Source organism: Methylobacterium mesophilicum, assembly GCF_022179445.1.
Classification (GTDB): Bacteria; Pseudomonadota; Alphaproteobacteria; order Rhizobiales; family Beijerinckiaceae; genus Methylobacterium; species Methylobacterium mesophilicum.
Window position 1 is genome coordinate 1 of record NZ_BPQU01000019.1, and the last position, 98,400, is coordinate 98,400.

A 98,400-nucleotide genomic window follows, 5' to 3' on the forward strand; every position below is an offset into this window, starting at 1 on the left:
CGCCGCCGGATACGAGGACGACTTGGCCGTCGCTACATAAGTGGGAACAGCTCTAAGCGTTTTTGACAAGTTGACGAACCATTAACGCCGGCCCCACGTTTGCAACATGAGCGCGGAAACGTGCAGGGGATGTTGCGATGGCGCGGATCGGGACAGTCGGCCGGACCGGTGCAACCTGGAGCAGGCCCGCGCAATCCGTGGGCGCTGCGGCCGGGGCGGTCGCGGCGACGGACGCCGTCTCGCCGGCTCGGGCGCTGGTGGTGGTCGATGGGGGACGGCGCGAGGCGCGCGTCACGATCCTGATGCCGGACCGATTCGGCTCCGGCGGCGCCTGCGCGGGCTTCGTGGCGCAATTGCTGATCGCCACCGACCCGACCCTCAGGCCGTCGCGGCTGGAACGCACGAAGGCGGCCGCGGCGCGCTACGCCGAGACTGCCCGGCGGCTCGCGTAATTTCGTTGCATCGCCGCCGCCGTCATTGCGGGCGGTAAGCGTAACGCACGTTCCAACCCCCTCCCGGCACGGTGAGGCGCCTGCTTCGCAAGCGCTTCCCGGGGATGAGGGCGAGGCCGGACCGACGAAGCGTCGAGCCGGCCGTGACGCTTACGCCTCGGCGGACTTCACCTTCAGGACCTGGCGGCCGCGGTACATGCCGGTCTTCAGGTCGATGTGGTGCGGACGGCGCAGCTCGCCCGAGTCCTTGTCCTCGACGTAGGTCGGCGCCTTGAGGGCGTCGGCCGAGCGGCGCATGCCGCGACGGGAGGGGGAAGTCTTTCGCTTCGGAACGGCCATGGCAGGAATCCTTCGTGATGCCGCGGGCAAAGCGGCGCGCGAGCGGCTCCTCGATCGAGGATCGCCTCGCACACCGCGGGATACGGATGAGGGCGCGCTTATAGCGTCGGCGCCGGCCCCTGGCTAGAGGTGCGGCGACACAACCGTTAAGCCCGGGTTCAAGTTGCCGGGCCCAGATTTTTTCCACGGCGCCGCGGAGCGGGCCGACCCCTCGGGAGACACGCCATGGCTTCCTCCAAAACGACGTTTGCCGTCCTCGCCCTGCTCTCGAGCCTGATGGCTGTGCCTGCCCTCGCGCAGGCTCCGCAGACATCGAGCCCCGCGACGCCGACCGCCCCCGCCAGGCCGGCCGCCCCGAGCGCGCCGGTCGCCGGGCCGCCGAACGCCGCCAAGGGCGCGCTGCTCGACCTCAACAGCGCCAGCGCCGCCGACCTCGACGCCCTCCCGGGCATCGGCGCCGCCCGCTCCGCCGCGATCATCAAGGGCCGGCCCTATCGCGGCAAGGACGACCTCGTCTCCAAGAAGATCATCCCGCAGAACGTCTACGACGGGATCAAGGACAAGGTCATCGCCAAGCAGAAGTAGGCGCTCACTCGGCGATCGCGCCCTGGGGCATGGAGAAGCCCGGGGGCGCCTTCTGGGTGGCCTCCTTCGGCGCCGCGCGCCGGACGGGGGCCTTCTTCTTGGCCTGGGCCTTCGGCGCGGCCTTGACGGCGGGGGGATCCTCGCAGGCGCGGAACGCGAGTTGCGCCAGGGTCGAGCCCTCCTCGGCCACGATGGTGATCGGGTCCGCCAGGATCGGCAGGGACGGCTGCCAGCGGATCGGCCCGCCGAGCATCGCCTCGATGGTGGCCGGCGCCGTGCCGCGCCGCAGCGTGGCGAAATCCGGCCCGTACGCGGTGGCGACCTTGCCGGCGATCACCACCTGCAGGACCTCGTTCACCTCCGGGGTCAGCGGCCGGAGCGGATTCGTGGTCCGCACCTGCCCGGCGCGGGTCACGACCATCTTGAACCCCTTGCCACCCTCGTAGCGCGCCGCGCGGGCCCCGCAGGGCTGCTCGACCTGCGCGGCGGCGGCCGCAGTGGGATCGGGGGCCGGCTCGGACGGGGCGGGCGCGGGGGCCTGCGCAGGAACCTGCGTGGGCACTTGCTTGGGCACTTGCGTGGGCACTTGGGCGGGAACTTGGGCGGGGGCCGCCGCCTGCGCCGGGCCCGGCGCGGCCTGCGGGGCCGGCACTCCGGCCGGCAGGCAGGCGAACGGGAGGGCGAGCAGCAGGCCGGCCGCCCCGGGATACAGCCTCATCGGTCCGCCTCCGGCAGATCGCGCCGCGGCGGCTCGATCCGGCCGGTCCTATCGAGGGCTCTGATCGGTTGCAATTCGATCGCTTCCAAATCGAGTACGCGCGTGTCGAGGAGGTGCGGGTCCGGAACGCGCGGGTCGAGATCCTGCGCCGCGCGGTCGATCGGGCTGATGCGCGGGCCGACCGAGCCGATCACCAGGTCCTCGTCCTCGACGTCGAGTTCGGAGCCCATGCGGAGGGGTTCGCGCCGGCCCCGGGCCGTCATGGCGGCGACCGCAAGTCCCGCGACGACGAAGGCCACTATAGCCAGGATGATCAGCAGGCGCTCCATCAGGCGGGAAGCTCTAACCCGCTCGAAGGCCCGTCGTCACCCCGTACTCGGCCGAACAGCGACCGCATGTGGGATCGGACCGCACCGGCGACTCCGTGGAACACGGCTTGCGTAAGGTGCTGGGCCGGGTAGACGCGAGCGAGCCGGAGTCGGGACCGATCCATGCAGCACGAGTCGAGCCGCGAGCCGGAGGAACTGGAGAGCCATCTCCTCGGCCTCATCGAGAGCGCCCGGGAGCAGGCCCGGGAGGACCCGTTCCGCAACCCCGTCCTGGCCGTGACGCTCGCGATCACCCGCCGGTTCGACCGCAACGAGATCGCGGCGGACGACCTCGACGGCCTGTTCGAGCGGCTGCGCGCCCCGGCCCTGGCGGCCCGGGCGGAGCGGCTGCGCGGCTATGTCGGGCTCGAAGCCGGGCCGGCCGACGCGGACTCCGCGATCCCCGCGCGCCTAGTCGCCGCCGCCCCCGGCGGCCCGGACGGCGTCTCGGCTTTCGCGGCCTTCATCCACCGCATCGCCTTCGCGGTGGTGTTCACGGCGCATCCGACCTTCGGCATGCCGCGCGCCGTGGCGACCCTGCTGGCGCAGGCCGCCAGCCTGCCCGACGCGGCCGCCCGCGCCGACCTGATCGCCCGCGCCGCCGCCCTCTCCACCCGGCCGGACGCGCCGATCACCCTCGACGTCGAGTTCGAGCAGGCCTGCGCGGCGGCCAACAACGGACGGCTCGCGCTGGACGCGTTCAACGGCGCCCTGCTGGACGCCGCCCGCACCCGCTGGCCCGATCGATGGACCGAGCTGACCCCCCGCCCCTTCGCCATCGCCAGCTGGGTCGGCTGCGACACCGACGGGCGCACCGATATCGGCTGGTGGGACACCCTGCGCTACCGGCTGATCTCCAAGCGCATGCAGTTCGACCGGGTGATGCGCGACCTGCCCGACGGGCCCGCCTGCCGGGAGGTCCGGGCGCTGGCCGCGGAGGCGCTCGCCGCGGTCAACCGCCAGCTCGCGGTCGCCCCCCGGCTCGGCGACAAGCCGTCGCTCGAAGCGGTGCACCGCTTCGCCCTGGCGCTGATCATCGAGCGCGAGCGCGCCCAGACCGATGCCGGCGCCCTGGTCGCCGGGCTCACCGCGGCGCTCGAGGGGGCCGACGCGGCCGACAAGCGGGCGATCGCGATCCTGCGCTCGGGCGTGGCCACCCACGGCCTGTCGAACGCCCTGCCGCATTTCCGGCTGAACGCCAGCCAGATCCACAACGCCGTGCGCCGGGTGATCGACCTGGAGGGCGAGCCGACCGATTCGGCCCAGCGCCGCTCGCATCTGGCGACCATCCACAGCCTGCTCAACGACGTCCGGCCGGTGGCGGTGGATTTCGGCGCGCTGGCCGCCGAGCGGGCCTCGGCCGCCCGGCTGATGATGACCATCGCCCAGATCCTCAAGCACGTTGACGGCACCCACCCGGTGCGCTTCCTGATCGCCGAGACCGAGACCGGCTACACCCTGCTGGCCGCCCTGTGGCTCGCGCGCCATTACGGCATCGCCGACAAGCTCGAGATCACGCCCCTGTTCGAGACCGCGAGCGCCCTGGAGCAGGGCATCCGGGTGCTCGACGACGCCCTGCGCAACCCGCACTGGCGCCAGTACCTCAAGCGGATCGGCCGGCTCACCGTGCAGTTCGGCTACTCCGATTCCGGCCGCTATGTCGGCCAGCTCGCCGCCACGTTCTGGATCGAGCGGCTGCGCCTGCGCATCACCGAGATGCTGGTCCAGAACGGGCTGGCCGATGTCGAGCTCGCGATCTTCGACACCCACGGCGAATCGATCGGCCGGGGCGCTCACCCGACCTCGCTGCGCGACCGCCTGGCCTACCTGGCCCCCGAGGACGCCCGCGACCGCGCCCGCAAGGCCGGCCTGAAGGTGCGGCTCGAATCGAGCTTCCAGGGCACCGACGGCTACCTGCTCTACGGCACCGAGGCGCTGGCCCAGGCCAGCGTCGCCCGCATCGCCGAGCACGTCTACGCCCTCGACATCGCCGAGGACGACAGCTTCTCGGATTATGCCCTCAACGACACCGCGGCGGGGGGCGACGCGAAGGACGACCCGATCTACTCGGAGCCGGACTTCGCGCTGGAATTCTTCACCGCCGCCCGGCAGGACATGGAGGCCCTGGTCGACGACCCGGGCTACGCCGCCCTGCTCGGCACCTTCGGCCCGAGCCTGATCGACCGCACCGGCTCCCGCCCGGTGGCGCGCCAGACCGACAACGGCGGGCCGGCACGCATCACCCATCCGACCCAGATGCGGGCGATCCCCAACAACGCGATCCTGCATCAGCTGGGTTTCCTGGCCAATTCCCTCCACGGGATCGGCCGGGCCGCCCAGCGCGGCCCCGACCTGTTCCGCGACATGCGCCGGGATTCGGTGCGCTTCTCGCGGGCGTTCCGGCTGGTCCAGCATGCCGCCGCGCTGGGCGACCTCGACGTGCTGCGCGCCTATATCGACACCCTCGACCCGGCCGTGTGGCTGGAGCGGGCCCGGCGGACCCAGAAGGACTTCCGCCGGGAGGAGCTGGTGGTGATCGCCGGCGCGCTGGAGCGCCTCGACCTCGCATCGTCCCTGCGCGGCCTGTTCGGCCGCCTGACCCGCGACTGGCTGGCGCTCACCACCGCCGCCCCGGACCTGCCCGGCATGTCGGCCCGTCTGACCCTGCTGCACGCCCTGCGGCTGGCGCTGATCCACCGGATCTGGTTCCTGGCGGTTCACATCCCGGGCTTCCGCCCGCAGGCCGGCATCTCCCGCGAGCAGCTGCTCGAACGCGTCCTGCGCCTCGACATCGACGGCTGCCTGACGCTGCTCGACGCGATCTTCCCGGTCACCCCGGACCCGACGCTCGGCCTCAACTTCGGCGAGCCCGCCGGCCCCCGGGATGTCGGCACCTACGAGGCCGAGCACGCCAACCTGTTCCAGCCGATCCGCCGCCTGTTCGACCAGGTGCGGGAGATCTCCGGGATGATCCAGCACGAGGTCGGGGCGTTCGGGTAGCGGGCGTTCCACGGGTCAGGGCCTACCGCCCTGGCTCGACACCGGAACTCACCGCGCAACCCGAGAACGATGGTCAGCAAGGCGCCAGCATGCCGGCCGCGATCCAACAGCGCGGGCTGACCTCGATCCCGGACGGACACCACGCGCACCCGAGAAGACGCCCGCTCTACATGAGTTCCGGTTACGCCGGCTGGACGATTCATCTCCCGAGGATCGATACCCCCTCTCTGAGAACCCGCGCCGTCACTCCGGGGTGCCGCAGGCGAGCCCGGAGCCCGGAAATGCTGCCCGTACAAGAGCTTGACACATCGGCGTCTCTGGACCCCGGGTTCCGCTGCGCGGCCCCGGGACGACGAAGCGTGGCGGCATCGATCAAGCCGTCCCTTGAGGAGGGCTGAGCCTTCCGCGCTGGGGAGAGATCCAAATTCGAACCGCTCCGACCCGTAGCTACACAGGCCGGCGCGGAGAGCGTTTCGCGGGAGGCGCCTCGTCGTCAGCGAAACAGGTTCGCGGGCGCCGGCGGGGTCGCGTGAAGCAGCGTGATCGTCACCCGTCGGTTCGGCGCCAGGTAGGGGTTGTCGGGGAAGACCGGCTCGGTGTCGGCACGTCCCACCACGGAGATGAAGTTGTCGTTGGGAACCCCGGAACCCGCCAGGATCTCGCGCACGGCGAGCGCGCGCCCGGCGGTGAGGTTCCAGGGTTCGACGGCCCGCGCCGAACCCGGGCGCATGGCGGACGTGTGGCCCGTGACAGACAGGCGGTTGGGCAGCTGGCGCAGGGCGGGCGCGAGCGTCTCCAGGACGCGACGGGTGCGCTCGTGGGGCTCGACGGAGCCATCGCGGAACATGGAGCGGCCGTCCTGGTCCACGAGGGACACGTTCACGCCCTCCTTGGTCGGCTCGATCACGATGTTCTTCGACAGCTCGGCGATGTCGGGCAACGTCTGGAGCGCCTGCCGGAGGCTGGCGATGGCGCTGTAATCGGCCTGCACGCTGGAGGCCGACCGGCTGGCATCGAGATCGCTGGCGCGGCCCGGAGTGGTCGCGCGCGCCCTGTCGTCCCGCTCGGCGGAGCCCCTCGCTGCGTCGCGGGGCGTGGACGCCTTGTTGCCGGACGTGTCGAGGGCGGTGCCGTACAGCATCCCGCCCGCGCCACTGGTGGCCGGGCTCGACGCCGAAGGCGCGAAGTATTCCGCCAAACCGTTCTTCTGCTCCTGCGTCGTCATGCTGATCAGCCACATCAGCAGAAAGAACGCCATCATGGCGGTCACGAAGTCCGCATAGGCGATCTTCCAGGCCCCGCCGTGATGCGCGTGCGCGGCCTTCTTGACCTTCTTGATGATGATCGTGGCCATCGAGTCCCCGCTTGCGCTTGGGTCAGATCTGGGCGGGGAGAGCGGCGGTTGCCGCTTCCACTTCGTTGAAGGTCGGGCGGACGTCGCTCATCAGGGACTTGCGGGCGAATTCCACCGCCATCACCGGCGGCTGGCCGCCGATATGGGCGAGCAGACCCGCCTTGAGGGACAGGTAGTATTTGGACTCCGCCTCGAAGAGGCTCTTGAGCGACTGCGCCATGGGCCCGAAGAAGCCATAGGCGACGAAGACACCGAAGAAGGTGCCGACCAGCGCGCCGCCGATCAGGTGGCCCAGCACCTCCGGCGGCTCCTTGATCGCCCCCATCGTCTTGATCACGCCCAGCACGGCGGCGACGATGCCGAGCGCGGGCGTCCCGTCGGCGAGCGCCTGCATGGCCGAGACGACGCGCTCCTGCTCCTGGTGGTGCGTCTGCAGCTCCTCGTCCATGAGCGCGTCGATCTCGTAGACGTTGTTGGCGCCCAGCGTCACCATACGCATGTAGTCGCAGACGAACTCGACGGCGTGATGGTTGGCGGCAAAGGTCGGGAAGGCGTTGAACAGCGTCGACGCATCCGGATCCTCGATATGCGGCTCCAGCGCCATCGCGCCCTTCGACTTCGCGAGCTTGAACAATGAATACTGCATCCCCAGCAGCTCGACATAGCTTTTCTGCGTGTATTTCGGTCCCTTCACGAGCGTACCCAGCATGGCGGGCACGGCCTTGAGCACCGGCCCGGTATTGCCGATGACGAAGGCCCCGATGGCGGCACCGAGGATGATGACGAATTCGAACGGCTGCCAGAGGACGAGCAGGTGGCCACCCATCGCCGCGTAGCTGCCGAAGACGCAGGCGAAGACGATCAATGTGCCGACGATCAGCCGCATAATTTGCCATCCTTGCGCGGCGACAGGTACACTCCGCGCGACGCCATTAATCATTGGCCAATCACTGATTAAGGTTAACAGCGCGTTTAGGGCCGTGGCCGAAGGACTGGCAGATGCTTGCGCCCGGCGTTTGGTGGCGCGGGTTTGACCTGACAGGAACGGCGCGGGCGTGTCGCAACCGCGATCGCGCCGGCTTTCGCGGGTCGCCAAGGCACAGCCGTCGGGCCGGCCGGTCCATGATCCGCAACGCTTGCCCTCGAGCCGCGGCGGGACGCGCGCGGCGATGTCCCGCCGCGGCTCGTCCGGGTCGTCTCCGGGTGCCCTCCGGGTCACGCAGGTCGGACGATTCCCCTCCCCAGGCCTGCCCCCCATTCATGATGACGGCGCGTGGCTGCATCGGCCAAGCCTTCACCGGAAGAAGGCTGGGTTTCCCCGCTGGGGAGTGCCGAATATTCCAACCTCCCGCCCCGTAGCCCGGCACCTGCGCCGCCCGTCGCGCGGCCGCGCTGTCGAGGCGACGCTTCCGGGACGCGGAAGGGCGGTCGATCACGTCACCGTGGGTCGCGGGGGGACTGCCCTACGGGCCCCTCACACCCCCTCCACCCGCAGCACCGTCCCCGACAACCCGGCCACCCGCACCCGCGCCCCCGCCGGCAAATCCGGCCCTTCGATCCGCCAGAGCGTGTCGTCGAAGCGGATGCGGCCGGCGCCCTGGAGGATCGGCTCGGCGAGCACGCCCTCGCGGCCGATCAGGCCGCGGTCGGCGCGGTTGAGGGCGTCGCGGGAATCCGTGCGGCGGTGCAGGCGCGTGGCGAGGCCGACCAGGAGGACGGCCGTGGCCGCGAACAGCAGGGTCTGGCCCTGCCAGGGCATCGGGATCAGCGCCGCGGCGAGGCCGGTCGCCACGGCGGCGAGGCCGAGCCAGATCAGGAATACCCCCGGCGCCACGATCTCGGCGCCCGCCAGGACGAGGCCGCCGATCACCCAGCTCCAGGCCGGCCCGAGGGCCGCCAGGATCCCGAAGCCGTCGGTCATGGGGTTCCGGCCCGCGGAGCCGACACGTTGGGCGGCGAGCCGGCGCGCCGGGGCGGGGCGGCAGCCTCGCCGAAGACCGCGCGGGTGAGCTCGCCGATGCCGCCCAGCGTGCCCGCGAGCGCCGCCGCCTCGATCGGCACCACCACCACGCGCTGGTTCGGCGCGGTGGCCAACGCCCGCACCGCGTCGACGTATTTCTCCGCCACCAGAAAGTTGGCCGCCGCGATGTCGCCCTCGGCGATCGCCCGGCTGAGCATCCCGGTCGCCGCCGCCTCGGCCTCGGCCGAGCGCTCGCGCGCCTCGGCGTCGCGGAACGCGGCCTCCCGGCGGCCCTCCGCCTCCAGGATCGCCGATTGCTTGCGCCCCTCGGCCCGCAGGATCTCGGCGGCCCGCTGCCCCTCCGCCTCCAGGATCGAGGCGCGCTTCTCGCGCTCGGCCTTCATCTGCCGGGCCATGGCGCCGGCGAGGTCGGCCGGGGGCACGATGTCCTTGATTTCGATCCGGTTGATCTTGACGCCCCAGGGCGAGGCCGCCGCGTCCAGCACCCGCAGCAGGCGCTCGTTGATCTCGTCCCGGTGGGCGAGGAGCTGGTCGAGATCCATCGAGCCGACCACGGTGCGGATGTTGGTCATGGTCAGGGTGGTCATGGCCAGGTCGAGGTTCGAGACCTCGTAGGAGGCGCGGGCCGCGTCGAGCACCTGGTAGAACACCACCGCGTCGATCGTGACGCCGGCATTGTCGCGGGTGAAGGCCTGCTGGCTCGGGACGTCGACCACCTGCTCCATCACGTTCACCCGCCGGCCGACGCGCTCGACGAACGGGATGATCAGGCCGAGGCCCGATTCGAGGGTGCGGTTGTAGCGGCCGAACCGCTCGACCGTGAAGACGTGGCCCTGCGGGATCATCTTCACGCCGGCCGCCAGCGTGACCACCGCCAGCGCCGCCGCGCCGAGCGCGAACGTGCTCAGACCGATCGTGAGATCCATGAAGCCCCTCCCCGGCCGCACGGCGTCGACGGGCGGCTCAGATGCCAGCGTACCAGCTGAACCCGAGGCCCGCGACCATGCTGCCGCGGCCGTGGCCGATGCCGTCGACGCGGTCCACAGCCTCGATGCTGGCGAGGTATTTCAAGGACTTGTAGCCGAGCTGTCGCTCCACCCGGAGGCGAACCGGGGCGCCGTGGGCCACCGGCAGGTCGGCGCCGTTCATGCCGTAGGCCAGGATGGTCTGCGGGTGGAGGGCGTCGAACAGGTCGTAGCTGTCCCACCAGCCGTCGACGCTGCGCATCACCACGTAGCGCGCCTCCGGGCGCATCCCGGCGGCGGCGAGCACCAGGGACAGCGGAACGCCGGTCCACTGGCCGATCGCCGACCAGCCCTGCTCGCAGGAATGGAGCGTGATCTGCGTGCGCGCCGGCATCGCCTTCAGCGCGGCGAGCGAGAACGCCCCAGGCCGCTCGACGAGGCCCGTGACCGGCAGGCGCCAATCCGAGAAGCCCTGCGCCTTCGAGCGGCGATAGGCCGGGTCGTCGGGGTCGGTGGTGTTGATGGTCGGGAACACCGCCGAGATCGCCTCGGGGCCGAATTCCCGGGCGAGCGGCTGGCGCGCCAGCAGCAGGCGCTGCCCCGCGAAGGTCAGCCAGTCGCTCAACCCGTAGGGATTGGGGCGCAGCTGCGGCGCGCCGGGATCGCAGCCGCCGACGAGGCCGGCCGCGCCGATCCCGGCGGTCCCGACGATCAGGCGGCGACGGGTCAGCGCGCTCATGGGTTCTCCTCCGCGTTGCCGGCACGCCCGGCGATCATGCCGCGCATGAGGTCCAGCGGCCGGTTCGCCAACACCTGCCAGATGTGGATGGCGAGGAACGCGACCATCGCGAAGGCCGCCAGGAAGTGGATCGTCCGGGCCGATTGCCGCCCGCCGAACAGCGTGAACAGCTCAGGCCAGGCCGCGGTGACGCCGGGCGACATGGTCAGGCCGCTGAGCAGCATCAGCGGCGCGAGCACCAGCAGGACGACGAGGTAGGCGAGCTTCTGGAGCGCGTTGTAGCGGCCGGTCGCCGGCGCCCCGCCGCGCAGGCGCAGATGCGACCGGACCTCGCCGGCGAGCGCCCGCGGCCGGATCTCGGCCGGCTCCGGCAGCAGGCGCCGCCGCAGATGCCCGCGCAGCAGCGCCAGGGCCAGGTAGGCGGCCCCGTTGAGGACGAAGATCCAGGCGGCCAGGAAGTGCAGGTTGCGCGCCCAGCCGGTCTGCTCGAGGTTCACCGGCAGCGGCAGGGCGATCCAGGCCGGCGCGTCGTTGGCCCCGGTCTCGCCCCAGAACAGCTTCGGCAGGGCGAGCAGGATCGCGGTGCCGCTGACCATCAGCGCCAAGGTCGCGGCGGCGCCGGTCCAGTGGGTCAGGCGGACCCAGGCGGGGTGGCGCACCCGGCTGAATGGTCGACCTCGCGTCTCGATCATCATCGGTTCAGACCGCAGCCCTTATGACGGTGGGAACGCGCTGCGTCCGTCGTCGCTCCCGGCGTCGATGACGCAACGCTTGATGAAGAAAAGATGGGCATGATACCCGCCACGCTCGCTGCGGACGAAATTCCTTTCGCTTCGCTGCGGCCGGCAAAGATCCCCACACAACCGGATTCGGTGCGCGCGTGAAGATCGCTGTCCTGGCACATCTGAAGTACCCGATCGGCCAGCCCTATGCCGGCGGTCTGGAGATGCACACGCATCTGCTGACCGTGGCGTTGAAGCGGCGCGGGCACGATGTGACGCTGTTCGCCAGCCGGGGCTCGGACCCGGCGCTCGAACCGGTGATGCTGTGCGACCCGACCGGCGACGCCGTGGCGGATCCCGAGCGCGAGGAGGCGATCGACGCGGCCGAGTACGACGCCTACCGGCGGATGATGGAGCTGGTCGCGGCCGGCGGGTTCGATCTCGTGCACAACAACGCGCTGCACGCCCTGCCCCTGCAGATGAGCGCCCGGCTCGGGCTGCCCTGGGTCACGGTGCTGCACACCCCGCCCTTCGACGCCCTGGTCTCCGGCGTGGTGCAGGCCGATCCTGACATGGCCTTCCTGGCGGTCTCGCCCTCGCTCGCCCAGGAATGGCAATCGCTCGTGCCCGGCGCGCAGGTGGTCGACAACGGCGTCGACCTCTCGACCTTCGCGTATTCCGAGACTCCCGACGCCCCGCCCTTCGCGTTCTGGTCCGGCCGGATCGTACCCGAGAAGGGGCTGCACCTCGCCATCGACGCCGCCCGCGCGGCCGGGCTGCCGCTGACCTTCGCGGGCCCCAAGCTCAATCCCGGCTACTGGGCGGCCGAGATCGCCCCGCGGCTCGGGCCCGACCTGACCCATCTCGGCCACCTCTCGCACCGGGACCTCGCGCACCATCTCGGCCGCGCCCGGGTGGCGATCGTGTCGCCGCGCTGGGAGGAGCCGTTCGGCCTCGTGGTCGCCGAGGCGCTCGCCTGCGGCACGCCGGTGGCCGCCTTCCGCCGGGGCGCGATGCCCGACATCCTCGACGCCCAGTGCGGCCGCCTCGCCCGGCCGGACGATTCACAGGACCTCGCCGTGGCGATCCGGGACGCCGCCGGCCTGTCGCGCCGGGCCTGCCGCGACCGGGCCGAGGCCCTCTACGACGCCGCCGCCATGACCGATCGCTATCTCGAGAGCTACGATGCCGTGATGGCGCGCTGCGCCGAGCGGGCGCAGCCGACGCTGCGGGTGGCCGGCGGGCGGGCGTAACGGAGACCGGCGGGGGCCTGCCTGGCAGAGCGGGCCGGGATGTTCACACGCCGTCTTCCGGATGTAGGCGCCATCGCCCGCCGCGCTCTCCCTCCCCCCTCTGTGGGGGAGGGTGGGCCGGCCGTCAGGCCGGGTCGGGAGAGGGGCAGCGCGACGATGCAGGATGGATCAGGCGTCCGCGACCTTTTCGGAAGCGTCGCTCCCCTCTCCCGACCCCTGCTGACGCAGGGGCCACCCTCCCCCGCAAAGGGGGGAGGAAGGGCGGGGATCAGGTCTGGCGTGGATCTCCTGTCCAGCCGGAGGCGATCCAAGACCAGATGGGTCAGCATCCGAGCCCGGACGGGAGATCCGACCCGCGCCTCGGCCGGCGCCACAGACCCGTGACGCCCACACGCGTGCCGGGGACGGCAGAAACACTGCGTCTAGCGCGCGGATGAGGTTGGGAAGACTAGCTATCATGACCCGCGCAACCGCCACCCCGTTCGCCAGGCCCTGCGTCGTGTGCATCCCCGCCCGCAACGAGGCGGAGCGGCTGCCGCTGCTGCTCGCCTCCCTGGCCCGGCAGGACGGCTTTTCGGCCGAGGCGCCGCTGCGGGTGGTGGTTCTCGCCAACAACTGCACCGACGGCACGGTGGCGGCGATCCGAGCTCTGGACGGATCCGGCGCGCTCGCAGGGCTGACGCTGCGGGTGATCGATGTGGCGCTGCAAGGCCCGGAGGCCCATGTCGGCACCGCCCGGCGCATGGCCCTAGACGCCGGGGCCGACTGGCTCGACGCCGAGACCGGCCCGGACGGGATCCTGCTCACCACCGACGCCGACGCGCGCCTCCCGGCCGACTGGGTGGCGGCGAACGTGGCGGCCTTGCGCGACGCGGACGTGGTCGGCGGCCGCCTGGTGATCGACGACGACGGCGCCGCCGACCCGCGGCTTGCCGAGCTGCACGCCCGGATCGAGCGCTACTGGGCGGGCGTCCGGCGGCTGGAAGACCTCCTCGATCCGCCGCCGCACGACCCGGCGCCGCGCCACGGCGACCATACCGGCGCCAGCCTCGCCGTCCCGGTGGCGCTGTATCGGGCGGTCGGCGGTCTGCCGCCCCTGCCCTGCGGGGAGGACAACGCCCTCGTCGGGCTGCTGCGGGCGCGGGGCGCCCGGCTGCGCCACTGCCCGGACGTGCGCGTGATGGTCTCGTCCCGCCACACCGGCCGGGTCTCGGGCGGCATGGCCACCGAGATGGCGCGCCGCGCCCGCGTCCTCGACGGAGAGCCGTATCTGCTGCCCGAGGCCGCCCACTGGCAGGCCCTGGTCCTGCGCCGGGCCGAACTGCGCCGGGCGTTCCACCTCGCCGGACCGGCCCGGGCGGAGGCCTGCGCGCGGCTCGGGCTCGGCGCCGCGGACCTCGCCGCCCTGGGCGATTGCCCCAACGACATCGCCTTCGTGGAGCGGGCCGACCCCATCCTCGAATCGCGTGCGCCGCCGGCCCGGGAATGTCCCCTCGACCGGGCGCTCGCCGACCTCGACGCCCTCGCCCTGTCGCTGAGGGACGCCGCGTGACGAGCGGGATCGGCTGGTACGTCCACCATCAGGGCGCCGGGCATCTCCAGCGCGCCCGCGCGGTCGCGGCCGCCCTGCCACGGCCCTGCACGCTGATCGGCACCCTCGCCGCGTTCGACGCGGGCGCGATCGCCAGACCCGGCCTCGACGTGCTCGACCTGCCCGACGACCGCCCGCTCGGCGGCTCGGAATTCGATGGGCGGGACGGCGAGGCCGGGCGGCCGGAGGCGTTCCACTACGCGCCCCTGAACCATCCCGGCGTGCGCGCCCGCATGGCCCGCATCGCCGAATGGGCCGCCCGGACAGACCCGGCGCTGATCGTGGTCGACGTCTCGGTCGAGGTCGCCCTGCTGGCGCGCCTGCTGTCGGTGCCGACCCTGGTGGTGCGCCTCGCCGGCACCCGCACCGACCGGCCGCATCTGGAAGCCTTCCGCAGCGCGACGCGCCTGCTCGCGCCCTTCCCCGAGGCCCTGGACGGGGCCGGCGTGCCGGACTGGGTCCGCGCCAAGACGCATTATGCCGGGTTCCTCGCCGCACCCGCGCAGGCGGCCGCGGCGGCGGGCGACGACATCCTGGTGGTGTTCGGCCGCGGCGGCGCGGGGGGCGACCTGGCGGACCTCGCCGCGGCGGCCCGCGCCGTGCCCGACCGGCCCTGGCACGTGCTCGGACCCGTCTCGGGCTCCGGCGACCTCCCGAGCAACCTGCACCTGCACGGCTGGGTCGGCGACGTCGAGGCCCGGGTCGCCCGGGCGGGCCTGCTGATCGGCGGCGGCGGCGACGGGCTGGTGGCGCTGGCCGCCGGACAGGCCAAGCGCTTCCTCTGCCTGCCGGAGGAGCGCGCCTACGGCGAGCAGACCGAGAAGGCCGAGGCGCTGCAGAAGCGCGGCGCCGCCATCGTCCACCACGGCTGGCCGACCGCCGAGGCATGGCCCGGCCTCATCCGCGCCGGCCTGGCCCTCGACCCATCGATCATCGGCGGCCTGTACCGGCCGAGCGCGATCCCGGATTGCGCGGCCACGATCGAGGCGCTGGTCCGGGAGATCGGTCGCGGCTGAGGGCCTGTTTGACCAGTCATTCCAATCCTCGACCTCATCCTGAGAGGCGGTGAGCCTTTCGATCGATCGCCCTTCGATGCCCCATGCATCCGACGCCTTAGCGGTGCCGGACGGGCCTATCGCCCCAGTAGGAGCCGCGGGCCCCCTCTCCCGTGCGGGCTACGACGTGGACACATCGCTGCCGGATGAGGGCCAAGGCTACCCCCACGCGCATCTCCCTCCCCCCTCTGCGGGGGAGGGTGGCCCCTGCGTCAGCAGGGGTCGGGAGAGGGGAACCCGGGTTCAGGAGGGGGCCGCGACTGGCCCGACGGGCGAAGTCCTGTTCTGCACCGTTGCTCCCCTCTCCCGACCCTCTTTGGGGGCCACCCTCCCCCGCACAGGGGGGAGGGAAAGCCGCGGTGCCTCCCGTGTATTCTGCAGACCCGATGTGTGAATCCGCTAGCCCGCACGGGAGAGGGGGCATGTCGCGCTCCATCATCGACCTCGAGCCCAAACCTTCGGGGGGACGTCCCACATGGGATCGCGAGCCTGGATGAACCTCCTGAGGTCTGCTGCAGCGTCATCGACCGTCGCCAGCGATGAATCGAAAGACCCACAGCCTCTGAGGCGGCGCAGCGAAGCGACTGAGTGCAGCGGGCGCTCGACCGCGACCCCTACCTCCACCCCGTCAGTCCGGGGCGCCGCAGGCGAACCCTGAACCCAGAGCCGCCGACAGCGCGAGATCCTGCGCGACCTGTGTTTCCGGATTCCGGACTCCGCTTCGCGGACCCGGGATGACTGAAGGAGCCGGCTTAGCGTCTTTCAGGGCTGACACGGATGCTCGCCGAGCAGACATAAAAAAGGGCGTCCGTCATGGATGACGGACGCCCTTCGCTCGCTTCGCGATGGCAAAGACTGTCTTAAGAAATCAGGTCCAGCTTGGCGGCCTCGAGTCCGGTGTCGCGGATCGTGTCGGGCAGGGCCGAGAAGTCGCGGTATCCGGCCTCGCGGGCCATGGCGTCGAGTGCCGTCTGCGCGTCGTCGGCCGCACCGGTCCAGACCACGGCGCCGCTCTTCGTCTGCTTGATCTGAAAGATGCTCATCGAATCCTCCCGGGTCGCACGAAGACCATCGGACTAATAACGGCCCATCGCGGCGACGGTTGCAGGTCGGAGGCGGTCAAACGCTGCTGTTTTCATCTGCACCCCACCTGCGGCTCCAGGCTCCGGGGACGGACTTGTACGAAGCCGCTATGCTGGTTCGATCGAGAGTGCCCGCGCCATGAAAACGCCGATCTGCACAGCGACGGAGGGGCAGCACCAGTACAACCCCGCCAGCGAGGCTTCCGTTTTGCCGATCATGTCCGGGCGCGCGTGCCGCCTCAGCGTCCTGTGCGGGCTCCTGATCCTGGCAGCAATGCCGGCCCGCGCCGTCGAGACGGCCGCGGTCCCCGACGCCTCCGCCATCGCCCCCGCGGTCACGGTCGTCCCGGTCCAGCGCCGCGAGATCGTGGAGCGCGCCGTCGTCACCGGAACGCTGGTCCCCCGGGACGAGATCCTGGTCGCCCCGGAGGTCGAGGGCCTGCGCATCACCGAATTGCTGGTCGAGGAAGGGGATCGCGTCACCAAGGGCCAGGTGCTCGCGCGGCTGTCCCAGGAGATGATCGTCACCCAGGAGGCCTCGAACGTCGCCGCGGTCGCCCGGGCCGAGGCGGCCATCGTCCAGGCCCGGAGCCAGATCGTCCAGGCCGAGGCCGCCAGCGTCGAAGCCAAACAATCGCTGGAGCGCGCCCAGTCGCTGGCCAAGACCGGCAACGCCACCGCGGCCGTGCTGGAACAGCGCGTCTCGGCCGCGCAGGGGGCCGAGGGCCGCCTGGCCGCCGCCAAGGGCGGGCTGCAATCGGCCCAGGCCGACCTCGCCACCGCGCGGGCGGCCGGATCCGAGATCGCCCTGCGCCGCGCCCGCACCGACATCCGCGCCCCCGAGGCCGGCATCGTCAACCGCCGCACCGCCCGGGTCGGCGCCTCGGTCACGGCGGCGGGGGAGCCGCTGTTCCGCCTCATCGCCCGCGGCGAGATCGAGCTGGAGGGCGAGGTGCCCGAGACCGCGCTCGCCCGCATCAAGGTCGGCGATCCGGCGAGCCTCGATCTCGACGACGGCCGCCAGCTGCGCGGCAAGGTCCGCCGGGTCTACCCGGAGGTCGACCGGGCGACCCGGCTCGGCAAGGTCCGCATCCGCCTCTCCGACGATCCGGCCCTGCGCATCGGCGCCTTCGCCCGCGGCAACGTAGAGGTGGCGCGCCGGGAGGGTCTCGCGGTCCCGGTCTCCAGCCTGCTCTACGCGGCGGACGGCAGGGCCAGCGTGCTGGTCGCCAAGGACGGGCGGGTCGAGGCGCGCGCCGTCACCTCCGGCCTCACCTCCGAGGGCTTCACCGAGATCCGGTCAGGCGTCGCGGCCGGCGAGAGCGTCGTGGCCCGGGCCGGCAGTTTCCTACGCGACGGCGACCGGGTGCGGGCGGTCTCCGCTCCCACAAACACGCCCATGAGCGCGCCCGTCAGCGCCCCGATGGCCGACGCGGCCCCGCGGTAGGACCAGAGACATGCGCCTCAACGTCTCCGCCTGGGCGATCCGGAAGCCGCTGCCCTCGGTGGTGCTGTTCCTGGTCCTGATGATCTTGGGGCTGGTCAGCTTCCGCGCCCTGCCGATCACCCGGTTCCCGAACATCGACATCCCGATCGTCTCGGTGACGATCACCCAGTCGGGCGCGGCGCCGGCCGAGCTTCAGACCCAGGTCACCAAGTGGGTCGAGGATTCCGTCGCCGGGGTGAAGGGCGTCAAGCACATCCTGTCCACCATCACCGAGGGCATCTCGACCACGACGATCGAGTTCCGCCTGGAGGTGAACCAGGACCGGGCGACCAACGACGTCAAGGACGCGCTCAGCAAGATCCGCCAGAACCTGCCGCGGACCATCGACGAGCCGATCGTCTCCCGGGTCGAGATCGCCGGCCTGCCGATCATGGTCTACGGCGCCTCCGCGCCTGCGATGACGCCCGAGGACCTGTCGTGGTTCGTGGACGACGTGGTCGCCCGGGGCCTGCAGAGCGTGAAGGGCGTCGGCGGCGTCGAGCGCCTGGGCGGCGTCGCCCGGGAGATCCGGGTCACCCTGAAGCCCGACCGCCTGCTGGCGCTCGGCATCACCGCGGCGGACGTGAACCGGCAGCTGCGCCTGACGTCGGCCGACATGGCGGGCGGGCGCGGCGAGGTCGGCGGGCAGGAACAGTCGATCCGCGCGCTCGCCGCCTCGGCGAGCCTCGACACCCTGGCCAAGACCTCGATCGTGGTGCCGGGCAACCGCAAGGTCCGGCTCGACGAGCTGGCGACTCTGTCGGACACCGCCGAGGAGCCGCGCACCTTCGCGCGCTTCAACGGCGAGCCGGTCGTGGCCTTCGCGGTCTCCCGGGCCAGCGGCGCCAGCGACGCCGACGTCTCGGTCGGGGTCGCCAAGAAGATCGCCGCGCTCCACGCGGCCAACCCGGACGTGCGGTTCGACCTGATCGACACCAGCGTCGTCAACACCATCGGCAACTACCACTCGGCCATGATGGGCCTGATCGAGGGCGCGGCGCTCGCGGTCGTCGTGGTGCTGCTGTTCCTGCGCGACTGGCGCGCCACGCTGATCGCCGCCGTGGCGCTGCCGCTCTCGGTGCTGCCGACCTTCTGGGTGATGAGCACGCTCGGCTTCTCGCTCAACGCCGTGAGCCTGCTGGCGATCACGCTGGTCACCGGCATCCTGGTGGACGATGCGATCGTGGAGATCGAGAACATCGTCCGGCACATGCGGATGGGGAAATCGCCCTATCGCGCCTCGCTCGAGGCCGCCGACGAGATCGGGCTCGCGGTCATCGCCATCACGGCGACGATCATCGCGATCTTCTCGCCGGTCTCGTTCATGGGCGGCATCGCGGGCCAGTATTTCAAGCAATTCGGCCTGACCATCGCGGCCGCCGTGTTCATGTCGCTGCTGGTGGCGCGGCTGATCACGCCGCTGCTCGCCGCCTACTTCCTGCGCGACCACGGCCCCGACCACACGACGGACGGGATCGTGATGCGCGGCTACACCCGGCTGGTGGCCTGGTCGGTCCGGCACAAGTTCATCACGCTGATCCTCGGCATCGCGTGCTTTGCCGGCTCGATCGCCTCCACGGGGCTCCTGCCGGCGGGCTTCCTGCCGGCGGAGGACCAGGCCCGCACGCTGTTCGTGCTGGAGCTGCCCCCGGGCGCCCGGCTGCCCGACACGGTGAAGCTCAGCGACGCGATCGAGCAGAAGATCCGGGCGCTGCCCGAGGTGAAGAGCGTGTTCGTGGACGGCGGCCGGCAATTGCCCGGCAAGAAGGAGGTCCGGCTCGCGACGCTGACCATCAACCTCACGCCGAAGAACACCCGCCACCGCACGCAGAAGCAGGTCGACGCGGAGATCGCCGCGATCCTGCGCGAGGAGCCCGACATCCGGTTCTGGGCCCTGCGCGAGAGCGGTCAGCGCGACATGGCGCTGATCATAGCCGGGCCCGACAAGGCCGTGGTGGCCGACGTGGCGGCCAAGCTCCAGCGCGAGGCGGCCCAGATCCCGCACCTCGTCAACGTGATGTCGACGGCCCCGCTCGACCGGACCGAGATCCGCATCCGCCCCAAGCCCGGGGTCGCGGCCGATCTCGGCGTCTCCACCGACACCATCGCGGAGACCGTCCGGGTCGGGACGATCGGCGACATCGGCATGAACCTCGCCAAGTTCAACGCCACCGACCGGCAGGTGCCGATCCGGGTGCAGCTGCCCGAGAGCCTGCGCGGCCGGCTGTCCGAACTCGAGACCCTGAAGGTCCCGGTGAAGGGCGGCGCCGCGGTGCCGCTGGCGACGGTGGCCGACATCAGCCTCGGCCAGGGTCCCACCGGCATCGACCGCTACGACCGCTCCGTGCGCGTCGCCATCGAGGGCGACATGCAGGGCACCGACGCGCTGGCCGAGCTGATCAAGCAGGTCATGAACCTGCCCACCGCCAAGAACCTGCCGCCCGGGGTGACGATCAGCCAGACCGGCGACGCCGAGGTGATGGGCGAGGTGTTCGAGGGCTTCGCGCTGGCCATGGGCGCCGGCCTGATGATGGTGTTCGGCGTGCTGATCCTGCTGTTCGGCAACTTCCTGCAGCCGCTCACCATCCTGTTCTCGCTGCCGCTCTCCATCGGCGGCGCGATCCTGGCGCTGCTGATCTGCAACATGCCGATCTCGATGCCGGTGGTGATCGGCATCCTGATGCTCATGGGCGTGGTGACCAAGAACGCGATCATGCTGGTCGATTTCGCGGTCGAGCAGATCCATGCCGGGGTCGACCGCACCACCGCGATCGTCGATGCCGGCCGCAAGCGCGCCCGGCCGATCGTGATGACCACGATCGCGATGGCCGCCGGCATGGTGCCCTCCGCGATGGCGTTCGGCATCGGCGGCGAGTTCCGCGCCCCGATGGCGGTGGCGGTGATCGGCGGCCTGATCGTCTCGACCGTGCTGTCGCTGGTGTTCGTGCCGGCGATCTTCGTGCTGATGGACGACCTCTCGCGCCTGCTCGGGCGGCTGTTCGGCCGCTTCGTGGGCGAGCGGGACGACCCGCAGGACGAGCCGGGCTACGACGAGGCGCGGCATCCGGCCAATGACGGCCGGGCGCTGCCGCCGCGGATCGCCGCGGAATAGCGCAGGGCGGCCGCTTCCGCATTGCGCCCGGGGCCGCGATGGGATGTGACTCCCGCCGTCGAATCAACGGGGAATCGGGAAGCATGTCGGGTGGTCACGGGGCGATCGAGGGTTCGAACAAGCGCGTCGCGCTGCTGATCTCGATCCTGGCTTTGTTCCTCGCCTTCAGCGAGACCCTGGGCAAGGCGGCGCAGACGGATTCGATCGGCTCGAATGTCGAGGCGGCCAACCAGTGGGCCTATTTCCAGGCGCGCACGATCCGCTCGACGGTGCTCAAGACCGCCGACGAGGCGATCGCGCTGGTGCCGCCCGGCCCGAACCAGGACGCGATCGCGGCCAAGCGCGCCGAATGGGCCAAGACCCTGGCGCGCTGGGAATCCGAGCCCGCCACCGGCGAGGGCCGCAAGGAGCTGACCGCGAAGGCCCGCGCCTCCGAGGAGCGGCGCGACCTGTCGCTGCTGCGCTACCACCATTATGAATTGGCCTCCGCGGCCTTCCAGATCGGCATCGTGCTCGCCTCGGCCGAGGTGATCACCGGCATCGCCATCCTGGTCTTCGCGGGCGGGTTCCTGGGACTGGCCGGGGCGGCGCTGCTCGGCTTCGGCTACCTGGCGCCGCACGCCCTGCCGTTCTTCCACTGAAGCATCGTCCCTTCCACCAAAGCATCGTCCCGGACGGGGGTGACCCGCCCCCGGATTGATGCTCTGACTCGGTGAACGACGTGCGCGCGGCCCGGGGCCGCGACAGCCGTCACGGTTTCACCGGGGGGACGTTGCGCGATGGCCGACAGGGACGACGAACAGCAGGGGCGCCTGACGCGGATCGCCAGCGGGATCTTCCTCCACACCGAGCACGCGATCTACGCGGCGCTCGGACTGCTCCTGGCGGTCACGGCCCTTGTCGCGCTGGTCGAGGCCGCCGGGTTGACCTGGGAGGCGCTGCGCTCCCTCGGGGGCGCCACGCAGATCCTGGAGGTCATCGACCGGCTGCTGTTCCTGCTGATGCTGATCGAGATCCTGCACACCGTGCGGGTCTCGATGCGGTCCGGCAAGCTGACCTGCGAGCCGTTCCTGATCGTCGGCCTGATCGCCTCGATCCGACGGGTGCTGGTGATCACCCTGCAATCCTCGGAGATCACCCACGCCAAGGACTGGTCCCCGGAGAAGCAGGCGCTGTTCAACGCCTCGATGATCGAACTCGGCGTGCTGGCCGGGCTGATCCTCACGATGGTTCTGGCGATCTTCATGCTCCACCGCGCCCGCGACGACGGCAAGCCGGCGGGCGAGGAATCGGAGGAGCATGCCGGGGCTTGAGCCCCCTCAGTTCAACCGCAGGATCGCGGCGTTGAGCAGCGTCGCGAAGGCGACCCAGGCGGCGTAGGGCACGAGCAGCCAGGCCGCCGCCTGGTCGAACCGCCAGGTCAGGCGGATCGACCACAGCACCATCACCAGCAGCATCGCCACGACGATCAGCCCCGAGCCGATGGCGTGGGCGGTGAAGAACACCGGTGTCCAGGCCGCGTTCAGCACGAGCTGGACCAGGAAGGCGGCGAGCGCCAGCCACCAGCCCTCGCGGCTCGGACCGGTGCGGGGCATCGCGCCGAGCAGCCGCCACAGCGCGACGGCGATCATCGTGTAGAGCACCGTCCAGGCCACGGGGAAAAGCCAGTTCGGCGGGTTGAAGGACGGCTTGTTCAGGCTCGCGTACCAGCCCGGGATCTCCGCCTGGGTCGCCGCAGAGCCGATCGCGGCGGTGATCACCACCGGAACGATCGCGGCGGCCAGCCGCAGCCAGGGCGGCAGGGCCGAACCCTCGGGAACTTGTGTCGCGGCCCGCATCGTCGTTCGTTCTCCGTGGGAGCCGCGTCCCGATACGCGCATGCGGGCTCTCGGGATGCGGCACAATCCAGATTGCACAGGTTGCAGGGACGCATGCGCCGTGGCACGCGCCCGTTTCCATCCGCCGGAATCGCCAGATGTCACAGCCTAACGCGCCGCAAGGGGATACGGATACCGGCAACGGCACGCCGGCGGGCTTCTCCCGCCGCAGCCTCGCCGCGCAGGCCATGGGCCGGATCGAGCCCGAGACCCGCGCGGTGGTGATGCCGCTGCACCTCTCCACCACGTTCATCCGCGACCCCGACAACGGCTACAGCTCGGGCTACTGCTACGCCCGGCCCGACAACGCCACCGTGCGCGAGGCCGAGGCCGTGCTGGCGATGCTGGAGGGGGCGCAGGCCGGCGCCCTGCTGTTCGGCTCCGGCATGGCGGCGGCGACCGCCGTGTTCGGCGCCCTGGAGCCGGGCGACCACGTCGTCGCCGGCACCGTGATGTACTGGGCGCTCAAGCGCTGGCTGCGCGAGGAGGCGCCCCGCCGCGGGCTGGGCCTGACCTTCGTGGACACCGACGACCTGGAGGCCCTGCGCGCCGCGATCGAGCCCGGCCGGACCAAGCTCGTCTGGATCGAGACCCCCGGCAACCCGCTCTGGACCGTGACCGACATCGCGGCCGCCGCCGAGATCGCCCACGCGGCCGGAGCGCGGCTGGCGGTCGATTCCACGGCGGCCTCGCCGGTCCACACCCGCCCGCTGGAACTCGGCGCCGACATCGTGATGCATTCCGGCACCAAGATCCTGAACGGCCATTCCGACGTGGTGGCGGGCGTGCTCGCCGGCGCGAAGGCCGACGCGTTCTGGGAGCGGATCCGGGGCATCCGCGCCGGCAGCGGCGGCATCCTCGGACCCTTCGAGGCCTACCTGCTGATGCGCTCGCTCCGGACCCTGCACCTCCGGGCCGCGGCGCAATCGGCGGGCGCCCTGCGGCTCGCCGAGCGCCTGAGCCTGCATCCGCATGTGAGCCACGTCCTGTATCCGGGCCTGCCCGACGATCCCGGGCACGCGGTGGCGCGCCGGCAGATGCAGGACGGCTTCGGCTTCATGCTGTCGATCCGGGTGGCGGGCGGCGAGGCCGCCGCGATCGCCACCGCGGCACGGGTGCGGCTGTGGAAGCGCGCGACCTCGCTCGGCGGCGTCGAGAGCCTGATCGAGCACCGGGCTTCGGTGGAGGGGCCGGGCAGCCCCTGCCCGCCTGACCTGCTGCGCCTGTCCACCGGGATCGAGGACACGCAGGACCTGTTCGACGACCTCGACCAGGCCCTGCGCGGGGCGCACGACGACTGACGCGGGCGCGCGTGGTGCCGAAAGCCGTCCTGGCGCGTTGTGCCGGCAATTCCGCCGGCGACCATCGCCACAGACCGCGAGCCTCACGATCATGCCTGTCCCCTTCCGTGCCGCCGTCCCCGGGGCGCTCGCGCTCCTGGCCCTCGCCTCCGGATCCGCCCGGGCCGACACGGTGCCGAACCTCGACGTGGAGTCGACCTGCAAGTCGGCGCAGGTCGCCAACACCTCGATCAGCGATCAGGCCAACTACGACGGCTGCCTCCGGTCCGAGCGGGAGGCCAAGCGCCAGGCCGCGAACAACTGGGGCAACTACAGCCCCGCGGCCAAGCGCCAGTGCGAGAACCAGTTCAAGGCCGGGGGCTACCCGTCCTACGTCGAGATGGTGACCTGCCTGGAACTGGCCTCCGGCTCGGTGCCGACCCAGTCCGGCCAGGGCGGAACGGCCACCAGCGGCCCCGGCGCGCCCAAGGACGGCACGGCGCCTCGGGAAGGCGGCGCCAACCTGACCAAGGAGCCGCCCGCCAGCCAGCGCACGAACCCGATCGAGGTTCTGGAGAACAAGTAGGCCGCATACCAAGCCCCCGGCGCGCCCGGGGGCGCAAAAGCCGGCCGCATCATGGTATGCGCGGGTTCCCCCCGCGCGCAGCCCCCACCCGATCCGTGAACGCCCTCGCCATCATCGCCCCGATCTTCGGGATCGTCCTGATCGGCTGGGGCGCGGCGCTCACCGGCCTGCTCTCCGACAAGGTGAGCGACGGCCTGTCGGAATACGTGTTCGCGGTGGCGGTGCCGGCCCTGATCATCGCCACGCTGACCCGGCCCGGGATGACCGGCGAGATCGCCTGGACCTACTGGGCCGCCTATTTCGGCGGGGCGGGCGTGTCCTGGTTCGTCGGCACGCTGATCGCCCGGCGGCGCGCCGGGATCGAAAGGCGCGGCGCGATCCTGCACGGCTTCGCGGCCAGCCAGTCGAACACCGTGTTCGTCGGCGTGCCGATGATCCTCCAGGCCTACGGCGAGGACGGCGCCTTTCCGCTGTTCATGCTGCTCGCCGTCCACCTTCCGCTGATGATGGGCTGCGCCACCTTCCTGATCGAGTCCGATTCCGGCCTGCCGGTCCTGGCGCGCCTCCGCGGCCTCGGCCTGGTCCTGCTCAAGAATCCGATCTTCGTGGCGCTCCTGATCGGCATGGCCATGAAGGGTCTCGGAATCACCCCGGCCGGGATCCCCAAGGCCCTGATCGATGCCTTCGCGGGCACCGCCTCGACCTGCGCGCTGGTGGCGCTCGGCGCGGGGCTCAAGCGCTACCGGGTGCTGTTCGACCTCAAGGGCGCGCTGGTGATCGCGTGCCTGAAGAACCTGCTGCACCCGCTGGCCGTGTGGGTGCTCGCCTTCCACGTCTTCAAGATGCCGACGGCCTACGCGGGCGTCGCCACCCTGTTCGCCGCCATGCCGGTGGGGATCAACGCCTACCTGCTGGCGGCGCGCTACCGGACCGAGACCGGGATGGTCGCGGCCTCGGTGCTGGTCTCGACCCTGATGGCGCCGTTGACGACGCTCCTGTGGCTGGCGATCCTCGGCCGGGCGTGACGCTCGGAGCCCAGCGTCACCGGGCGCATTGGACGGCAGGCCGTCCGGGTCTAGGTTGACGTCAAGCGCGGGGCCGAAGCCCGCCACACCCTGTCGGCGAGGAAATCCCATGAACGCTCCGATGCGCCCCCCGGGCAGCGCCTCCCCGTCCGCCCCGGCCTCGGCGCGCTTCGTCTGGGAGGACCCGTTCCTGCTGGACGACCAGCTCACCGAGGACGAGCGGGCGATCCGCGACGTGGCCCAGAGCTTCGCGCAGGAGCAGCTCCTGCCCGGCATCGTCGAAGCCTACGCCGAGGAGAAGACCGATCCCGGGCTGTTCCGGAAGATGGGGGAGCTCGGCCTGCTCGGCGTGACCCTGCCGGAGGAATACGGCTGCGCCGGCGCCTCCTACGTCGCCTACGGGCTGGTGGCGCGGGCCGTCGAGGCGGTGGATTCCGGCTACCGCTCGATGATGAGCGTGCAATCCTCGCTGGTGATGTACCCGATCCACGCCTACGGCTCGGAAGCGCAGCGCCAGAAATTCCTGCCCAAGCTCGCCTCGGGCGAGTGGATCGGCTGCTTCGGCCTGACCGAACCCGATGCCGGCTCCGATCCCGCCGGCATGAAGACCAAGGCGGAGAAGATCGACGGCGGCTACCGGATCTCGGGCGCCAAGATGTGGATCTCGAACGCCCCCTTCGCGGACGTGTTCGTGGTCTGGGCGAAGTCCGACGCGCATGAGGGCGCGATCCGCGGCTTCCTGCTCGAGAAGGGCATGAAGGGCCTCTCCGCGCCGACCCTGAAGGGCAAGCTGTCCCTGCGCGCCTCCACCACCGGCGAGATCGTCATGGAGGGCGTCGAGGTCGGCGAGGACGCGCTGCTCCCCGACGTCTCGGGGCTGAAAGGTCCGTTCGGCTGCCTCAACCGGGCGCGCTACGGCATCTCCTGGGGGGCGATGGGCGCCGCGGAGGATTGCTGGCACCGGGCGCGCAACTACACCCTGGAGCGCAAGCAGTTCGGTCGGCCCCTGGCGCAAACGCAGTTGGTCCAGAAAAAGCTCGCCGACATGCAGACCGAGATCACCCTCGGGCTTCAGGCCTCCCTGCGGGTCGGGCGGCTGATGGACGAGGGCCGGATGGCCCCCGAGATGATCTCGCTGATCAAGCGCAACAATTGCGGCAAGGCCCTCGATATCGCCCGCACCGCCCGCGACATGCACGGCGGCAACGGCATCATGGGCGAGTACCACGTGATGCGCCACGCCCAGAACCTCGAGACGGTGAACACCTACGAGGGCACCCACGACGTCCACGCGCTGATCCTGGGCCGGGCGCAAACGGGGCTGCAGGCGTTTTTTTGAGAGCGCGACAGCACTGTTTCCGGACGCGCAGGTCTTGCGCGACGAAGCATTCGGGGCCTTCAGCGGACGAGGCGCTCCGGATCTGCCATGCGCCCTCCCCCGCAGAGCTGCGGCCTACACAGTTTTGAGGCACCGGCGCTCCTGCACGCCGCGACGCGCGCCCTCTCCCGTGCGGGAGAGGGTTGGGGTGAGGGACCGGGGCTTTCCGGACAGGTCGCATCCCTCACCCTGTCCCTCTCCCGTGCGGGAGAGGGGACCCGCGCCTCCTCCGCCAGCGGCAGGACCACGGCTCTGACCGAAACCTGTATAGCCCGTAGCCCGCAAAGGGGGGAGGGAGAGAGGCGGAGCCGCTCATGCGCATCCTCCATCAATGTCGTGGCTATCCGGCAAACCATTCCGGAGCGGGAATCCAGCCCGTCCGTTCGACGCCCGAAGCGCCTTCACCCCCCACTCGCAGGGCGAACGCCGACACTTTCTGCGAGGCGGACGAGGTATCCGTCGGGATCCTGCACGAGGCATTCCCGCTGGCCATGGTCGGTGTCTCCGACCCTGTACCAAGCGTGGCGCGGAGCCTCGTAAAGCGGCCAGCCCGCCCCTTCGAGGGCGGCCAGAACTGGATCCAGCGGCTCGACTTTCGTCTGGAAATTGACGCCCCGGCCGAACGGGTAGCGCAGCTCGGCGGTCTCCCAGCTTCCGTTAAGCTGACACAGCATGACCTGCGCGAAACCGCGGCTCAGATAGGCAAAGCGCGCGGCCGGCCGGTCATAGGCGACCGCGAAACCGAGCAGGCCGCACCAGAAGCACAAGCTCACATCGAGATCCGTAACGCCAAGTTCCGGAACGAGCGCCGCAAAACCGCCCTTTGGAGGGGTTCCCGAACCAACGGACCGCGCTCGGGCCGTGGGGTCGGCCAGGGGCTTCGTTTCGGGCATGGGACCTCTCCGGCGTTGTCACGTCAGGCGGACTGGCGGGGCCTCCTGAGTCGGACTCGATCTTACCGCGGTCCGCTGTCGGACCGGCTCACTCCCCACCCTCCTCCCCACCCAGCGACCATTCCAGCACCCGCGCCAGGTGATCGTAGGCCCCGTACTGGCTGGCATATTGCGGGTACGGCCTGGCCGTGTAGGCCGCATCGCCGGTCATGAACCGGGCGACCAGCCCCTTCAGGCGGGTGGCGTGCTCGGCGACGATCGCGTCGACGCTGCGCTCCTCGCCGCGGGGCGGCTTGACCGGCATCGGGACGAACGGCTTCCGGCCGCCCGAGGCGTGGACGTAGAGCAGGTCAGGCGTGGTCTTGACCGGCGGCACCCCGTCGAAGGCGCCGTGCATCAGCATCGCCGCCTCCAGGGTCAGCTGCGGCGAGAACCCGGTAAAGATCATCTTGGCCGAGGGCGGCGTGCCGGTCTTGTAGTCGACGATGCAGGCGGTGCCGTCCGGGCGCAGCTCGATCCGGTCGGCCCGGGCCCGCAGGGTGAAGCTCTCGCGGCCCATGGGGATCACCCAGCGCCCGGACACCTCCGGGTGGATGCGGCGCAGGACCGGCCGGCGCTGCGCCTCCCAGGCGAGGTAGGCGGCGGCCATGCGCTCGTAGCGCGGCCACCACTCGGCGTAGAGTTCCGGATAGGTGTCGGCGATCTCGCCGAACGCGTTGGTGGCGATGGCGAGCAGGCGCTCCTCCGGCTGCCCGGGCAAGCCCTGCGGATGGGCGCTGGCGAACTCCGAGAAGATGTCGTGCACGAGGGAGCCGCGGGTCGCCACGCTCGGCACCGCGGCCAGCGGCTCCAGGGGGTCGAGCCCGAGCACGTGGCGGGCGAAGATGCTGTAGGGGTCGCGCACCAGCGTCTCGATCTCGGTGACGCTGAGCGAGCGCGGGAACAGGGCCGGGTCGGGCTTCGGCGCCGGGCGCTTCAGCCGCTTCTCGGGGGGGGCCGCGTCGAGGCGGGCGGCCAGGCCGGAAAAGCGCCGGCCGGCCTCCAGCACCGCCTCCCAGCGCGCGTCGCCCGCAAACGCGCGCAGGCGCTGGATCAGGCGCGACGGCACGGTCGGCGAACCCTCGCGCTTGAGCGCCCGGGTGATCACCGCGTCGCGGCAGCCCAGCGCCTGCACGAAGTCGTGCGCCATCTGGCCGATCCGGCGCTCGGGCGGGTTCAGGCCGACCCGCTCGCGCATCGGCCGGTTGAGGAACGCGTCGGTCAGGGTCCGCACCGGCCAGACGCCCTCGTCGAGCCCGCCGAGCACCACCCGGTCCACCGACAGCAATCGCGCCTCCAGGAGGCCGAGGATGCGCAGGCGCGGATGCGGCGCCTCGCCGGAGCAGCCGACCAGGCGCTCCCGGGCGAGCGATGTGAAGAAGGTCGCGTAGTCGTCGAACCGCCCCGGCATCAGGCCGGGCTCGGCCATCTCCAGATCGTCGAACAGGGCATCGAGGCAGGACAGGGAGCCGTCCTCGGCCTGTTCAGGGACGTCGTGAGGGGCGTCTTGCGGCGTGACTTGCGGGCCGTCCTCCGGGCCGGCGATCAGCCCGTCGCAGGCGGCGCGGTGCAGGGCCGCGGTGGCGACGAGATCGCAGTCGGCGGCGCCGTCCGGGCCTGGGAATTCCGCAAAAACCTGCTCCAGCCGGGCGAGCAGGTCGGCGGCGAGATCCCAGTCGATGTCCTTCAGGCGGCGCTTGGCCCGGGGGCGGCGCTCCAGAGGCCCGACCCGCTCGGCCGCCAGCGCATTCCGCAGCCCGGAAAAACCCGGGGCCGGGACGGGACCGCGCAGCAGCCCGATCTCCAGGGCGGCGGCGCCGCGCACCACGTCGCACCGGGGCAGGCCGAGGCGGACCATCGGGTGCGACAGCAGCGCGATCAGCCGGGCCGGGATCGCGTCGGCCTGGTTGCGGGCGAGGTCGGCGGCCAGCTCCGCGGTGAGCCGGGCGAGGCGCCCGGCCGGGCTTCCGGCGAGCGCCAGCCCGGCCGAATCCTCGGCGACGATGCCCCAGCGCAGCAGCTCCACCGCGACCCGCCCGGCGAGACCGCGATCGGGCGTGACCAGGGCCGCGGTGGCGCCCGGGACCTGAAGCGTCTCGCGCAGGGCCAGCGCCGCGACCAGCGCCTCCTCCCGCTCGTCGGCGGCCTCCGTCAGGGCCAACCCCGCGAGGCCGTCCTCGGCGATCGCGTCGCGCTTGTCCGGGTCGAGGTCGGCCCAGGCATCGGTGGTGTCGGCCGGGCGCAGGGCCTGCGACAGCAGGGCGGCCCGGGCCGCCTGTCCAAGATCGGGTTCCCCCAGGGCGACGACGTCCGTGCGCGGCAAAGCGAGGTTGTCCGGCCCGAGCAGCCGGTGCAGCACCGCCTGGGGGTGACCGTGGGCGATCACCCGGGAAAACCCCTCGCCGGTGTCGATGCCGGACCAGCCGGCCTCGTCGAGGTCGAGGTCGAGCCCGGGCAGGACCACGGCGCCCCGGGGCAGCTTCGCCACCGCCGCGATCAGACGGGCGGTGGCGGGCACGGAGCCCAGCGATCCGGCGACGATGACGGGATCCGTCGGCGCGGTCCGCGCCAGGCGCCGGCCCTCGGCGAGGACGAGGCCGCGGGCGCGGGCGACCGGATCGGACAGGCCGCGCTCGGCCAGGAGCTTCGGCCAGTTCTCGGCGGCGATCTTCACGAAATCCAGGGTCAGGCCGAAATAGCGTGAATACTCGGCCTCCACGGCGGCGCCGATCTCCGACCAGGGCAGGCCCTCGACGGTGAGCGCATCCATCAGTCGTTCGAGATCGCCCGCCAGCCCGACCGCGTCGGCGGGGGAGGACGGCACGAGGAACGGCACCTCGGCGTCCAGGGGCAGCAGGGTGCGGTCCACGGATTTCGCCCAGGCCTGGACCAGGCGGGCGAGGATCAGCCGGCGCTCCAGCGGCGGCATCGGCGTGCTGAGGGGATCGTTGTCCTCCAGCAGCGGCTCGGAAGCGAGGTCGAGTTCGGCCTCGTCGGCCTCGCCCAGCGGGATCATCCGGGGCAGCAGCGCCGCGTAGCCCGGCGCGCCCCGCTCATGGGCCCGCCGGCCGAGCCGCTCGGCCAGGATGGCGCCCAGCGCCCGCGCGGCCCGGCGGGTCGGCAGGTAGATCGTGACCGATGCCAGCGCCAGCGGATCCTCCGCCACCGGCCCGACCAGCCGGCCGGACAGCAGCGCCTCGGCGAGCGCCGGCAGGAACGGGACGCCCCGGGTGATCGTGAAGACGGCCTGCCGCTCTGACATGGAGCGCCTTGTACGCGCGCGCGTTCGGTGGGGACAGGGGCGTGCGACGCTGGCGAGCGCACGCCGTCATTCATTGCGAGCGGTGGCGCAGCGTTCCGTCTCTTACCCGCCGATGGAGCGAAGGCACTCCGAAATAGAATGTCTTCCGGACGCGTTAGAATTCCTGGGTCGTTGCATCACCCGCCTTGTCATCCCGGGGCCGCGCAGCGGAGCCCGGGATCCATAGCCTCCGACAGTTCAAGATCTTGCAGCGTCGGCGGCTATGGGTTCCGGGCTCGCCTGCGGCGCCCCGGAATGACAGGGTGGGTCATCCTGCGACCTTGGTGTCCGCGTTTAAAGAAAAGATCTGAAAAACGACCGAGTATTCTATTTCTTTGATGCCCGCACGGCCGCCGCGGCGCCGTAGCCGGCCCGCCGCCCGAAGACGACGCCGGAGGTCAGGCCCGAGCCGCCGGGATAGCCGTTGAAGAACACGCCGCCGACCATCTCGCCGCAGGCGTAGAGCCCGGGGATCTCGCTGCCGTCCTCGCGCCGGACGCCGCCGCCCTCCCCGACCTCGACGCCGCCATACGTGAAGGTGATGCCGCCCGTGACCGGGTAGGCCTTGAACGGCCCGGTCTCGATCGCCTGCGCCCAGTTCGACTTCGGCAGGGGGAGGCCCTTGGTGCCGCGGCCGTCCTTCACGGTGGGGTCGAACGGCACGGCATCGTCCACGGCGGCGTTGAAATCCGCGATGGTGCGCCGGGCCGCCGCGCGGTCGATGCCGTCGAGCCTGTCGAGCAGCCCGTCGAGCGTGTCGGCCTCGACGAAGTGGGCGTCGTGGAACCGGTACTCGCTGTAGAGCAGGTGATCGACCTTGGCATCGAAGATCTGCCAGGCGACGTGCCCGGGCTGCTCCATGATCGAGCGGCCGAACTGGGCGTAGGTGTAATTGCGAAAATTCTTGCCCTCGTCGACGAACCGCTCGCCGTTCGCATTGAGCATCAATCCCAAAAAGTAGCAGATCTTGCGGTAGTGCTTCCGCTCGCCGTGCGGCAAGTCGAGGTTGCCGTAATCGGGGGTGTGCAGGTCCATCGGGGTGGCGTGGCAGCCGCCGTAGAAGCCGTGCGGCTTGGCGCCGAGCGCGAGCGCCATCTCCAATCCGTCGCCGCGGTTGTGCGGGGTGCCGCGCACCCGGGCCTTGTCCCAGCCAGCGCCGATGAAGCGCGTGCGCAGCTCAGGGTTCGATTCGAAGCCGCCGCAGGCCAGGATCACCGCCCCGGCCCGGAACGCGCCCTGGGGCGTCTCCACGCCGACGACGCAGCCCGCCTCGACGATCAGCCCGGTGGCCGGGCAGCCGTAGCGGATCTCGCCGCCGGCCTTCGTGAACGCCTCGAGTTCGGCGCGGGCGAGCCCGAAACCCTCGTCGTGGGTGGCGAGCGTCAGGCCGCCCCAGAACACGAAGCGGCCGTCCTTCTCGAAGGATTGCCGGGCGTAGATCGGCTCGAACTTCACGCCCTGCGTCGAGAGCCAGCGCAGGGCCGCGCCGCTCTCGTCGATCAGGATGCGCTGCTCGCGCGAGAGCGGCCGGCCGTCGTTGAAGCCGAGGAGGTCGCTCTCGAAGGTCTGCGCCGTGTAGGCGCCGAAATCGGTCCGCGGCAGGCGCGGGTCGTCCGGGTCGGCGAGCAGCGGGATCAGGTCGTCGTTGCCCTGGTAGACGAACCGCATGGCGCCGGCGGTGTAGGCGGTGTTGCCGCCGGCCAGATCCGGCTCCGCTTTCTCGATCATCAGCACCGAGGCGCCGCGCTCCAGGGCGGCGAGGCCCGCGCTCATGGCGGCATTGCCGGAGCCGACCACCACGACATCAAAGGGTCCCGCCTGCCGATCCTGCATCGCCGCCTCCGTCATCCGAACCTCGATTCCGTTATTGTATACGCTTGCATGCAATCGGCGGCAAGCGTTCCTGCGGACCACGTTTCACGCTATGGCCACGGCCGAGGAGAGTCCGGCCATGAAGGCGAGCGAGTCTGAGCGCTCCAACGGCGCCGCCGCCTACGAGCGGCTGCTGCAGGCGATCGAGGAGGGCGAACTCGCCCCCGGCAGCCGCCTGCGCGAGGCCGAGCTGGCGGAGCGGTTCGCGATCAGCCGCACGCCGGTGCGCGAGGCTTTGGGCCGCCTGGAAGCGCAGGGCCTCGTCGCCCACGAGCCGCACCGGGGCGCCAGCGTGGCGCAGCTCGATTACAGTCAGGTCAGTGAACTCTACGACATGCGCGAGGTGCTGGAGGGGACGGCGGCCCGGCTCGCCGCGATCCATGCCAGCGCGGTCGAGACCGAGCTTCTGGACGAGATGATCGTTCGGGACCGGGCGCTGGCCGGCGACGGGGCGGCGCTGGCGCGCACCAACCGGCTGTTCCATCGGCAGATCCACGCCGCCGCGCGCAACCGATTCCTGCAGGGCACCCTGGAGACGATGCGCCTGTCGCTGGTGCTGCTGCCCGGCTCGACGACCCTCTCGGCACCGGAACGGGCCGGCGAGTCCCTCGACGAGCATGCCGCGATCATCGCGGCGATCCGCGCCCATGATGGCGACCGGGCCGAGGCGGCAGCCCGCGCGCATATCCGCGCCGCCTTCAAGGCGCGGATCCGGATCTGGCAGGGGGTGTAGCCCGGCGCCCTGAGGGGCTGTGAGAATCTAGCGTCTTCGACCCGCGACAGGCCCCCTCTCCCGTGCGGGAGAGGGTTGGGGTGAGGGATGCGCCCTCTCCGGATGAACCTGTCCCCTCACCCTGTCCCTCTCCCGCACGGGAGAGGGGACCCGAGCCACATCCGAAAAGGCAGCTCGCTCCGCGGCTGCGGCAGCGCTCCCCAGCGTGGGTCGACGAAAAGCCGCTCAGGCGTGGGCCGGAACCCGGGCCTCTCGCGGGCCGCCGCGGAACAGCGCGAGCGTCGCGATGATGCCGCACGCGGCCGCCGCCATCAGCCAGTAGCTCGGGGCCGCCCGGTCGCCGGTCTGCTCGATCAGGTAGGTCGAGACCATCGGGGTGGCGGTGCCGAACAGGGCCGTGGCGAGACTGTAGGCCAGGGAGAAGCCGCTGGCCCGCACATGCGCCGGCACGACCTCGGACAGCGAGACGATCATCGCGCCGTTGTAGACGCCGAAGAAGAACGAGAACCACAATTCGACGCCGAGCATCTTGGCGAAGGTCGGATCGGCCACCAGCCAGTGCAGCGCCGGATAGGTGGTCAGCAGCGACAGGACCGAGATGGTGAGCAGCACGGGCTTGCGCCCGATCGCGTCCGACAGCGCGCCGCCCACTGGCAGCCAGATGAAGTTGGTGATCGCCACGCACAGGGTGACGATCAGGCTGTCGGTCTCGGTGAGCTTGAGGACGGTCTTGCCGAAGGTCGGGGTGTACACGGTGATCATGTAGAAGGTCACCGTGGTCATGGTGGAGAGCATCATGCCGAGCAGCACGATCCGCCAGTTGGCTGCGACCGTGGTGAGGATCTCGCGCGTGCTCGGATGGTGGGTCCGCTGGGCGAATTCCTGGGTCTCCTGCAGGGAGCGCCGGATGAAGAAGATGAACGGCACGATCAGGCAGCCGATGAAGAACGGGATGCGCCAGCCGAAATCGCCGATCTGCTGCTTGGTCAGGTAGGCGTTCAGCCCGTAGCCGATCACGGCCGCGAACATGATCGCCACCTGCTGGCTCGCCGACTGGAACGACGTGTAGAAGCCCTTCCGCCCGGGCGTGGCGATCTCGAACAGGTAGATCGAGACGCCGCCGATCTCGACGCCGGCCGAGAAGCCCTGCAGCAGGCGGCCGGCCAGCACGATCAGGGGCGCGGCGATGCCGATGGTCCCGTAGCTCGGGCAGAAGGCGATCAGCACCGTGCCGCTCGCCATGATCGCCAGGGTGACGATCAGGCCCTTCCGGCGTCCGATCCGGTCGATATAGGCGCCGAGCACGATCGCCCCGAGGGGCCGCATCAGCGCGCCGAGCCAGAAGGTCCCGAAGGTCAGGAGCAGCTCGGTGGTCTCGTTGCCCGAGGGGAAGAACGCCCGCGCGATGGAGCTGGCGTAGAACCCGAACAGGAAGAAATCGAACATCTCCAGGAAGTTGCCGCTCGTCGCGCGGAGGATCGCCCCGATCCTGGATTGCAGGCTCGCCCCGACGGCGCCCGGATCACCGGCCATGACGCAACGCTCCCCGATCTCGATTCACGCGCCGATCCATTTCATCGCGATGATCGTCCCGGTGACGGTCAGGGCGCCGCCGATCCGGGTGGCGATCTGGGCGAACGGCATCAGCGCCATGCGGTTGGCCGCCGTGAGGATCGCCACGTCGCCGGTGCCGCCCTGGCCGCTGTGGCAGGCGTTCACGATGGCGGTCTCGATCGGGTACATCCCGAGGGCGCGGCCGACGAAGAAGCCGGTGACCATCAGCGTGGACACGGTGGACACGATGGTGATCAGGTTCACCAGGGTGAACGCCGCCATCAGCTCGTTCCAGGGGGTGAGCGCCACCCCGATGGCGAAGAGCAGCGGGTAGGTCATCGAGACCTGCACGAACTTGTAGACCACGAAGCCGCCGGCCTGGAGATGGGGCGACACGGCGCTGCCGAGCTTGGCGAACACCGCCAGGAACAGCATCGCCACCGGCGCCGGCAGGCCGACGAGGTGGTGGGCGACGACCCCGAGCAGGTAGAGGGTGATGGCCGTGAGCCCGGCCGCGCCGATCGTGGCGGCGTCGATCTGGCCGCGGGCCGCCTCGGAGCGCGCCTGCGCGTCGCTCGATTCCATGCCCTCCGCGCCCGGCTGGAGCCGGCCCTCGCCGGTGAGGTGGGGATAGCGCTTGCCGACATAGTTGAGGGTGCCGGCGAAGATGATCGCGGTGAGCGAGCCGAGCATCACCGGCGGCAGCACCTGGGCGAACACGACGCCCTGCTGCTGGCCCAGGATCGCCGCGTAGCCGATGGAGAGCGGAATCGCGCCCTCGCCGACGCCGCCGGCCATGATCGGCACCACGATGAAGAAGAAGGTCTTGTAGGGGCCGAGCCCGAGCGCGGTGCCGACCAGGGTGCCGACGATGGCGGCCGCCACCGAGCCGACCGCGAGGGGCGCGAAGATCTTGAGGAAGCCCTTGATCAGGACGTCGCGATCCATGCCCAGGATCGAGCCGACGATGATCGTGGCGATGTAGATGTAGAGGAAGTTGGTGAACTTCGTGAAGTCGAAGATCGCCTTCTCCATCTGGGGCGGCACCAGCTTGTAGTAGACGAGCGCCGACGGGATGAAGGTCGCGAAGATCGCGCCCGCGCCGATGTTGCGCAGGATCGGGATGCGCTTGCCGATCTCGGCGCAGGTGAAGCCGCCCATCACCAGGACGGCGATCATGGTCGGCCCGTCCGGCTTGACCTCGCCCTCCTGGACCAGGACCACCAGCAGGATCGCCACGATGACGTAGAGCGGCAGCGGAATGATGCCGATCTTCATGTCGACCAGGCGCCACCAGCCCTCGGGCCAGAACCGTGCGGCGCGGCGCTCGTTGAGCGGCGTCGGCACGGGACTCGTCGAGGCGCTACTGGTCATCGGCTTCCTCCGGACTTCCGACCACGCGCGGGCCCTTCCGGCCTTCGCCGCGCGGCCCCGATCGCCCCGACGGTCGCGACCTGGGCCGCCCGGTCGGCGGAGATAAAGTCGAATCCGGCGTATCAGCGCCCGCACAGGGCGGCAACGCGAACCGCGGGACAAAGCGCGCCACCTGTATTGGGGAGAGGGATTAAGCCGGCACCTCCAGTCGTCGCGTGGACGCACGATCGGGGACGGCGCCGGGGGTGCCCCCCGGCGCCGGCTCATCGGATCAGAAGTCGCGCTGCACGCGGAAGCGGACGTGCGTCATCGAATCCTGCGTCGCCGTCCGCGGCACGAACGTGCCGTTGTTGATGGCGGCGACGTTCGCGTAGGCACCCGGGCCCTTGTCGAGGTCGATCACCCGGCCGCTCTTCACGCCGACCTGGGTGTAGAAGGCCTCGACGCCGATATCGAGATCCGCCACCGGCGACCAGATCAGGCTGCCGCCGACCACGTACTGGTAGGTGTCCCGCAGGGCCTGGCTCAGCTGGTAGAACCGGGTGCCGGGCACGCCGACGCCGTTGGTGCCGAAGCTGTTGCCGCTCGGGTTCACCAAGCTGAACAGCGCGCCCTGGGCCAGGCGGGCGCCGGCCGAGAAATCCTGCTCGCCGTAGGAGCCGAACAGCGCCGAGCGCCATTCCGGCGACCAGTAGTGCAGGTACGACGCCACCGCCGAGAAGCTGGTCGAGGTCTGGAGCTGGCCGGTGAACGGGTTGACCGACGCGTCGGCGAAGTACTGCTCGAACTTCTGGGTATCGAAGCCAGTATTGGACTGCGCGTAGCAGCCGGCGATCATGCAATAGCCGGCATAGCTCTGCGCGCCGTTGGCGTAGGCCCCCTGCAGATAGAGGGTATCCCCCGGGGCAATCGCCGGCAGGTTGACCTTCACGCCGCCCTGCACGCCCCAGCCCTGGACCGAGTTGGCATGCCGGATGCCGGTGAGCACGCCACCCGCGCCCGCGGGCGTGTTGGTGCTCAGGTTGCCGACGTTGATCTCATGCGTGGCGGCCGAGAGCTGGGCCGAGCCCCAGGCCTGATCGATTCGCAGGGCGCCGACGAAATCGGGCAGCCGCGAGCGCTGGACGGCGTCGACGTTGCCGTAGCGGGACGGCCGGCCACTCGTGTAGCCGACGAAGACGGGGGCGAGCGCGTTCCCGGACGGCGAGAAGACCGGCGAGCGGGTGAAGACCGGGTCTTCCACCGACAGGGTCGCCGAGACGCCGTTGCCGAAGGTGGCGGTGTAGGCGAGCAGGTTGGTGGATGAATTGTCCGAGCCCGAGGTCGCGCCGTAGAACTCGAAATCGTGGGCGTAGAAGTCGTAGAACGACGAGGCGCGACCGGCGGTGAGGCCGGCGAACTGGATGAACGCCTTGTCGACGTTCACGTATTGCTGCGCCCGATTCACCTCATCGACGCCCGTGGCACGATAGGCTTGGCCGATACGCACCATCGTGCCGGAATGGATGGTTCCGGTGCGGGAGGCGGCATCCAGGCGCACGAAGGCGCGCAGGGCGCCGTAGGCGGTCTGGGTGCGGGCATCCATGTTGAAGCGCGCCAGCCCCCGGAAGCCCGACGTGTCGCCGGCCGCGCCCGGCTGGCGGCTGGACGAGGTCTGGTAGGCCCCCTCGAACCGGGCCCGGCCCGAGACGCGCAGGCACGTGTCGGTGCCCGGGATGTAGAAGAAGCCGGCCCCGAAGGCCGAGCAGACGCGGACGAACTCGATCGGCGCCGCCTTCTTGATCGGAAAGTCGGCGGCCTGGGCGGATCCGACCGCGACGAACGCGGTCGCGGATCCGAGCAAGAAATGGTTCAATAATCTCATCAAGACCCCCAGAATTTTGAAGCCGAAGACGGCAACGCTTCCCGTTTTTCTGCGGAACGCAGATTGTTCTTTGATTTTTTATTTGCAGAAGAGAGATCGGCAAGTTTTACCGCATCTCATCTTTCGCCGACGATCCTGCGATCCCGATCTTTAGCAAGCAACAGTGATTCAAAGTTCCGCCTGAGCATTTATGAATTTGTTGCTGATCTGCCACGTAACGCGTGATATGTTTTGATTTTATTCAACTTCAGTATTTGCCATGAGGTATTTGCAATTGGACAATTTTTTCCGTCGTCATTGCTCTTGGTGTAACCAGATGCGCCCGATCATTGATCATGATCGGCGACAGCACGGAGCGGCGATCCCGCCGAACGGGCGGCGCACCTGCCCCGGACGGTGGCGCGCTTGCACCAACCGCCTCGTGATCGGCGGCGATCGAGCCGCCATCCCGACCGGGGACAGGGCCGCCGGTCCTCATCGACGAATCGCGGGGGGCCCTCGAGCGCCAGCGCTCGGTCCGGCGCCCGGGAGCCTGGCGGCGCGATGCACAGCGCAAGGAGGCCCGGCGCAGGGCCGGGCCTCGGGTGTCGCGGCGCCGCAATACCGGCTCAGAAGTCGCGCTGGACCCGCAGGCGGATCTGCGAGACCGAATCCTGGGTCGCAGTCCGGGGCATGAAGGTGCCGGCGTTGATCTGGGCGATGGCACCGTAGGCGCCCGGGCTCTTGTCGAGATCGATCGCCCGGCCGCTCTTCAGGCCGATCTGCGTGTAGTAGCCCTCGACGCCGACATCGAGGTCCTTCACCGGCGACCAGATCAGGCTCGCGCCGGCCACGAACTGGTCGGTGTCGCGGAGCGCCTGGCTCAGTTGATAGAACCGCGTGCCCGGGACGCCGACCGCGTTGGTGCCGAAGGGATTGCCGCCGGCGAGGGTGCTCACCAGGCCGTAGGCCGCGCCCTGCGCAAGGCGGGCGCCGCGGGCGAAGCCCTGCGCGCCGTAGGAGCCGAAGACGGCCGAGCGCCAGTCCGGCGACCAGTAGTGCAGGTACGACGCCACCGCGGTGAAGCTCCGCGAGGTCTGCAGCCGGCCGGTGAACGGGTCGACCGTCGCGTCCGAGAAGAATTGGCTGAATTTCTGGCCCTGGATCGTCGCCGGGCTCTGTCCGGCAGAGCCGCTGAACGCCGAATAGCCCGTGTAGAACTGCGCGCCCTCGCCGTAGGCGCCCTGCAGGTACAGGGCGTCGCCCGGCGCGACGGACGGCGTGTTCACCTTCACGCCGCCCTGCACCGCCCAGCCCTGGACGCTGTCGGTGTGCGCGACGGCGGCGTTCGCGCCGGTGCCGAGCCCGACGTTGCCGACGTTCAGCTCATGGGTGGCGGCCGAAAGCTGCGCGGAGCCCCAGGCCTGGTCGAGGCGCAGGGCACCGACGAAGTCGGGCAGGCGCTCGCGCTGGATGCCGTCGATGGCGGCGAAGCTCGACGGAGCGCCCCGGGGATAGCCGACGAAGACCGGGCTGGCCGGAGCGGCGCCCCCCGAGGGCGCGAAGATCGGCGTGCGGCGGAAGACCGGGTCTTCCACCGACAGGGTCGCCGACAGGCCGTTGCCGAGGGCCGCCGTGTAGGCGAGCAGGTTGGTCGAGGCGACATCCGAGCCGGCGGTGCTGCCCGACAGCTCGAAATCGTGGGCATAGAAGTCGAAGAACGAGGAGGCGCGACCGGCCGTGAGCCCGGCGAACTGGATGAACGCCTTGTCGACGTTCACGATCTGCTGGACGCGCCCGACCTGATCGACGCCGGTGGCGACGTAGGCCGAGCCGATGCGCTCCTGGGTGCCGGATCGGCCCACACCGGCCGCACCGGTCCGGCTTCCGGCCTCGAGGCGCACGAAGGCGCGCAGCGTGCCGTAGGCGGTCTGGGTGCGGGCATCGAGGTTGAAGCGCAGCAGCCCGCGATAGCCCGACGTATCGCCGCCGTTGGTCCCGGCCTGCCGGGTATAGCTGGTGATGTAGCCGCCCTCGAACCGGGCGCGGCCGGAGACGCGCAGGCAGGTGTCGGCGCCCGGGATGAAGAAGAAGCCGGTGCCGTAGGCCGAGCAGACCCGGACATACGCGATCGGTGCCGCCGTCCCGACCGGAAGGTCGGCCGCGGCGGCTCCCCCGGCCATCGCGAGGGTGGCGGCCGAGCCCAGCAGGAGAGACGTCGATCGCCTCATCAAAGGCCTCGCTATTCTTAGCCGGCACAGCGGGACTGGCGCCAGAAAAAGCGGCCCGGCGCGGGGCCGGGCCTTGGAAGTCGAGTGCACGAGGACGGGTGCCGGGACCGAAGCCCCGGCACCGCTGGGGCGGATCAGAAGTCGCGCTGGACGCGGAAGCGGACCTGCGAGATCGAGTCCTGCGTCGCGGTACGCGGCACGAAGGTGCCGTTGTTGATGCCGGCGACGTTGTTGTAGGCGGTCGGGCTCTTATCCTGGTCGATCACTCGGCCGCTCTTCAGGCCGATCTGCGTGTAGTAGCCCTCGACGCCGATATCGAGATCCTTCACTGGCGACCAGATCAGGCTCGCGCCGGCGACGAACTGGTAGTTGTCGCGGAGCGCCTGGCTCAGCTGATAGAACCGCGTGCCGGGCACGCCCACGGCGTTGGGGCCGGAGATGAGGCCGGAGCCGGCGAGGCCATAGGCGGCCCCCTGCGCGATACGGGCGGCGCGGGAGAAGCTCTGCTCGCCGTAGGAGCCGAACAGGGCCGAGCGCCATTCCGGCGACCAGTAGTGCAGGTACGACGCAACAGCGGTGAAGCTCTGCGAGGTCTGCAGCTGGCCGGTGAACGGGTTGATCGTGGCGTCCGAGAAGAACTGGTTGAACTTCTGGCCCTGGATCGTCGCCGGGTTCTGCGCGTAGGATCCGCTATACGCGGAATAGCCCGTGTAGAGCTGCGCGCCGTCACTATAGGCGCCCTGCAGGTACAGGGCGTCGCCAGGCGCGACGAACGGGGTGTTCACCTTCAGGCCGCCCTGCACCGCCCAGGCCTGGACGCTGTTGGTGTGCGCGATGTTGACGTTCGTGCCTGCGACGGGATTCGTCGCGATATTGCCGACGTTCAGCTCATGGGTGGCGGCCGAGATCTGAGCCGAGCCCCAGGCCTGGTCGAGGCGCAGGGCACCGACGAAGTCGGGCAGACGCTCGCGCTGAACGGTGTCGATCGTGCTCAGCACGGTCGGAGCGCCCCGGGTGTAGCCGACGAACACGGGGCTGACGGTGGACGCGTAGGGCGCGAAGATCGGCGTGCGGCGGAAGACCGGGTCTTCCACCGACAGGGTCGCCGACACGCCGTTGCCCAGCACCGCCGTGTAGGCGAGCAGGTTGGTCGAGGCGTTGTCCGAGCCGAGCGTGCTGCCGGTGATCTCGAAGTCGTGCGCGTAGAAGTCGAAGAACGAGGACGCGCGACCGGCGGTCAGGCCGGCGAACTGGATGAACGCCTTGTCGACGTTCATGTATTGCTGAGCGCGACCCACCTGATCGACGCCCGTTGAGGCGTAGGCCTGGCCGATGCGCTGCTGGGTGCCGGACTGGCCGATGCCGGAATAGCCGGTGCGGCTGCCGGCATCGAGGCGCACGAAGGCGCGGAGCGTACCGTAGGCGGTCTGGGTGCGGGCATCCATGTTGATGCGCATCCGGCCCTGGTAGCCCGAGGTGTCGCCGTTGCCGCCCTGGCGCGAGTAGCTGGCCATGTAGCCGCCCTCGAACCGGGCGCGGCCCGAGATGCGCAGGCAGGTGTCGGTGCCCGGGATGTAGAAGAAGCCGGCCCCGAAGGCGGAGCAGACGCGGACGTACTCGATCGGCGCCGCCTTCTTGATCGGAAGGTCGGCGGCCTGGGCTGCCCCGATCGCCGCGAAGGCGGCGGCCGAGCCGAGCAGCGAGCTCTTCAAGAGCTTCATAGATATCTCCAAAGCTTCGAGACCCGAAAACACCCACGAGTCCGGTTTATCCGGCCCTCGCAGCGCTCGATGTTGTTGAATTCTGCAATCTTAAGTGCAGATTTTTAGAGATCTCCCGCGTCCGAGATTCCTCTATGCGGTTTCATATGATGGAATGCGCCTTATCCAAGCAACATCGATATCATTCGATCTGTGGGATTGATTTGTTTTGTTGCAAAGTCGCAACGCCACGAAAATGTTTTGCAGTATTATTGAATATATAGATTGTAGAATTAGTCTGATTGACGCGGATACTTATTGCGAACATCTCACAAGAAATATCTCCGCAGCCGCGATTTTTATCCGCACGCGCGTGGGTCTGCCGATACGGCCGGACCCGGGCTCATCCCGCGGTGACGCGCCGGCCCATGGTCTCGAGCCGCCGCGTCGTCGGCTCCGTTCGGCGCATCGCCGTGCGGCGGCAGCGGTCGCGACGGCCGGCTCGCGAAGATCCGTCGCGCCGGGTCCGCCCGTGATTCGACCGGATCGGCGAATCGATTCGTGCGGCGACGGCGCGGCCGAACGACGGCCCCGGCAGCGCGTCGGGACGCGGCGGGTATGGGGAGGATGGGGGCGGTCGAGCGGCGCCCCCGGGAACCGGCGCCCGAGGCCGGTCAGCGGCGCGGTGCGGAAACGCGGTCTGGCCGTGATCCGTGCCGGATGCGGGCTTCGCGGGTTCGGTCCGGAGTTCGTGTGTGGCGGCGGCGCCGCCGGGAACCGTTCGGCGGCGGCCCTGAAGCGGCGACGTCCGGAAGCGGGGCAGGCGCGGCGTCCGGCGTCATCGAGCCCGCCGACAACGAAAAAGGCCCAGCCGGAGGGCTGGGCCTTGAGATCCGTGGAACCGGGGAACCGGCGCGGGGGGGTGTATCCCCGCGCCGACGATGCGGCTTAGAAGTCGCGCTGGACGCGCATGCGGAACGAGGACACCGAGTCCTGCGTGGCGGTGCGCGGCACGAAGGTGCCGTTGTTGATGCCGGCAACGTTCGCGTAGGCGGTCGGGCTCTTGTCCCGGTCGATCACGCGGCCGTTCTTGACGCCGATCTGCGTGTAGTAGCCCTCGACACCGATATCGAGGTCCTTCACCGGCGACCAGATCAAGCTCGCACCGGCGACGACCTGGTAGGTGTCGCGGAGCGCTTCGCTGAGGTTGAAGAAGGTCGTGCCGGGCGTGCCGACGCCGTTCACACCGAAGGTGTTCGTGCCGCCCGGGTTGGCCAGGTTGAAGGCCGCACCTTGAGACGCGCGGGCCTTCTGCGAGAAGTCCATTTCGCCGTAGCTGGCGAACACGGCCGAGCGCCACTCAGGCGTCCAGTAGTGCAGGTAGGAGCCGACGATGCTGAAGCTCTGCGACCGCTCCATCTGCCCCGTGAACGGATTGATGGTGGCATCGTTGAAGTACTGCGCGAACTTCTGGCCCTGGATCGTCGCGGCGTTCTGCGAGTAGGAGCCGCTGAACGCGGAGTAGCCGGTGTAGAGCTGGGCGCCGCTGCCGTAGGCGCCCTGCAGATAGAAGGCGTCGCCGGGTGAGATGAACGGCGTGTTGATCTTGATGCCGCCCTGCACCGCGTACCCGTATGAGTTACTGGTGTGCGGAATGCTGATGTTGGAGCCGGTGCCGGTGCCGACGCCGTTGGCGACGTTGCCGACGTTCAACTCGTGCACGGCGGCGGACACCTGGGCCGAACCCCAGGCCTGGTCGAGGCGCAGGGCGCCGACAAAGTCGGGCATCCGCGAGCGCTGGACCGCATCGACGAAGCTGTACCGGGTCGGGACGCCGTTGGTGTAGCCGATGAACACCTCGGCCGGCGCGTTCGTCGGGGCGAACACGGCGATGTTGGCGTTGGTTTGAATGCCGCCGGGGTTGTTGGTCGGCGAGAAGATGGGGCTGCGGCGGAAGACGGGGTCTTCGACCGAGAGCGTGGCTGACAGGCCGTTGCCCAGCGTCGCGGTGTAGGCGAGCAGGTTGGTGGACGCGATGTCCGAACCCGCTGTGGCGCCGGCGAACTCGAAGTCGTGCGCGTAGAAGTCGAAGAACGAGGACGCGCGACCGGCGGTCAGGCCGGCGAACTGGATGAACGCCTTGTCGACGTTGGAGAACTGCTGGTCACGGCCGAAGCTGTCGACGCCGAGGCCGGGATAGGCCTGGCCGATACGCTGCTGAGTGCCGGAGGTGCCGACGCCGGAATAGCCGGTGCGGGCGCCGGCATCGAGGCGCACGAAGGCGCGCAGGGTGCCGTAGGCGGTCTGGGTGCGGGCATCGAGGTTGATGCGCAGGCGGCCCTGGTAGCCCGAGGTGTCGCCGCCGCCGCCGTTCTGGCGCGAGTAGCTGGTCATGTAGCCGCCCTCGAACCGGGCGCGGCCGGAGAGACGCAGGCAGGTGTCGGTGCCGGGAATGTAGAAGAAGCCGGCGCCGTAGGCCGAGCACACGCGGACGTACTCGATCGGGACCGCCTTCTTGACCGGAAGGTCGGCGGCGTGGGCGGCTCCGATCGCCGCGAAGGCGGCTGCGGAACCGAGCAGTGAGCTCTTCAAGAGCTTCATAGACATCTCCAAAGCTTCGAGACCCGATGATGCGGACATGCCCGGTTTTCCGGATCTTGCCGCACGTCTTGTAGGTTTGGCCTGCGTCTTGGGTGGCAGGCTCCTGCGGGCTCTCGCTTGGCGATGCCCCCGTGCACGATCACCATGTGCGAACGGGTTTCGGCGAGCAATCAGAATTCGGCTCGGATAAATTGGTTCCTGTGCGATGTTGCCGCCCGGCAACAATATCAGAACGCGTTAGCCGGCAACAGCTTGCCGGATGTACCGATATGCTTTCCGCAGTGGCAGGAGTGCTGTCGAACCGGGCATGGACGGGGCCGCCCCGGCCGGCGGGAAGGGCCGGGGCGGTCCGAACGTGTGGGCTACGCCGACGTCCTGTCCTGAGACGGCGAAGGCGCGCCCGGCCTCACCTCACATCGGCGGCGTCAGGCCGTTCTTGCCGACGGCGACGCGGCGCGCCGTGATCTTGCCGTCCTCGCCGCGCGCGGCGACCACGAACGCCTTCGCGCCGGCGGCGATCGCACCGGTATCCGCGGCCTCGAAGGTGACCACCGGGGCCTGCGGCGGGACCAGGATCTGGATCGACTGACCCTTGCCGTAATCGACCGTGAGGGTGCGCTCCGCGCCGCCCCCGCTCGCCTTCACGGTGCCGTTCGTCATCGCGCTCTTGACCCGGGGGGCGTCCGGCGCGGTCGTGGGTCCGGCGGCCTTCACGGTGCCGTTGGTCATGGTGCTCTTCACGGCAGCGCTGCCGGTGTGATCGGGAAGCATGTCCCAGTCGTAATGGCCTTCACCGGTGCCGCGCATCGATTCCGGGAACAGCACGACCTCCAGGGCGACCGGCGGCTCGCCCTTGGTGGCGGTGCCGATGAACACGCCGTCCTTGATCTGATCGAGCTGGGCCGGGACGACCCAGGAGACCTTGGCGTCTGGCGCCAGGGTCACCTGCTGGCTCTTGCCGTCCAGGGTCTTGAGGGTGAAGCCGCCGCCCTCCACGGACTCGATCGTGCCGCGCAGGCGCTCGGGCGGCGCGGCGGCCTGTGCGGAGGTGGCGAGCGCCAGAAGGCTCGCGAGGGCGAGGGTCGGGAGTTTTGACATGGTGGCGGGGGTCCTATCGCCGCCGGAATGGGGGCGGCGCGCATGACCTGGGACTCGGCGCAACCGTGTCAGCCCCTCGCGCCCGTGACATCAAGCCCCTGCGGGCGGGTGTAACCGGGACGGTACCGCTCAGGCCGGCAGCGCCAGCAGCGCGAGGCCCGCCGCCGCGACCGCGGTGCCGAGGGCCGGAGCGGCCCGGGCGGCGCCGGACCGCGACGCGGCGATCCCGAGGCCGATCCCGGCTGCATGCAGGAGGGCGGTCGCGGCCAGGAAACCCAGGCCGAAGGTCAGGCCCGAGGCGGTCTCCGGCATCTCGGCGCCGTGGGCGTAGCCGTGGAACACCGCGAACACGCCGACGAGGCTGGCGAGCAGCGCAACCGGCGCCCGCAGGCCGACGATCGCGGCCACGCCGAACACCACGATGGAGAGTGCGATCCCGGTCTCGGCATAGGGCAGCGCGACGCCGACCATGCCCAGACCCGCCCCCACGCTCATGAGCGCCAGGAAGGACAGGGGCAGCGCCCAGAGCGCCCGGCCGCCGCGCAGGGCCGCCAGCAGTCCGACCGCGACCATCGCCAGCACGTGGTCGGCACCGAGCAGCGGATGCAGGAAGCCGGCCTCGGCGCCGAGCGCGGCCCCATGGCCGGGATGGGCGAGGGCCGCCTGCGGCAGCAGCGCGAACGCGGCGGGAAGGGCGGCAAGGCCAGAGGCGAGCGGGGCGGCGAGCAGGCGCTTCATCGGGTATCCTTCGCGGGTGTACGGTTGAAGGTAGCGCCGATCCCGCGGCACGGCGAGTGCCCGGGCCCGCGGCCCCTCCGCCCTTCGACGGCACTCCACGGTCGGGCGCGCGTAGGTCTCGCCCCGGGCGGGTATCGGAAGGAGCCGAGTATGCAGCAGGCCGACATCCGCACCGCCGCCCGCCAGCAGGGCCTGGACGACCTCGACAAGGTCGCGGTCGGCATCGTCGAGCGCGACGGAAAGGTCTCGATCATCGAGAAGGCGTGACACGGAACGGGGGGTTCAGCACAGGCGGCCGTGGCGCTGCGGATCACTTGAATACATGATACCGTTTCACGCCGGCGCCGAGAGGGCCTAGCCGGCGGTTCGGCATGAGCGGTGGCGGCGCCCCTTCTCCGGCGGGGGCGGACGACCAGCGGCTCGATCGCACAGGACAGGATTTCCCGTGAGAGATTTCTCCGCACCCGGGCGCTCCCCGGTCTACGCCGCCAACGCAGCCGTCGCGACCTCGCATCCCGCCTCGACCCTGGCCGCCATCGAGATCCTGCGCGCGGGCGGCAACGCCGTCGATGCCGGGATCGCCGCGGTGGCGGTGCAGTGCGTGGTCGATCCGCTGATGACCGGGATCGGCGGCGATTGCTTCGCCCTCTATGCTCCGGCCGGCGCCTCCAAGCCGATCGCGCTGGACGGATCCGGCCGGGCGCCGGCCGCCGCCACGCCCGACTGGTACGCCGAGCACGGCGCCGCGATCACGCCGGCCTCGCCGCACGCGGTCACGGTGCCGGGGGCGATCGGAGCCTGGGACATGCTGGTGCGCGAGCACGGCACGCGCGCGCTGGGCGAATTGCTGCAGCCGGCGATCCGCTACGCCGAGGACGGGTTCGTGATCCAGCAGCGGGTCGGCTGGGACTGGCAGCGCAACATCCCCCGGGTCGCCGGCGACCCCCACGCCGCCGCCACCTACCTGGTCGGCGGCGAGGCCCCGGCGATCGGCAGCGTCTTCCGTCTGCCGAAACTCGCCGCCACGCTCCGGCGCATCGCCGAGGAGGGCCCGCGCGGCTTCTATGAAGGACCGGTGGCCGACGACATGGTCCGCCGGCTCAACGAACTCGGCGGCCTGCACACCCGGGACGACTTCGCCACGTCGCGGCCGGACGTGGTCGCGCCGGTCTCGACCCGCTACCGCGGCTACGACGTCTACGAGTGCCCCCCCGCCGGCCAGGGCCTCGCGGCGCTGATGATGCTGAACGTGCTGTCGCATCACGATGTCGGCGCCCTGTCGGACCTGGACCGGCTCCACCTGTTCGCCGAGACCTGCAAGCAGGCCTACCATCACCGGGACGTGCTGTTCGGCGACGCCGCCCTCGCCCGGGTGCCGGTGGAGCACCTGCTGTCGGATGCCTGGAAGGCCGCCGCCCACGGGGCGATCGACATGGGCCGCGCCCGGCCGCCGGAGATCTACCCCGAGATCGCGCAAGAAATCGCGGAGGCGCGGGCCCACAAGGACACGGTCTACCTCTGCGTGGTCGACCGGGACGGCAACGCGCTGTCGCTGATCAACTCGGTGTTCCAGGGCTTCGGCTCGGGGATCCTGGCGCCGGAGAGCGGCGTGCTGCTGCACAACCGCGGCCTTTCGTTCCGCACGGAAGCCGGTCATCCGAACAGCATCGGTCCCGGCAAGCGGCCGATGCACACGATCATCCCGGGCATGCTGATGAAGGACGGCCGGGCGGTCGCGCCGTTCGGCGTGATGGGCGGCCATTACCAGGCCATGGGCCATGTCGAGCTGCTGTCGGGCATCATCGACCGGGGCCTCGACGTGCAGGCGGCGCTCGATGCCCCGCGCAGCTTCGCGTACGGCGACAGCCTGGAACTCGAGACCGGCATCACGGACGCCGCGATGGCAGGCCTGATCGCGCGCGGCCACCCGGCGATCCGGGCACCGCTGCCGCTCGGCGGCGGCCAGATCATCTGGATCGACCGCGCGGCCGGCACGCTGGCGGCGGGATCGGACCCGCGCAAGGACGGGGCTGCTCTGGGGTATTGAGGAACAGGAGCCAGCCTTGGAGGCTACCGGACCAAAAGTGTCCGGAGGCAGCGCGGGTCCCCTCGCCCGCACGGGCCACGAAGCTCACACATCGCTGCCGGATGTGGGCCAAGGCCAACCCCAAGCGCGTCTCCCTCCACCCTCTGCGGGCTACGGGCTACACAGGTTTGAGGCACTGGCGCTGCTGCAGACTGCGACGGTCCCCCTCTCCCGTGCGGGAGAGGGTTGGGGTGAGGGACCAGGGCTTTCCGGAAATATCGCATCCCTCACCCTGTCCCTCTCCCGTACGGGAGAGGGGACCCGCGCCTCCTCCACCAGCGGGAGGACCAGGGCTCTGACCGAAACCTGTATAGCCCGTAGCTCTGCGGGGGAGGGTGGGCCTCGCGTCAGCGAGGGTCGGGAGAGGGGAACCCGGGTTCAGAAAGGGGCGCGACCGGCATGACGGGCGAAGCCCTGTTCTGCGCCGTCGCTCCCCTCTTGCGGGACTTCGTCCCGGCCCGATCCCCTTCGGGGGCCACCCTCCCCCGCAGAGGGGGGGAGGGAAACACGCGCGGGTGCGGCAGCCGCCTCAACTGAGAAAAACTCAGTCGATGTCCTCGACCTCTTCGGAACCGCCATAGACCCGCTGGGCCAGCGAAGCCTCCATGAACGGATCGAGGGAACCGTCGAGCACCGCGTCCGGATCGGTGGACTGGGTGCCGGTGCGCAGGTCCTTCACCAGCTGATAGGGCTGGAGCACGTAGGACCGGATCTGGTGGCCCCAGCCGATATCGGTCTTGGCGGCGGCCTCGGCGCTGGCCTTCTCCTCACGCTTCTTCAGCTCGGCCTCGTAGAGCCGGGCGCGCAGCATGTTCCACGCCGTGGCGCGGTTCTTGTGCTGGGAGCGCTCCTGCTGACACGCCACCACGATCCCGGTCGGGTTGTGGGTGATGCGCACCGCGGAATCGGTGGTGTTGACGTGCTGGCCGCCGGCGCCGGACGACCGGTAGGTGTCGATCCGGCAGTCGGACTCCTTGATCTCGATCTCGATCCGGTCGTCGATGACCGGGTAGACCCAGACGCTGGCGAAGCTGGTGTGGCGCCGGGCGCTGGAATCGTAGGGCGAGATCCGCACCAGCCGGTGCACGCCGGACTCGGTCTTGAGCCAGCCATAGGCGTTGTGGCCCTTGATCAGGAGCGTCGCGCCCTTGATCCCGGCCTCTTCGCCGTCCGACCACTCGACGATCTCGACCTTGTACTTCCGGCGCTCGGCCCAGCGGCCGTACATGCGCTGGAGCATGTTCGCCCAGTCCTGGCTCTCGGTGCCGCCGGCACCGGCATGGACTTCGAGATAGGTGTCGAAGCCGTCGGCCTCGCCGGACAGGAGGGTCTCGACCTGGCGGCTGGCCGCCTCCTTCTCGACGGCGAGGATCGCGGCCTCGCCCTCGCGGATCGAGGATTCGTCGCCCTCCATCTCGCCGAGTTCGATCAGCGTCGCGCCGTCCTCGAGGTCGCGCTCGAGCTTGCGGATGGAGGAGACCGCCTCGTCGAGCTGCTGGCGCTCGCGCATGACCTTCTGCGCGGCGTCGGCGTCGTTCCACAGGTCGGGGTTCTCGGAGGCTGCGTTCAGCTCCGCGAGGCGTTTATCGACAGTATCCCAGTCAAAGATGCCTCCTCAGCAGTCCTATAGACTGCTTGGCGGCATCCGAGGCTTGCTCGATCTCGGCGCGCATTTGGTTTTTCGGGACTTCGGGTGATGGGTCGGGCCGGGGTGATACCGCCCGGGAGCCGCCCTGTAAACGGCGGGCCGGGGCCCCGCGCCCGAACTGTGCGACGCCCGACCGCAGGGTGGTGCGCGAGCCGGCGCGCGGGCGGCGCGTTGTCGGGCACGGATCGGGCAGGAACGCGGAGGCGGCCAGGATGGCGGACGACGATCACGCGCAGACGTGGAGCGCCTTCAACGACGCCGTCAACATGACGCCGGCGGCGCTGCGCAAACACCTCGACGGCGCGGCGAGCCGGGAGGTCGGCCAGAAGAAGGACGGCGACGAATCCACCGGCCACGCGATGGGCCGGCGCATCCTGGCGATCAAGGACAAGAAGAAGGCCGATCTCACCGACGACGATTATGCCGCCATGCGCAAGGTCGTGGGCTACGTCCACCGCCACCTGAAGCAGGGCGGCGACGCCCGCAAGGACCCCGACTCACCCTGGCGGATGTCGCTGATGAACTGGGGCCACGATCCGCACACGGATTGAGGCCCGGGCTCGCCGGCCCGTCCGGCTCAGTAGCGCGGCGGCACGATGTAGGACGGGGCGATCACGTACTCCTTCGGGCGCTTGCGCGCACCGAACCGGCTCTCGGTGATCTGGTCGTTGTAGTAGTCGAAACCGGTGTAGCCGAAGCCACCGCCGTTCATCACCTGGGCCACCGGGACCGGCGGGACGGCGAGGTCGGGACGGCCCGGCGGCACCAGCACTTGGCAGCAGCCCTCGGTCTGCAGGACCGTCGGGCCGTTGGGGGCGGTGAAGACATAGGCGCGCGGCTGCGGGATCCCCGGCGGGAAGGCGGGCTCGGCGGCGGCGCCCTGGGCGACGAGACCGAGCAATCCGGCGGCGATCAGGGTCTTGGTGCTCACACAATGCTCCGTCACGGGGCCGGCCGGGCCGGCATCTGGCCTACACTCTAGCTTATCGCGGGCGGCCTGTCCGGCGCATGCGGACCGACCGGTTAACCGGAACCCGGTCAGCCGCGGGCGCGCAGGACCACCTGCGGGCTCGCCGGCACCGGCCGGCAATCCGAGATGAAGGCGTTGACCGGCAACGGCTTCGAGTCGCAGGCATAGACATCCGTCGGCCCCGGGGCCGGCACCGGATCCCGGGCGATGATCGGGTTCGGCGCACAAGCCGAGGCCGCGGCGGCGAGCAGCAGGGCGGCGATGAGGTTCAGGCGGCGCATGCAACACTCGGGACGCGGGAGGACCCCCGTGCCGAACCCTGCGCATCGCGATCCGCTCTGACAAGCGCCGGCGGGGGACGACGGGCCCTTTGACGGAGCCTGTCGCCCGGCGGCAACAATCGCGACCCGCCCGCTCTCAGACCGCCCGGGCCATCGGCACGACGTTGTGCAGGGTCTTGTCGCCGCCATCGAAGAACCGGCGGATGTTGCGCGCGGCCTGCCGGATCCGCTGCTCGTTCTCGACCAGGGCGATGCGGACATATTCGTCGCCGAACTCGCCGAAGCCGATGCCGGGCGCCACGGCGACGTCGGACTTCTCCAGCAGCAGCTTCGAGAATTCGAGGCTGCCCATCTCCCGGTAGCGCTCGGGGATCGGCACCCAGGCGAACATCGAGGCGGCGGGCGCCGGGATGGTCCAGCCGGCCTTGCCGAAGGATTCCACCAACGCGTCGCGCCGCTTGCGATAGGTCGCCCGCATCTCGTCGATGCAGTCGTCGGGTCCGTTGAGGGCCGCGGTGGCGGCGACCTGGATCGGCGTGAAGGCGCCGTAATCGAGATAGGACTTCACCCGGGAGAGCGCCGCCAGCAGGCGCTCGTTGCCCACCGCGAAGCCCATGCGCCAGCCGGCCATGGAGTAGGTCTTCGACAGCGAGGTGAACTCGACGGTGCAATCGATCGCGCCCGGGACCTGCAGGACCGAGGGCGGCGGCTTGCCGTCGAAGTAGACCTCCGCGTAGGCGAGATCCGAGAGCAGGATCAGCTCGTGCTGCTTGGCGAAGGCGACGAGGTCCCGGTAGAAATCGAGGTCGGCCACGTAGGCGGTCGGGTTCGACGGATAGCAGACCACCAGGGCGACCGGCTTCGGGATCGAGTGGCGCATCGCCCGCTCGAGGGCCGGGAACATCGCCGGGGTCGGCTCGGCCGGGACCGAGCGGATCACGCCGCCGGCCATCAGGAAGCCGAAGGCGTGGATCGGGTAGCTCGGGTTGGGCACCAGCACCACGTCGCCCGGGGCGGTGATCGCCTGGGCCATGTTGGCGAAGCCTTCCTTCGAGCCCAGCGTCGCCACCACCTGCGTGTCGGGGTTGAGGCTCACGCCGAAGCGACGCTGGTAATAGCCCGCCTGGGCGCGGCGCAGGCCGGCGATGCCCTTGGAGGCGGAGTAGCGGTCGGTCCGCGGCCGGCCCGCCGTCTCGCACAGCTTGGCGATGACGTGCTTGGGGGCGTCGAGGTCGGGGTTGCCCATGCCGAGATCGATGATGTCGGCGCCCTGGGCTCGGGCGGTAGCCTTGATCCGGTTGACCTGCTCGAAGACGTAGGGCGGCAGGCGCTTGATGCGGTGGAAGTCGGTCATGGGCGTGTCCATCGGCGCGTCCCGAATCTGGCGTCTCTCGTTGGTGTCGGTCGCGCGAAGGATTCGCTCTAGCAGAGTTGCGTGCCGCCGCCGACCCTCAAAAATCCGGTCCGGATCGGTGCCGTTATCGCGCCGCCGCGGGCACCGGCTTGATCGCGGCGGCGGCCCCCCGGCCCGCACTCTCGGCGGCGCGGCCGCGGCTCTCGTTGCGGCCGCGGGCCCCTTCGAGTTCGGCCTCCAGCGCCTTCTGACCCTCGGACGACTTGGCCCGGATCGGGCGCTTGGGCGCGTCGACGCCCACCGGCATGAAGGCGGGCGCCTCCTGGCCGCGGGTCTCGGTCACGAAATCCGGCGCGGCCACGACCCGGGGGCCGTAGCCCGCATCGGTGGCGAGGGTGCGCACCGCGTCCCCCGAGCAGGCCGCGAGCGGCGCCGCCAGGAGGGCCAGCACCGCCACGGCGAGGCCCCGCGCCGGGCCCGGGCCGCCGGACCGCCGACCGGTGGGGTTCAAAAAGGCGCGGTGCATGAGCACATGGGTCATGAGAAGATCGCGCGGATGTTTCGCGACACGCGCAAACGGGCTGGTGCAACCTCTCGCTCGCTCCTTAATTTGTCGGAAACGAGGCTCACCGTCAGTCGGGCCGAAACACCACACAGGGAGGCGCGCGTGACGAGCCCGCGGACGCAGGCGTCGGACCAGGCTGCCGCCCGGACCGGCATGGTCAACGGCGCCATGCCGGACGGCATCACGCCGCCGATGCCGGATATCGAGGCCCTGTCGCGCAATGCCGGCCAGTTCGTGGAGGCGCTGGGGCGCAGCGCCGCCCGCATGCTCTCGCCCGAGGCCCAGGCCGGCGCTCCCTCCGGGGAGATCAACGAGGCGGTCAGGACGCTGGGCCAGATCGCAGAGGCCTGGATGTCGGATCCGAACCGGAGCGCCGAGGCCCAGGCCAAGCTGTCCCAGGCGTTCCTGACGCTGTGGGGCACGACCTACCTGCGCCTCCAAGGCCAGCCGGCCGATCCGGTGGCGGTGCCCGAGCCCAAGGACGGCCGGTTCAGCGACGCCGAGTGGTCCACGAACCCGTATTTCGATTTCCTGAAGCAGGGCTACCTGATCGCCACCCGCTGGGCCGAGGGCCTGGTGGACGAGGCCGAGGGCATCGACGAGCGCACCCGCCACAAGGCGCAGTTCTACCTGCGCCAGCTCACCAGCATGCTGTCGCCATCGAACTTCCTGCCGACCAATCCGGAGCTGATCCGCCACACCCTGCAGGAGAGCGGCGCCAACCTCGTGCGCGGCCTCAAGATGTACGAGGAGGATCTGGCGGCCGGCGGCGGCCAGCTGCGGGTCCGCCAGACCGATCCGAGCGGGTTCGAGGTCGGCCGCAACGTCGCGGTGACCCCGGGCGAGGTGGTGTTCCGCAACGACCTGATCGAGCTGATCCAGTACGCGCCCGCCACCGAGACGGTGCTCAAGCGCCCGTTCCTGATGGTGCCGCCCTGGATCAACAAGTTCTACATCCTCGACCTCAATCCCCAGAAGAGCTTCCTGAAGTGGATGGTCGACCAGGGCCTGACGGTGTTCTGCATCTCCTGGGTGAACCCGGATGCGCGCCATGCCGACAAGGACTTCGAGTCCTACATGCGTGAGGGCATCGAGGCGGCGATCGACGCGATCGGGGTCGCCACGGGCGAGAGCGAGGTCCACGCGGCCGGCTACTGCGTCGGCGGCACCCTGCTCTCGGTGACGCTCGCCATGCAGGCCGCCACGGGCAACCGCCGCATCAAGAGCGCGACCCTGCTGACCACGCAGGTGGACTTCACCCATGCCGGCGACCTCAAGGTGTTCGCCGACGAGGAGCAGATCCGCCAGGTCGAGGCCCGCATGGCCGAGCGGGGCTACCTGGAGGGCAGCCGCATGGCCAACGCGTTCAACATGCTGCGGCCGGACGACATGATCTGGTCCTACGTCGTCAACAACTACATCAAGGGCAAGCCGCCCTCGGCGTTCGACCTGCTGTACTGGAACTCCGACGCCACCCGGATGCCGGCGGCCAACCACTCGTTCTACCTGCGCAATTGCTATCTCGAGAACAGCCTGGCCCAGGGCAAGATGGTCCTCGGCAACGTCCGGCTGGACCTGAAGAAGGTGCAGGTGCCGATCTTCAACCTCGCCACCCGGGAGGACCACATCGCCCCGGCGATCTCGGTGTTCGAGGGTTCGAAGACCTTCGGCGGCAAGGTCGATTACGTGCTGGCGGGATCGGGCCACATCGCCGGAGTCGTCAACCCGCCCTACAAGCCGAAATACGGCTACTGGACCGGCGGGCCGGTGAAGGGCGAACTCAAGGACTGGATCGCGGCGGCGGTGGAGACCAAGGGCTCGTGGTGGCCCTACTGGTTCCAGTGGATCGAGGCCCAGGCCCCCGAGCGGGTCCCGGCCCGCAAGCCCGGCGGCGACGCGCTGCCGTCGCTCGGCCCGGCTCCGGGCACGTATGTGCGGATGCGGGCCTGAGGGGGCTGCGCCGTGCTCGCGGCTTGCGGCTGACGGAGCGGGTTTCGAGCCGGTTACACTGCGGCCTACGGTTTTGCTCGAAGGTGCAAGCTGTGATCCCCTCGCCCCGCTTGCGGGGAGAGGGCCGCGACGACCTCGTCGTCGGCGCGGCGAGGCGGCAGCCGAGGGTGAGGGGGCGGTTTAGAACGCGCACCTCACTCAGAGCCGCCCCCTCACCACCGCTCCGGCTTCGCCTCCGCTTCCCGCACGGACGACGAGGTCCGTGCGGGCCTCTCCCCGCGTGCGGGGAGAGGGGAACCCGCATTGCATCCTGAAATATCTGAACAGCCCCCTCAATACTTCCGGATCAGCGGCGCCGGGGCGGCCGGCGGCGGGGCTCCGAACACGTAGCGGAAGCCCACCGAGACGATGTCGGCGCTCGAATCGACCACGCCCGCGAACGCGATGTTGCCGACGTTGTAGTCGCGCCCGACACCCGCGAGGATGCGCGACCGGTCGAGGAAGAAGTGCGAGTAGGCCAGGTTCAGGGTCAGGCGCTCGTTCCAGCGATAGCTGGCGCCCACCGAGGCGATGTAGCGGTCGCCGTCGGGCAGCCGCACCGAGCGGTTGCGGAAGTCGATCGGCGAGGATTCGTAGGCGAAGCCGGTCCGCACGGTCAGGTTCGGCGCGGCGTCGTACTCGCCACCGATCGAGTAGGTGTAGCCGTCCTTGTAGTTCAGGGGCAGGTTGCTGACCGGCAGGCCGAGGCGGTTCGAGACGATGCCGACCGTACCGAGCCGCGACCACTGATCCCACTCGAAGCCGAGATCGACCCGGGCGACCGGCGAGATCGCCTGGACCAGGCCGACGCTGAGCTTGTCCGGGGTGTTGAGCTTCGCGCGCACCTGTCCGGCCGTCGCCGCCAGCGCCACCAGCGGCACGCCGATCGAGCCGTCGATGTCGTGGTGCACGGACGAGCGGTAGCCGATGCCGATCACGGTGCCGTCGCGGGGCGTCAGGGTCGCGCCCGCCGTGAAGCCGACGCCCCAGGATTCGCCCTTGAGGAACCCGCTCGGATAGAGGGCCGGCGCGATGCCGGGGATCGGCAGCGCCTGCCGCAGGGTCAGCCGGAAATATTCGATGTTCGGGCCGGCGGCGAGCGACAGCCACTCGTTGACCTTGAAACCGATTACCGGATTGAACGCCAGCGTGAAGATCCGGGACGAGCGGCCATAGACCTCGCCGGCCCAGACCTGGTTCGGCTTGGTCACGAGGCCGAAGGGCGCACCCGTCGAGAGGCCGAGCCAGAGGCGGTCGTTGATCTGGTAGGAGGTCGCCCCCGCGGGCACCACGGCGCCCTGTCCGATATCACCGGAATCGCCCAGGCGCGCGAAGCCCGGATTGGTCCCGGGTGCCGTCCGGATGTCTGAGGAGAGGCCGATATAGGTGAGGTTCTGCTCGGAGACGAAGCCCGGGTTCATCGTGATGACCGCGGGATTCCAGAACATCGACGAGACGCCGCCGGAGCCGGCGGCCGCGCCCGCGAAGGACAGCCCCTGGGCCTGGGTGCTCTGCTCGCGGATGCCGAAGGCCCCGGCCCGCGCCTCGCCGGCGCCGATCGCCGCCACCGAGGCCGCGAGCACCCATGCGCGCATTGTCCCGTTCATCTGCTCCCCCCGAACCGGATGGCTTGTTCGGGCGCCCTGATTCGACCTTGTCCCGGTCCGGCGCCGTTGTCGGTATGGTGCAGGTTTCCCCCGCTCGACCGCAACGGCGATCACGAGTCCGGCCGGCACCGGAAGCGCCGATGATCGACAGAATCACGACGACGGCTTATCTCTCGGCTAGGCAATCAAACCTGTTTTCCCCCCTCGGCGGACTGTCTTTCGCCGGCGGGATCCGGCGATGAATAATAAATCAGTTTGCGTCTGAATATGCACTTTTTTGCCACGATGTTGCCAAGTTGCGACACCGCGAAATCGCGAGCCGCCGCCACGGACGCGCTTGCACCGGCGGTGCTGCGCGGCCATGGTCCCGGCGCCCGGCGTAGACCGGTTCCAGGGAAGGATGAGGAGTCGCGGCGATGAAGCTCTTCCGGCACGGCCCGAGCGGCGATGAGAAGCCCGGCCTCGTGGATGCGCAGGGCGGCCTGCGCGATCTGTCCAGCATCGTGCGCGACATCGCCGGCCCGGCCTTGGCGCCGGAATCCCTGGAGCGGCTGCGGGCCCTCGATCCCGAGACCCTGCCGAAGCTGCCGGCGGACACGCGGTTGGGCCCCTGCGTCGGCGGCACCCGCAACGTCGTCGCCATCGGCCTCAACTTCGCCGACCACGCCGCCGAGACCGGCTCGCCGATCCCGTCGGAGCCGATCATCTTCAACAAGGCGCCGTCCAGCCTGTGCGGGCCGAACGACACGGTGATCATCCCCAAGGGCTCGGCCAAGACCGACTGGGAGGTGGAGCTCGCGGTGGTGATCGGCCGCCGGGCGAGCTACGTCCACGCCAACGAGGCCCTCAGCTACGTGGCGGGGGCCTGCATCTGCAACGACGTCTCGGAGCGCGAGTGGCAGCTTGAGCGCGGCCCGACCTGGACCAAGGGCAAGAGCGCGCCGACCTTCGGGCCGCTCGGCCCGTGGCTGGTGACGCTGGACGAGATCCCCGACCTGAAGAACCTCGCCATGAGCCTCGACGTCAACGGCGAGCGCCGCCAGACCGGTTCGACCGCGACCATGATCTTCGACGTGCCGCAGCTCGTCGCCTACGCGTCGCACTTCATGCTGCTGGAGCCCGGCGACGTGATCACCACCGGGACCCCGCCCGGCGTCGGCCTCGGCATGAAGCCGCCGCGCTACCTGAAGGCCGGCGACGAGATGGTCCTGCGCATCGAGCGCCTGGGCGAGCAGCGCCAGAAGGTCATCGCCTTCGACGACTGGACCGCCAAGGTCTCGGCCGGCGAGCCGACGCACTGAAGCGACGCCGCCGCCTCCGCACAGGAGGGCGGCGGCCCGCAGGGCGCTTGATTTTGGCCACCGATCCCCGTCAAGAAGACACCATGAGCCAAGCTGCCGACCCGCACGCCTCCGATTTCCGCCACGACTGGAGCGTCGCGGAGATCCGCGCGATCCACGACCTGCCGTTGCTCGACCTCGTGTATCGGGCCGCGGCCGTGCATCGGGCACACAACGACCCGAGCGACGTCCAGCGCGCGAGCCTGCTCTCGATCAAGACCGGCGCCTGCCCGGAGGATTGCGGCTACTGCTCGCAGTCGGCCCATCACAAGGGCACCGGCCTGCCGCGCCAGCGCCTGATGCCGGTGGACACGGTGCTGGCCGAGGCCGCGGCCGCCAAGGCCAACGGGGCGACCCGCTTCTGCATGGGCGCGGCCTGGCGCAGCCCGCGCGACGGCGCGGAATTCGACTCGGTTCTGGACATGGTGCGGGGTGTGCGCGGCCTCGGGATGGAGGCCTGCGTCACCCTCGGCATGCTGACCGCCAGCCAGGCCGAGCGCCTGGCCGAGGCGGGGCTCACCGCCTACAATCACAACCTTGATACCGGTCCGGACTACTACGACAAGATCGTGTCGACCCGGACCTACGGGGACCGCCTGGACACGCTGGAGCGGGTCCGCGAGGCCGGCATCGGCGTCTGCTGCGGCGGCATCATCGGCCTCGGCGAGGGCGTCGGCGACCGGGTCGCGATGCTGCACGTGCTGGCCAACCACGCGCCGCATCCGGAGAGCGTGCCGATCAACGCGCTGGCCGCCGTCCCCGGCACCCCGCTCGGCGACCGGGCCGCGCCCGTCGATCCGTTCGACATGGTGCGGATGTGCGCCACCGCCCGCATCGTGATGCCGAAGGCCCGGGTGCGCCTCAGCGCCGGACGCAAGGCGTTGAGCCGGGAGGCGCAGGCCCTCTGCTTCCTCGCGGGGGCCAACTCGATCTTCTACGGCGAGCGCCTGCTCACCACCGCCAACAACGAGGCGGATTCCGATGCCGCGCTGCTGGCCGATCTCGGCATCCGCGTCGCGGAGCCGATCCTGGCCGCCGCCGAGTAGCGCGTCAGCCCTCCGGCAGCACGATCCGGAAGCGGGCGCCGCCCTCCTCCGGGTCCAGGGTCAGGCTGCCGCCGTTGATGCCGATCAGCTCGGCGGCGATCGGCAGGCCGAGCCCGGTGCCGCCCGAGCGGGTCGAGCCCTGGAACGGCGAGAACAGGTTCTCCCGGGCCCGCGCCGGCAGGCCGGGGCCGTTGTCTTCCACCAGGATGGTCACCCGGCCCGGCGCGTCGCGGCAGGCGGTGACCCGCACCTCGGCCTCCGGCACCGCGGCCCCGTCCAGCGCCTGCACGGCGTTGCGGACCAGGTTGGCCAGGGCCCGGGCGAGCTGCTCCGGGTCGGCCTTCACGCGGCATTCGCCGGCGTCCACGATGACGCGCATGCTCCGTGCGGCGAGCGCGGCGAGGTCCGGCAATTCGGCGAAGAGCGGCGCCAACGGCGTCGAACTGAGCGTCGGCGCGCGCTCGGAGACGCGGCCGTAGGCCAGGCTCGCCTCGCAGAACCGGATGGCCCGGGCGATGGCCCCGACCAAGCGCGGCGCCACCCGCTGGACCATCGGGTCGGCGGTGTCCTCCAGCCGGTCGCCGAGGAGTTGGGCGCCGGTGAGCAGGTTGCGCAGTTCGTGGCTGACCTTGCTGACCGCCAGCCCCAGCTCGGCCAGCCGCCGCTTCTGGCGGAGCTGGTCGGCCAGGATGCGCTGCATCCGGCCGAGGGCGAGTTCGGCCTGGCCGATCTCGTCGCGGCGGCGGGACGGCGCGATGATCCGGCCGGCATCCTCCGGGTTCTCCGCGAAGGCCGTGATGTTGGTGGCGAGCCGCCGCACCGGGCGGACGATCAGCACCTGCAGCACCACGAAGACCAGCCCGGCCGCCGACGCCGCGATGATCAGCGACGAGACCAGCAGGCGCAGCGCGTAGTCGATCATCGCGGCGCGCAGCGGCGCCTCGTCGAGCAGGACCTCGACCCGGTCGAAGCCGATGCCCCCCTCCCCGATCACCCGGATCGGCTCGCGGACCGGCGCGACCAGGGTCCGCCACGCCCCCCGGATGGTCGACAGGGCCGTTACGTCGCGCAGGTCGACCGTGTCGGCCACCGTCTCGGGCACCGGCTCGATGGCGAGCAGCCGCTGGGCGCCGCCGCCGCGGACCGCGATCGCCCGGGCGTTCACCCCCGCGAGCAGCCGGCTCTCCAGCGCCTCGGAGACCGGCTCGCCGGTCCGGCCGTCGAGGACCAGGGCGGCGACCTGCGCGGCCGCGACCCGGTCGGACATCCACTCGATCCGGTAGTTGGCCACCGCCGGCACGTAGGTCAGCACCTCGGCCACCACCACGAACGCGACGGTGACGAGGAACAGCCGCCCGGACAGGCCGAGGCGGGCCGGACGCCGCTCGGGCACCTCGCGTGCCGCGGCGGCCGCCGCCGGCATCGTGACCGGGTCGGATTCGGCGGCCACGCCCATCACGCTCCGACCGGGCATCGCGGGCGGGTGGGGGCGGGGTGGCAATTGCGAGAGCTCGAGCCGTTTCCGGCTTTCGCGCGGGACATGGGGTAACGCCGTCGTTTCAAAGCCGGGAATACAGGGGGCATTCCCGCGGGCACTATACGAGCACGATAGGGTCGAGGTTGCATGTACCTTAGAGCACCTCGAAAGAAGTCCACCGTCTCGGCGCCTGTGTCGCGCACGTGCGCAGAGGCTCTTACGGCACGCTCCGGAACACCAGAACACCGCCGGCGATCGGGTGATGGCCCCGTCAGCGAGGCCGATGCCAAACGGGACAGGAGCGGGAAACGTTATCTCGATCAACACCTTGGACCGAACGGGAATCCAACATTCCAGCCTACGGCGGCCGTCCGGGAGGTTCGTTACCCGAAACGGCCGGGCGACACGATTAGACCCATGCGCGACACAGAGTGAAGATTAAATTTGCGCGCCGACAGAAATTTTTAACCGGGTACTCAGTCACGCGAGAGCCGTTCCCACCTTCGATGTTACGGGCTCTCTTGGGCCGAACCGGCATCCATTTGGCGGTTGGCGGTTCAAGACACGAACGCCGTGCTGGACGAACCGGCTTCAGGCGCGCCGGAACCGGCGGCTCAGCAGGACGCTGCCCAGCGCGAACACGGCGAGCATCCCCAGCCCGGCCACCATCTTGGGCGTGACCAGGGCCCTCAAGGTCAGAGCCTCGTCGCAACCGGTCGTCCCCGCGGCGAGGCAGGCGGCCTTGGCGGCCTCGTGGGCCGCGACCACGTCCTCGATCCCGGCGCCGGTCGTGGCGTAGACCAGGGCGCCCGGCAGCAGGCCCAGGAAGGTCGCCAGCACGAAGACCCGCATCTTCACCCCGCAGGCGGCGGGTGCGAGGTTCGTCATCCAGAACGGGAACAGCGGCAGCAGGCGCATCACCGCGATGTACCCGAAGGCGTCGCGCCGGAACGCGTCCGTGAACGCCGCGAGCCGCGTGCCGCCCATCCGGCGCAGCAGATCGGCCCCGGGCCCCTTGCCGATGGCGAACACGATCGCCGCCCCGGTGGTGGCCGCGCAGACCGCGGTCAGCGCCCCCGGCACGATTCCGAACAGGAAACCGCAGATCATGGTCAGGAACAGCGTGGCTGGCACCGAGACCACCACGGAGGCGACGTAGACCAGGTAGGCCGCCACCACGGCGCGCAGGTACCCGGCCTCGACGAAGCCGTGCAGCCAGGCCCGCGAGGCGAGCAGCCGGTCGAGGCTCAGGAGTTGCGCGACGCCCGAGACCAGCACGAACGCCGAGATGCACAGGAGCAGGACCAGCGGCAGCCACCGCCGCATCCGCTTCCAGCGTCCCTCCGGGACGGACGCGAGCCCGACGTCGCTCACCCGGCTTTGCGCATCCGCAGGATCTTGAAGAACCCGCCCGGGAAGGTCGGCTTCAGCCCCAGCACCTCGACGCCGTTGCGCCGGGCCCAGGCCTCGATCCGGGTCGCCTTGAAGTCCGACGACCAGCCGATCTTGGTGCAGAGCGGTGCCACGACCTCTTCGACCCGGGCGAGCGGGCCGTCGCTCTGGCCGAAATGGTTCGCCAGCACGATGCCGCCGCCGGGCCGGACCACCCGCAGGAACTCCGACATCGCGGCCTCGGGGTCGGGCACCAGGGTGATGAGGAACTGCGCCACGACCGCGTCGAAGCTCGCGTCGGCGTAGCCGAGGTGGCAGACATCCATCACCTGCAGGCCCTTCACGTGGGCCAGGTTCCGGCGCTTCACCTTGGCGCGGGCGCGCTTGAGCATGTCCTCGGAGAGGTCGACCCCGCAGACGAAGCTCGCCTTCGGGTAGTAGCCCAGCGCCAATCCGGTGCCGACGCCGGCCTCCAGGATGCGCGGCCCGTGCTCGGCCGCGGCCTCCACGGCCGCGCGGGCCGCCGGCTCGGTGAGCTTGTCGTAGACCACGTCGTAGACGGGGGCCCAGCGGGCATAGGCCTTGCGCATCAGGGCCGTGCTCGGCCCGGCCATCTGCGGCTCGCTCAGCATCGTTCGGATTATCCAGAGATTGAGATCAGGCGGCTTCTCGGGGCCGGGCCGACAACGCATCGACCCGCCGGATGGTGCCGCCGCCCAGAACACGGGCCCGGGGGCCGTCGTCGCCGTAGAGCGCGCAGGCCTGGCCCGGCGACACGCCGTCCTCGGGCTCGGCCAGCACCACCTCGGCGGTTCCGTCCGGCGCCATGGTGAGCGTCGCCGGCCGCGGCGGCCGGGTCGAGCGCACGCGGACCGCCACCGGCAGGTCGCGCACGGACCCGGCCGGACCCTCGCCCAGCCAGTTCATATCCGAGAGGCGGATGCGCGTCGTCGCGAGCGCCGTGCGCGGGCCGACCACGACCCGGGCGGTGTCCGGCTCCAGGCGCACGACGTAGAGCGGCTCGGAGCCGGACAGGCCGAGGCCCCGGCGCTGGCCGACGGTGTAATGGACGATGCCCGCGTGCTGCCCGAGCACGTGGCCGCCGAGATCGACGATCTCGCCGGGCCGGGCCGCGTCCGGGCGCAGGCGGGCGATCACGTCGCTGTAGCGGCCCTGGGGCACGAAGCAGATGTCCTGGCTGTCGGGCTTCTCCGCCAGCGACAGGCCGAGGTCCTTGGCCAGCGCCCGGGTCTCGGCCTTGGACATCTCGCCCAAGGGAAAACGCAGGTATGCGAGCTGCTCGGCCGTGGTCGCGTAGAGGAAATAGCTCTGGTCCCGGGCCGGATCGAGGGCGCGGTGCAGCGCCCGGCCGCCCCCCGGCAGGGCCCGGCTCGCCACGTAATGCCCGGTGGCCAGGGCGTCGGCGTTCAGGTCCCGGGCCAGCCCGAGCAGATCGCGGAACTTCACGGTGCGATTGCACTCGACGCACGGAATCGGGGTCTCGCCCGCAAGGTAGCTCTCGGCGAATTTCTCGATCACCGCGTCGCGGAACCGGTCCTCGTAGTCGAGGACGTAATGCGGGATGCCGAGATGCTCGGCGGCCGCGCGGGCGTCGTTGATGTCCTGGCCGGCGCAGCAGGCGCCCTTGCGATGGGTCGCGGCGCCGTGGTCGTAGAGCTGGAGCGTGACCCCGACCACGTCGAAGCCCTGCCGCTTCAGCAGCCCCGCAACCACGGAGGAATCGACGCCGCCGGACATGGCGACGACCACGCGCGTCTCGTGGGCTGGCTTGGGAAGGTCGAGGGCGTTCATCGCAGGGGTCCGCCGCCGCCGGCTGGAAGGCGTCTCGGCTGCACGGCCTGTCTATAGCGGGAGTCCGATCGGCTTTCCAGGGCGGGGTTTTTTGGCGGGGGTGAGCGGTTTGCGCAGGCGCGGTGCGAGGCGTGGGATCAATCCCGGAAACAAGCGCCGGTTCGAAGGACGTCCGATCCGGGGATGACACGCACCCTACCTCCCCCGCAGAGCTGCGATGTTCACACATCGGTTTGCGAAAGCCGCCACGCGTCCCCTCTCCCGTGCGGGCTCGCAGATTCACACATTGGGGTCGGCAGGATACGCTGGAGACACCGCGGCCTGCCTGACCCAGCAACCGAGTGCCCCCACCCGGCAAATGCTGCCGGTCGCGCGGCAGCTTCGGACCCGGACGATATCCGGTATCCGAAAGCGGCACGACAAAATCCCTTATCGATCAGTCAGTTATCCAATCGCCCCAATGGCCTGGCCCTTGCTCGATCCCGATCGAGAGGAGCCCAGCATGGCGAGCGGTGCAACGGATCGGTTGGATGTCACCGGGTGGATCCCGTCCGCCCGTTCTTCGACCACGCCGCGATCGGGCTGGGATGCGGCCGGCGTCGCCGCCCGGGCCGGCGACTCGTCGCAGGATCGGTTCGGCGCGGCTCTGAGCGCGGCCCGGGCCCGGGATGCCGCTGCGGCGGCCCGCACCCGCGACGAGAGCCAGCGCAGCCAGGCCGATACGGCCCGCACGGCCGCGGAGCGCGTCCGGGATGCCGCCGAGACCGCGAAGGCCCGCGCCGCCGCCCGGCCGGATGCCCGTCCCGCCAATCTTCCCAAGCCGCCGGAGCCCCCGGCGCAGACTCAGAGGACGGCAGCCGCGGATGCGCGGCCCGCGACCTCGATGACCCGCGCCGCGACACAGGCGCCGGCAAAACCGTCGGATCCCGCCTCCGTCGGGGCCGTTCGGGATACGGATCCGAAGGCGCAGCAAGCCTCCGACGCGGCGACGCGGCCGGCGCAAGAGGCTGCCCTCGACGCGACCGCTGCCACCGCCGCCGGTACCGACCCGAAAGCCGGTGATCCAGCCGCCGTCGAGACCGCGCAAGTCGAACCGGCGCCGGGCGAGGTGCCGGCCCAGACCACGCCTCCACCGGCGAGCCCGGCCATGCCGGGAACGCTGCCGGCGCTGCTGGCCGAACTGGTGAAGGGTGCCCCGCTCGTTGCCGGCGGCGCAGCGGCCGACGGCGAGGCCAAGGATGTCGGAGCGGTCGGCCCGGGCGGCGCAGGGCTCGCTGGGTCTGGGGCGGTGCCGACGCAGGGCGCGGGCGCGGATGCGTCCGGAGCAAAGCCAGACCTCGCGGTCTCCGGGCCCAAGGCCGGCCCTCCTCCGATGGCGAAATCGTCGGCTCAGGGTGCCAGCCCGGTCGAGGCGGTCAAAGCCGGCGCGGCCGATCCTGCGGGCAAGGAGGCGGCCTCGAGCGCGGCCGCCGGCCAGGACTTCCTGACCGCCCTGGCGGATGCCGGCCAAGGCGCCGGCCCGGCGGCCGGCATGCAGGCCCCGGCCCCCACCCTCCCCCATGGCAATCCGGACGCGTCCTTCCTCGCACCGCAGGCGGCCGGATCGGCGAACGCAACGACGCAGGCCGCCGCGCCGACCCCGAGCCAGGTGCAAGCCCCGCCGGATCCGGCGGTACCGCTCGGGCAGGTGCCGATGACCATCGGGCTGCGCTCGCTCGCCGGGTCGAGCGAGTTCCAGATCCGGCTCGACCCGGCCGAACTGGGGCGGATCGACGTCAAGCTGGAGATCGACAAGGCGCGGGGCACGGTGATGACCCACCTCGTGGTCGAGCGGCCCGAGACGCTGGCCATGCTCCAGCGCGACGCCGGCCAGCTGCAGCAGGCCCTGTCCCAGACCGGGCTCGATCCCTCAGGGGGCGGCCTCAACCTGTCGCTGCGCAGCGACGGCAATGCCCAGGGCGGCGCCAACGGCGGCCAGGGCGATGCCCCCCGGGGCGGCTCGACCGCCTGGGCGCAGGACCGCGCCGACGCCCCCCAGGAGGTTGCGCCGACGCGCTGGCTGCGCGGCTACGGCGGCCTCGACATCAGGATCTGACGCGATGCGCGACCAGACCGCCTCGCGATTCGACATCGAACCATCATGCGTCCCGGCGTTCCGCCCCGACGCGCCACGGGAGCGAGCCGCATGACATCCGGGATATCCAACGTTACCAACACGTCATCCACAGCGTCGAGCAGCGGCGCGAGCGGCAATGGCAGCGAGATCGCCAGCAACTTCACGCAGTTCCTGACGCTGCTCACCACGCAGCTCAAGAACCAGAACCCGCTCGATCCGATGGACACCAACCAGTTCACGCAGCAGCTGGTCCAGTTCGCCGGCGTCGAGCAGCAGCTCAAGTCCAACGATCGCCTCGACAGCATCCTGACCGCCTCGAAATCGGCGAGTTCCGCGTCGGCGACGAGCTATATCGGCAAGAGCATCACGGCGGACGGCAGCAGCTCCCAGCTCTCCAACGGCTCCGCGTCCTGGACCCTGACGCCCGCCCGGGCGGCCTCGAAGGCGGTGGTCACGATCCTCGATTCGAAGAACAACGTCGTGGCCTCGCAGAGCACGTCGCTCACCGCGGGCAGCCAGACCTACGGCTGGAACGGCAAGACCTCGGCGGGCCTGACCGCGCCGGACGGGACCTACTCGATCAAGGTCTCGGCCTCCGACGCCACCGGGACGAGCGTGGCCGTGGACACCCAGCTCAACGGCACCGTGGACGCGGTCGACCTCAGCGGAGCGGCGCCGGTCCTCATGATCGGCTCTCAGAAAGTGCCGCTGAGCAGCGTCCAAAGCATAGGGTTGTCCACAAGTGGCACCTAACGAATCATATCCGAGTGATCCGCTTCAACATCTCTTAAGCGAGCGCAAGTACCTTCAACGCTCGACAGGTCAGTCGAGTGTAGAGCGTATCATGACCGAACCCAGCCGCCCGAGAGTCAAATACGTGATCGGGCCCGACGGCAGTCCTCTGACCATCGCGGATCTTCCGCCGCCGAGCACCCGTCGATGGGTGATCCGGCGCAAGGCAGAGGTCGTCGCCGCCGTGCGCGGTGGCCTCCTCAGTCTCGAGGAGGCGTGCAAGCGCTACACCTTGACCACCGAGGAATTTCTGAGCTGGCAGTTCTCGATCGACCAGCACGGCCTCGCCGGGCTGCGGACGACCCGGATCCAGCATTACCGGCACTGAACGCGGCCGGAACAGGGACCGCGCCCCCGGCCCGGTCCTCGAGAAGTCCCCTCCGAAGCCGCCTCCGCACCCCGGATGCGGCTTCGTTCCGTTCCAAGACCCAACTTTGCGCCCCCGCGGGCCCCGGCATTAACGCCTCGCTAACCACGGGCTGGGCAATTTCTGCCGGGCGGGCCGTCGGGTCCCGCCAGCGTTAGAGTGCAGCGACCCATCCCGTGAAGCCGGTTCTCGATCTCGTCTCGAAGCTTGGACCGGCCCGGATCGCCGCCATGGCGGCCGTGACGCTGACCCTCATCGGCTTCTTCGCCTTCATCATCCTGCGGGTCTCGCGCCCCGATATGGGCGTGCTGTTCTCGGACCTGTCGATGCAGGATTCGGCCGCCGTGATTCGCGAGCTCGACAGCCGCGGCATCCGCTACGAATCGAAAGGCGACACCGGCCAGACCATCATGGCGCCGCGGGGCGACCTCGCCCGCCTGCGCATGGACCTCGCCGGCAAGGGCCTGCCCGTCCAGGCCGGCGTCGGCTACGAGATCTTCGACAAGGGCGACGCGTTCTCGTCCACCAACTTCGTCCAGAACGTGAACCACCTGCGGGCGCTCGAAGGCGAACTCGCCCGCTCGATCCGGGCGATCGGCCGGGTCCAGGCGGCCCGCGTCCACCTGGTCCTGCCCGAGCGGCGCCTGTTCGAGCGCGACCGGGAGAGCCCGAGCGCGGCCATCGTCCTGAAGCTGATGGGCGAACTCGATGCCGGGCAGGTGCGGGCGATCCGCCACCTCGCAGCCTCCGCCGTGGAGGGCCTGAAGCCCGAGCGGGTCTCGATCGTCGACGAGCGCGGCCGGCTCCTGGCCGACGGCGCCAAGGACGCCGACGCCAACGCCGCCAGCGGCTTCGAGGACCGGCAGCTCGGCCTGGAGCGGCGCCTGCGCGGGCAGATCGAGGATGTCGTCGCCGGCATCGTCGGCCCCGGCCGGGCTCGGGTCCAGGTCAACGCCGAGCTGGACCTCAACCGGATCGAGAGCCGCTCCGAGACCTTCGACCCGGAGAGCCGGGTCGTGCGCTCGGCCCAGACCCGGACCGAATCGGCCGTCACCGGCAACGCCGACGGGCAGGTCACGGTCGGCAACGAGCTGCCCGGCGCCAACGGCGGCGACAAGCCGCCCGCCCCGAAGGACGCGACCAACAAGAACGAGGAGACCACCAACTACGAGATCTCGAAGGTCACCAAGACCGAGATCGCCGAGGGCGGCCGGGTGAAGCGCCTGTCGGTCGCCGTGGTGGTCGACGGGATCTACGCCATCGCGCCCGACGGCAAGCAGACCTACACGCCGCGCCCGCCCGCCGAGATCGAGCGGATCACCGCCCTGGTGCGCAGCGCGGTCGGCTTCGACAAGGCGCGCGGCGACCAGATCGAGGTGGTGAACCTGCGCTTCGCCGAAGCGCCGAGCGTGCCGCAATTCAGCGAGCCGACCCTGATCCAGTCGCTGCTGGCGCCGACCAAGGATGACGTGCTGCGCATGGCCGAACTCTCGGTGCTGGCGCTCCTGACGCTGATCGTCCTGCTCACGGTGGTGCGTCCGCTGGTCCGGCAGGTTCTGGCGCCGGTCCCGGGCGCCGCCCCGGCGCTGGCGGGGCCCTCCGGCCTCGGCGACGCGGAGGCGGGGGCCGGCGCGGGCGCCTCGGTCACGCTGATCGAGCGCGACAGCCCGACCGCCCGGCTGATGGAGTTCGCCAAGATCAACGGCCAGATCCAGGCCGACACGGTGCAGCGGGTCGTCGACATGGTCCGGGCCAGCCCGGCCGAGACCGTCGAGGTGCTGCGCACCTGGATCCAGGAAGAGTAGCGCGTCGAGGATCGGGGACGAACGATGGCGGCAGGTCTTGCGAATTCCCTGACGACCGAGGGCGGCGACGCCTTCGCGGCGATGCCCGGCCCGCAGCGCGCGGCCGCGCTGCTGCTGATGCTCGGCGAGGCCGAGGGCGCCCCGATCTGGCAGATGCTGGAGGAGGAGGAGGTCAAGAAGGTCAGCCACGCGATGGTCCAGCTCGGCACGCTGGAGGTCGCCACCGTCGAGAAGCTGATCATCGAGTTCGTGACGAAGCTCAGCAACAGCGGCGGCATCTCGTCGAACTTCGAGCGGACCGAGGCCCTGCTGCTCAAAATCTTCCCGTCCGATCAGGTCTCGCTGATCATGGCCGAGATCAAGGGGGCGTCGGGCAAGCGCGTCTGGGCCTCGATCGCCCAGGTCGATCCCGAGATCCTCGCCTCGTTCCTGCGCAACGAGTACCCGCAGACCGTGGCGGTGGTGCTGTCGCGGGTGCGGGCGGACTACGCCGCCAAGGTGCTCACCATCCTGCCCGAGGACTTCGCCATCGACGTCCTGAACCGGATGCTCCGCATGGAGACGGTGCAGAAGGAGGCCCTGCGCCACATCGAGGAGACCCTGCGGGTCGAGTTCGTCTCGACCATCGCGCAGACCCAGCGCCGCGACGCCCACGAGATGATGGCGGACGTGTTCAACGCCTTCGACCGCCAGACCGAGGGCCGCTTCCTGGCCGCCCTGGACCAGGCCAATCGCGGCTCGGCCAAGCGCATCCGCGAGCTGATGTTCACCTTCGAGGATCTGCTGAAGCTCGATCCGGGCAGCGTCCAGACCCTGATGCAGAGGATCGACGGCGCGACCCTGTGCCTGGCGCTCAAGGGCGCCAACGAGCCGACCCGGGCCTTCTTCATGAGGCAGATGTCGACCCGGGCCGCCAAGAACCTCACGGACGAGATGGCCTCGCTGGGCCCGGTCCGCCTCAAGGAGGTCGATGAGGCGCAAACGAAGATGACCGAGGTCGCCAAGGACCTCGCCGAGAAGGGCGAGATCATGATCGCCAAGAACAGCGCCGAGGAGGAGCTGGTCTATTGAACGCCTCCTCGCCCCAGATCGCGAAGCCGTTCCTGTTCGAGACCGACTTCCGCAGCCCGCGCCCGAGCGCGGCGGCCCAGCGCGCCGCCGAGGCGGCCGCCCGCGCTGAGGTGGAGGCCCATGCCCGCGGCATCCAGGAGGGCTTGGTCCAGGCCGAGTCCCAGATCCAGGGCCGGCTCGCCGCCGCGCTGAACCACCTGGCCGAGGCCGCCACCGCCCTCCTGGCCCGGGCCGACGCGCACGAGGCCGAGCGCGAGGCGCAAGCGGTCGAGGTCGCGGTGCTGATCGCCCGGAAGGTCGCCGGCGAGGCGCTCGACGCCGCCCCGCTCGCCAGCATCGGCGAGGCCGCCCGGGCGGCGCTCCAGCACCTGCGCGGCGTGCCCCACCTGGTGGTGCGCGTGCATGACGGCCTGGTCGAGGAAGCGGAAACCCTGGTGAAGCGGCTCGCCCGCGAACGCGGCTACGAGGGCCGCCTCGTGGTGCTGGGCGATCCCGACATGCACGCGGGCGACGCCCGCATCGAATGGGCCGACGGCGGCATCGTGCGCGAGCGCGCCCGCATCGAGGCCGCCGTCGCCGACGCCCTCGGCCTGCCACCGACCCCGTAAGGAGCCCGGATGTCCGACGATTTCAGCCTGCCCCAGCTCGGCGAGAACGACCCCGACTACGCCGCGGGCTCGATCCGCGACACGCCCACGACCCCGAAGACGGCCGCCGACCTGGAGCAGCTGTTCGACGTGCCCGTGATGGTCTCGGCGGTGCTCGGCTCCTCCCGGATGCCGATCGGCGACCTGCTCCGGCTCGCCCCCGGCGCCGTGCTCGAACTCGACCGGAAGGTCGGCGAGGCGATCGACGTGTTCGTCAACAACCGGCTCGTCGCCCGCGGCGAGGTCGTCCTCGTCGAGGACCGGCTCGGCGTGACGATGACCGAGATCGTCAAGGGCGAATAGTTTTTTGATCTGCGGCGGAGACCGTCGCCTTGCCGAGGCGGCCCGCGCTCCGCGCCACGATGTTTGAGAGGGACGAACCATGCGGCTCCTGATGATCGGGCGGCTCAACGGCGAGCTGATCACCGCCTCCAAGATCGCGATGCGGCGCGGCGCCTCCGTCACGCAGGCGGACGCGATCCCACAGGGCCTCAACGTCCTGCGCGCCAAGGGCGCCGACCTGATCATGATCGACGTGTCGCTGGCGGTGCGCGACCTCGTCGACGCCCTGGAGGCCGAGCGGATCCGCACCCCGGTCGTGGCCTGCGGGGTCTCGGCCGACGCCCAGACCGCCGTCGCGGCGATCCGGGCCGGCGCCAAGGAATACATCCCGCTCCCGCCCGATCCCGAGCTGATCGCCGCGGTGCTGGAGGCGGTCGCCTCCGACCGCGCGGCCTTCGTGTGGCGCGATCCGGCGATGGAGCGGGTGGTCAAGCTCGCCGAGCAGGTCGCCCCCTCCGAGGCTTCCGTGCTGATCACCGGCGAGAGCGGCACCGGCAAGGAGGTGCTGGCCCGCCACGTCCACCTGAAGTCGCACCGGGCCGGCAAGCCGTTCGTCTCGGTCAATTGCGCGGCGATCCCCGAGGCGCTGCTCGAATCCGAGCTGTTCGGCCACGAGAAGGGTGCGTTCACCGGGGCGGTCGCCCGACGGATCGGCCGGTTCGAGGAGGCCAACGGCGGCACCCTGCTGCTCGACGAGATCTCCGAGATGGATGTGCGCCTGCAGTCCAAGCTGCTGCGTGCGCTGCAGGAGCGGGTGATCGACCGGGTCGGCGGCACCGCCCCGGTGCGGGTCGACATCCGCGTGCTGGCGACCTCGAACCGCAACCTGATGGAGGAGGTCCGCAAGGGGACGTTCCGCGAGGACCTGTTCTACCGCCTCAACGTCGTCTCGCTGAAGCTGCCGGCCCTGCGCGACCGGCCGGCCGACATCCTCGAACTCGCCGCCCACTTCGCCCGGAAATACGCCGAGGTGAACGGCGTCCCGGCCCGCGCCCTCAGCGCCGAGGCGCGGGCGCTGGTGGTGAAGAACCCCTGGCGCGGGAACGTGCGCGAACTCGAGAACACCCTGCACCGGGCGGTGCTTCTGGCCTCCGGGCCAGAGATCGGCCCCGACGCGATCCTGTCGCCGGACGGCGAGGCGATCGCCACGGCGGGCCCGGCCGGCCGCGCCGTGCAGGCCGCGGAAGCCGCCACCCGCGGCCTGGTCGGCCGGACCGTGGCGCAGGTCGAGTGCGACCTGATCCTCGACACCCTCGACCATTGCCTCGGCAACCGCACCCATGCGGCCAAGATCCTCGGCATCTCGATCCGGACCCTGCGCAACAAGCTGAACGAGTACGTCTCGGCCGGCCTCGACGTGGCCGAGCCCGGCGCCGTCCGGGCGAGCGCGGCTTACGGGTAGGCGGCGGATCGCCCGACGGCCATCCCATCCATCCCCCTCAGCCTGAGGTGGCGTAGCGACGCGGAGCCCTCGAAGGAGCCCTCCAGCCGGCCGCGCGATCCCTGGAGCGATCCTTCGAGGCGCCCGCTTCCGCGGCCGCACCGCAGGATGAGGGGCGTTTGTTGGATATCCGTCCGCTCCTCGGCACGCCGTCGGCGCGCACGGGAGAAGCGCCCCGAGCCGCGGCCCCGTCAGCGCCGGCCGCGGGCCCCCTTGTGCGCCTCGGTCTGGGCCGCGAAGGCCGCGTCGAGCTTGCGCAGGGATTCGTAGCGGGCGACGTCGCCCTCCACGTCGCGGATCGTCTCCTCGACGAGGTGGCGCTGCAGCGCGACGCGCGGATCGTCCGGGGGCAGCGCCTCGCGCTCCTGCAGGCGGAGCACGGCCTGGCGCACGACCGTGTAGACCGCCTCGCGCTCCGCCCGGTTCATCGAGGGCTGGATCGCCTTCGCGACGAGATCGGAGAAATCCGACATGGACCGTTAGACTTCGCTCATCGATCGGGGGAGGCCCGGGAGGCCGGACCGTCTCCCTCTACAGACCGCGCGCCGCGGGATCCAGACCCCGCGGTGCCGGCTCACATCCGCTGGTCGCGGATGCCGGCGATCAGGAGCGAGGACGAGCTCCAGAGCACGAAGAAGCAGAAGAAGGCGACGATCAGGGTGTGGCCCCGCTCGGGGTAGAGGCTGTCGGTCGGCAGGACCGGCGGCACGAAGGTCGCCAGGAAGATGTGCTGCTTGCTGGCCGAGATGCGGGCCCGGTCGAGCAGCATGTTCGCCGATTCCTCGAGTTTTTCCGCGATGGTCCGCTCGACCAGCAGGCCCTCGTACTGGAGCAGCGCCTCGGTCAGGTTGGTGCCGCCGCCCGCGGCCGCGCCGGCATTGGTCAATTCGTCCTGCAGCGTCTTCATCTGCTGCTCGATCGCCGCGACGTTGGAGGCCAGCGTCTGGATCGAGCGCGAGCGCTCATCGAGGTTCGAGCCGCGCAGCACCTGCAGGTCGGTCTCGAGCTTGAGCTTCTCCTTGCGCAGGATCGTGAGCGTGGTCAGTGTCCCCTCGGCGGTCTTGATCGGATCGATCACGCCCCACTGGTTGCGGAAGCTCTGCAGCCCGAGATGCGCCTTGCGCAGGCGCTCCTGCGCCACCGTCGCATCCGCCTGGGCCTGCTTGACCATGTCGGCCTGGGCGCGCTTCGAGATGTCGTTGATCAGCGCCTCGGCCCGGGTCACCACCTCGTGCGCGATGGTCAGGGCGTCCTGGGGGGTGAAGGCCCGCACCGACAGGCGGATCACGCCCGAAATCGAATCGATGTGCGCCTCGACGTGCTTGCGCCAGTACTTGGTGAGGTCCTCGACCGGATCCTTCGGGTCGAACCGGGCCCAGAAATCCGCCTCGGAGCGGGAGAACATCTTCGAGATGCCGATGCTTTTCTCCAGCGCCTCGACCAGAGTCTGGCTCTCGATATAGTCGCGGACGATGAAGCTGTCCTGGCTGTTGTGCTTCTGAATCAGGTTCGTGTACTGGCCGAGCGAGATGTTCTCCATCGGCTCGACGTTGCCGCGCACCGCGAACTGGGCCTCGGCGATGTACTGGTTGGAGGCGAAGCCGAACAGGTACAGGCCGATCACCAGGGTCGGCAGCAGCACGAACAGGCTGACCCGGCGGATCACCCGCGCGCCGTAGCTCGACGTGTCCTCCCGGCGCTGGCCGAGGCCGGGCAGCCGGGTCCAATCGAGGCGCTCGCGTGCCGCGGCCATCAGAGCCCGGGCGCCACGCTTCTCCGGCACCGGACGGATCGTCTCGGCGCCGTGGCGCAGCTCGGTCATCGTCGATGGCGCGAACGTCACGAGTTCGCCTTCGCGCGTGTCGTCCTTGACGTCGTCGAAGCTCATCCGCTCACTGTTCCTGGGTCTGCGCCGGATCCGCCACCGCGAAGCCGGCCGGAGGGCGGCCCGTGCGCGGCTCCGGAATCCCGTTCTTTTCGGCCCTTTTTAAGGCACCCGCCCCTCGCCCCGCCACGGCGGGCCGCACCGCGGCGACGGGCAAGGTAGCCGGGCCCGGTATCGCACCGTAGAGTCTCCCGATGATGACAGACCCCAGCGTCTCTCCCGGCCGCCCGGCCGCGACGAAGGCCGCCGAGACCCAGCTCGCCGAGACCCGACTCGCCAAGACCGGACTCGCCAAGACCGGACTCGCCAAGACCAAGCTGACCGAGGTCGTGGTGGTGTGCGCCAAATGCGCCAAGCGGCAGGGCCTGCGTCCGCGCGCGGTGCGGGCGCTGCTGAAGGGCGCGGCCAAGCAGGCCGCCAAGGACGGGCTGCTCGCCGACCGGACCAAGCTGTGCATCGTCGAGTCCGGCTGCCTCGGACCCTGTCCCAAGCGGGCGGTGGCGGTGGCCACGGGGGCGAGCCTGGCGGCCGGCCGGGTCGTGCTGCTCGATCCGGGTTCCAAGCCCGAAGAGGCCCTCGCCGCGGTGCTGCGCCCCGTGCTACCGCAGCGGCGCCCCCCGAATTCGGCCCCAATACGCCCCTAGCGGCGGTGACACCTGCCGAATCACCGCCGGATTCGCGGCCGGCGCAACCTGGAGCCCTCGCCCTTGCCCGCCACTCGGCGCACATCCCGCACGGTCCGGCCGTGAGCGGCGACCGCGCCGCCCCGGCGCGCCGCGTCGGCTTGGCCGTGCTGCGCCGGCTGCCGTTGATCGGCACGCTGATCGGCCTCGGCCTCGCGGTCTGGCTGGTGGCGACCAACGATCTCTCCGCGGTCGCGGCGGCGTTCGGGCGGATCGGGTTCGTGGGCTTTGCCGGCGTCACCCTGGTCCGGGCGCTCGTGGTGCTGGTCTGCGGCCTCGCCTGGGCCCGCATCCTCGATGGCCTTTCGCCCGCCCCGGCTTCGGCCTGCCTGATCCTGCGCTTCGTGCGCGAGGGCATCAACGTTCTGCTGCCGGTGGCCTCGGTGGGCGGCGACGTCCTCGGGGCGCGGCTCCTGACCTTCTGGGGGGTGGCCGGCTCCCTGGCGGCGGCCTCCGTGCTCGCCGACATGCTGTTCCAAGTGGGTACGCTGGCGCTGTTCGCGGGCCTCGGCGCCGGGCTGCTGAGCCAGGTCGAGGGTCCGGCCGCCGCCGAGCTCGCGAACTGGACGCTGCGGACCCTCGCGGTGGCGGGGCTGGCGGTCGGGGCGTTCTTCGCGCTCCAGCGCACCGGGATCGTGCGCGTGGTCGAAGACCGGATCGCGGCCCTGGGCCGTCGCTTCGTGCGCGAGACCGAGGCGCGTCCGGAGCCCGCCCCGCGGATCCAGGGGGCGCTCGACACGGTCTGGGCGGCGGGACGGCGCGGCCGCCTGGTGCAGTCCTTCGCGCTCCACGCACTCGCCTGGCTGCTGGGTGCCGCCGAGGTCGCGGTGGTGCTGACCTGCATCGGCGTCGATCAGATCAGCCTGTCGGAGATCCTGGTGATCGAGGCGCTGAGCCAGGCGATCAAGGCGGCGGCCTTCCTGGTGCCGAGCGGGCTCGGCGTGCAGGAAGGCGGCCTCGTGCTGGTCTGCGGGCTGTTCGGGATCGATGCCGGGACGGCGATCGCCCTCTCGCTCGCCCGCCGGGTCCCCGATGTCGTGCTCGGCCTGCCGGCGCTCCTGGTCTGGCAGAACCTCGAGGCGCGGCGCACGGGCGTGCGGCCGGCGACGCCCACCTGCGACCGCCCGTGACCCCCATGACCGACACGCCGCATCGCGACACGCACGGCCGCCCGGCCAGCAACCGCCGCGCGCTGCTGGGCCTCGCCGTGCTGGCCGGGACCGGGCTGGCCGCCGGACCGGCCCTGGCGCAGAGCCTCAGCGTCGATCTCGGCGCCGGCGGCACCACCGAGCGGGCACTCCAGCTCGTCGCGCTGATCACGATCCTGGCGGTGGCGCCCTCCGTGCTGGTGATGGCGACCGCGTTCACCCGGATCGTCGTGGTGCTGTCGATCCTGCGCTCGGCGCTCGGCACCCAGACGGCGCCGCCCACCGCGGTGATCGTCAGCCTGGCGCTGTTCCTCACCGCCTTCGTGATGGCGCCCACCGGCCGCGCGGCCTACAGCGCCGGGATCGAGCCACTGGTCGCCGGGCGGATCACGCAGGCCCAGGCCTTCGAGCGCGCCTCGGGGCCGTTCAAGACGTTCATGCTGAAGAACGTCCGCGAGAAGGATCTGAAGCTGTTCCTCGACCTCGCCAAGGTGCCGGTGCCGAAGGGGCCCGAGGATGTCGGCCTCGAGATCGTGACCCCGGCCTTCATGATCTCGGAGCTGCGCCGCGCCTTCGAGATCGGCTTCCTGCTGTTCATCCCGTTCCTGATCATCGACCTCGTGGTCGCCTCGGTGCTGATGGCGGTGGGCATGATGATGGTGCCGCCCGCCACCGTCGCCCTGCCGTTCAAGCTGATCTTCTTCGTGCTGGTCGATGGCTGGACCCTGGTGGCCGGATCGCTGGTCCAGAGCTACGGCGGATAGGGCAGCCCCCCGAAAGCTGTTTGCCGGTTCGGCGCAAGCGAGCGCATCAGGTCAATGACGTCGAGGCGTCGGGCCGTTGCAGTCAGGCCGGATACCTCGCAAGATTCGTCCAGGCAGACGGATAGACTCTCGAAGGCTGTTTTAACCCGGGTTTAGCAATCTCTTGCTAACAGAGCGCATGTTTCTCATGCGCCGCTACGTTCGCGATCAGAAAGGGGCCGCAGCGGTCGAGTTCGCCCTGGTGGCGATGCTGTTCATCCTGGCCCTTCTGTTTATCATGACCGTGGCCACGATCCTGTTTATCAATCAATCCCTGGACTATGCCACGACCCGCGCCGCCCGGCAGATCCTGACCGGGTCCGCCCAGACGAATGCCCTCGATCAGGCCGGTTTCAAGACCGCCCTGTGCCGGAACCTGCCGGCCTCTATGACGTGCGGCAACCTCGTGGTGAACCTGTACCTGGTGCCGACCGGAAGCGGATCGAGCGGCTACTACAGCTACGTGAAATCCGATCTCAGCGGCTTGGCGATCCCGGCGCTGACCCCCGGGTCCGGCCAGTACAGCCTCGGCACCCGCGGACAGTACCAGTACCTCCTGGTGATCTATCCGATCACGTTCCTGCCTGCCGCCTTCGCGAAGATGCTGGGCGGCGGCGCGGTGTTCAACGGCGCCCCGGCCTACCTGGCGGTCTCGACGGCGGCGTTCCGCAACGAGCTGTTCTGATGCGCGGGCGCTCGCCGACGAACCGGATGGGCCGCGTCGCGGGATCGCGACCGGCTCGCGGCGGCCCGCAATCGGCGAAGCGCTTCCTGCGCGACAGGCGGGCGGTCTCCGCGATCGAGTTCGCCCTGATCCTGCCGGTGCTGCTGATCCTGATGCTCGGCGGGACCCAGCTGATCACGTACATCAACGCCAGCCGCAAGGTCGGGCTGCTCGCCCAGTCGATCAGCCAGATGATCTCGCAGGCGATGCCGCCCTCGGGCTCGACGGTGGCGACCGTCAACGCCACCGACCTGCATTTCAGCTTCGATTCCGCCCTGGTCCTGTTCCCGTACCTGATGAAGGACGGGCCGCGGCAGGGCCTGCAATGGTGGCAGGACATCGCCATCACCTACGCCGCCGTCGCGTTCACCCAGACGGCGGCAAACTGCACCGGCGGCGACCTGAGCGCCTGCTACACGGCCGCCGTCGCCTGGACGAGTTCGGGGACCACCGGGGGCAACTACCGGCCCTGCGCGGTCCCGCAGCTTCCCGCCGCCGACACGGCCCCGCCGAACCGGACCACGCTGCCCCGCTCGGTCTTCGGGCCCGGATCGATCGTGGCGGTCGATGTCGTCTTCAACTTCAAGCCGACGTTCGGCGCGCGGTTCGTCCCCGCCGTGCGGATCGCCCGCTCGATGTACGTGCAGCCGCGCTACGCCACGCTGGTCAATTTCGACGTGGCGGGCAACGATGGGATCGCCACCAAATGCCCGGGCTTCTGAACCGCGTGCAGCGCCGCTTCGTCCGGGCGGCGGGCCTCTCGGGCGCACGCTCCGGCAACGTGACGATCCTGTTCGCCCTGAGCCTGCTGCCGATGGTCGGCCTGCTCGGCTACGGGATCGATTACGGCGTCGCGATCACCGACAAGTCCAAGCTCGACGCCGCCGCGGATGCGGCCGCCATCGCCGCGGTGGCGACCGCCAAGGCCTACATCGCGGCCAACCCCGGCCAAGCGAACGTCACCGCCAACGCCATCGCGGCCGGCATCGCGCAGGCGTCGAAAGCCTTCACGGTCAACGCCGGCACCGTGCCGTTCGCGCAGGTGCAGCTTCAGACGCCGCAACTCACGCGCAAGAGCCAGACGCTCGTGTCGACGGTCGTCTACAGCGCCACGGTGAAGAACAATTTCGGACCGATCTTCCGGACCCCGACCACGACCCTCTCCAACACGGTCACGGCCTCGGCCGACCTCGCGAGCTACCTCGATTTCTACCTGCTGCTGGACGTGTCGGGCTCGATGGGCCTGCCGGCGACCACCGCCGGCATGAGCCAGCTCGCGAGCCAGAACAACGACATGAATGACGACTACAAGCAAGGCTGCCAATTCGCCTGCCATTATTCGGGCAACAACGGATGGAATCTTGCCGCCGGCAAGATTCAGCTGCGCTCGGATGCCGTCAACAATGCGGTCTGCTCACTGATCCAGCGAGCTGCCAACCCGTCCGTAACCAACCAGTACCGCGTCGGCCTCTATCCGTTCATCAACCAGATGGGCACGCTGGCCGACATCAACAGTTCCATCGCCACGCTGAACGCTGCAGCCCAGTGCTCCCTGGCGTGGCCCTTAGCCCTGACCAAGCTCTTGGATACCGGCACCACACAACTCTACACGAACAACGACCCGAGCACCGGCACGGGCGCCGGCGGCACGCATTTCGAGGTCGTCCTGCCGCAGATGAAGAATACCATCACCAACGCCGGCGGGTTCGGGGACGGCTCCGGCACCGGTGCGCGCAAGCCATTCGTCTTCTTAATTACGGACGGGATGCAGAACGATCAACATTACTCAATCTATAAGAACGGAAAGTATTATTATCCGGGCCAGCCATCGAAGTTCGCAGGCTACGACGATGGCAAATTCGACACTTCCACGCCGGCGCAGATCAATCCGTCGCTCTGCAGCGCCCTCAAGTCGGCCGGAGCGACGATATCGATCCTGTATATTCCCTACAACATTATCACGTTCAAGGATTACGGAGGGGTCGTCGCCGGAGAGAACAAGAAGGTAAACGCTTTCAGCCCATCGCTGGCCACGCCTCTGCAAAGCTGCGCCTCCCCGGGATATTTCTACACGGCCAACAGCCCGGACGACATCAAGACCTCACTCAACGCGATGTTCGACCAAGCCCTGCAGGTCGCACGGCTGACGCAGTAGGCGCCCGGCTCAGGCCGCGACGATCCGCACCTGCGCGAACCCCTCCTCCACCGTCGGCGGCTCGAACAGGTTGGCGACCGAGCGGATCGTCGCCTCCGAGACGATCGTGTCGGCGCGCCGCCTCCGGTTCCGATAGAGGGCGACGTCGAGCGGGACGCGGATCCAGACGGCCTCCACGGGGACGCCGTGACGGCGCGCGATGGCGATGATCGGCGCCCGGTGCCGCACGCCCGGGAGAGCCGCGTCGACATAGACGCGGCCGGCGTCGCGATCCTGCGCGGCGATCCAGGTCGACTTGCCCGCGCCCTGCAAGCCGCAGACGATCACCAGCCGGTCGATGCCGCCACCCACCAGCGACCGCTCGAGCGCCGCGTAGGCCAGTCGCCACGCCTCGGCGTTGCGCTCCGGCGTCCAGACGCGGCCGGATCCGGTTTCGAGGAACCGGTCCGGATCGATCACGAGCGTCATCGCGGCCGTCAGCCCGGCGGCGCGCCGGGGGCCTCGGCGCTGCTCTGGCGCTCGCCCGCGATCGCACCGCGTTCGGGCAGAGCGGTCTCGGGATAGCGCTTGCGGTACTCGGCCAGGAAGGCCGACAGGGTGTCGGCCTTGGTGGCGCGGGCCGCGATGGCGCGGAATTCCGGGGTCTTGGTCGGGTTGGTGCCCGTGAGCAGCGCGAAGGTGCGGGCGTCGGGGCTCTCGGCCATCGCCTCGGAGAACTTCGCCTTCAGGCGCTCGAGCCCGATCGCCTCGCCCGCGAGGTCGTACGCGATGGCGGCCCGCACCGCGTCGGCCCGGGCCTGCGCGTCGAGGGGCCGGCCGGCGCGCCAGGCGTCGCCGAGCAGCGATTCGTGCGATTCGCCGGCCTCGCGCCAGCGGCGGGCGCCCCAGTAGATGTCGGCCCGCAGCCGCTCGATATCCGGGCCGCTCTCGTCCTCGATCGTCTCCAGGGCCAGGTCGGTGCGGGTCAGGTCCGAGAGGGCGCGGGCGCGGACCAGGGCGCGGGCGCGCTTCAGCTCGCCGGGCAGCTCGGGCAGGTTGGTCGCGTCGAGCACCTGCAGCGCCCGCATCGGCTTGTCGTCCATCAGCCGGATCGTCGCGAGCCGGGCCGCCACCGCGGAGCGGGCCGGGCCAGTGAGCCGGTTGTCGATCTGGTACTGGAGCAGGTCGGCGGCCGAATCCAGGAGGTCGAGCCCGACCAGGCGGTCGGCCAGCCGGCGCACCACCTCGTCCCCGCGCCGCCCGATGGGCGCCAGCTCGCGGAAATCGAAGTAGAGCGCCACGGCCTCGATCCCGGTGAGCCGGTCGCCCTTGTCGGTGAGATAGAGGTTCTCGAAGGCGGTGCGCACCTCGCGGGAAAGCGCCTGCGTGGCCGTGTCGTTCGGCGCGATAGCGTTCGCCCGGCGCAGGGCCGCGAACGCGTCGCGCCAGCGGCCGGCGTCGAGGTAGAGCCGCGCCAATCCGACCGCAATGCCGGTCTCGGTTGGGCCGCCGTGCCAGGTCAGCGCCAGCCGTTCCAGGCGGTCGATCGCGGCATCCGGCTCGATCTTGCCGGCGGCGCGGGCGACCAGCGTGCCGCGCAGCTGCGCCTCGGCCGCCACCGGCCGCTGGCCGACTTGCTCCAAGCGGGCATACGCATCGAGCGCCGCGTCGGCCTGACCGGTCGCCTCCGAGACGCGGGCGCGGACCAGGGCGAGCCGATCGCGGATCCAGGGCGGCAGGTGGGCCGCGTCCTCCGCCCGGGCGGCGGCGGTCTCGGCGTCGCCGTTCTCGATCGCCGCCTCCGCGGCCTGGACCCGGATCTGCTGGGCGAGGTCCGTGGGGTAGCCATCGGCCACCGGCAGCGCGTTGGGGAAGCCGGTCTCGGCCGCCTTCCAGTCGCCGAGACCGGCCGACGCCATCGCGCGCCACAGGGCGGCCTCCGGGTCGCTCGCGAGTCGCGGCCCCGACAGGGCCTTCAGGGCCTCGGCGTAGCGGCCGCTGCGCACGAGTGCCAGGCCGCGCAGGATCGCGACGTCGCGCTGGGTGGCGAGCAGCGGATCCTCGGCGGCGGCCGCCTCCAGGGCTGCGAGGCCTTCGAGATCGAAGCCGTTGGCGATGTTGGCGCGGGCGAGCGCGAGGCGCGCCGGGCCGCGCTCGGCCGGGGGCACCATCGCGGCGGTGCCGGCCAAGGTCCGGAGGGTCTCGCGCACGTTCCCGATCCGCGCCTGCTCCCAGGGCTCCCGCGCGACCGCGAGGGTGCCGGCTTCGGCCAGGGCGGGATCGGGCTTGCGCGCGGCCGTGGAGGCGGCGAGGCCGCCCTCCCGGCCGATCGTGACCGCGTCGAGCTGGGGCCGCACCGCGAGGTCGTCGGCGCTCGCCAGCACCGCGATGCCGTGCCGGCTCGGCAGGATCTCGAAATCCACGAAGCGGCGGCTCTTCGGATTGCCGATCGCGCGCTGCGCCGCCGAGGCGACCACCGCGATGCGCTCGCCGTCGAGGTCGAGCCACGTGGCCGATCCGGGCCTGGGCAGCGCCAGGGATACGGTGATCCGACCCGACGGATCCGGCTTCCGGACCGGATCGAGCGTGTCGCTCGGGCTCAGCGTGTCGCCGGCCGACAGCTCCCAGGCGGATCCGGTTCCTGTCGTGACGGCGGCCAGATCGACCAGCCGGCCCGGCGGCACCCTGAAGCGCAGGACCGTGACCGGTCCGGTCCGGGTCGGCGCGCCCACGGGTGCGAGGCCCTGGTTGCCCGCCGGGACGGTGACGGGCTCGGCGGTCTCGAACACCAGCGTGGCGACGCCGCCGCGCTCGAACAGCGCGGCGGGCGGCAAGGCCTGGAACGGGAAGACCAGGCCGGAACCGGCCTTGCGAGTCGGGGGCGCCTCGGGGGCGGCGTCCGGGACGGGCGGAGCCTCGGCCTTTCGGGTGGGCTGAGGGGCCGGCACGACGGGTTTGGCGGCGCCGGCATCGGCCGGCCCCGGCACCTCGGCCGCCTTCGATTCCGGCGCCTTGAGAGGCGTGCGGATCACGACATCGATCGTGTAGGCCCCATCTTCCCGCTCCGTCGTGACGGTGTAGCCCTCGGCGGGAGTCAGCAGGATGCTGGCCGAACTTTCGTCCGACTCGGTGGCGAGCTTGGCGATGCCCGGCCGCGGGCGGCCCCGGGCCTCGGTCGAATCGATCGTCCAGGATCCGGCGACGCGCAGGCGCGTCGTCGCCCCCTCGGCGCTCACGGTCGCCACCGCCTCGTCGGGCAGGCGCAGCGACAGGCGCGTCAGGGTCGGTAGCCGGGCAAGCTCCAGCGCAAGGGGCTTACGCGCCGGCGGAAGCGTGCGCGCCTTCAGGGCTTCCTCGGCCACGCGGGCCCGGCGGGCGAGCTCGGCCACCACCTCGGGGGGCAGCGGCGGCGGCAGGCCCGACCAACCCTCCGGCAGGAGATCGACGAAGACGCGCTCGCCGGCCAGCTGGACGTTGGTTTGGTACGGCCGCTGCAAGGCGACCCGCAGGCCCGAGCCGTCGGGGTCGCGCCGGACCATGGACACGAAGGCCGGCATGTCTTCGGCGAGATGCTCGGGGCCGGGGGTTACCCGCTCGCCGTAGCCGAGCAGCAGGATCCCGCCGGCGAGCTTCGCCTTGACGGTGACCGGCTTATCGAAGGTGAGCACGATCCGGCCGTAGCCGCCGGGCCCGCTGCCGGCCTCGCTGCCCTTGGCACCGATCAGCCGCGCGGCGAGCGCCGGGTCGATCGCCGCCAGGAGCGCGAGCACCGGCAGCGACACGCGCAGCAGCCGCGTGCCGAGATATCCGCAGATCCCGGATCGCCTGCCCTCCGAGCCCATCGCCCCGCCGATCCGATCCCGGGCGCGACCCGATTGGGGCCGCGACGCCGGGCGCCACACTGGGACCCACCCTGCGGCACGGCGGCTAACGCTGGCTTAACCGTAAGCCGGGGATTGGCCGGATCCGGTCCGCCCGATGTCAGCCGCCGAGGGCCACGGCGCGGTCGAGGGCCTGCGGGAAGCCTTCGAGGGGCACCGTGATGGTGGCGGGCTCGCTGCCGCTCGATTTCTGGCCGGTCACGAACAGCTTCTTGGCGTTGCGCATGCCGTCGAGCGCCAGGGTCGGGAAGCTGATCGGCACGAGACAGCCGTCGCTCACGCACATGCTGTAGGGTGCGCCCTTGCCGAGGGCTTGCTCGTCGAGCTTGAAGCTCACGCCGGCCTCGATCGACAGGCCGAACGGCATCAGCACGATGCCTTCCGAGCGGCCGTCGCTCGGAGATTGCAGCTCCAAGCCGAACTTGCGCCGGCCGGTCTGCGAATCACCCTGGGATTGCGCGACGATGCAGGTGACCTTCTCGCTCGGGCGCGTGCAGGTCATCGTCCAGTCGCCGTAGCTCTCGCTGACGGTGCTGGCGCCGGTGGGCCAGGTCGCGTGCGCTGCGGCAGGCGCGGCCGCGGCAGCAGGCGCGGCGGCAGGCTTGGCCGCCGGCTTGGAAGCGGGCGGTTTCGGCTTGGGTTTAGGCTTGGCCTTCGCCGGCGCGTCGGCAGCGGCGGGTGCCTCGGGCTCGGCATCCTGGGCCCGCGGCGACGCGAACGGGACGGCAAGCAGCAGCGTCGCGGTCAGACTGAAGCGAACGACCGCTCGAAACGTCGACATGGAATCACGATCCCCCAGGGCCATTGACGGCAAAGCCGCCTAACGTCCCAATCGGGGCGAGGCAATCACCCGGCGACGCAGGTCCGTGCTGTCGCCACGTCTCAGAGCGGGTTCGGTCCGCCCGCGGCCTCGGCGAGGGCGCAGCGGCGCGCGAAGGCGGCCTCGGCTCCAGTGCGGACGGCGCGGGCCAGGGAGAAGACGAGGGTGAGGATGCCGGGATCGCGGTCGGCGGTCTCGGCGACCGGGCCGGGAATGCGGGTGGCGATGAAAGCGAGCATGACGACTCCGAAGATCAGGATCCCGGACGTTTCCTCGGCCTCGATTGATTGATCTTGTCGGGAGGCCTTTGCTGCAACGCAATATGAGCCATGCGACCGCCGCCTGCCACACGCCTTCGCGCGCAGGCCACATGCACTGCGAACATGATGCCGACCCGGCGCCGTCAAGAGCGCTTTAACCGTCCATGGTGCAGCGCAGTTGACCGTCGTCGGGCGAACGGCCATTGAGCGGCCTTCTCGACGATGGGATTCGGCGAACGCGCCGGCGCAGGCCGCGCGGCGCGTGCCTGTCGCCCCACTGTCACACGCGCGCCATAACCCGCTCGCGAGCCGAACAGCGGACCTCAGGCGTCCGCCAGACAAGGACCTTCCGCATGACCGACCAGCCGTCCCGTCACCCGATCCATGGCCGCATCAGCGGCCCCATCGTGATGATCGGCTTCGGCTCGATCGGCCGGGGCACCCTGCCCCTCATCGAGCGGCACTTCGAATACGACCGCGCCCGCTTCACCGTGATCGACCCGGTCGACACCCACCGGGCGCTCGCCGAGAAGCACGGCCTGCGCTTCGAGAAGGTGGCGCTGACGCGGGAGAACCTGCGCGACGTCCTCACCCCCCTGCTGACCGAGGGCGGCGGCCAGGGCTTCTGCGTGAACCTGTCGGTCGACACCTCGTCGCGGGCCATCATGGAGCTGTGCCGCGAACTCGGCGCCCTCTACATCGACACGGTGGCCGAGCCCTGGCCGGGCTTCTACTTCGACAAGGACCGCAGCCAGGGCGACCGCACCAACTACGCCCTGCGCCAGGACATCCTCGACGCCCGCACCCAGAAGCCGGGCGGCACCACGGCGGTCTCCTGCTGCGGCGCCAATCCCGGGATGGTCTCCTGGTTCGTCAAGCAGGCGCTCCTGAACATCGCCAAGGATACCGGCGTCACCACGCCCGAGCCCAAGTCCCGCGCCGACTGGGCCGCCCTGATGAAGACCCTGGGCGTGAAGGGCGTGCACATCGCCGAGCGCGACACCCAGCGCGCCAAGAACCCGAAGCCCCGGGGCGTGTTCGTCAACACCTGGTCGGTCGAGGGCTTCGTCTCGGAGGGCAACCAGCCGGCCGAGCTCGGCTGGGGCACGCACGAGACCTGGATGCCCGCCAACGCGCGCGAGCAGGAGAAGGGCTCGCGCTGCGCGATCTACCTGCTGCAGCCGGGCGCCGACACGCGGGTGCGGAGCTGGGTCCCCACCGCCGGCTCGCAGTTCGGCTTCCTGGTGACCCACAACGAGGCGATCTCGATCGCCGACTACTACACGGTGCGCGAGGGCGACAAGCCGGTCTTCCGCCCCACCTGCCACTACGCCTACCACCCGGCCGACGACGCCGTGCTCTCGCTCCACGAGATGTTCGGCAAGGCCGCCAAGGTTCAGGACGAGCAGCACATCCTCGACGAGACCGAGATCGTCGACGGCATCGACGAGCTGGGCGTGCTGGTCTACGGCCACGCCAAGAACGCCTACTGGTACGGCTCGCAGCTCTCCATCGAGGAGACCCGTCGGATCGCCCCCTACCAGAACGCCACCGGCCTGCAGGTGACCTCGGCGGTGCTCGCCGGCATGGTCTGGGCCCTGGAGAACCCGGAGGCCGGCATCGTCGAGGCCGACGAGATGGATTTCCGCCGCTGCCTGGAGGTCCAGACCCCGTATCTTGGCCCGGTCGTGGGCGTCTACACCGACTGGACCCCGCTCACCGACCGCCCGGGCCTGTTCCCGGAGGACATCGACACCAGCGATCCCTGGCAGTTCCGCAACGTGCTGGTGCACGGCTGACGAGCGCCGGGCCGCGGTCACGTCACCACTGACGGAAGATCGGGGGGATCACGACGTGCGTCCCCCTCCCCCCTCAGCGGGGGAGGGAGACGCGCCTGGGTTCGGCGCTGGCCTAAATCCGGCAGCGCTATGTGAACATCGTACCCCGTACAGGACAGCGCCCCGGCTACTCGGCCTGGCGGCGGGTGACCAGGGTGCGGTTCGGCTCGACCTCGTTCGGGTCCTGCTGGTAGAGCGGTACGATCACCCGCAGCCAGCCGCGGGTCTCGCGTCCGCGGTAGTTGCGCTGGGCCACGTCGCGGGTCAGGTAGGCCTGCAGGTTCACCGGCCCGAAATTGTACCCGACCAGGCCGCCAACCGCGATCTGCCCCTGCGGCCGGTAGCTGGACACGCTGGTGGGCAGGTCGCTCGATCCGAACGCGACGGCTCCGACCTGCCACTTGCCGAACCTCTTCGCCGCGGTCAGGTCGAGGTTCAGGTAGTCCGGATAGAGGGCGCCGAAGGCCGAGCGCGTCTCGAGGAAGATCCCGTGGAGCAGGTTCGCCGTCAGGTTCCAATCCTGGCCGGTGTAGCTGATCGCGAATCGATGGGTCAGCGACGCGGACTGGGTCAGGAAGCGCGTCTCGATCGGCAGGTAACCGCCGAAGAAGTAGCTGACGCCGACATCGTGGCCGAGATCCCAGGCGAGCTGGGCCGCCAGCAGCGGCTGGCCGATGCCGCTCTGGTAGGGCGCGCCCTGGAGGGTGGCGGCCACCACCGGCTGGGTGACGAAGAACTGCAGGCGCCCGCCCGCGATGTCCCACGGCGTCGCCCACGCGAAGGTCGGCAGGTTGACGTTCGTCGCGGTGTCGCCCGGCCGCGCGCTGCGAGTACCGAAGCTCGAAAGATTCACGAAGTACAATCCTACGGGGAGCTGCGCACCCACCGGCAGGCCGATCGTCTGCCCGGGCTGAGCCGCGGAAGCAGCGTATGCGGGTGCCGCCGCCCCCACGCTGTAGACGGCAAGTGCAGCCGACGCGATCCCGCGTAATCCCAGGCCAAATCCGGTCATCATAACCCCGGTTCAGAGCCCCGGAACGCGGGGCTGATCAGGGTAGGACGATCCGTCGAACCGCCTGCATCCCGGCTCTACGGCCAAGCCGTGCGGAACGACACGCACTCGACATGCGCGGCCTCTTGGCCGGGACTAAATCGGCCGCACCCGTTTTCGGCCATCGCGGTCGCGCTATTCGACCGTCACGCTGAAATCCGCCCGATAGCCCTGGCCCTCGACCGGGTTGGAGACCCAGCGGCAGCGGCCGATCCGCAGGTCATGGCCCGCGTGGAAATGGCCCGAGATCCACGCTTCCGGCCGCGCGGCATCAGGGAGGTCGTCCAGCGCGGTGCTGGCGTAGAAGGCCGGCACCCACCAGGGCACGCCGGGCTGGTCCCGGTACCGGTCCGCCGCCAGGGGGCTGGCCGGATGGTGGGTGACCACCACGGTCGGGCCATCGTGCGGTCGGGCGAGCGCGGCGTGCAGCGCCTCCCGCTCCCGGACATGCGCCGCCATGGCGTCGGCGGGCTGCCAGGCGGCACCGTCGGCCTTGCGGATCGATCCGAGATATTCCCGGGAGCCCGTCACCGGATCGGTCATGCGCGCGGCCGCGAAGGCGATCGGATCGTCCGGGCGCCCGGGCGCGTCCGCGGCGAGCCAGCGGCCGGCGAGGCGCCAGTCGCTCCACAGGGTCGTGCCGACGAAGCGCACGCCGTCGATCACGCAGGCCTCGGCGCCCTGGAGCAGGTGGATGCGGGCGCCGAGGGCGTTCACCCGGGCGACCTCCGCCTCCAGAGCGGCCAGGAGTTCCGGCGCGGTGCGCGGGTCGCCGGTGGGCGCGTAGCGCTCATGGTTGCCCGGCACCAGGACGATCGGCCTGCCCTGCGCCAGGTGGATCAGAGCCGCCAGCCCCCGCTCGGGATGCCCCTCGTAGAGGTCCCCCGGGCAGGCGAGCAGGTCGAACGGCGCCTCGGGCAGCGCGATCAGGTCGAGCCGCCGCCGCTCCAGATGGAGATCGGAGATGGGGAAGATGCGCATGGAGATGCCTATTTCGCAGCCGCCCGGCGCTCGGCCGCGGCGGCCCGGAAGATGTCGGCGGCGGAATCGGCGTTCAGGATCGCGATGCCGGCCGCCGCGACGAGGTCCGGCCAGGGGCTCGGCTGGAGGGCGGTGACCAGCCCGGCCGCGATGATCGCCAGGTTGGCGTAGGCGTCGTTGCGGGCCGAGAGATAGGCCGCGCGGGTCAGGCTGCCCGAGCCGGACCGGTGCCGGGCGAGCATCAGCGCGCAGGTGAGGTTCACCGCGAGCGCGCCGAGGCCGGTCAGCGTCAGCGGCAGGGCCGCCGGGGGAACGAAGTCTGCGAATTTTTCATAGGCGGCGTAGGCGGTCGCCAGGGCCGGCACGAGCAGGATGAACGCCATCGCGGTGCCGAGCCGCGCGCGGTTGCGCGCGCTCCAGGACAGGCCGGCGAAGATCAGCAGGTTGATCGCCGCGTCTTCCAGGAAATCGAGGCTGTCGGCGATGAGCGCCACGGATCCGATGGCGAGCGCCACCGCGATCTCGATGCCGAAATAGCCGAGGTTGAGCGCCGCCACGCGGGCGACGACCGGGCGCAGGGCGGGCGGCTCGGGACGGGCGGCGGGTTCAGCGGTCACGGGGCGCGTCATCGCCGAGTGCGGCGCGCCTGTCGAGCCGCTGTTGAGAAAACCCTGTCCGCGCCTCAAGAAAGTTCACGGATCTTGCGCCTTCGTCCGGGTGGATTCGGCGGCGCGATCGTGCGACGCGGTCTTGTTGAGCCGGCCGCGCCAGAGTTGCGACCGGCCGGAACCGGAGGTCTGCCGAGCCATGCTGCCCGAATTGCGCGTGCTCTATTTCGAGGATCTCGAGGTCGGGTTGTCGGAAACCCTCTCGAAGACCATCGCGTCCTCCGACGTCGTCGGATTCGCCGAGATCACCGGCGATCGCAACCCGATCCACCTGTCCGAGCACTTCGCCGCCCGCACGCCGTTCGGCACCCGCATCGCCCACGGCCTGTATACGGCCGGGCTGATCTCGGCGGTGCTCGGCACCCGCCTGCCGGGTCCGGGGGCCGTTTATATCTCGCAGACCCTCAACTTTCGCGCGCCGGTGCGCATCGGCGACATCGTCGACGTCACCGTCACGGTCGCCGAGCTGATGCCGGAGCGGCGCCGGGCCCGCCTCGCCTGCCGCTGCTCGGTGGCCGGGGAGACCGTCCTCGACGGCGAGGCGCTGGTGAAGGTGCCGACCAAGGCCGAGGCCGACCCGCTGGCCGTCCGCGCCGAGCGCAAGCAGAGCTGACATGGGCGGGGCCGGGGAGACGGTCGCCGCGGAGACCGTCGCGGACCCGGACGACCCGCGCCTCGAACCCTACACGAAGATGCGGGAGCGCGACCTCGTCGGCCGCTCCCGGCGCTTCATCGCCGAGGGCGAGGTCACCCTGCGGCTGCTGCTCGGCCCGCGGGCCCGGTTCCGGGCGGAATCGATCCTGCTCGCCCCGGAGCGCTGGCCGGGCCTCGCCCCGGACGTGGCCGCCTGCCCGGACAGGCCGCCGGTCTATCTCGCCGCCAAGGCGGTGATGAGCACCGTGACCGGCTTCCCGATCCATCGTGGCGTTCTGGCGGTGGGCCTGCGCGGATCGGAGCCCGACCCCGCCGACCTCGTGCCGCCCGCCCCCGCTCCGGCGCTGGTGCTCGGGCTGGCTGGCCTTACCAATCACGACAATGTCGGCGCCGCCTTCCGCAACGCCGCCGCCTTCGGGGCCGACGCGGTGCTGCTGGATGCCGCCAGCTGCGATCCGCTCTACCGCAAGAGCATCCGGGTCTCCGCCGGCGCCGCGCTGATCCAGCCCTTCGCGCGGCTCACCCCCGGGCAGGACTGGCTGGCGCTCGCCCGCGCGCTCGACCTCGAAGCCCTGGCGCTCAGCCCCGGGGCGACCGAATCGCTGGACGCCATCCCCGCGCCCACCCGCGTTCTGCTGATCCTCGGGACCGAGGGACCGGGCCTCGATGCGTCCACGCTCGGCCGGGCCCGCCCGGTGCGGATCCCGATGGCCCCGGGCTTCGATTCGCTCAACGTCGCCACCGCCGCGGGGCTCGCCCTGCAGGCGATCGCCCGCGGCCAGGGACGGCTCGTCACCGCCGGTTGAGGCCGTCCCTTTCCGTCCGGCTCCGAACGCGCGACAAAGGGCTGCAATTGCCGTGGAGCGTTGCGAGGCTAGCTTGGCCGATAAGGTTCGCGGGTTGCGAGGGGAGTCGTCGGCGTTGCTTCAGTCTGGGGATGGTTTGCGAGCGCTGACCGGACGCCGTGTGGCCGTGGTCGGCGCCGGTCCCGGCGGCTTGGCCTCGGCCCTGCTCCTGGCACGCGCCGGGATCCACGTGACGCTGTTCGAGAAGGACGCGCAGGTCGGCGGCCGCACGAAGACCGTCACCGCGCCTGGCGGCTACAAGTTCGATATCGGCCCGACCTTCTTCCTCTATCCCCAGATCCTCGCGGACATCTTCACGAGTTGCGGCGAGCGTCTCGAGGACCACGTCAAGCTCGAGCGGCTCGATCCGCAGTACCATCTGGTGTTCGAGGGCGAGGACGGGATCACGGGCACGATCCGCGCCACCGGCGACATCGCCCGGATGGAGACGGAAATCGCCCGCCTGGCGCCCGACGACGCGAAGAACGTCAAGACCTTCTTCAGCGAGAACCGGACGAAGCTGGACTATTTCAAGCCGATCCTCCAGCAGGCCTTCCATACCCTGCGCAGCATGGCGAGCCCGGCGATGCTCGCCGCCCTGCCGCACCTGCATCCCGGCCGCAGCGTCGACCGCGACCTGAAGCGCTATTTCGCGGATCCGCGGGTGCGCCTCGCCTTCTCGTTCCAGACCAAATACCTCGGCATGTCGCCGTTCCGCTGCCCGAGCCTGTTCACGATCCTGTCGTTCCTCGAATACGAGCACGGGGTCTACCACCCGGTCGGCGGCTGCGGCGCGGTCTCCGAGGCGATGGCCGGCCTTGCCGGACGCATGGGCGTCGATCTCCGGCTCAATGCCAACGTCGAGCGCGTGGTGTTCGACGGCAAGCGCGCCAGCGGCGTGGTGGTGGACGGCGAGACTTTCAACGCCGACGCGGTGCTGATCAACGGCGACTTCGCCAAGGTGGTGCGCGCCCTGGTCCCGGAGCGGCACCGCCCGCGCTGGCGGGACGCCAAGATCCACAAGGCCCGGCTCTCCTGCTCGACCTTCATGCTGTATCTCGGCATCGAAGGGAAAGTGCCGGACAGCCTGGGGCACCACACGATCCTCCTGGCCGACGGCTACGAGCGCAACATCCGGGAGATCACCGAGGGGACGCTGCCGATGCAGCCCTCCCTCTACGTCCAGCATGCCGGCTATACCGATGGCGGCATGGCGCCGGCGGGGCACACCGCCCTCTACGTCCTGGTGCCGGTGCCGAACCTCAAGGCCGGGATCGACTGGGCGGCGACCCGGGAGCGCTACCGCGCCCTGATCCTGGAGCGGCTGAAGCGGCTGGGCCTGGAGGACATCGAGTCCCGGATCCGCTACGAGCGGATCATCGACCCGACCCAGTGGGAAGAGGACTTCGCGGTCCACGAGGGCGCCACCTTCAACCTCGCCCACGACCTGATGCAGATGCTGTACTTCCGGCCGCACAACCGCTTCGGGCCGGGGCTCTACATCGTCGGCGGCGGCACCCATCCGGGCTCCGGCCTGCCGGTGATCTACGAGGGTGCTCGCATCACCGCGCGGCTGCTGATCGAGGAGCTGGCCGGTGCCCGCGCCGCCGCCCAGGCCGGCATCCCCGACACGGCGCCGCTGGCGACCTCCGGCGAGGCTTCGTGATCGGCGCGCCGGACCGGGTGACGCTGACGGCGGGTCTCTGCGCCCTCGCTGTGGTGTTCGGGTCGGCTGCGATGGCCGCGACCCTGCAGGTGGAGGTCGACGGCATCGAACCCGGCGGCGGCCCGGTCCGGGTAGCCCTGTGTCAGGGCGGCTTGTCCGAACCGTTCTGTACCCGAGGCGACGAAGCCTCGGCCGCCGGGGGCCGGGCGCTGTTCACCTTCCGGGATCTGGCCCCGGGCGCCTACGCGGTGGCGGCCTTCCAGGATGGCAACGGCAACGGCCGGCTCGACCGGACCGGGCTCGGCCTGCCGCTCGAGCCCTACGGCTTCTCCGGCGCCGTCGCGCGCCGGGGGCGGCCGGACTTCTCCGACGCGGCGTTCGCGTTGCAGGAGCCCGGCGCCGCCGTGCGGATCCGGCTCGCCCGCGCCCTGCCGCGGCGGTGACGGGGTGGACGGCAACCTCGTAAGGATCGCGGGTGTCGGCCTCGACCTGCGCGGGCGGCGGGTGCTGGAACAGGTCGATCTCGACCTCGACGCGGCCGAGACCCTGGCGCTGCTCGGCCCGAACGGGGCCGGCAAGTCCTCGCTGATGCGTCTCGTGGCAGGCCGCCTCGCGCCCAGCGCCGGGACCGTACGGGTGGCCGGTACGGACCCGTTCCGAGCGGGCGGCGCCCGCCGGAGCATCGGCTGGGTGCCCCAGGAGATCGCCCTCTACCCCCGCCTCACGGTCGCCGAGAACCTGGGCGTCTTCGGCCAGCTCGCGGGCGTGGCCCGGCGCGACCGGCGGGAGGCCGTCGCGATGGCGCTGGAGATGGCCGACATCGCCGACGTGGCGCATCGCCCGGTGGGAATCCTGTCCGGCGGCTACCGGCGCCGGGTCAACATCGCGGCGAGCCTGATGAACCGGCCCAGCCTCGTGCTGCTCGATGAGCCGACGAGCGGCGTCGACCTCGCCGCCCGGGCGGCGATCCACGCTGTCCTGGACCGGCTGAAGGCGGCCGGCACCGCGATCCTGATCGCCACCCACGATTTCGCCGAGGCCGAACGGCTCGCCTCCCGGGTCGCGTTCCTGGCGCAGGGGCGGATCGTGCGCGCCGGGCGCCTCGCCGACCTGCTGGCGCAGCTGCGGGTCGGCGCGCCGGAACGGGAGTTGAGCCTCGCCCTCCCGGCGGATGCGGTCGCGGAGACCGTGCTGCGCCGCGGCGGCTTCGTACCCGCCGAGCCGGACGGGCTGGTCTGGCGCTCGGTCGAGCGTTCCGGCCTCGACGGCGCCGCCCTGCTGGGGGCACTGCGGGCGCAGGGGGTTCCGGTGGCCGAGGTGCGGGTCCGCGCCCCGCGGCTGGAGGCGCTGTATCTCGATGCGGTCCGGCCCCGGGACGTCGCGGACCGCGCAGCCTCCGAGCCGCGCCGGGCGGGGGCCGCCGGATGATCGGCGCCGCGTTCCGGGTGATGGCGTTGAGCCTCCTGCGCGACCGCGCCGCGCTGGTGATGGCTTTCGTGCTACCCACCGTGATCTTCTCGATCTTCGCAGCGATCTTCTCCGGGGCGACCGGCGACCGGATCCGCATCCATCTCGGGCTCGCCGACTTCGCCCGGACGGCGGCGACGCAGCGCCTTGCCGACGCCCTCGTGGCCGACCCGTCCCTGCGCGTCACCCGCCTGCCGGCAACCGATCTGGCGGAGGTGACCCGGGCGGTGCGCTCCGGCGCGGTCGACGTGGCCCTGGCGCTCCGGGGCGACCTGATCGCCGCCCCGGCGGATGCCCCGCCCGGCCCCGCCGACCAGCCCGTGGTGCTGGTCGAGAACCCCGCCAAGGCGCTCGCGACCCCGATCGCGCTGGGCCAGCTGCAGCGCGTGCTGAACGAGGCGCTGCCCGACGTCGTGCTCTCGCGCATCGTCGCCGACGTGGAGCGCACCGGAAAGATCGGCCCGGACGAGCGGCGCTTCCTCGACGAGGCCTTCGCCGAGCAGCGCGCCAGGAAGGAGCCGTTCAGCTTCGCCTCGCTCGTCGAGCGCCGGAGCACCGCCGCCGGCACCGCCAATGCCCGGGTCAGCTATTACGCCGGCGCGATCACCGCGGTGTTCCTGCTGTTTGCCGCGATGCAGGGGGCGCTCTCCCTGGTCGAGGAGCGGGAGACCGGCATCGCCGAGCGCCTGATGGCCGGACCCGGCGGCCTGCCGGTGGTGGTGCTCGGCAAGTTCGGGTTTCTGACGCTGCAGGGCATGGTCCAGGCCGGGCTGATCTTCCTGGCGGCCGGGCTGCTCTACGGCGTCGAGATCGGCCCGCATTGGGGCGCCTTCCTCACCGCCTGCCTGCTGGTCTCGGCCATGGCTGCGGGACTGGCGCTCGCCGCCTGCGCCCTGGCCGCCTCACGCCAGCAGGCCCACCTCGCCTCCACCTTCGGGGTGCTGCTGCTTTCGGCCGTCGGCGGCTCGATGGTGCCGCGCTTCCTGATGCCGCCGTGGCTGCAACAAGCCGGCTGGCTCACCCCGAACGCCTGGGCGATCGAGGCCTATCAGAACGCCCTGGGCGAGGGCTTCGGCTCCGCCGTGCCAGCCTTCGCGGTGTTGGCGGCGCTGACGCTCGGTGGGCTGGGGCTGGCGCTCGGCCTGGTGTCGCGGCGGACCGTCTGATCCGCCCACGACGCCGCGACGATCCGCTCCGCACCTGCGACCAGCCGTCCCCGGACAAGGCGGGGCCGTTCGGGCAGGGTCCGCCCCCGTACAAAGTGAGAACGCCATGCTCCGCCTGCTCATCGCCGACGGCAACGATCGGGCCGCCCGAGAGCGGCATGTCGCGGCGACGGGCCGGACCTCGGCCGAATCCTACGCCGTGGTGGTCCACGACTTCGCCCCCGAGACGGCGTGTCGATTCCTCAACCCTGCCGATGCCGACGCGGACCTGCCGCAGGACCTGTCGGATTTCGACGGGCTGATCTTCACCGGCTCGACCCTGAAGGTCTCCGAGGGCACGCCGGCGGTGACCCGCCAGCTCGATCTGATGCGGGCGGCCCTGGAGGCGGGGCTCGCGGTGTTCGGATCCTGCTGGGGCGTGCAGGTCGCCGCCACCGTGGCCGGTGGGCACGCGGCCGAGAATCCACGTGGGCCGGAATACGGCTTCGCCCGGGCGATCACCCCGACCCAGGAAGGCCGGAGCCATCCGCTGCTGGCCGGCCGCCCGGCGGTCTGGGACGCGCCTGCGATCCACTCGGACGCGGTTCTCGAGCCGCCCCCGGGGGCGCGGGTGCTGGCGGGAAACCGGGTCCTGGGCGTCCAGGCCATCGAGATCCGGCACGGGGCTGGCTGGTTCTGGGGCACGCAGTACCACCCCGAACTCGACCTCGAGGAGGTCGCCGCGATGCTGCGCCTCTGCGACACCGCGATCGTCGAGGCCGGGTTCGCCGCGGACCCGGACGCGGTGGCGACCTATGCCGACGAGATCGCAGGCCTTCAGGGCGACGATTTCGAGGCCGCGCGGCGCCTCGCCTGGCGCCACGGCCTCGGCCCGGAGGTGCTCGACGCGCCCCTGCGCCGTCGCGAGATCGGTAACTTCCTGGCCCAGCTGTCCCCAAACGAGGCCTGACAGGCCGGTACCGCGACCGGGTGGCGCGTTGACCCGCGAGGCCCCGCGTCTAGCTTCGCAATGCGGGCAACGCTCTGACGGGCCCGGGGAGCGACCTATCAGGATGAGTCAGGATTCGACGGTCGCCGTGATCGGCAGCGGGCTCGGCGGACTCGCGGCCGCGTGCGTGGCTGCGGCACGCGGCCACCGCGTCACGGTCTACGACAAGAACGGCTGGCTCGGCGGCAAGGCGGCGGTGCTGCACGAAGGCGGCTTCCGCTTCGACATGGGCCCGACCATCCTGACGGTGCCGCGGGTGCTGGAACGGATCTTCACCGAGGCCGGCCGCTCGGTCCACGATTACATGGACCTGCGCCGCCTCGACCCGCAATGGCGCTGCTTCTTCGACGACGGCTCCCGCATCGACCTGATGCAGGATATCGAGCGGATGGCCGGCGACATGGACCGCTTCGCCCCCGGCAGCGGCGACGGCTACAAGAAGTTCCTTTCCATTTCCGAACATCTCCACGGCGTGTCCGAAAAATTCTTCTTCTGGAAGCCGGTCGAGGATCTGTTCGACACGATCAACATCCGGGCCAACATGAACCCCGGCACCCTGCGCGACGTGCTGTCCCTGCGCATGCACGCCTCGGTCGCCTCGACGATCCGCGGCAAGGTCAAGGATGCGCGCCTCGCGCAGATGCTCGACCACTTCGTGCAATACGTCGGCTCCTCGCCCTACGGGGCGCCGGCGGTGCTCTGCGCCATCGCCCACATGCAGACGGCCGACGGCGTCTGGTACCCGATGGGCGGCACCCGCGCGGTGGCCGAGGGCCTGGCCAAGCTCGCGCAGGAACTGGGCGCCACCTGCAAGACCGACACCGAGGTGACCGGGATCGAGACCGCCAACGGCGCGGTCCGGGGCGTGCGCACCGCCGAGGGCATGACGCCGTTCGACGCCGTGATCTCGAACATGGATTCGGTCCGCACCTACCGCGAGTTGGTGGGTGGCGCCGCCGGCAAGGCCTACGAGAAGAAGAACCCCGAGCCGGCCTGCTCGGGCGTGGTGCTCTATCTCGGCCTGAACAAGCGCTACGAGCACCTGAACCACCACGACTTCGTCTTCTCCCGGGACCCCGAGGAGGAGTTCGACTACATCTACAACAAGGGCGAGCCGGCCCCGGACCCCACCGCCTACCTCGCGGCCCCCTCCTCCACCGACCCGAGCGTGGCCCCCGAGGGCGGCGAGGCGCTCTACGTCCTGGTGCACACGCCCTACCTGCGCCCGCACCACGACTGGCGTCCGGACGGCCCCCTGTTCCAGAACTACCGGCGGACCATCCTGGACAAGCTCAAGCGCACGGCCGGCATGCCCGACCTGGAGGAACGCATCGTCGTCGAGCGCCACCTGACCCCGCAGGACATCCACGAGCGCTACCGGGTGCTCAACGGCGCGATCTACGGCCTGGCCTCGCACGGGCGGGTGATGGGCGCGTTCAAGCCCGGCAACCGCTCGCGGCAGGTGCGCGGCCTCTACCTCGCCGGCGGCGCCGCCCATCCCGGCCCCGGCATGCCGATGGTGATGATGTCGGGTTGGATCGCCGCCGACGCGCACGACCAGGACGCGCGCGGAACGCTGCGCGCCTCGGCGTGAGTTCCACTCTTCCATCCCCTCCCCCCTCTGCGGGGGAGGGTGGCCCTCGCGTCAGCGAGGGTCGGGAGAGG

At 70.6% G+C, this 98,400-nt stretch carries 84 protein-coding genes; 43 read left to right on the top strand and 41 right to left on the bottom strand.

Annotated features, from left to right (window positions below):
- Positions 1-137: 137 nt before the first annotated feature.
- A complete protein-coding gene (locus tag MFF40_RS18145) occupies positions 138-452 on the top strand; it encodes a hypothetical protein (RefSeq protein WP_238261653.1) in 315 nt (104 codons plus the stop codon).
- Positions 453-602: 150 nt separating this feature from the next.
- Here the strand turns inward: MFF40_RS18145 and rpmF are convergent, their stop codons facing one another.
- Positions 603-791, bottom strand: coding sequence for a 50S ribosomal protein L32 (gene rpmF, locus MFF40_RS18150; protein WP_003601373.1), 189 nt, complete (start codon positions 789-791; stop codon positions 603-605).
- 225 nt (positions 792-1,016) lie between these two features.
- On the opposite strand from rpmF, the gene MFF40_RS18155 reads away from it, so the two are divergent.
- Complete coding sequence (locus MFF40_RS18155) at positions 1,017-1,376, top strand: ComEA family DNA-binding protein (protein WP_147898179.1); 360 nt, start codon at positions 1,017-1,019, stop codon at positions 1,374-1,376.
- Positions 1,377-1,380: 4 nt separating this feature from the next.
- Here the strand turns inward: MFF40_RS18155 and MFF40_RS18160 are convergent, their stop codons facing one another.
- On the bottom strand, positions 1,381-2,094 hold the full coding sequence (locus MFF40_RS18160; protein WP_238261655.1) for a hypothetical protein: 714 nt from the start codon (positions 2,092-2,094) through the stop codon (positions 1,381-1,383).
- Complete coding sequence (locus tag MFF40_RS18165; protein WP_147857895.1) at positions 2,091-2,423, bottom strand: hypothetical protein; 333 nt, start codon at positions 2,421-2,423, stop codon at positions 2,091-2,093. The genes MFF40_RS18160 and MFF40_RS18165 overlap by 4 nt, the downstream gene beginning before the upstream one ends.
- Positions 2,424-2,585: 162 nt before the next feature.
- Between MFF40_RS18165 and MFF40_RS18170 the strand changes: the two genes are divergently transcribed.
- Positions 2,586-5,462, top strand: coding sequence for a phosphoenolpyruvate carboxylase (locus tag MFF40_RS18170; protein ID WP_147899444.1), 2,877 nt, complete (start codon positions 2,586-2,588; stop codon positions 5,460-5,462).
- A 493-nt stretch (positions 5,463-5,955) separates the two neighbouring features.
- Here the strand turns inward: MFF40_RS18170 and MFF40_RS18175 are convergent, their stop codons facing one another.
- From MFF40_RS18175 to MFF40_RS18200, 6 genes are all read right to left on the bottom strand, one after another.
- A complete protein-coding gene (locus MFF40_RS18175; RefSeq protein WP_147856236.1) occupies positions 5,956-6,816 on the bottom strand; it encodes a flagellar motor protein MotB in 861 nt (286 codons plus the stop codon).
- A gap of 22 nt (positions 6,817-6,838) precedes the next feature.
- A complete protein-coding gene (gene motA / locus MFF40_RS18180; protein ID WP_238261656.1) occupies positions 6,839-7,912 on the bottom strand; it encodes a flagellar motor stator protein MotA in 1,074 nt (357 codons plus the stop codon).
- Positions 7,913-8,290: 378 nt separating this feature from the next.
- The gene (locus tag MFF40_RS18185; protein ID WP_238261657.1) at positions 8,291-8,737 is read right to left on the bottom strand and encodes an NfeD family protein; all 447 of its coding nucleotides are present in this window, start codon (positions 8,735-8,737) and stop codon (positions 8,291-8,293) included.
- Positions 8,734-9,723 (bottom strand): SPFH domain-containing protein, encoded by a 990-nt coding sequence (locus tag MFF40_RS18190; protein ID WP_147899503.1) that lies wholly within the window; start codon positions 9,721-9,723, stop codon positions 8,734-8,736. Before MFF40_RS18190 ends, MFF40_RS18185 begins: the two co-directional genes overlap by 4 nt.
- Positions 9,724-9,760: 37 nt before the next feature.
- Entirely contained in the window at positions 9,761-10,501 is a 741-nt protein-coding gene (locus tag MFF40_RS18195) for a molybdopterin-dependent oxidoreductase (protein WP_147899504.1), read from the bottom strand.
- The gene (locus tag MFF40_RS18200; RefSeq protein ID WP_147899505.1) at positions 10,498-11,196 is read right to left on the bottom strand and encodes a cytochrome b/b6 domain-containing protein; all 699 of its coding nucleotides are present in this window, start codon (positions 11,194-11,196) and stop codon (positions 10,498-10,500) included. The genes MFF40_RS18195 and MFF40_RS18200 overlap by 4 nt, the downstream gene beginning before the upstream one ends.
- Before the next feature lie 185 nt (positions 11,197-11,381).
- Here MFF40_RS18200 and MFF40_RS18205 point away from each other — a divergent pair, with 185 nt between their 5' ends.
- The 3 genes from MFF40_RS18205 (at position 11,382) to MFF40_RS18215 (ending at position 15,083) form a co-directional block, all read left to right on the top strand.
- Entirely contained in the window at positions 11,382-12,476 is a 1,095-nt protein-coding gene (locus MFF40_RS18205; RefSeq protein ID WP_238261659.1) for a glycosyltransferase family 4 protein, read from the top strand.
- A 457-nt stretch (positions 12,477-12,933) separates the two neighbouring features.
- Positions 12,934-14,028: a glycosyltransferase family 2 protein gene (locus MFF40_RS18210; RefSeq protein WP_238261661.1), complete on the top strand. Its 1,095-nt coding sequence runs from the start codon at positions 12,934-12,936 to the stop codon at positions 14,026-14,028.
- Positions 14,025-15,083, top strand: a complete 1,059-nt coding sequence (locus MFF40_RS18215; RefSeq protein ID WP_238261663.1) for a glycosyltransferase — start codon at positions 14,025-14,027, stop codon at positions 15,081-15,083. Before MFF40_RS18210 ends, MFF40_RS18215 begins: the two co-directional genes overlap by 4 nt.
- Positions 15,084-15,982: 899 nt before the next feature.
- Here MFF40_RS18215 and MFF40_RS18220 read toward each other — a convergent pair.
- Positions 15,983-16,165 carry a hypothetical protein gene (locus tag MFF40_RS18220; RefSeq protein ID WP_147857491.1) on the bottom strand — a complete coding sequence of 61 codons (183 nt, stop codon included), beginning with the start codon at positions 16,163-16,165 and terminating at the stop codon, positions 15,983-15,985.
- A 178-nt stretch (positions 16,166-16,343) separates the two neighbouring features.
- Between MFF40_RS18220 and MFF40_RS18225 the strand changes: the two genes are divergently transcribed.
- The 4 genes from MFF40_RS18225 to MFF40_RS18240 all read left to right on the top strand — a co-directional run bounded on the left by MFF40_RS18225 (position 16,344) and on the right by MFF40_RS18240 (position 22,115).
- The gene (locus MFF40_RS18225; RefSeq protein WP_147898109.1) at positions 16,344-17,651 is read left to right on the top strand and encodes an efflux RND transporter periplasmic adaptor subunit; all 1,308 of its coding nucleotides are present in this window, start codon (positions 16,344-16,346) and stop codon (positions 17,649-17,651) included.
- A 10-nt stretch (positions 17,652-17,661) separates the two neighbouring features.
- Positions 17,662-20,802 carry an efflux RND transporter permease subunit gene (locus MFF40_RS18230; protein ID WP_147898108.1) on the top strand — a complete coding sequence of 1,047 codons (3,141 nt, stop codon included), beginning with the start codon at positions 17,662-17,664 and terminating at the stop codon, positions 20,800-20,802.
- 83 nt (positions 20,803-20,885) lie between these two features.
- On the top strand, positions 20,886-21,443 hold the full coding sequence (locus MFF40_RS18235) for a DUF4337 domain-containing protein (protein ID WP_147854618.1): 558 nt from the start codon (positions 20,886-20,888) through the stop codon (positions 21,441-21,443).
- A 138-nt stretch (positions 21,444-21,581) separates the two neighbouring features.
- Positions 21,582-22,115: a phosphate-starvation-inducible PsiE family protein gene (locus tag MFF40_RS18240; RefSeq protein ID WP_147854619.1), complete on the top strand. Its 534-nt coding sequence runs from the start codon at positions 21,582-21,584 to the stop codon at positions 22,113-22,115.
- A gap of 6 nt (positions 22,116-22,121) precedes the next feature.
- Here the strand turns inward: MFF40_RS18240 and MFF40_RS18245 are convergent, their stop codons facing one another.
- Complete coding sequence (locus MFF40_RS18245; RefSeq protein WP_147898107.1) at positions 22,122-22,640, bottom strand: TspO/MBR family protein; 519 nt, start codon at positions 22,638-22,640, stop codon at positions 22,122-22,124.
- Between the two features lie 137 nt (positions 22,641-22,777).
- Between MFF40_RS18245 and MFF40_RS18250 the strand changes: the two genes are divergently transcribed.
- From MFF40_RS18250 to MFF40_RS18265, 4 genes are all read left to right on the top strand, one after another.
- Positions 22,778-23,980 (top strand): trans-sulfuration enzyme family protein, encoded by a 1,203-nt coding sequence (locus MFF40_RS18250; protein ID WP_147898106.1) that lies wholly within the window; start codon positions 22,778-22,780, stop codon positions 23,978-23,980.
- A 91-nt stretch (positions 23,981-24,071) separates the two neighbouring features.
- The gene (locus MFF40_RS18255) at positions 24,072-24,545 is read left to right on the top strand and encodes a hypothetical protein (protein WP_147854622.1); all 474 of its coding nucleotides are present in this window, start codon (positions 24,072-24,074) and stop codon (positions 24,543-24,545) included.
- A gap of 95 nt (positions 24,546-24,640) precedes the next feature.
- Positions 24,641-25,570 carry an AEC family transporter gene (locus tag MFF40_RS18260; protein ID WP_147898105.1) on the top strand — a complete coding sequence of 310 codons (930 nt, stop codon included), beginning with the start codon at positions 24,641-24,643 and terminating at the stop codon, positions 25,568-25,570.
- Between the two features lie 109 nt (positions 25,571-25,679).
- Positions 25,680-26,909, top strand: a complete 1,230-nt coding sequence (locus MFF40_RS18265; RefSeq protein ID WP_147898104.1) for an acyl-CoA dehydrogenase — start codon at positions 25,680-25,682, stop codon at positions 26,907-26,909.
- A 440-nt stretch (positions 26,910-27,349) separates the two neighbouring features.
- Here MFF40_RS18265 and MFF40_RS18270 read toward each other — a convergent pair whose 3' ends face one another.
- From MFF40_RS18270 to tcuA, 3 genes are all read right to left on the bottom strand, one after another.
- A complete protein-coding gene (locus MFF40_RS18270) occupies positions 27,350-27,841 on the bottom strand; it encodes a bleomycin resistance protein (RefSeq protein ID WP_147898102.1) in 492 nt (163 codons plus the stop codon).
- An 88-nt stretch (positions 27,842-27,929) separates the two neighbouring features.
- Entirely contained in the window at positions 27,930-31,142 is a 3,213-nt protein-coding gene (addB, locus tag MFF40_RS18275) for a double-strand break repair protein AddB (protein ID WP_147898101.1), read from the bottom strand.
- A gap of 366 nt (positions 31,143-31,508) precedes the next feature.
- Positions 31,509-33,014, bottom strand: coding sequence for an FAD-dependent tricarballylate dehydrogenase TcuA (gene tcuA / locus MFF40_RS18280; protein ID WP_147898110.1), 1,506 nt, complete (start codon positions 33,012-33,014; stop codon positions 31,509-31,511).
- 118 nt (positions 33,015-33,132) lie between these two features.
- On the opposite strand from tcuA, the gene MFF40_RS18285 reads away from it, so the two are divergent.
- Positions 33,133-33,786, top strand: coding sequence for a GntR family transcriptional regulator (locus MFF40_RS18285; protein WP_147898100.1), 654 nt, complete (start codon positions 33,133-33,135; stop codon positions 33,784-33,786).
- Between the two features lie 225 nt (positions 33,787-34,011).
- Here the strand turns inward: MFF40_RS18285 and MFF40_RS18290 are convergent, their stop codons facing one another.
- The 8 genes from MFF40_RS18290 to MFF40_RS18325 form a co-directional block, all read right to left on the bottom strand.
- Positions 34,012-35,319 carry an MFS transporter gene (locus tag MFF40_RS18290; protein WP_147898099.1) on the bottom strand — a complete coding sequence of 436 codons (1,308 nt, stop codon included), beginning with the start codon at positions 35,317-35,319 and terminating at the stop codon, positions 34,012-34,014.
- A gap of 24 nt (positions 35,320-35,343) precedes the next feature.
- Positions 35,344-36,714: a 2-hydroxycarboxylate transporter family protein gene (locus MFF40_RS18295; RefSeq protein WP_147854424.1), complete on the bottom strand. Its 1,371-nt coding sequence runs from the start codon at positions 36,712-36,714 to the stop codon at positions 35,344-35,346.
- A 271-nt stretch (positions 36,715-36,985) separates the two neighbouring features.
- A complete protein-coding gene (locus MFF40_RS18300; protein ID WP_238261665.1) occupies positions 36,986-38,578 on the bottom strand; it encodes a porin in 1,593 nt (530 codons plus the stop codon).
- Positions 38,579-39,186: 608 nt separating this feature from the next.
- Positions 39,187-40,788 (bottom strand): porin, encoded by a 1,602-nt coding sequence (locus MFF40_RS18305; protein WP_238261667.1) that lies wholly within the window; start codon positions 40,786-40,788, stop codon positions 39,187-39,189.
- A 134-nt stretch (positions 40,789-40,922) separates the two neighbouring features.
- The gene (locus MFF40_RS18310; RefSeq protein WP_147898096.1) at positions 40,923-42,509 is read right to left on the bottom strand and encodes a porin; all 1,587 of its coding nucleotides are present in this window, start codon (positions 42,507-42,509) and stop codon (positions 40,923-40,925) included.
- A 927-nt stretch (positions 42,510-43,436) separates the two neighbouring features.
- Positions 43,437-45,089 carry a porin gene (locus tag MFF40_RS18315; protein WP_238261669.1) on the bottom strand — a complete coding sequence of 551 codons (1,653 nt, stop codon included), beginning with the start codon at positions 45,087-45,089 and terminating at the stop codon, positions 43,437-43,439.
- 411 nt (positions 45,090-45,500) lie between these two features.
- Positions 45,501-46,187 carry a single stranded DNA-binding domain-containing protein gene (locus MFF40_RS18320; protein WP_238261671.1) on the bottom strand — a complete coding sequence of 229 codons (687 nt, stop codon included), beginning with the start codon at positions 46,185-46,187 and terminating at the stop codon, positions 45,501-45,503.
- Between the two features lie 129 nt (positions 46,188-46,316).
- Complete coding sequence (locus MFF40_RS18325) at positions 46,317-46,925, bottom strand: HupE/UreJ family protein (RefSeq protein ID WP_238261673.1); 609 nt, start codon at positions 46,923-46,925, stop codon at positions 46,317-46,319.
- Between the two features lie 445 nt (positions 46,926-47,370).
- Between MFF40_RS18325 and MFF40_RS18330 the strand changes: the two genes are divergently transcribed.
- Positions 47,371-48,972: a gamma-glutamyltransferase family protein gene (locus tag MFF40_RS18330; protein ID WP_238261676.1), complete on the top strand. Its 1,602-nt coding sequence runs from the start codon at positions 47,371-47,373 to the stop codon at positions 48,970-48,972.
- 583 nt (positions 48,973-49,555) lie between these two features.
- Here MFF40_RS18330 and prfB read toward each other — a convergent pair.
- Positions 49,556-50,684, bottom strand: a protein-coding gene (gene prfB, locus MFF40_RS18335) for a peptide chain release factor 2 (protein WP_147855599.1) whose coding sequence is annotated in 2 segments (ribosomal slippage) — positions 49,556-50,614 and positions 50,616-50,684 — 1,128 coding nt in all. Because the reading frame shifts where the segments join, the coding sequence is not laid out codon by codon here.
- A gap of 187 nt (positions 50,685-50,871) precedes the next feature.
- On the opposite strand from prfB, the gene MFF40_RS18340 reads away from it, so the two are divergent.
- The gene (locus tag MFF40_RS18340; RefSeq protein ID WP_238261678.1) at positions 50,872-51,210 is read left to right on the top strand and encodes a DUF3140 domain-containing protein; all 339 of its coding nucleotides are present in this window, start codon (positions 50,872-50,874) and stop codon (positions 51,208-51,210) included.
- 26 nt (positions 51,211-51,236) lie between these two features.
- Here the strand turns inward: MFF40_RS18340 and MFF40_RS18345 are convergent, their stop codons facing one another.
- From MFF40_RS18345 to MFF40_RS18360, 4 genes are all read right to left on the bottom strand, one after another.
- Positions 51,237-51,590 carry a hypothetical protein gene (locus tag MFF40_RS18345; RefSeq protein ID WP_147855601.1) on the bottom strand — a complete coding sequence of 118 codons (354 nt, stop codon included), beginning with the start codon at positions 51,588-51,590 and terminating at the stop codon, positions 51,237-51,239.
- A 107-nt stretch (positions 51,591-51,697) separates the two neighbouring features.
- Positions 51,698-51,910, bottom strand: coding sequence for a hypothetical protein (locus MFF40_RS18350; RefSeq protein WP_092036664.1), 213 nt, complete (start codon positions 51,908-51,910; stop codon positions 51,698-51,700).
- A gap of 136 nt (positions 51,911-52,046) precedes the next feature.
- The gene (locus tag MFF40_RS18355) at positions 52,047-53,264 is read right to left on the bottom strand and encodes an LL-diaminopimelate aminotransferase (RefSeq protein ID WP_039903877.1); all 1,218 of its coding nucleotides are present in this window, start codon (positions 53,262-53,264) and stop codon (positions 52,047-52,049) included.
- A 124-nt stretch (positions 53,265-53,388) separates the two neighbouring features.
- Positions 53,389-53,805 (bottom strand): hypothetical protein, encoded by a 417-nt coding sequence (locus tag MFF40_RS18360; RefSeq protein WP_238261680.1) that lies wholly within the window; start codon positions 53,803-53,805, stop codon positions 53,389-53,391.
- A 177-nt stretch (positions 53,806-53,982) separates the two neighbouring features.
- Here MFF40_RS18360 and MFF40_RS18365 point away from each other — a divergent pair, with 177 nt between their 5' ends.
- Entirely contained in the window at positions 53,983-55,779 is a 1,797-nt protein-coding gene (locus MFF40_RS18365) for a PHA/PHB synthase family protein (RefSeq protein ID WP_378995842.1), read from the top strand.
- A gap of 332 nt (positions 55,780-56,111) precedes the next feature.
- Here MFF40_RS18365 and MFF40_RS18370 read toward each other — a convergent pair whose 3' ends face one another.
- Entirely contained in the window at positions 56,112-57,413 is a 1,302-nt protein-coding gene (locus tag MFF40_RS18370; protein ID WP_238261682.1) for an OmpP1/FadL family transporter, read from the bottom strand.
- 428 nt (positions 57,414-57,841) lie between these two features.
- Here MFF40_RS18370 and MFF40_RS18375 point away from each other — a divergent pair, with 428 nt between their 5' ends.
- Both MFF40_RS18375 and bioB read left to right on the top strand, forming a co-directional pair.
- The gene (locus tag MFF40_RS18375) at positions 57,842-58,726 is read left to right on the top strand and encodes a fumarylacetoacetate hydrolase family protein (RefSeq protein ID WP_147855558.1); all 885 of its coding nucleotides are present in this window, start codon (positions 57,842-57,844) and stop codon (positions 58,724-58,726) included.
- A gap of 83 nt (positions 58,727-58,809) precedes the next feature.
- The gene (bioB, locus tag MFF40_RS18380; protein ID WP_147855559.1) at positions 58,810-59,811 is read left to right on the top strand and encodes a biotin synthase BioB; all 1,002 of its coding nucleotides are present in this window, start codon (positions 58,810-58,812) and stop codon (positions 59,809-59,811) included.
- Between the two features lie 4 nt (positions 59,812-59,815).
- On the opposite strand, the gene MFF40_RS18385 is transcribed toward bioB, so the two are convergent.
- The 4 genes from MFF40_RS18385 to mnmA all read right to left on the bottom strand — a co-directional run bounded on the left by MFF40_RS18385 (position 59,816) and on the right by mnmA (position 64,492).
- Positions 59,816-61,285: a sensor histidine kinase gene (locus tag MFF40_RS18385; protein WP_238261684.1), complete on the bottom strand. Its 1,470-nt coding sequence runs from the start codon at positions 61,283-61,285 to the stop codon at positions 59,816-59,818.
- A 594-nt stretch (positions 61,286-61,879) separates the two neighbouring features.
- Positions 61,880-62,662 carry a TVP38/TMEM64 family protein gene (locus MFF40_RS18390; protein ID WP_238261686.1) on the bottom strand — a complete coding sequence of 261 codons (783 nt, stop codon included), beginning with the start codon at positions 62,660-62,662 and terminating at the stop codon, positions 61,880-61,882.
- Positions 62,659-63,312 carry a class I SAM-dependent methyltransferase gene (locus tag MFF40_RS18395; RefSeq protein WP_147857268.1) on the bottom strand — a complete coding sequence of 218 codons (654 nt, stop codon included), beginning with the start codon at positions 63,310-63,312 and terminating at the stop codon, positions 62,659-62,661. Before MFF40_RS18395 ends, MFF40_RS18390 begins: the two co-directional genes overlap by 4 nt.
- 25 nt (positions 63,313-63,337) lie before the next feature.
- Positions 63,338-64,492 (bottom strand): tRNA 2-thiouridine(34) synthase MnmA, encoded by a 1,155-nt coding sequence (gene mnmA, locus MFF40_RS18400; protein ID WP_147899490.1) that lies wholly within the window; start codon positions 64,490-64,492, stop codon positions 63,338-63,340.
- Positions 64,493-64,994: 502 nt separating this feature from the next.
- On the opposite strand from mnmA, the gene MFF40_RS18405 reads away from it, so the two are divergent.
- From MFF40_RS18405 to flbD, 8 genes are all read left to right on the top strand, one after another.
- On the top strand, positions 64,995-66,587 hold the full coding sequence (locus MFF40_RS18405; RefSeq protein WP_238261688.1) for a flagellar hook-length control protein FliK: 1,593 nt from the start codon (positions 64,995-64,997) through the stop codon (positions 66,585-66,587).
- A gap of 90 nt (positions 66,588-66,677) precedes the next feature.
- Positions 66,678-67,361 carry a flagellar hook assembly protein FlgD gene (locus MFF40_RS18410; RefSeq protein ID WP_147857121.1) on the top strand — a complete coding sequence of 228 codons (684 nt, stop codon included), beginning with the start codon at positions 66,678-66,680 and terminating at the stop codon, positions 67,359-67,361.
- A 91-nt stretch (positions 67,362-67,452) separates the two neighbouring features.
- Positions 67,453-67,728, top strand: coding sequence for a CtrA inhibitor SciP (sciP, locus tag MFF40_RS18415; protein ID WP_007569077.1), 276 nt, complete (start codon positions 67,453-67,455; stop codon positions 67,726-67,728).
- Between the two features lie 215 nt (positions 67,729-67,943).
- Positions 67,944-69,572, top strand: coding sequence for a flagellar basal-body MS-ring/collar protein FliF (gene fliF, locus MFF40_RS18420; protein ID WP_147898061.1), 1,629 nt, complete (start codon positions 67,944-67,946; stop codon positions 69,570-69,572).
- Between the two features lie 24 nt (positions 69,573-69,596).
- Positions 69,597-70,643: a flagellar motor switch protein FliG gene (locus MFF40_RS18425; RefSeq protein WP_147857743.1), complete on the top strand. Its 1,047-nt coding sequence runs from the start codon at positions 69,597-69,599 to the stop codon at positions 70,641-70,643.
- Positions 70,640-71,251, top strand: coding sequence for a FliH/SctL family protein (locus tag MFF40_RS18430; RefSeq protein WP_238261690.1), 612 nt, complete (start codon positions 70,640-70,642; stop codon positions 71,249-71,251). The genes MFF40_RS18425 and MFF40_RS18430 overlap by 4 nt, the downstream gene beginning before the upstream one ends.
- Positions 71,252-71,260: 9 nt before the next feature.
- Positions 71,261-71,593 carry a flagellar motor switch protein FliN gene (gene fliN / locus MFF40_RS18435; RefSeq protein WP_147856538.1) on the top strand — a complete coding sequence of 111 codons (333 nt, stop codon included), beginning with the start codon at positions 71,261-71,263 and terminating at the stop codon, positions 71,591-71,593.
- Positions 71,594-71,672: 79 nt separating this feature from the next.
- Positions 71,673-73,034, top strand: a complete 1,362-nt coding sequence (gene flbD, locus MFF40_RS18440) for a sigma-54-dependent transcriptional regulator FlbD (RefSeq protein WP_147898060.1) — start codon at positions 71,673-71,675, stop codon at positions 73,032-73,034.
- 230 nt (positions 73,035-73,264) lie between these two features.
- Here flbD and MFF40_RS18445 read toward each other — a convergent pair whose 3' ends face one another.
- Positions 73,265-73,546 carry a hypothetical protein gene (locus MFF40_RS18445; protein WP_147857092.1) on the bottom strand — a complete coding sequence of 94 codons (282 nt, stop codon included), beginning with the start codon at positions 73,544-73,546 and terminating at the stop codon, positions 73,265-73,267.
- Between the two features lie 101 nt (positions 73,547-73,647).
- Complete coding sequence (locus MFF40_RS18450; protein WP_147898059.1) at positions 73,648-74,961, bottom strand: KpsE/RkpR family capsule polysaccharide export protein; 1,314 nt, start codon at positions 74,959-74,961, stop codon at positions 73,648-73,650.
- Positions 74,962-75,152: 191 nt separating this feature from the next.
- On the opposite strand from MFF40_RS18450, the gene MFF40_RS18455 reads away from it, so the two are divergent.
- The 6 genes from MFF40_RS18455 to MFF40_RS18480 all read left to right on the top strand — a co-directional run bounded on the left by MFF40_RS18455 (position 75,153) and on the right by MFF40_RS18480 (position 80,471).
- A complete protein-coding gene (locus tag MFF40_RS18455; protein WP_238261692.1) occupies positions 75,153-75,602 on the top strand; it encodes a hypothetical protein in 450 nt (149 codons plus the stop codon).
- Positions 75,603-75,703: 101 nt separating this feature from the next.
- A complete protein-coding gene (locus tag MFF40_RS18460) occupies positions 75,704-76,771 on the top strand; it encodes a flippase-like domain-containing protein (protein WP_147898058.1) in 1,068 nt (355 codons plus the stop codon).
- Between the two features lie 5 nt (positions 76,772-76,776).
- The gene (gene fliP / locus MFF40_RS18465; RefSeq protein ID WP_246690002.1) at positions 76,777-77,553 is read left to right on the top strand and encodes a flagellar type III secretion system pore protein FliP; all 777 of its coding nucleotides are present in this window, start codon (positions 76,777-76,779) and stop codon (positions 77,551-77,553) included.
- 187 nt (positions 77,554-77,740) lie between these two features.
- A complete protein-coding gene (locus MFF40_RS18470; RefSeq protein WP_147856442.1) occupies positions 77,741-78,277 on the top strand; it encodes a TadE/TadG family type IV pilus assembly protein in 537 nt (178 codons plus the stop codon).
- Positions 78,277-79,038, top strand: coding sequence for a TadE/TadG family type IV pilus assembly protein (locus tag MFF40_RS18475; RefSeq protein ID WP_238261696.1), 762 nt, complete (start codon positions 78,277-78,279; stop codon positions 79,036-79,038). Before MFF40_RS18470 ends, MFF40_RS18475 begins: the two co-directional genes overlap by 1 nt.
- A complete protein-coding gene (locus tag MFF40_RS18480) occupies positions 79,023-80,471 on the top strand; it encodes a pilus assembly protein TadG-related protein (protein ID WP_238261698.1) in 1,449 nt (482 codons plus the stop codon). The genes MFF40_RS18475 and MFF40_RS18480 overlap by 16 nt, the downstream gene beginning before the upstream one ends.
- A 9-nt stretch (positions 80,472-80,480) precedes the next feature.
- Here the strand turns inward: MFF40_RS18480 and MFF40_RS18485 are convergent, their stop codons facing one another.
- From MFF40_RS18485 to MFF40_RS18500, 4 genes are all read right to left on the bottom strand, one after another.
- Complete coding sequence (locus tag MFF40_RS18485) at positions 80,481-80,939, bottom strand: AAA family ATPase (protein WP_238261700.1); 459 nt, start codon at positions 80,937-80,939, stop codon at positions 80,481-80,483.
- An 8-nt stretch (positions 80,940-80,947) separates the two neighbouring features.
- Complete coding sequence (locus MFF40_RS18490; RefSeq protein ID WP_238261703.1) at positions 80,948-84,292, bottom strand: hypothetical protein; 3,345 nt, start codon at positions 84,290-84,292, stop codon at positions 80,948-80,950.
- A 139-nt stretch (positions 84,293-84,431) separates the two neighbouring features.
- Positions 84,432-85,112 carry an invasion associated locus B family protein gene (locus MFF40_RS18495; RefSeq protein ID WP_238261705.1) on the bottom strand — a complete coding sequence of 227 codons (681 nt, stop codon included), beginning with the start codon at positions 85,110-85,112 and terminating at the stop codon, positions 84,432-84,434.
- A gap of 101 nt (positions 85,113-85,213) precedes the next feature.
- Positions 85,214-85,390 (bottom strand): hypothetical protein, encoded by a 177-nt coding sequence (locus tag MFF40_RS18500; protein ID WP_187278125.1) that lies wholly within the window; start codon positions 85,388-85,390, stop codon positions 85,214-85,216.
- Positions 85,391-85,764: 374 nt separating this feature from the next.
- On the opposite strand from MFF40_RS18500, the gene MFF40_RS18505 reads away from it, so the two are divergent.
- Entirely contained in the window at positions 85,765-87,210 is a 1,446-nt protein-coding gene (locus MFF40_RS18505) for a homospermidine synthase (RefSeq protein WP_147856839.1), read from the top strand.
- Between the two features lie 166 nt (positions 87,211-87,376).
- Here MFF40_RS18505 and MFF40_RS18510 read toward each other — a convergent pair whose 3' ends face one another.
- The 3 genes from MFF40_RS18510 to MFF40_RS18520 all read right to left on the bottom strand — a co-directional run bounded on the left by MFF40_RS18510 (position 87,377) and on the right by MFF40_RS18520 (position 89,910).
- Positions 87,377-88,261: a transporter gene (locus MFF40_RS18510; protein ID WP_238261708.1), complete on the bottom strand. Its 885-nt coding sequence runs from the start codon at positions 88,259-88,261 to the stop codon at positions 87,377-87,379.
- Between the two features lie 174 nt (positions 88,262-88,435).
- Positions 88,436-89,281 (bottom strand): metallophosphoesterase, encoded by an 846-nt coding sequence (locus MFF40_RS18515; RefSeq protein ID WP_147898051.1) that lies wholly within the window; start codon positions 89,279-89,281, stop codon positions 88,436-88,438.
- A gap of 8 nt (positions 89,282-89,289) precedes the next feature.
- Positions 89,290-89,910 (bottom strand): cation efflux transmembrane domain-containing protein, encoded by a 621-nt coding sequence (locus MFF40_RS18520; protein ID WP_147898050.1) that lies wholly within the window; start codon positions 89,908-89,910, stop codon positions 89,290-89,292.
- Between the two features lie 178 nt (positions 89,911-90,088).
- Between MFF40_RS18520 and croR the strand changes: the two genes are divergently transcribed.
- From croR to MFF40_RS18560, 8 genes are all read left to right on the top strand, one after another.
- Complete coding sequence (gene croR / locus MFF40_RS18525) at positions 90,089-90,562, top strand: 3-hydroxybutyryl-CoA dehydratase (protein ID WP_147857469.1); 474 nt, start codon at positions 90,089-90,091, stop codon at positions 90,560-90,562.
- 1 nt (position 90,563) lies between these two features.
- Entirely contained in the window at positions 90,564-91,409 is an 846-nt protein-coding gene (locus MFF40_RS18530; RefSeq protein WP_147898049.1) for a TrmH family RNA methyltransferase, read from the top strand.
- A 115-nt stretch (positions 91,410-91,524) separates the two neighbouring features.
- On the top strand, positions 91,525-93,114 hold the full coding sequence (crtI, locus tag MFF40_RS18535; RefSeq protein WP_147898048.1) for a phytoene desaturase family protein: 1,590 nt from the start codon (positions 91,525-91,527) through the stop codon (positions 93,112-93,114).
- A gap of 71 nt (positions 93,115-93,185) precedes the next feature.
- Positions 93,186-93,557 carry a DUF2141 domain-containing protein gene (locus MFF40_RS18540; protein WP_238261718.1) on the top strand — a complete coding sequence of 124 codons (372 nt, stop codon included), beginning with the start codon at positions 93,186-93,188 and terminating at the stop codon, positions 93,555-93,557.
- 4 nt (positions 93,558-93,561) lie between these two features.
- Positions 93,562-94,542, top strand: a complete 981-nt coding sequence (locus MFF40_RS18545; RefSeq protein ID WP_238261710.1) for an ABC transporter ATP-binding protein — start codon at positions 93,562-93,564, stop codon at positions 94,540-94,542.
- The gene (locus MFF40_RS18550; RefSeq protein WP_147898046.1) at positions 94,539-95,747 is read left to right on the top strand and encodes an ABC transporter permease; all 1,209 of its coding nucleotides are present in this window, start codon (positions 94,539-94,541) and stop codon (positions 95,745-95,747) included. The genes MFF40_RS18545 and MFF40_RS18550 overlap by 4 nt, the downstream gene beginning before the upstream one ends.
- Positions 95,748-95,853: 106 nt before the next feature.
- Complete coding sequence (locus MFF40_RS18555; RefSeq protein ID WP_147857237.1) at positions 95,854-96,696, top strand: type 1 glutamine amidotransferase; 843 nt, start codon at positions 95,854-95,856, stop codon at positions 96,694-96,696.
- A 103-nt stretch (positions 96,697-96,799) separates the two neighbouring features.
- On the top strand, positions 96,800-98,329 hold the full coding sequence (locus MFF40_RS18560) for a phytoene desaturase family protein (RefSeq protein ID WP_238261712.1): 1,530 nt from the start codon (positions 96,800-96,802) through the stop codon (positions 98,327-98,329).
- Positions 98,330-98,400: the final 71 nt, after the last annotated feature.

What these genes read in the sequence shown, in the direction of transcription:
- MFF40_RS18320 (WP_238261671.1), bottom strand. Translation starts at nt 46,187, where the DNA reads ATGTCAAAACTCCCGACCCTCGCCCTCGCGAGCCTTCTGGCGCTCGCC.
- MFF40_RS18315 (WP_238261669.1), bottom strand. Translation starts at nt 45,089, where the DNA reads ATGAAGCTCTTGAAGAGCTCACTGCTCGGTTCCGCAGCCGCCTTCGCG.
- MFF40_RS18350 (WP_092036664.1), bottom strand. Translation starts at nt 51,910, where the DNA reads ATGCGCCGCCTGAACCTCATCGCCGCCCTGCTGCTCGCCGCCGCGGCC.
- MFF40_RS18175 (WP_147856236.1), bottom strand. Translation starts at nt 6,816, where the DNA reads ATGGCCACGATCATCATCAAGAAGGTCAAGAAGGCCGCGCACGCGCAT.
- MFF40_RS18555 (WP_147857237.1), top strand. Translation starts at nt 95,854, where the DNA reads ATGCTCCGCCTGCTCATCGCCGACGGCAACGATCGGGCCGCCCGAGAG.
- MFF40_RS18295 (WP_147854424.1), bottom strand. Translation starts at nt 36,714, where the DNA reads ATGACCAGTAGCGCCTCGACGAGTCCCGTGCCGACGCCGCTCAACGAG.
- MFF40_RS18145 (WP_238261653.1), top strand. Translation starts at nt 138, where the DNA reads ATGGCGCGGATCGGGACAGTCGGCCGGACCGGTGCAACCTGGAGCAGG.
- MFF40_RS18155 (WP_147898179.1), top strand. Translation starts at nt 1,017, where the DNA reads ATGGCTTCCTCCAAAACGACGTTTGCCGTCCTCGCCCTGCTCTCGAGC.
- MFF40_RS18410 (WP_147857121.1), top strand. Translation starts at nt 66,678, where the DNA reads ATGACATCCGGGATATCCAACGTTACCAACACGTCATCCACAGCGTCG.
- MFF40_RS18375 (WP_147855558.1), top strand. Translation starts at nt 57,842, where the DNA reads ATGAAGCTCTTCCGGCACGGCCCGAGCGGCGATGAGAAGCCCGGCCTC.
- MFF40_RS18225 (WP_147898109.1), top strand. Translation starts at nt 16,344, where the DNA reads ATGAAAACGCCGATCTGCACAGCGACGGAGGGGCAGCACCAGTACAAC.
- MFF40_RS18195 (WP_147899504.1), bottom strand. Translation starts at nt 10,501, where the DNA reads ATGAGCGCGCTGACCCGTCGCCGCCTGATCGTCGGGACCGCCGGGATC.
- MFF40_RS18235 (WP_147854618.1), top strand. Translation starts at nt 20,886, where the DNA reads ATGTCGGGTGGTCACGGGGCGATCGAGGGTTCGAACAAGCGCGTCGCG.
- addB (WP_147898101.1), bottom strand. Translation starts at nt 31,142, where the DNA reads ATGTCAGAGCGGCAGGCCGTCTTCACGATCACCCGGGGCGTCCCGTTC.
- rpmF (WP_003601373.1), bottom strand. Translation starts at nt 791, where the DNA reads ATGGCCGTTCCGAAGCGAAAGACTTCCCCCTCCCGTCGCGGCATGCGC.
- croR (WP_147857469.1), top strand. Translation starts at nt 90,089, where the DNA reads ATGCTGCCCGAATTGCGCGTGCTCTATTTCGAGGATCTCGAGGTCGGG.
- MFF40_RS18265 (WP_147898104.1), top strand. Translation starts at nt 25,680, where the DNA reads ATGAACGCTCCGATGCGCCCCCCGGGCAGCGCCTCCCCGTCCGCCCCG.
- MFF40_RS18285 (WP_147898100.1), top strand. Translation starts at nt 33,133, where the DNA reads ATGAAGGCGAGCGAGTCTGAGCGCTCCAACGGCGCCGCCGCCTACGAG.
- mnmA (WP_147899490.1), bottom strand. Translation starts at nt 64,492, where the DNA reads ATGAACGCCCTCGACCTTCCCAAGCCAGCCCACGAGACGCGCGTGGTC.
- MFF40_RS18540 (WP_238261718.1), top strand. Translation starts at nt 93,186, where the DNA reads ATGGCCGCGACCCTGCAGGTGGAGGTCGACGGCATCGAACCCGGCGGC.
- MFF40_RS18160 (WP_238261655.1), bottom strand. Translation starts at nt 2,094, where the DNA reads ATGAGGCTGTATCCCGGGGCGGCCGGCCTGCTGCTCGCCCTCCCGTTC.
- MFF40_RS18385 (WP_238261684.1), bottom strand. Translation starts at nt 61,285, where the DNA reads ATGCCCGGTCGGAGCGTGATGGGCGTGGCCGCCGAATCCGACCCGGTC.
- MFF40_RS18250 (WP_147898106.1), top strand. Translation starts at nt 22,778, where the DNA reads ATGTCACAGCCTAACGCGCCGCAAGGGGATACGGATACCGGCAACGGC.
- MFF40_RS18245 (WP_147898107.1), bottom strand. Translation starts at nt 22,640, where the DNA reads ATGCGGGCCGCGACACAAGTTCCCGAGGGTTCGGCCCTGCCGCCCTGG.
- MFF40_RS18480 (WP_238261698.1), top strand. Translation starts at nt 79,023, where the DNA reads ATGCCCGGGCTTCTGAACCGCGTGCAGCGCCGCTTCGTCCGGGCGGCG.
- MFF40_RS18370 (WP_238261682.1), bottom strand. Translation starts at nt 57,413, where the DNA reads ATGCGCGCATGGGTGCTCGCGGCCTCGGTGGCGGCGATCGGCGCCGGC.
- MFF40_RS18270 (WP_147898102.1), bottom strand. Translation starts at nt 27,841, where the DNA reads ATGCCCGAAACGAAGCCCCTGGCCGACCCCACGGCCCGAGCGCGGTCC.
- MFF40_RS18475 (WP_238261696.1), top strand. Translation starts at nt 78,277, where the DNA reads ATGCGCGGGCGCTCGCCGACGAACCGGATGGGCCGCGTCGCGGGATCG.
- MFF40_RS18560 (WP_238261712.1), top strand. Translation starts at nt 96,800, where the DNA reads ATGAGTCAGGATTCGACGGTCGCCGTGATCGGCAGCGGGCTCGGCGGA.
- MFF40_RS18405 (WP_238261688.1), top strand. Translation starts at nt 64,995, where the DNA reads ATGGCGAGCGGTGCAACGGATCGGTTGGATGTCACCGGGTGGATCCCG.
- MFF40_RS18360 (WP_238261680.1), bottom strand. Translation starts at nt 53,805, where the DNA reads ATGACCCATGTGCTCATGCACCGCGCCTTTTTGAACCCCACCGGTCGG.
- MFF40_RS18190 (WP_147899503.1), bottom strand. Translation starts at nt 9,723, where the DNA reads ATGGATCTCACGATCGGTCTGAGCACGTTCGCGCTCGGCGCGGCGGCG.
- MFF40_RS18515 (WP_147898051.1), bottom strand. Translation starts at nt 89,281, where the DNA reads ATGCGCATCTTCCCCATCTCCGATCTCCATCTGGAGCGGCGGCGGCTC.
- bioB (WP_147855559.1), top strand. Translation starts at nt 58,810, where the DNA reads ATGAGCCAAGCTGCCGACCCGCACGCCTCCGATTTCCGCCACGACTGG.
- MFF40_RS18165 (WP_147857895.1), bottom strand. Translation starts at nt 2,423, where the DNA reads ATGGAGCGCCTGCTGATCATCCTGGCTATAGTGGCCTTCGTCGTCGCG.
- sciP (WP_007569077.1), top strand. Translation starts at nt 67,453, where the DNA reads ATGACCGAACCCAGCCGCCCGAGAGTCAAATACGTGATCGGGCCCGAC.
- MFF40_RS18185 (WP_238261657.1), bottom strand. Translation starts at nt 8,737, where the DNA reads ATGACCGACGGCTTCGGGATCCTGGCGGCCCTCGGGCCGGCCTGGAGC.
- MFF40_RS18355 (WP_039903877.1), bottom strand. Translation starts at nt 53,264, where the DNA reads ATGACCGACTTCCACCGCATCAAGCGCCTGCCGCCCTACGTCTTCGAG.
- MFF40_RS18530 (WP_147898049.1), top strand. Translation starts at nt 90,564, where the DNA reads ATGGGCGGGGCCGGGGAGACGGTCGCCGCGGAGACCGTCGCGGACCCG.
- MFF40_RS18550 (WP_147898046.1), top strand. Translation starts at nt 94,539, where the DNA reads ATGATCGGCGCCGCGTTCCGGGTGATGGCGTTGAGCCTCCTGCGCGAC.
- fliN (WP_147856538.1), top strand. Translation starts at nt 71,261, where the DNA reads ATGTCCGACGATTTCAGCCTGCCCCAGCTCGGCGAGAACGACCCCGAC.
- MFF40_RS18490 (WP_238261703.1), bottom strand. Translation starts at nt 84,292, where the DNA reads ATGGGCTCGGAGGGCAGGCGATCCGGGATCTGCGGATATCTCGGCACG.
- MFF40_RS18255 (WP_147854622.1), top strand. Translation starts at nt 24,072, where the DNA reads ATGCCTGTCCCCTTCCGTGCCGCCGTCCCCGGGGCGCTCGCGCTCCTG.
- MFF40_RS18395 (WP_147857268.1), bottom strand. Translation starts at nt 63,312, where the DNA reads ATGCTGAGCGAGCCGCAGATGGCCGGGCCGAGCACGGCCCTGATGCGC.
- MFF40_RS18445 (WP_147857092.1), bottom strand. Translation starts at nt 73,546, where the DNA reads ATGTCGGATTTCTCCGATCTCGTCGCGAAGGCGATCCAGCCCTCGATG.
- fliP (WP_246690002.1), top strand. Translation starts at nt 76,777, where the DNA reads ATGACCGACACGCCGCATCGCGACACGCACGGCCGCCCGGCCAGCAAC.
- MFF40_RS18365 (WP_378995842.1), top strand. Translation starts at nt 53,983, where the DNA reads ATGGTCAACGGCGCCATGCCGGACGGCATCACGCCGCCGATGCCGGAT.
- tcuA (WP_147898110.1), bottom strand. Translation starts at nt 33,014, where the DNA reads ATGCAGGATCGGCAGGCGGGACCCTTTGATGTCGTGGTGGTCGGCTCC.
- MFF40_RS18200 (WP_147899505.1), bottom strand. Translation starts at nt 11,196, where the DNA reads ATGATGATCGAGACGCGAGGTCGACCATTCAGCCGGGTGCGCCACCCC.
- MFF40_RS18340 (WP_238261678.1), top strand. Translation starts at nt 50,872, where the DNA reads ATGGCGGACGACGATCACGCGCAGACGTGGAGCGCCTTCAACGACGCC.
- MFF40_RS18210 (WP_238261661.1), top strand. Translation starts at nt 12,934, where the DNA reads ATGACCCGCGCAACCGCCACCCCGTTCGCCAGGCCCTGCGTCGTGTGC.
- MFF40_RS18485 (WP_238261700.1), bottom strand. Translation starts at nt 80,939, where the DNA reads ATGACGCTCGTGATCGATCCGGACCGGTTCCTCGAAACCGGATCCGGC.
- MFF40_RS18310 (WP_147898096.1), bottom strand. Translation starts at nt 42,509, where the DNA reads ATGAAGCTCTTGAAGAGCTCGCTGCTCGGCTCGGCCGCCGCCTTCGCG.
- MFF40_RS18450 (WP_147898059.1), bottom strand. Translation starts at nt 74,961, where the DNA reads ATGAGCTTCGACGACGTCAAGGACGACACGCGCGAAGGCGAACTCGTG.
- MFF40_RS18470 (WP_147856442.1), top strand. Translation starts at nt 77,741, where the DNA reads ATGCGCCGCTACGTTCGCGATCAGAAAGGGGCCGCAGCGGTCGAGTTC.
- MFF40_RS18230 (WP_147898108.1), top strand. Translation starts at nt 17,662, where the DNA reads ATGCGCCTCAACGTCTCCGCCTGGGCGATCCGGAAGCCGCTGCCCTCG.
- MFF40_RS18305 (WP_238261667.1), bottom strand. Translation starts at nt 40,788, where the DNA reads ATGAGGCGATCGACGTCTCTCCTGCTGGGCTCGGCCGCCACCCTCGCG.
- MFF40_RS18455 (WP_238261692.1), top strand. Translation starts at nt 75,153, where the DNA reads ATGATGACAGACCCCAGCGTCTCTCCCGGCCGCCCGGCCGCGACGAAG.
- flbD (WP_147898060.1), top strand. Translation starts at nt 71,673, where the DNA reads ATGCGGCTCCTGATGATCGGGCGGCTCAACGGCGAGCTGATCACCGCC.
- MFF40_RS18495 (WP_238261705.1), bottom strand. Translation starts at nt 85,112, where the DNA reads ATGTCGACGTTTCGAGCGGTCGTTCGCTTCAGTCTGACCGCGACGCTG.
- MFF40_RS18290 (WP_147898099.1), bottom strand. Translation starts at nt 35,319, where the DNA reads ATGGCCGGTGATCCGGGCGCCGTCGGGGCGAGCCTGCAATCCAGGATC.
- MFF40_RS18170 (WP_147899444.1), top strand. Translation starts at nt 2,586, where the DNA reads ATGCAGCACGAGTCGAGCCGCGAGCCGGAGGAACTGGAGAGCCATCTC.
- MFF40_RS18425 (WP_147857743.1), top strand. Translation starts at nt 69,597, where the DNA reads ATGGCGGCAGGTCTTGCGAATTCCCTGACGACCGAGGGCGGCGACGCC.
- MFF40_RS18500 (WP_187278125.1), bottom strand. Translation starts at nt 85,390, where the DNA reads ATGCTCGCTTTCATCGCCACCCGCATTCCCGGCCCGGTCGCCGAGACC.
- MFF40_RS18300 (WP_238261665.1), bottom strand. Translation starts at nt 38,578, where the DNA reads ATGAGATTATTGAACCATTTCTTGCTCGGATCCGCGACCGCGTTCGTC.
- MFF40_RS18325 (WP_238261673.1), bottom strand. Translation starts at nt 46,925, where the DNA reads ATGAAGCGCCTGCTCGCCGCCCCGCTCGCCTCTGGCCTTGCCGCCCTT.
- MFF40_RS18505 (WP_147856839.1), top strand. Translation starts at nt 85,765, where the DNA reads ATGACCGACCAGCCGTCCCGTCACCCGATCCATGGCCGCATCAGCGGC.
- MFF40_RS18240 (WP_147854619.1), top strand. Translation starts at nt 21,582, where the DNA reads ATGGCCGACAGGGACGACGAACAGCAGGGGCGCCTGACGCGGATCGCC.
- MFF40_RS18520 (WP_147898050.1), bottom strand. Translation starts at nt 89,910, where the DNA reads ATGACGCGCCCCGTGACCGCTGAACCCGCCGCCCGTCCCGAGCCGCCC.
- MFF40_RS18220 (WP_147857491.1), bottom strand. Translation starts at nt 16,165, where the DNA reads ATGAGCATCTTTCAGATCAAGCAGACGAAGAGCGGCGCCGTGGTCTGG.
- MFF40_RS18510 (WP_238261708.1), bottom strand. Translation starts at nt 88,261, where the DNA reads ATGACCGGATTTGGCCTGGGATTACGCGGGATCGCGTCGGCTGCACTT.